The sequence below is a fragment of the Hymenobacter sp. HDW8 genome (assembly GCF_011305775.1).
In the GTDB taxonomy this organism is placed as follows: Bacteria; Bacteroidota; Bacteroidia; order Cytophagales; family Hymenobacteraceae; genus Hymenobacter; species Hymenobacter radiodurans.
The window spans coordinates 807,400-922,742 of record NZ_CP049907.1 but is presented as its reverse complement, the minus strand read 5'-3'; the positions used below and the strand labels follow the sequence as shown (position 1 = coordinate 922,742).

General features: G+C 54.7%; 95 protein-coding genes and 1 tRNA gene (2 of these 96 only partly in view). 43 read left to right on the top strand and 53 right to left on the bottom strand.

All coding sequences use genetic code 11. The features are described from left to right. A protein-coding gene (locus G7064_RS22945; protein WP_317172815.1) for an alpha/beta hydrolase-fold protein crosses the window boundary here: on the top strand, positions 1 to 468 show its 3' end. The gene continues 1,038 nt to the left of window position 1, outside the view; only the last 468 of its 1,506 coding nucleotides appear in the window; the start codon falls outside the window, past its left edge; it ends in the stop codon at positions 466 to 468. Between the two features lie 273 nt (positions 469 to 741). Here G7064_RS22945 and G7064_RS03890 read toward each other — a convergent pair whose 3' ends face one another. From G7064_RS03890 to G7064_RS03880, 3 genes are all read right to left on the bottom strand, one after another. After that, complete coding sequence (locus G7064_RS03890; RefSeq protein ID WP_166072533.1) at positions 742 to 1,362, bottom strand: helix-turn-helix domain-containing protein; 621 nt, start codon at positions 1,360 to 1,362, stop codon at positions 742 to 744. An 89-nt stretch (positions 1,363 to 1,451) separates the two neighbouring features. Further along, positions 1,452 to 2,237 (bottom strand): SDR family NAD(P)-dependent oxidoreductase, encoded by a 786-nt coding sequence (locus tag G7064_RS03885; RefSeq protein WP_240935857.1) that lies wholly within the window; start codon positions 2,235 to 2,237, stop codon positions 1,452 to 1,454. A 466-nt stretch (positions 2,238 to 2,703) separates the two neighbouring features. Next, complete coding sequence (locus G7064_RS03880) at positions 2,704 to 3,135, bottom strand: DUF3127 domain-containing protein (RefSeq protein WP_133272501.1); 432 nt, start codon at positions 3,133 to 3,135, stop codon at positions 2,704 to 2,706. A 199-nt stretch (positions 3,136 to 3,334) separates the two neighbouring features. Between G7064_RS03880 and G7064_RS22940 the strand changes: the two genes are divergently transcribed. Then, on the top strand, positions 3,335 to 3,910 hold the full coding sequence (locus G7064_RS22940; RefSeq protein WP_317172814.1) for an isoaspartyl peptidase/L-asparaginase family protein: 576 nt from the start codon (positions 3,335 to 3,337) through the stop codon (positions 3,908 to 3,910). Further along, positions 3,865 to 4,281, top strand: coding sequence for an isoaspartyl peptidase/L-asparaginase (locus tag G7064_RS22935; RefSeq protein ID WP_317172813.1), 417 nt, complete (start codon positions 3,865 to 3,867; stop codon positions 4,279 to 4,281). The genes G7064_RS22940 and G7064_RS22935 overlap by 46 nt, the downstream gene beginning before the upstream one ends. Before the next feature lie 126 nt (positions 4,282 to 4,407). On the opposite strand, the gene G7064_RS22180 is transcribed toward G7064_RS22935, so the two are convergent. From G7064_RS22180 to G7064_RS03865, 3 genes are all read right to left on the bottom strand, one after another. Beyond that, the gene (locus G7064_RS22180) at positions 4,408 to 4,761 is read right to left on the bottom strand and encodes a hypothetical protein (protein WP_240935713.1); all 354 of its coding nucleotides are present in this window, start codon (positions 4,759 to 4,761) and stop codon (positions 4,408 to 4,410) included. A gap of 50 nt (positions 4,762 to 4,811) precedes the next feature. Continuing rightward, entirely contained in the window at positions 4,812 to 5,318 is a 507-nt protein-coding gene (locus tag G7064_RS22175; protein WP_240935712.1) for a cyanophycinase, read from the bottom strand. A 173-nt stretch (positions 5,319 to 5,491) separates the two neighbouring features. After that, positions 5,492 to 7,306: a M1 family metallopeptidase gene (locus tag G7064_RS03865; protein WP_166072532.1), complete on the bottom strand. Its 1,815-nt coding sequence runs from the start codon at positions 7,304 to 7,306 to the stop codon at positions 5,492 to 5,494. A gap of 280 nt (positions 7,307 to 7,586) precedes the next feature. Between G7064_RS03865 and G7064_RS03860 the strand changes: the two genes are divergently transcribed. The 3 genes from G7064_RS03860 (at position 7,587) to G7064_RS03850 (ending at position 11,382) form a co-directional block, all read left to right on the top strand. Beyond that, a complete protein-coding gene (locus tag G7064_RS03860) occupies positions 7,587 to 9,344 on the top strand; it encodes a murein L,D-transpeptidase (RefSeq protein WP_166072531.1) in 1,758 nt (585 codons plus the stop codon). 364 nt (positions 9,345 to 9,708) lie between these two features. Beyond that, positions 9,709 to 10,371, top strand: coding sequence for a helix-turn-helix domain-containing protein (locus tag G7064_RS03855; protein WP_166072530.1), 663 nt, complete (start codon positions 9,709 to 9,711; stop codon positions 10,369 to 10,371). Positions 10,372 to 11,202: 831 nt separating this feature from the next. After that, the gene (locus G7064_RS03850) at positions 11,203 to 11,382 is read left to right on the top strand and encodes a hypothetical protein (RefSeq protein ID WP_133272507.1); all 180 of its coding nucleotides are present in this window, start codon (positions 11,203 to 11,205) and stop codon (positions 11,380 to 11,382) included. Positions 11,383 to 11,531: 149 nt separating this feature from the next. Here the strand turns inward: G7064_RS03850 and G7064_RS03845 are convergent, their stop codons facing one another. Further along, positions 11,532 to 12,035 carry a hypothetical protein gene (locus G7064_RS03845; protein ID WP_133272508.1) on the bottom strand — a complete coding sequence of 168 codons (504 nt, stop codon included), beginning with the start codon at positions 12,033 to 12,035 and terminating at the stop codon, positions 11,532 to 11,534. Positions 12,036 to 12,167: 132 nt separating this feature from the next. Then, on the bottom strand, positions 12,168 to 13,580 hold the full coding sequence (locus tag G7064_RS03840; protein WP_166072529.1) for a DEAD/DEAH box helicase: 1,413 nt from the start codon (positions 13,578 to 13,580) through the stop codon (positions 12,168 to 12,170). A gap of 215 nt (positions 13,581 to 13,795) precedes the next feature. Here G7064_RS03840 and G7064_RS03835 point away from each other — a divergent pair, with 215 nt between their 5' ends. After that, entirely contained in the window at positions 13,796 to 14,320 is a 525-nt protein-coding gene (locus G7064_RS03835; RefSeq protein ID WP_166072528.1) for an NUDIX domain-containing protein, read from the top strand. Between the two features lies 1 nt (position 14,321). Here the strand turns inward: G7064_RS03835 and G7064_RS03830 are convergent, their stop codons facing one another. Further along, positions 14,322 to 14,894: a hypothetical protein gene (locus G7064_RS03830; protein WP_133272510.1), complete on the bottom strand. Its 573-nt coding sequence runs from the start codon at positions 14,892 to 14,894 to the stop codon at positions 14,322 to 14,324. A 359-nt stretch (positions 14,895 to 15,253) separates the two neighbouring features. On the opposite strand from G7064_RS03830, the gene G7064_RS03825 reads away from it, so the two are divergent. Both G7064_RS03825 and G7064_RS03820 read left to right on the top strand, forming a co-directional pair. After that, complete coding sequence (locus tag G7064_RS03825; RefSeq protein WP_133272511.1) at positions 15,254 to 16,252, top strand: glycosyltransferase family protein; 999 nt, start codon at positions 15,254 to 15,256, stop codon at positions 16,250 to 16,252. A gap of 231 nt (positions 16,253 to 16,483) precedes the next feature. Beyond that, complete coding sequence (locus tag G7064_RS03820) at positions 16,484 to 19,303, top strand: PAS domain-containing protein (RefSeq protein ID WP_166072527.1); 2,820 nt, start codon at positions 16,484 to 16,486, stop codon at positions 19,301 to 19,303. Positions 19,304 to 19,323: 20 nt separating this feature from the next. Here G7064_RS03820 and G7064_RS03815 read toward each other — a convergent pair whose 3' ends face one another. Then, positions 19,324 to 19,962 carry a hypothetical protein gene (locus G7064_RS03815; protein ID WP_166072526.1) on the bottom strand — a complete coding sequence of 213 codons (639 nt, stop codon included), beginning with the start codon at positions 19,960 to 19,962 and terminating at the stop codon, positions 19,324 to 19,326. Positions 19,963 to 20,332: 370 nt separating this feature from the next. On the opposite strand from G7064_RS03815, the gene G7064_RS03810 reads away from it, so the two are divergent. Beyond that, positions 20,333 to 21,736 carry a GH1 family beta-glucosidase gene (locus G7064_RS03810; RefSeq protein WP_166072525.1) on the top strand — a complete coding sequence of 468 codons (1,404 nt, stop codon included), beginning with the start codon at positions 20,333 to 20,335 and terminating at the stop codon, positions 21,734 to 21,736. Between the two features lie 207 nt (positions 21,737 to 21,943). Here the strand turns inward: G7064_RS03810 and G7064_RS03805 are convergent, their stop codons facing one another. Together G7064_RS03805 and G7064_RS03800 are read right to left on the bottom strand one after the other, a co-directional pair. After that, the gene (locus tag G7064_RS03805; RefSeq protein WP_166072524.1) at positions 21,944 to 23,983 is read right to left on the bottom strand and encodes a cytochrome-c peroxidase; all 2,040 of its coding nucleotides are present in this window, start codon (positions 23,981 to 23,983) and stop codon (positions 21,944 to 21,946) included. Between the two features lie 98 nt (positions 23,984 to 24,081). Beyond that, positions 24,082 to 25,578, bottom strand: a complete 1,497-nt coding sequence (locus G7064_RS03800) for a hypothetical protein (RefSeq protein ID WP_166072523.1) — start codon at positions 25,576 to 25,578, stop codon at positions 24,082 to 24,084. 231 nt (positions 25,579 to 25,809) lie between these two features. On the opposite strand from G7064_RS03800, the gene G7064_RS03795 reads away from it, so the two are divergent. Next, entirely contained in the window at positions 25,810 to 27,315 is a 1,506-nt protein-coding gene (locus tag G7064_RS03795; protein ID WP_166072522.1) for a 3' terminal RNA ribose 2'-O-methyltransferase Hen1, read from the top strand. A gap of 41 nt (positions 27,316 to 27,356) precedes the next feature. On the opposite strand, the gene G7064_RS03790 is transcribed toward G7064_RS03795, so the two are convergent. The 3 genes from G7064_RS03790 to G7064_RS03780 form a co-directional block, all read right to left on the bottom strand. Then, a complete protein-coding gene (locus G7064_RS03790; RefSeq protein WP_166072520.1) occupies positions 27,357 to 27,803 on the bottom strand; it encodes a DUF2750 domain-containing protein in 447 nt (148 codons plus the stop codon). 28 nt (positions 27,804 to 27,831) lie between these two features. Continuing rightward, positions 27,832 to 29,769, bottom strand: a complete 1,938-nt coding sequence (locus tag G7064_RS03785) for a glycoside hydrolase family 97 protein (RefSeq protein WP_166072519.1) — start codon at positions 29,767 to 29,769, stop codon at positions 27,832 to 27,834. Between the two features lie 109 nt (positions 29,770 to 29,878). After that, positions 29,879 to 31,273 (bottom strand): putative sensor domain DACNV-containing protein, encoded by a 1,395-nt coding sequence (locus G7064_RS03780; RefSeq protein ID WP_166072518.1) that lies wholly within the window; start codon positions 31,271 to 31,273, stop codon positions 29,879 to 29,881. A 78-nt stretch (positions 31,274 to 31,351) separates the two neighbouring features. Here G7064_RS03780 and G7064_RS03775 point away from each other — a divergent pair, with 78 nt between their 5' ends. After that, on the top strand, positions 31,352 to 34,072 hold the full coding sequence (locus G7064_RS03775) for a polynucleotide kinase-phosphatase (protein ID WP_166072517.1): 2,721 nt from the start codon (positions 31,352 to 31,354) through the stop codon (positions 34,070 to 34,072). A 132-nt stretch (positions 34,073 to 34,204) separates the two neighbouring features. On the opposite strand, the gene G7064_RS22705 is transcribed toward G7064_RS03775, so the two are convergent. Then, entirely contained in the window at positions 34,205 to 34,576 is a 372-nt protein-coding gene (locus G7064_RS22705) for a S41 family peptidase (RefSeq protein ID WP_166072516.1), read from the bottom strand. Next, the gene (locus tag G7064_RS22700; protein WP_166072515.1) at positions 34,558 to 35,238 is read right to left on the bottom strand and encodes a S41 family peptidase; all 681 of its coding nucleotides are present in this window, start codon (positions 35,236 to 35,238) and stop codon (positions 34,558 to 34,560) included. The genes G7064_RS22705 and G7064_RS22700 overlap by 19 nt, the downstream gene beginning before the upstream one ends. Positions 35,239 to 35,247: 9 nt before the next feature. Between G7064_RS22700 and G7064_RS22695 the strand changes: the two genes are divergently transcribed. Beyond that, positions 35,248 to 35,379 (top strand): hypothetical protein, encoded by a 132-nt coding sequence (locus G7064_RS22695; RefSeq protein WP_166072514.1) that lies wholly within the window; start codon positions 35,248 to 35,250, stop codon positions 35,377 to 35,379. A 54-nt stretch (positions 35,380 to 35,433) separates the two neighbouring features. Here G7064_RS22695 and G7064_RS03755 read toward each other — a convergent pair whose 3' ends face one another. Together G7064_RS03755 and G7064_RS03750 are read right to left on the bottom strand one after the other, a co-directional pair. Then, on the bottom strand, positions 35,434 to 36,411 hold the full coding sequence (locus G7064_RS03755; RefSeq protein ID WP_166072513.1) for a WD40/YVTN/BNR-like repeat-containing protein: 978 nt from the start codon (positions 36,409 to 36,411) through the stop codon (positions 35,434 to 35,436). An 11-nt stretch (positions 36,412 to 36,422) separates the two neighbouring features. Then, the gene (locus tag G7064_RS03750; protein ID WP_166072512.1) at positions 36,423 to 38,129 is read right to left on the bottom strand and encodes a M28 family metallopeptidase; all 1,707 of its coding nucleotides are present in this window, start codon (positions 38,127 to 38,129) and stop codon (positions 36,423 to 36,425) included. Between the two features lie 143 nt (positions 38,130 to 38,272). Here G7064_RS03750 and G7064_RS03745 point away from each other — a divergent pair, with 143 nt between their 5' ends. From G7064_RS03745 to G7064_RS03735, 4 genes are all read left to right on the top strand, one after another. Beyond that, entirely contained in the window at positions 38,273 to 39,034 is a 762-nt protein-coding gene (locus G7064_RS03745; RefSeq protein WP_166072511.1) for a DNA polymerase beta superfamily protein, read from the top strand. Positions 39,035 to 39,063: 29 nt separating this feature from the next. Then, positions 39,064 to 39,741 (top strand): DNA polymerase beta superfamily protein, encoded by a 678-nt coding sequence (locus tag G7064_RS22165; protein WP_240935711.1) that lies wholly within the window; start codon positions 39,064 to 39,066, stop codon positions 39,739 to 39,741. Continuing rightward, on the top strand, positions 39,666 to 40,139 hold the full coding sequence (locus G7064_RS22160) for a nucleotidyltransferase domain-containing protein (protein ID WP_240935710.1): 474 nt from the start codon (positions 39,666 to 39,668) through the stop codon (positions 40,137 to 40,139). Before G7064_RS22165 ends, G7064_RS22160 begins: the two co-directional genes overlap by 76 nt. Before the next feature lie 152 nt (positions 40,140 to 40,291). Further along, positions 40,292 to 46,297, top strand: a complete 6,006-nt coding sequence (locus tag G7064_RS03735) for a carboxypeptidase-like regulatory domain-containing protein (protein WP_166072510.1) — start codon at positions 40,292 to 40,294, stop codon at positions 46,295 to 46,297. Between the two features lie 134 nt (positions 46,298 to 46,431). Here the strand turns inward: G7064_RS03735 and G7064_RS03730 are convergent, their stop codons facing one another. The 6 genes from G7064_RS03730 to G7064_RS03705 all read right to left on the bottom strand — a co-directional run bounded on the left by G7064_RS03730 (position 46,432) and on the right by G7064_RS03705 (position 57,637). Continuing rightward, on the bottom strand, positions 46,432 to 47,085 hold the full coding sequence (locus G7064_RS03730; RefSeq protein WP_166072509.1) for an alpha/beta hydrolase: 654 nt from the start codon (positions 47,083 to 47,085) through the stop codon (positions 46,432 to 46,434). Positions 47,086 to 47,087: 2 nt separating this feature from the next. Continuing rightward, positions 47,088 to 48,023 (bottom strand): ring-cleaving dioxygenase, encoded by a 936-nt coding sequence (locus G7064_RS03725; RefSeq protein WP_166072508.1) that lies wholly within the window; start codon positions 48,021 to 48,023, stop codon positions 47,088 to 47,090. 316 nt (positions 48,024 to 48,339) lie between these two features. Then, positions 48,340 to 50,304, bottom strand: a complete 1,965-nt coding sequence (locus G7064_RS03720) for an RICIN domain-containing protein (RefSeq protein ID WP_205711171.1) — start codon at positions 50,302 to 50,304, stop codon at positions 48,340 to 48,342. 903 nt (positions 50,305 to 51,207) lie between these two features. After that, the gene (locus G7064_RS03715; protein WP_166072506.1) at positions 51,208 to 53,580 is read right to left on the bottom strand and encodes a glycoside hydrolase family 127 protein; all 2,373 of its coding nucleotides are present in this window, start codon (positions 53,578 to 53,580) and stop codon (positions 51,208 to 51,210) included. Positions 53,581 to 53,747: 167 nt separating this feature from the next. After that, positions 53,748 to 56,192 carry a TonB-dependent receptor gene (locus tag G7064_RS03710; RefSeq protein ID WP_166072505.1) on the bottom strand — a complete coding sequence of 815 codons (2,445 nt, stop codon included), beginning with the start codon at positions 56,190 to 56,192 and terminating at the stop codon, positions 53,748 to 53,750. A gap of 113 nt (positions 56,193 to 56,305) precedes the next feature. Next, positions 56,306 to 57,637 carry an NAD(P)/FAD-dependent oxidoreductase gene (locus G7064_RS03705; RefSeq protein ID WP_166072504.1) on the bottom strand — a complete coding sequence of 444 codons (1,332 nt, stop codon included), beginning with the start codon at positions 57,635 to 57,637 and terminating at the stop codon, positions 56,306 to 56,308. Between the two features lie 249 nt (positions 57,638 to 57,886). Between G7064_RS03705 and G7064_RS03700 the strand changes: the two genes are divergently transcribed. The 10 genes from G7064_RS03700 (at position 57,887) to G7064_RS03655 (ending at position 71,617) form a co-directional block, all read left to right on the top strand. Beyond that, complete coding sequence (locus G7064_RS03700; protein ID WP_240935708.1) at positions 57,887 to 59,359, top strand: CoA-acylating methylmalonate-semialdehyde dehydrogenase; 1,473 nt, start codon at positions 57,887 to 57,889, stop codon at positions 59,357 to 59,359. A gap of 49 nt (positions 59,360 to 59,408) precedes the next feature. Then, entirely contained in the window at positions 59,409 to 60,761 is a 1,353-nt protein-coding gene (locus G7064_RS03695) for an aminotransferase class III-fold pyridoxal phosphate-dependent enzyme (RefSeq protein WP_166072503.1), read from the top strand. A 198-nt stretch (positions 60,762 to 60,959) separates the two neighbouring features. Beyond that, positions 60,960 to 62,336 (top strand): dihydropyrimidinase, encoded by a 1,377-nt coding sequence (gene hydA / locus G7064_RS03690; RefSeq protein WP_166072502.1) that lies wholly within the window; start codon positions 60,960 to 60,962, stop codon positions 62,334 to 62,336. 105 nt (positions 62,337 to 62,441) lie between these two features. Continuing rightward, positions 62,442 to 63,308 (top strand): nitrilase-related carbon-nitrogen hydrolase, encoded by an 867-nt coding sequence (locus tag G7064_RS03685; protein WP_240935706.1) that lies wholly within the window; start codon positions 62,442 to 62,444, stop codon positions 63,306 to 63,308. Between the two features lie 218 nt (positions 63,309 to 63,526). Next, complete coding sequence (locus G7064_RS03680) at positions 63,527 to 64,855, top strand: FAD-dependent oxidoreductase (RefSeq protein WP_166072501.1); 1,329 nt, start codon at positions 63,527 to 63,529, stop codon at positions 64,853 to 64,855. A 93-nt stretch (positions 64,856 to 64,948) separates the two neighbouring features. Further along, positions 64,949 to 66,349, top strand: coding sequence for an NAD-dependent dihydropyrimidine dehydrogenase subunit PreA (gene preA, locus G7064_RS03675; protein ID WP_166072500.1), 1,401 nt, complete (start codon positions 64,949 to 64,951; stop codon positions 66,347 to 66,349). Positions 66,350 to 66,430: 81 nt separating this feature from the next. Further along, positions 66,431 to 67,954 (top strand): NCS1 family nucleobase:cation symporter-1, encoded by a 1,524-nt coding sequence (locus tag G7064_RS03670; protein ID WP_166072499.1) that lies wholly within the window; start codon positions 66,431 to 66,433, stop codon positions 67,952 to 67,954. 131 nt (positions 67,955 to 68,085) lie between these two features. Next, complete coding sequence (locus tag G7064_RS03665; RefSeq protein WP_166072498.1) at positions 68,086 to 68,901, top strand: alpha/beta fold hydrolase; 816 nt, start codon at positions 68,086 to 68,088, stop codon at positions 68,899 to 68,901. Continuing rightward, a complete protein-coding gene (locus tag G7064_RS03660; protein ID WP_166072497.1) occupies positions 68,898 to 70,064 on the top strand; it encodes a PAS domain-containing sensor histidine kinase in 1,167 nt (388 codons plus the stop codon). The genes G7064_RS03665 and G7064_RS03660 overlap by 4 nt, the downstream gene beginning before the upstream one ends. A 116-nt stretch (positions 70,065 to 70,180) precedes the next feature. Further along, positions 70,181 to 71,617: an amidohydrolase family protein gene (locus G7064_RS03655; RefSeq protein WP_166072496.1), complete on the top strand. Its 1,437-nt coding sequence runs from the start codon at positions 70,181 to 70,183 to the stop codon at positions 71,615 to 71,617. Positions 71,618 to 71,688: 71 nt separating this feature from the next. On the opposite strand, the gene G7064_RS03650 is transcribed toward G7064_RS03655, so the two are convergent. The 3 genes from G7064_RS03650 to G7064_RS03640 form a co-directional block, all read right to left on the bottom strand. Beyond that, entirely contained in the window at positions 71,689 to 72,405 is a 717-nt protein-coding gene (locus G7064_RS03650; protein ID WP_166072495.1) for a GAF domain-containing protein, read from the bottom strand. 74 nt (positions 72,406 to 72,479) lie between these two features. Further along, positions 72,480 to 73,325, bottom strand: coding sequence for a class I SAM-dependent methyltransferase (locus G7064_RS03645; RefSeq protein ID WP_166072494.1), 846 nt, complete (start codon positions 73,323 to 73,325; stop codon positions 72,480 to 72,482). 613 nt (positions 73,326 to 73,938) lie between these two features. Next, positions 73,939 to 74,232 (bottom strand): hypothetical protein, encoded by a 294-nt coding sequence (locus G7064_RS03640; protein WP_133272540.1) that lies wholly within the window; start codon positions 74,230 to 74,232, stop codon positions 73,939 to 73,941. A 459-nt stretch (positions 74,233 to 74,691) separates the two neighbouring features. Here G7064_RS03640 and G7064_RS03635 point away from each other — a divergent pair, with 459 nt between their 5' ends. Further along, complete coding sequence (locus G7064_RS03635) at positions 74,692 to 75,252, top strand: hypothetical protein (protein ID WP_166072493.1); 561 nt, start codon at positions 74,692 to 74,694, stop codon at positions 75,250 to 75,252. Positions 75,253 to 75,450: 198 nt separating this feature from the next. On the opposite strand, the gene G7064_RS03630 is transcribed toward G7064_RS03635, so the two are convergent. Together G7064_RS03630 and G7064_RS03625 are read right to left on the bottom strand one after the other, a co-directional pair. Beyond that, positions 75,451 to 76,161 carry a pirin family protein gene (locus G7064_RS03630; RefSeq protein ID WP_166072491.1) on the bottom strand — a complete coding sequence of 237 codons (711 nt, stop codon included), beginning with the start codon at positions 76,159 to 76,161 and terminating at the stop codon, positions 75,451 to 75,453. Next, positions 76,158 to 76,742, bottom strand: a complete 585-nt coding sequence (locus tag G7064_RS03625) for a nitroreductase family protein (protein ID WP_205711170.1) — start codon at positions 76,740 to 76,742, stop codon at positions 76,158 to 76,160. Before G7064_RS03625 ends, G7064_RS03630 begins: the two co-directional genes overlap by 4 nt. Before the next feature lie 432 nt (positions 76,743 to 77,174). Here G7064_RS03625 and G7064_RS03620 point away from each other — a divergent pair, with 432 nt between their 5' ends. The 6 genes from G7064_RS03620 (at position 77,175) to G7064_RS03595 (ending at position 82,387) form a co-directional block, all read left to right on the top strand. Beyond that, on the top strand, positions 77,175 to 78,296 hold the full coding sequence (locus G7064_RS03620; protein WP_410505527.1) for a 2-hydroxyacid dehydrogenase: 1,122 nt from the start codon (positions 77,175 to 77,177) through the stop codon (positions 78,294 to 78,296). A gap of 147 nt (positions 78,297 to 78,443) precedes the next feature. Beyond that, entirely contained in the window at positions 78,444 to 79,316 is an 873-nt protein-coding gene (locus G7064_RS03615; RefSeq protein WP_166072490.1) for a universal stress protein, read from the top strand. Between the two features lie 81 nt (positions 79,317 to 79,397). Then, entirely contained in the window at positions 79,398 to 80,153 is a 756-nt protein-coding gene (locus G7064_RS03610) for an MlaE family ABC transporter permease (RefSeq protein WP_166072489.1), read from the top strand. A 50-nt stretch (positions 80,154 to 80,203) separates the two neighbouring features. Beyond that, positions 80,204 to 80,542, top strand: coding sequence for a hypothetical protein (locus G7064_RS03605; RefSeq protein WP_166072488.1), 339 nt, complete (start codon positions 80,204 to 80,206; stop codon positions 80,540 to 80,542). A gap of 18 nt (positions 80,543 to 80,560) precedes the next feature. Further along, positions 80,561 to 81,337: an ABC transporter ATP-binding protein gene (locus tag G7064_RS03600; RefSeq protein ID WP_166072487.1), complete on the top strand. Its 777-nt coding sequence runs from the start codon at positions 80,561 to 80,563 to the stop codon at positions 81,335 to 81,337. A 78-nt stretch (positions 81,338 to 81,415) separates the two neighbouring features. Beyond that, positions 81,416 to 82,387 (top strand): MlaD family protein, encoded by a 972-nt coding sequence (locus G7064_RS03595; protein ID WP_166072486.1) that lies wholly within the window; start codon positions 81,416 to 81,418, stop codon positions 82,385 to 82,387. Positions 82,388 to 82,429: 42 nt separating this feature from the next. Here the strand turns inward: G7064_RS03595 and G7064_RS03590 are convergent, their stop codons facing one another. After that, complete coding sequence (locus G7064_RS03590) at positions 82,430 to 83,872, bottom strand: L,D-transpeptidase family protein (RefSeq protein WP_166072485.1); 1,443 nt, start codon at positions 83,870 to 83,872, stop codon at positions 82,430 to 82,432. 101 nt (positions 83,873 to 83,973) lie between these two features. Next, complete coding sequence (locus G7064_RS03585) at positions 83,974 to 84,798, bottom strand: universal stress protein (RefSeq protein WP_166072484.1); 825 nt, start codon at positions 84,796 to 84,798, stop codon at positions 83,974 to 83,976. 494 nt (positions 84,799 to 85,292) lie between these two features. Between G7064_RS03585 and G7064_RS03580 the strand changes: the two genes are divergently transcribed. Next, on the top strand, positions 85,293 to 86,111 hold the full coding sequence (locus tag G7064_RS03580; protein ID WP_133272552.1) for a universal stress protein: 819 nt from the start codon (positions 85,293 to 85,295) through the stop codon (positions 86,109 to 86,111). 54 nt (positions 86,112 to 86,165) lie between these two features. Further along, positions 86,166 to 87,080, top strand: coding sequence for a bestrophin family protein (locus G7064_RS03575; RefSeq protein WP_166072482.1), 915 nt, complete (start codon positions 86,166 to 86,168; stop codon positions 87,078 to 87,080). 243 nt (positions 87,081 to 87,323) lie between these two features. Here the strand turns inward: G7064_RS03575 and G7064_RS03570 are convergent, their stop codons facing one another. The 4 genes from G7064_RS03570 to G7064_RS03555 all read right to left on the bottom strand — a co-directional run bounded on the left by G7064_RS03570 (position 87,324) and on the right by G7064_RS03555 (position 90,307). After that, the gene (locus G7064_RS03570) at positions 87,324 to 87,812 is read right to left on the bottom strand and encodes a GNAT family N-acetyltransferase (protein ID WP_166072481.1); all 489 of its coding nucleotides are present in this window, start codon (positions 87,810 to 87,812) and stop codon (positions 87,324 to 87,326) included. Positions 87,813 to 87,897: 85 nt separating this feature from the next. Then, on the bottom strand, positions 87,898 to 89,085 hold the full coding sequence (locus G7064_RS03565; RefSeq protein ID WP_166072480.1) for a Kelch repeat-containing protein: 1,188 nt from the start codon (positions 89,083 to 89,085) through the stop codon (positions 87,898 to 87,900). A 517-nt stretch (positions 89,086 to 89,602) separates the two neighbouring features. Then, positions 89,603 to 89,884, bottom strand: a complete 282-nt coding sequence (locus tag G7064_RS03560; RefSeq protein ID WP_166072479.1) for a helix-turn-helix domain-containing protein — start codon at positions 89,882 to 89,884, stop codon at positions 89,603 to 89,605. 349 nt (positions 89,885 to 90,233) lie between these two features. Continuing rightward, positions 90,234 to 90,307, bottom strand: a tRNA-Asp gene (locus tag G7064_RS03555). 279 nt (positions 90,308 to 90,586) lie between these two features. On the opposite strand from G7064_RS03555, the gene G7064_RS03550 reads away from it, so the two are divergent. The 5 genes from G7064_RS03550 to G7064_RS03530 all read left to right on the top strand — a co-directional run bounded on the left by G7064_RS03550 (position 90,587) and on the right by G7064_RS03530 (position 94,481). Next, entirely contained in the window at positions 90,587 to 91,534 is a 948-nt protein-coding gene (locus tag G7064_RS03550) for an acetyl-CoA carboxylase carboxyltransferase subunit alpha (RefSeq protein WP_166072478.1), read from the top strand. A 61-nt stretch (positions 91,535 to 91,595) separates the two neighbouring features. Further along, positions 91,596 to 92,438 carry an MBL fold metallo-hydrolase gene (locus tag G7064_RS03545; protein ID WP_166072477.1) on the top strand — a complete coding sequence of 281 codons (843 nt, stop codon included), beginning with the start codon at positions 91,596 to 91,598 and terminating at the stop codon, positions 92,436 to 92,438. Positions 92,439 to 92,454: 16 nt separating this feature from the next. Beyond that, on the top strand, positions 92,455 to 93,216 hold the full coding sequence (locus tag G7064_RS03540; RefSeq protein WP_166072476.1) for a patatin-like phospholipase family protein: 762 nt from the start codon (positions 92,455 to 92,457) through the stop codon (positions 93,214 to 93,216). A 75-nt stretch (positions 93,217 to 93,291) separates the two neighbouring features. After that, on the top strand, positions 93,292 to 93,867 hold the full coding sequence (locus G7064_RS03535) for a 1-acyl-sn-glycerol-3-phosphate acyltransferase (RefSeq protein ID WP_133272559.1): 576 nt from the start codon (positions 93,292 to 93,294) through the stop codon (positions 93,865 to 93,867). 65 nt (positions 93,868 to 93,932) lie between these two features. Next, positions 93,933 to 94,481, top strand: coding sequence for a hypothetical protein (locus G7064_RS03530; RefSeq protein ID WP_166072475.1), 549 nt, complete (start codon positions 93,933 to 93,935; stop codon positions 94,479 to 94,481). Between the two features lie 145 nt (positions 94,482 to 94,626). Here G7064_RS03530 and G7064_RS03525 read toward each other — a convergent pair whose 3' ends face one another. From G7064_RS03525 to pckA, 4 genes are all read right to left on the bottom strand, one after another. Next, positions 94,627 to 95,286: a DUF4159 domain-containing protein gene (locus G7064_RS03525; protein ID WP_166072474.1), complete on the bottom strand. Its 660-nt coding sequence runs from the start codon at positions 95,284 to 95,286 to the stop codon at positions 94,627 to 94,629. A 196-nt stretch (positions 95,287 to 95,482) separates the two neighbouring features. Continuing rightward, positions 95,483 to 96,181 (bottom strand): 16S rRNA (uracil(1498)-N(3))-methyltransferase, encoded by a 699-nt coding sequence (locus tag G7064_RS03520; protein ID WP_166072473.1) that lies wholly within the window; start codon positions 96,179 to 96,181, stop codon positions 95,483 to 95,485. Positions 96,182 to 96,298: 117 nt separating this feature from the next. Next, entirely contained in the window at positions 96,299 to 97,084 is a 786-nt protein-coding gene (locus G7064_RS03515; protein WP_166072472.1) for a S1/P1 nuclease, read from the bottom strand. A gap of 116 nt (positions 97,085 to 97,200) precedes the next feature. After that, entirely contained in the window at positions 97,201 to 98,823 is a 1,623-nt protein-coding gene (pckA, locus tag G7064_RS03510) for a phosphoenolpyruvate carboxykinase (ATP) (protein WP_166072471.1), read from the bottom strand. 250 nt (positions 98,824 to 99,073) lie between these two features. Here pckA and G7064_RS03505 point away from each other — a divergent pair, with 250 nt between their 5' ends. Then, positions 99,074 to 100,504 carry a peptide MFS transporter gene (locus tag G7064_RS03505; RefSeq protein ID WP_166072470.1) on the top strand — a complete coding sequence of 477 codons (1,431 nt, stop codon included), beginning with the start codon at positions 99,074 to 99,076 and terminating at the stop codon, positions 100,502 to 100,504. Between the two features lie 185 nt (positions 100,505 to 100,689). Here G7064_RS03505 and G7064_RS03500 read toward each other — a convergent pair whose 3' ends face one another. The 13 genes from G7064_RS03500 to G7064_RS03440 form a co-directional block, all read right to left on the bottom strand. Continuing rightward, entirely contained in the window at positions 100,690 to 101,277 is a 588-nt protein-coding gene (locus tag G7064_RS03500; RefSeq protein WP_166072469.1) for a hypothetical protein, read from the bottom strand. 154 nt (positions 101,278 to 101,431) lie between these two features. Then, on the bottom strand, positions 101,432 to 103,075 hold the full coding sequence (gene groL, locus G7064_RS03495) for a chaperonin GroEL (protein ID WP_133272566.1): 1,644 nt from the start codon (positions 103,073 to 103,075) through the stop codon (positions 101,432 to 101,434). Between the two features lie 44 nt (positions 103,076 to 103,119). Next, positions 103,120 to 103,410 carry a co-chaperone GroES gene (gene groES, locus G7064_RS03490; RefSeq protein ID WP_166072468.1) on the bottom strand — a complete coding sequence of 97 codons (291 nt, stop codon included), beginning with the start codon at positions 103,408 to 103,410 and terminating at the stop codon, positions 103,120 to 103,122. A 250-nt stretch (positions 103,411 to 103,660) separates the two neighbouring features. Further along, positions 103,661 to 104,110 (bottom strand): preprotein translocase subunit SecG, encoded by a 450-nt coding sequence (gene secG / locus G7064_RS03485; protein WP_133272568.1) that lies wholly within the window; start codon positions 104,108 to 104,110, stop codon positions 103,661 to 103,663. Further along, complete coding sequence (locus tag G7064_RS03480) at positions 104,111 to 105,577, bottom strand: hypothetical protein (RefSeq protein ID WP_166072467.1); 1,467 nt, start codon at positions 105,575 to 105,577, stop codon at positions 104,111 to 104,113. A 171-nt stretch (positions 105,578 to 105,748) separates the two neighbouring features. Next, the gene (locus G7064_RS03475) at positions 105,749 to 106,282 is read right to left on the bottom strand and encodes an LptE family protein (RefSeq protein WP_240935705.1); all 534 of its coding nucleotides are present in this window, start codon (positions 106,280 to 106,282) and stop codon (positions 105,749 to 105,751) included. Beyond that, the gene (locus tag G7064_RS03470) at positions 106,263 to 107,600 is read right to left on the bottom strand and encodes a sigma-54 interaction domain-containing protein (protein WP_166075026.1); all 1,338 of its coding nucleotides are present in this window, start codon (positions 107,598 to 107,600) and stop codon (positions 106,263 to 106,265) included. Before G7064_RS03470 ends, G7064_RS03475 begins: the two co-directional genes overlap by 20 nt. 92 nt (positions 107,601 to 107,692) lie before the next feature. Further along, on the bottom strand, positions 107,693 to 109,141 hold the full coding sequence (gene miaB / locus G7064_RS03465) for a tRNA (N6-isopentenyl adenosine(37)-C2)-methylthiotransferase MiaB (RefSeq protein WP_166072466.1): 1,449 nt from the start codon (positions 109,139 to 109,141) through the stop codon (positions 107,693 to 107,695). Between the two features lie 151 nt (positions 109,142 to 109,292). Continuing rightward, entirely contained in the window at positions 109,293 to 110,567 is a 1,275-nt protein-coding gene (locus tag G7064_RS03460) for an anthranilate synthase component I family protein (protein WP_240935704.1), read from the bottom strand. A 34-nt stretch (positions 110,568 to 110,601) separates the two neighbouring features. Continuing rightward, complete coding sequence (locus G7064_RS03455; protein ID WP_166072465.1) at positions 110,602 to 111,957, bottom strand: DUF3808 domain-containing protein; 1,356 nt, start codon at positions 111,955 to 111,957, stop codon at positions 110,602 to 110,604. A 245-nt stretch (positions 111,958 to 112,202) separates the two neighbouring features. Continuing rightward, on the bottom strand, positions 112,203 to 112,952 hold the full coding sequence (locus G7064_RS03450) for a zinc ribbon domain-containing protein (protein WP_133272574.1): 750 nt from the start codon (positions 112,950 to 112,952) through the stop codon (positions 112,203 to 112,205). Then, positions 112,942 to 114,042 (bottom strand): Nif3-like dinuclear metal center hexameric protein, encoded by a 1,101-nt coding sequence (locus G7064_RS03445; RefSeq protein ID WP_166072464.1) that lies wholly within the window; start codon positions 114,040 to 114,042, stop codon positions 112,942 to 112,944. The genes G7064_RS03450 and G7064_RS03445 overlap by 11 nt, the downstream gene beginning before the upstream one ends. 173 nt (positions 114,043 to 114,215) lie before the next feature. Further along, on the bottom strand, positions 114,216 to 114,893 hold the full coding sequence (locus tag G7064_RS03440; RefSeq protein WP_166072463.1) for a uracil-DNA glycosylase family protein: 678 nt from the start codon (positions 114,891 to 114,893) through the stop codon (positions 114,216 to 114,218). Between the two features lie 105 nt (positions 114,894 to 114,998). Between G7064_RS03440 and lpxK the strand changes: the two genes are divergently transcribed. Further along, on the top strand, positions 114,999 to 115,343 hold the start of the coding sequence (gene lpxK / locus G7064_RS03435; protein WP_166072462.1) for a tetraacyldisaccharide 4'-kinase. The gene runs 711 nt beyond the window's last position; 345 of the gene's 1,056 nt are visible here — the first part of the coding sequence; the start codon lies at positions 114,999 to 115,001; its stop codon lies off the right edge, out of view.

Genomic DNA, 115,343 nt, shown 5'->3' with positions numbered 1-115,343 from the left:
CACGTACCCGATAGTATCGATCCGGTGGAGTTGCTGGAAAAACAAGGTGCTCATGTTCGGGCGCTGCTCGGTGCCCTCACTGATGAGCAGGCGTTACTGGCCTACGCCCCCGAAAAGTGGACAATAAAGGAGATGATTCTGCATATTTTGGATTCGGAGCGCATTTTTGCCTACCGCGCCCTGTGCATCGCTCGTGGCGACCAACAATCGTTGCCGGGCTTTGATGAAAATGCTTACGCCCCTGCTTCGGAAGCCAACACCCGTCCGCTGGCCGATTTGCTGGCCGAACACGCTGCCGTGCGCGCGAGTACGGTAGCACTGTATCGGTCATTTGCCCCCCACATCCTCGATAAAGTAGGCCTAGCGAATAACCATCCAATAAGTGTGCGGGCCTTGGTACACGTAGTACCTGGCCATGAGGCGCATCATTTAACAATTTTGCATGAACGGTATTTGCCGTTATTGTAGCTTTAAAGCGCACAACACAGACTAAGCAGCCTGCGTTAATACGTCCACCTCTCACCTTCATCTGTTCTAGTCATGGCTAAAGCACAAGACGCCCGCAAAGAGAAAAAGAAAGAGCCGACCAAGACGGCAAAAGAAAAGAAAGCCGCCAAAGATGAAAAGAAAAAATCGCGCGAGAGCAGCAGCGATATGTAAGCTGCTTACGCCTGAAAAAGCCCCCCAAATATTATTTGGGGGGCTTTTTTGATGCTTTGTGTTTAGCGACGTTACCTCACTTTATAACGTATAATACACTTCCTTCTGCTTATCGTGGTGGCGCAGATAGCCGTGGAGCACAAGCTTAATGAGAGTGCGGTAGGCCCGGCGCTGGCCCACGTTGATAAGTTTTTGATATTGAGCCAACGTGATGCGCGGGTTGGTACGCAGGTAATCGAGCACGGCCAGCTCATCTTTGTTTAGCGGAATTTTCTCGAATGTTGGCTCTTCGCGTTCCAGCACTTTTTCGGTGAGGCTGCTGGTTTGCACGCTTTGGTCACGCACGCGCACGTAGCCGCGCCAGTCACCTTCGGCCACTTGGGCGCGGTGAGGTTTATGCGCGCTTTCACGTACCGTCACAATCAGTACCGTACGGTCGTCTTCCTCTACTTCTTTGAACGTGAGTAGGATAGGTGGGTCTACGTAGTGGGTGGCCGCCTCACGAAGCACATGTATTTCCTCTGCCGCATCGCGCACCCCTACAATCCGCCCATCATCGTCGACGCCGACAAGCACGTACCCACCGCGGGTGTTGGCCAGGGAAGCCAAGGTGCGCGAAATGCGCGTCGGGTGAGTAGTCTTTTTTTTGAATTCTACCTGTTCTCCCTCACCCTCCCGAATCATTTCCTGCAGCGTAGGCATGGGCTATACCGTGGTTGTGAAAGAAAACTCTGATTTGAGCCTTCCGGTTGTGATAGAGGATAAAATGTCTTGTGCTCAATTGATTCTACTTATTCTATACCTGTTTCCTCCTGCGAGAGGCGCCAGAGGCGGGCAGCTTCGGGACGGCTCTGGGAGCGTCCGGAGGCACGGCTGGGTTTGCGATTTTTAAAATACTTGCCGCTAACACCTTCAACTTCAGGCGAGGAGGCTAGGTAGATGCTGGTTTGGGCGCCTTTTTCGGGGATAATCATAAACGGCCGGGCCGTCCACCACATCGCTTTCATCAGGGTAGAGCTTCCGGGATTTACCAAGCCAGTGTCAACCATGCCGGGATGGAGGCAGTTAGCAGTTACTTTTGTTAGGTCGAGGCGATGAGCTAACTCGCTTGTGAACATGATGTTGGCTAGCTTAGAATCGCAGTAAGCCGTAAATGAGCTGTACTTCTCGCGGGCATTGCGGGCTTCGGCCGAGAGCTCAATCTCACCCAGCCAGTGCGCCTCGGATGCTACCGTAAGAATGCGCGCCTGCGGGGCCTCCAGTAGCTGCGGCAACAGCAAATTCGTGAGTGCAAACACTGCCAGATGATTCGTGGCCCAGCTCAGCTCGTGGCCTTCCTCGGTAATGGTAAGTGGGCCCGGAAATATACCGGCATTATTCACCAGAATATCCAGACGATCGAAGCGCCGGGTTACTTCCTCGGCCAGGGTGCGCACATTGGCTATCAACGACAGGTCGCAGAGCAGCAAATCGAGTTGAGCGTCGGAACCGATGGCTGCGCGAATGGCAGTACGGGCCTGCTCGCCGCGCTCTGGGTTGCGGCACACCATTATTACGCGAGCACCACGTCGCGCCAGTTCGCGGGCAGTTATGAGGCCAATGCCACCGGAAGCGCCGGTAACGAGGGCAATTTTACCGCGCAGGGGGAGGAAGCAAAATCGGAGAACGCGGTCATCAGGGAAAAGCGAAATCAGTAGTGGGGGGCAAAAATTGAGATAACGTACGCTTTAGAAGGGCAGACGTTAAGAAACAGGCAGTGGTTCGGCAGTAAACGGCTTTTTAAGGCTAAAAAGTGTCTTTGATCAGAAAGGAATATAGTAAGTAGTGAAAGCGAAAAAGAACGTCATGCAGAGCAGAGCGAAGCATCTCGCGTGCTTCATTGTTTAGCTTGGCAACGACCGTACGCGAGATACTTTGCGTTGCTCTGCATGACCTAAGACCATCAGCTGAAACAAAATCTAAGTAAAAAAGCCCCCCAACCGAAAAAAACAATGCCGCCCTTGGTAGAAGGCGGCATTGAGAGATTCTAGCAAAGCGGAACGCTTAGAAAGGAAGATCGTTGTCGTCGTCGCCGGCGATAGGGGCGGCGGGCTGAGCACGAAGGTTCGGATTTTGGTTCTGAGCGGGAGCCGCAGCGCGGGGAGCCGCTTGCTGCTGATTGCCATAGTTGCCGCCAGCAGCGGGAGCACCGCCACCAGCACCGGCTTCGATACGCCAAGCTTCTAGGTTGGTGAAGTACAGCATCTGGCCGTTTTTGTTGAAGCCGCGGCCACGCAGATTAAACGTCACTTTTACCTCGTCGCCGATTTTGAAAGGATCTATCAGGGCTGTCTTATCCTGCACCAATTGGAACTTGATATGCTCGGGGTACTGGCCCTCCTGAACTTCCAGCACGAACTCGCGCTTGCGGAATTTTTCACTCACCTGCTGTTCGTCGAAAATCTCGTGCAGGCGGCCGGTAGCGTCGTAAGCCATAAAAAAGGAATAGTTGAAATGATGAAAATGGGAAGTCAAACGTACGAAAAAAAACCCGTTTCGGTTAAAAAAACGGGTCGAACTCCGGCCCGTAAGATGCGTACTTATTAGTACCAAAACAACCTGAAACTGGTTCCAGGAGCCAGTAATGCTTTGCCTCAATGTTGCGCTTTCAGGCGCCTCCACCCATTTTCTTCTTATGGAATCTACCTTTGCACTGGCCATTCACGGCGGGGCCGGCACCATCTCCCGCGACCAAATGACACCCGAAAAAGAGCAGGCTTACCATGCCGCGCTCCGGCAGGTGCTCGAAGTGGGCCACGAGGTGCTGCGCCAGGGCGGCGCTGCTCTCGATGCAGTAGAAGCGGCTGTGCGCGTGCTCGAAGATTCGCCATTATTTAACGCCGGCCGGGGAGCCGTATTCACCCATGATGGGCGCCACGAAATGGATGCCGCTATCATGGACGGGCGCGACCGGAGCGCGGGAGCCGTGGCGGGCGTGCGCAATCTGCAAAACCCGATCAGCGCCGCTCGCATGATTATGGAAAAGTCGGACCACGTGTTGCTGGCCTGGCCGGGGGCGGAGGAGTTTGCCCGCGAGCATAACCTGCCCACCCAGCCCGACGAGTACTTTTTTACCCAGCACCGCCACGACCAGTTGCAGGAAGCCCTTGAGTCTGGGGGAATTCATCTGGACCACAGCGAGTCGAAAAAAGCCCCCAGAAGAAAATGGGAACTGTGGGTGCCGTTGCCCGTGACCGGCATGGCAACCTAGCGGCCGCCACCAGCACCGGCGGCATGACCAACAAGCGCTACTCCCGCATCGGCGACTCACCCATTATTGGGGCCGGTACTTTTGCGGATAATACAACCTGTGCTATTTCCTGCACGGGCTCGGGCGAATACTTTATGCGCGCCGTGGCCGCCTACGATGTAGCCTGCCTCATGGAATACCGCGGCCTAAGCTTAGCCGAAGCCTGCCGCATTGTAGTACATGATAAGCTGGCGCCGGTAGGGGGCGAAGGTGGCTTGATTGCGGTGGATGGCGCTGGCAATCTGGCGCTGCCCTTCAATTCGAGTGGCATGTACCGTGGCACCTTTACTTCAGAAAGCCCGCTTTTCACCGCCATTTATGAGGACAAATAGCTGAGCTTTGGCTGCGACATATATATATAAGGAGTAGCGCTCCCAGCGCGGACATCAGGCTTTCTTCACAAAAAAGGCCGCTCTTTCTTGAAAGAGCGGCCTTTTTTGTGAAGAAACAGAAGGGTTTTATAATGCCTGTGCCTCGGGCTTGGGCGAAGCTACGGGGGGCAAAATATCTTTGCTCGGATAGAACTTGCGCTCCTTGATATTATAAATATTGCCTTTCACCATCACATGCAGCACCATGTTTTCGATGGACAGGGCCGCGCCTTTCTTCGCCAGGCTGGCGTTATTGTGCTCCAAGTTGTGTCCATCCATAATTACAACCAAGTTGGAGCCGATGGTTTCAATCAGATTGCCCTCTGTAATAAGTATGCCGGTGTCCTCACCCAACCCGATGCCAATTAGCTTAGGATACAACGCTACACACTCAATGAGCCGGCCGAAGCGGCCGCGCTTCACGAAGTGCGAGTCGATCATAACTTTCGGCATCAAGCCCAGTCCAGCCCCAATTTTGACGGCACCCTTCATCAGGGCATCGGGCACGCTGCCCCCCGAATCATAACCTTTGACATCGCCATGGCCCCGGCGCTGGTGCCAGCAATGATAAAATTGGCGTGGTGGTGATAGCGCTCTGTCAGAACCCGCAGAAACTCAGTATTACCGAACATTTCGGTAAGCCGGGATTGATTGCCACCGCTAAACATGATAATGTCGGCCTCGCGTAGGCGGTCGAGGTGCTCGGGGCGGTCCGTATCCTCGGGCACCCGAATATCGAAGACCCCCACGTTGAGGCAGTTGAGCATAGCAAAAGACGCCACATAAATGCGTGCTACCTCTTCCGGAATCATGGAAGCTGTGGTAATAACCTCAATACGCGGGTCGGCTTTTCCTGATTCGGTTACAATCCGTTTTAGAATACCCAACTCAAAGAAGTTGAGGTAATACTTCTTCTTGGTGCGCGGGTTGGGGTAAGTCCCTTTATCTTCATTGCCACCGATGGCAATCAGTTTACCGAGAGGTTTTAGATTTTCCAATACCAACATTCTAGACTAGTTCAACACAAAAAACAACAGAGCAGTCAGCTCAAATTCAAGCAAGCTTCGGGCCATGGCTGACCCAATGTAGCTCTATTAATAGGGCATAGGGTTAGCCAATTAACAACTCAGCAGCTCAAACCTCTCACTTTTGACCTTTTTCTTAGCAGGTTTTATGATGGGCGGCCCAGCAGCGCATCAAAAGTACTGGTAGCAACGGCGTGATAAGTGGGCCGAGCGCGGGCGTAGATGGCTTGGGCACGGGCCTTCCCATCGGGGAGGGCGAGGAGCGCTTTATAAAGAGGCGTCAAAAACTTGCGACGACCCACACGCAGCAAAAAACGCTGAGTTGCTTCCTCGGCCGGCAGATGACCGGCTGCTAAGGCAACCGGGAGCCAAGCAGCCAGAATCTCGGCATTGCCGGATTTAGTAAGCTGGAAGGCGGCATCTAATTCTGCAATTTGTCCCCCGGTTAAATCGGCGGGTAAGCCTTGTACAAAATGTACCCACTCGTGCGTGCTCCACTCCGACACCACTAGGTCGGCAGCCGAAGTACCTCGTTGCCATTGGCGCCGCGCGGCATCAACGGCCGCGAAGCGCTCCGAGGTGACGGCTGGGGCCACGCTCGGTATGCCAGGTCCATTTATCCAGGCATTCAACTGCAGCTTTTCTTCAAGTCCGGGCTCCCGATCCAGTAGTTCGTTGCGGAGGTAGGCGACGAAGGAAGCCGTGTCCATACTCTGAAAACTGTGCTGCGCGAAGTACTCCTTAATAAAGGCGTCGAGGCGGGGACGACCTATCAGGCTCTCCAGCGTGAGGAGTAGATAGTCGCCTTTTTCATATGCTATATCATTGAGGCCATCATCCGGGTCGCGGCCGGCAAGGTTGAGATAGAGGTGGGTATCGGGGCTCTGGGGACCAATTTCCTCTATGGTATGAAGCAACGAGCTATTCCCCAATACCTGAAGCATGGCGGCGTAGGTGGGGCCATACAGCTTCTCCATAATCCGCCGCTCAAAATAGACCGTAAAGCCTTCATTCAGCCAGAAATCATTCCAGGTTGCATTTGTAACCAAGTTGCCCGACCACGAATGCGCAAGCTCGTGTGCTATTAAGCTGGTCAGACTACGGTCGCCAGTAATAACGGTGGGTGTTACAAATGTTAATCTCGGGTTTTCCATTCCACCAAATGGAAAGCTGGGGGGCAAAACCAACAAATCGTATTGTTCCCAGCGGTAGGGACCATATAGGCCTTCAGCCGCAGCCACCATTTTTTCTAGGTCTCGGAATTCCGAGGCAGCTGCCGGCAAGGTGACAGGCTCGGCATAAATGCCAGTGCGAGCACTGATGGGCGCGTAGCTCAGGTCGCCTACGGCCAAGGCCATGAGGTAAGCGGGAATGGGCTGCGTCATGCGAAAGTGGTATTCGCCCTGCGGGTCTTTCGCCTGTGGATTCTCCGCGCTCATCAATGCCAGTAGATGGGTCGGCACTCGCACCCACGCATCATAGGTGAAGCGCACACCAGGCGAGTCCTGGCAGGGGAGCCAAGTGCGCGCCAGAATTGCCTGCGACTGAGTAAACAGAAATGGCTGCTCCCGACCCGCTGTTTGAGCAGGCGGCAACCACTGCAAAGCGGCAGCTTCGGGCGAGGTCTGATACTGGATAGTGATGGCCGTAGTCGTCGGCATGATGGCTACGCGGAGCGCCTGCCCGAGCACCGCGTCGGGGGCTCCCAGTTCGTACGTGGTAGCAGCACCATCCGGGCCATCGAGCCATACAGACTCTATTTGAAGGTCGCGCGCATCCAGATAAATATCGGTGGCACCGCTGGGGTTGCTAAACTGCCAGGTAGCCTGGCCCACGAGTATTTGCGTAGTAAAGTCTACGCTTAGCTCAAGGGCCAGGTAATGAACCCGGGCTTCGGCAGGGCGGGCGTAGCTGTGAGGATCAGAGGTTGAGAAGGAGGTAGGAGCAGGGGAAGTAGGCATTGGCAAAATCCAAAAAATACGTTTTAATCTTTTCCTCAAAAATGAAGGCCAGAGAAGTAAAGGTAGCCAAAACCCTCACCGACGAGCCGAAAGGCAGTATACAAGTGTGGGAGCAAAACGTGTATATTGCCCCCCGAGGCGTATTCTCAGCTCTGCGGAAACTTCGTGGGGCCGAATGCAGTAGAACGCCCAAGCCGCCAACAAGGACCTATCTTAGGTTTAATCTTGTTGAGGAGGTTGCTTGGTCTTGGCTGCGTTTCTGTCGCTTCTTTATTTACATATGAAATCTCTCCTTCGCTTTTCTTTTCTCTCCACCTTCATGGTTTGGCTGCTGGGCCTTACGGTGCTCGCCACGTCTTCCTCATGCAGCCAAGATCAGAAGGATCAGATTAAAGAGGCGCTCCCCGGTGCCCTTACCAAAGCAGGCGGCCCGCAGCCTAAGCTCGATAGCACTTACGTGATTCGACAGATGAGCGCCGAGCCCGCTTTCAAGGAGCATATCGAGTGGGGTAAAAAGTTTTATAAGGAGCGGGACTACCGCTTAGGATGGTTCCGCAACCACGAGTTGGTGCCGCAGGCTAAAACAATGCTTGGGGTGCTTGAAAAAGCCGCCGACGAGGGTTTAGATCCTAAAGACTACAAAATCAAGGATTTTGATAAGCTTTTCGCTGATCTGGAGGCGGTGCAATCAGATTCGACCAAGCGCAATGCCTTGGAGAAGGAAATTGATGTAGCCTTATCAAGCACGTATTTCAACTGGGCCTCCGATTTTTATCGGGGAACGGTAAGTCCACGCGAAGTCAAGAACATTGATTGGCGAGTAAAGCGCAACAAGATCAAGCTGCACAAGGCCCTGATGACGATTCTTCAGGAGCGTGAGAGCACCTATCCTTACTATGAATTCGAGCCACTGCACCCGGAATACAATGCTTTGAAAAAGGCGTTGGCTGACTACCGGGCGTTGCAGCGCAATGGTGGCTGGCCAACTATTCCGGCCGGCACTAAGCTAAAACCAGGGAGCTCATCGCCGGCCGTTGCGCAGTTGCGGCAGCGTCTGCTGGGGGGCAAATCTGAGCCCGCAGCGACGCCGGTGCAGCCCGTAAATAACAACGGTACCGCTGCCGCACCGACCGCTAATACGAGTCCGGCAGCGGTCTATGAAGGCGAATTGGTGGAGGCTGTGAAGGCCTTTCAAACGCAAAATGGTCTCAAGCCCGACGGTGTGGTTGGGGGCGAAACCTTGCGTCTGCTCAACGTGCCGCTGGCCGATCGTATTGATCAGATCATGTTAAACATGGAGCGCTGGCGCTGGATTCCGAAGAGATTTGAGCCAGATTATTTACTGGTTAATATTCCCGATTACAAGCTCCACGTGATTGAGGACAACAAGGAAGTGTTCAATATGCGGGTGATCGTAGGCAAGGCGTTAAACGCCACCCCGGTGTTCAGCGATAAGCTGGAATACGTGGTGTTGTCGCCCTACTGGAACGTGCCGATGAGCATCATCCAAAAAGAATTGGCTCCCAAACTGGCCAACGATCCGAGCTACCTGGATCACCTGGATATGGAAGTGGTGAAGGGATACGGTGCCAAGGCGGTGCCCGTAGATCCAAGCTCTATTGACTGGACGAACGTAAACGAGAAGACATTTAAGTACACGCTACGCCGTCGTCCGGGTCCCAAAAACGACTTGGGTGAGGTCAAATTTATCTTCCCTAACTCCGACGATATCTACCTCCACGATACGCCCAACGACGAGCTGTTTAACCAAACAAAGCGCGGCTTCAGTCACGGTTGTGTGCGGGTAGAGGAGCCCATCAAGCTGGCCGAATACCTGCTCCGCAACAAGCCCGGCTGGAGCCGCGAAACCATTGTAGATACCATTCAGGCTCGCAGAGAGAAATACATAACACTGAATGAAAAGCTGCCCGTGTATCTGGTATACTTCACAGCATGGGTAGCCGAAGATGGAGGTGTTCATTTCCGCGACGACATCTACGGCCACGATAAGGTGCTAGCTCAGCAGTACTTCAACTAAGGATTATATCCTCGCCTGCATTCCATCTAATGCGTTAGATAGGAATGCCGGCCAGCAAAAAGCCCCCCGCGAACACTAAGTCGCGGGGGCTTTTTGCTGGCTATACATTTCAAAATTTGCCTCATCCTATCTAGTGTCAGATGCTAGAGAGTAGGAGTTGAGAATATCAAACGCAGGCTTCAATATTCGGGGAAATGATATATAAGTTTACAATTGACATTTGTAAACTGCTAAGACACAGTTTATTGATGTTAACATACGTAACGCGATGTGCGTAGATAATTTATAAATGTAACTAGAGGTTTGATGCGTCCGTGATTCCTAGATACTCGTACATTTGTAAAGCATTAGTACAGCACATACCATGGTTGAGCGCATTCGGCAGATAATACAGACCCGACAGTTGAGCCCGACTCAATTTGCCGATGCGTTGGGATTGGCCCGGCCGATTATCAGCCATGTGCTTAGTGGGCGTAATAAGCCGAGCCTTGAGGTTTTTCAGAAAATAATTGCAGCCTTTCCAGACATATCACTGCCGTGGCTTCTGAGTGGACAAGGCCCCATGCTGGCTTCCGCAGCTTCTCAACCTGCTTCCGCAGTTCCAGCCGCCCCAGAAAGCGCCGTAACACAAGCAAGCCTAGGGACTGGGACTACGGCTTCTAATCAGCGCCCTAAACGCACGGCAGCACGTGCCGCAGAAGCCACGGATACCGTTGTTACGGCCGACCCGCCTGTGCAGTCGGTAGCAGCCGCAACTGCCCCGCCGACTCCAGTGAACGCCGCTACTGCAGCCGAAAGTCTGGAGGCACCTCGGCCAGCTCAGCCTGTCGTAGCTACTCAGCCTACACTTGCTCCATCAGTGGCTGTTGCTGCTCCGCAAAATGCCCCCCAGGCCCCCACTGCCCCGGTGCCTCCTTCCCCCGATTTGCTGTCTGCTTTTGCGGAGCCGGGCAAAACGATTCGTCGTATCGTGATCTTTTATCATGATGGCACCTTTTCTGCATACCAGCCGGAAATGCCCAGTTAGGGTAATGCTGTTGCCTGCTTAAGGTAGTCAACCTACTTACCTAAGTCCTGTCGTATACGTATCTAAAAGCGCGAGAATTAGGCGCTTTCACATACGTATATCGCCCTGCTTTCTATCCACAAAAGAAGCAAATATTCGAAATAATGTATAAGAGGTATGCAGCCTTTTATACTACCCGAAGTACAATCTAGCCAAACCTGTTTTCATGTGTTTTTTGGCGGCGCGCAAAAGGTGATATATCTATAGCATATGCCTATTAATGATACCTGTAGCAATAAGGATAATTATAGTTGAAAACAGCAGTATAATATAGATATTGTTTTGTGAATATTGAATGTATATAGATCGGATAATCAGATGTTTAAACTGATTTGAGCAAAGCAATACTAGTAGCATATACGTGCTGTTTTAGGGGCTGTAGGTTTATTGCTTGATTGCAAAAGACAGGCTATAATTAATTGGTTGTAGTTGCTTCTCTGCTTTTAAGAGATTGCTAAGCCTTTTGACATGGTTAATTCATGTTAAAAGTGAAAGTAATGGGAGGGTTGTTGGGCGCTAAAGGCTTTAGTACTAGTCCTTAAATCTGCCCCAACTTTGCAAGCATAGTACAGCTACCTATCAGGCTTGTCTGTATGGCTTTTTTATTGGTCTTTGAATGGTGGAGCTTCGGGATTAGTTTTCAAATGTTATCTGGCGAAATCGCCTGAGTGAGTGCGTTGCTACGTCTCTTGGTAGACGGAATTAGTCATGATAACTTGTTGCGTTCCCAAAGCTGCTTTTTCGTTTAGCGCAGCAGTTGGGAGTTTTAACGGGGGTGCTTACCTTTGGACCATGAAAAAATTCCGTCTGCTTCTGCTGTTTGCTTTCTGCACCTCGCTCCTTACGACGACTTCCTGCTCAGTTCCTCCAAATGCGGAGGAAGATCCCAATGCTGATGCGGCCTACAAGCGTTCCCACCGTGCTGAAAATTATCGCAAAGCACAGAGCAGCGAACCTTCCATTCAGCAATAGCAATAATTGATTGAACGCAGGCACTCGACGTAGTGCCTCAATTAGTGAAGTAGAAAGACTCAGGATATAAAGTAGAAGCCCCACCCGACGTAAGTCAGGTGGGGCTTCTGTATGCCTAGGCAGTTTGCCTTCGAAAAGTAGTTTCGCTATCAGTTGACCAACTCCGTTGTCAGTTGCTCAGTGATTGGAACTGAAGTTGGTTGGGGGGCAAAATTGGGGAGGCTAATACTGGCTAGTAAAGAATTCTCCAGCAAGTCTGCCCAAGTGCGCAGATAAAGTACCACGTCGTCGCGCTGGTTGTGGCGAAGGGCGTTGCGGCGCTCAAAGGGAATAGCCGCCCGAATGTCGGGGTCGGCGAGACGTTCGAGGTGCGTAAGGTCTTGACGGGAGAAGCCTAGCGCCAGCATCTCATCAATTGTTTGATCGATAGGCAGGCCGCTGGTGGGACAGTAGTCGATGAGCTGGCGCTCCCAGTCGCCGTAGCGCTGCATGGCGCGGGCGTGAATCTCGGCTTTGGTAAGACGAGTGACAGTCTGGGCAAGATGGCCGCAGTTGCAACTACCCATGTGACCCCATTGATAAGGAGCCTGAGTAGCGAGGCGCTGGGCCGTATCGCGCAGGGCCTGAATAACGGGAAGAGTGCTCTTAGCCATAAAATGGTTGATCGAGTTGAGACAAATACTGGACGACTTCCAGAGATATAAGGCGAAAGAACACCGTTTTGTTTCACAAAAAAGCGGGGCCGACTATTCGTCGGCCCCGCTTCAGGTTAGCTTATTGGGTGACTAGCGGCCACTGCCGCCGCTGCCGTAGCGACGACGATTTTGCCCCCCACCATTGCCACCGCTGCTTGTGCGCTCGCCACCGGCGGGCCGGGGCGAAGAAGAGCGCGGGCCAGCGGCTGGGCGGCCTTGACCACCACGGCTAGTTGATTCAGCGCCAGCACGAGCTGAATGTGCACCGCCGCCACCGTCGCGGCCAGGCCGCGCTGGGCGACCCGCTGGACCTTTCGGGCGCGGAATGGATTCGCGACCGTTTAGCAGCACCGGCGCAATGGCTGTAGACCGATATGGATGCGTTGCTACGTCAATCTGCCGCCGAATCAGCTTTTGAATATCCTGGAGGTAAGCGCGTTCTTCGTCTTCGCAGAAGGAAAGAGCAATACCGTTGGCTCCGGCGCGACCTGTGCGACCGATGCGATGCACGTAAGTCTCAGGCTCATTCGGGATTTCGTAGTTAATTACGTGCGTCAGCTCGTCTACGTCGATGCCGCGGGCAGCAATGTCGGTGGCGACTAGCACGCGGATGCTGCCAGCTTTAAAGTTAGATAAAGCCCGCTGACGGTGATTCTGCGACTTATTACCGTGAATGGCTTCGGCGGCAATGTCGGCCTTCACCAACGTTTTCACCACTTTATCAGCGCCGTGCTTGGTGCGCGTAAACACGAGGACCCGCCGAATATTTTTATCAGAGAGCAAATGCTCCAGCAAATCGGCTTTGTCGTGCTTATCGACCATATACACGGCTTGCGAAACCGTATCGGCCGTGCTTGACACGGGCGTAACGGCCACTTTTACTGGGTTCGGCTTCAGAATCGTGCTGGCCAGCTCCTGAATAGGACCAGGCATCGTAGCCGAGAAGAATAGGGTCTGGCGCGCGGTGGGCAGCTTAGGCAATACCCGCTTGATATCGTTGATAAAGCCCATGTCCAGCATGCGGTCGGCCTCATCAAGCACAAATACTTCTACGTGGCGCAGGTCCACGAAGCCCTGGTTCATCAGGTCGAGCAAACGCCCAGGGGTAGCGATGAGAACTTCCACGCCGCGACGCAGCGCGTTGGTTTGGGGCAATTGGCCCACGCCCCCGAAAATAACGGTATGACGCAGCGGCAAGTGGCGGCCGTAAGCCGCGAAGCTTTCGCCAATCTGGATGGCCAGCTCGCGGGTGGGCGTGAGCACTAGGCAGCGAATGCGCGAGTGCGAGACGTGCGCTACTTTGGCCGTCTGGGTTAGAATTTGAAGAATCGGAACGGTAAAGGCGGCGGTTTTGCCAGTGCCCGTTTGGGCAACGCCCAACAAATCATGACCTTCCAGCACCTGCGGAATGGCTTGCTGCTGAATAGGGGTGGGCGTAGTGTAACCTTCCTCGTGCAAGGCACGGAGGATAGGATCAATCAGATTGAGTTCGTCGAATGACATTGAAAAAGATAAAAGGAGCCACCCCTAACGAATACGGTAGGCGGCAGCCGACAAAAACGCGGCTTAAAACCGGTCGAAAAAGAGAAAAAAGCCCCCCGGCGGTGCCGGGAGCGTAAGCGGATTGCGGCGGTTGAACGTATAACCAGAACCAGACGCCGCGCCTGGCTTAGTTATTTCCGATAAAATCCAACGTTTACACGCCAAGCTTACGACCTATGAACATAAAGGACCGGAAAATCCTCTATAAAGGCTTTTACAAACTTAGTCAACTCACGGTGCAGGATGGCTCCGAGGAGTACCAACGCATCCGGTTCGAGCCCGGTGAGGCCGTAGCGGCCTTGGTACTGGATACTAAGCGCCAACGCTATTTACTGGTCCGTCAGTTCCGAGTAGGAGCAGAAGCCGACGTATTAGAGATTCCGGCCGGCATGCTTGACAAGGAAGGTGAGAGTCCGGAAGAGGCGCTGCGTCGTGAGATAAAAGAAGAATTAGGGTACAAAGTTGATCATTTAGAATTAATCATCCAGATCTACCCCTCGCCGGGGGCTAATGCGGAGCGCATAACGATCTATTATGCTGAGGTAAGCGAAAAAATAGCCCTCGGCGGCGGCGAGGCCGGCGAGGGCGAAAAGCTGAACGTGGAAGAGTTTAGCTGGGACGAGCTGCTCCGAGAGCCCATCCAGGATGCTAAAACGCTGATAGCCGTGCAGTGGGCACAACTACGTAAGCCGAAGGAATGAATTAACCCTGTGGGTCTACCACGTATTCGAAGTTCTGCTGGAGCTTGGAATCGGTGATGATGACGGTGAGGGGCTGCGGGGTTTCAGTTTTAACAAATGGAATAGTCCGTTCGCTCTTGTAAAGGTCGCGGTTCCAGAAGCGGCCGGAGCCCGCCGCTGGAGTCTTGTTAAACACTTCTTCTCCTGCTTTATTCTTGGCTGTGATGGTCAACAGGCTCGGGTCGGCGTTCTGCGCCCCACGGCGATACATGGTTACCACTAAGTTGCCGCCGGCAGGCAAGCTATTGAAACGGCGTTGATACGTCGTGTCGGCCCAGTTATTCATTTTCCGCAGGGCATTAATTTCGGTCAGCAACTCCTCGTAGGGGCGGTATGCAAGGCGCGTGGCGGTGCCGTTGGCTTCGGAGTCTTCGCCAGTGTTCTTGGTTACATTGGAGATATAAGCGCAGTCTTTATCCTTTTGAGGAAGCATGTAGCGCTGCTTGCGCTCTTCTTTTTCCTTGTTCTTTTGGCTTTTTTGAGCTGTAGCAGCAAAAGAAGATACCAGGCAGCAGAGGAGGAGAAGTTTTTTCATGGAGATAGTAAAGGAAGGAAAATAAGGCTGCGCGGTAGCGCAGTAAAAGTGGGAGAGTAGCCTGCGCAAAGCGGAAGCTTAGTGGGGCATCGGCGCCACTGCAAAAAGCGTGACAAACCCATAATACTTGCGTAATCTCGGCGTCATAGGCCGCCTCAATTTTTGCGGCGCATAAACCAACCTTGACGTATGCCTGCTCCTGTGATACTAGCGCAGCCGCGTCCATTTATACGGGTGTCCGCTGCCTGCAAGCTCCTTTTAAACGGCCTGATTTATACTTAACCCGGATAAATGCCGAAATAGCACGGAGCTTGCTACCTCGTCTGTTACTTATCTATCTCACGTTTAATCCCTTTCTCTTGCCACGTATTCTCTACGCCATTCAAGGCACTGGCAACGGCCACCTGAGTCGGGCCCGCGATATTATTCCGCTGCTCCAAGAGCGCGCCTCTCACCTCGATGTGCTCGTGAGCGGTCCGCCCGCCGACCTGGCGTTGCCTTTTCCGGTGCAGTATCAGTTTCACGGGATGGGATTCGTATTTGGCAAAAGTGGCGGCATCAGCTTTACCAAAACCTTTGGACAAGTAAACGCTCCCGCATTCGTGCGCGAAATGCGGCAGCTGCCCGTGGAGCAGTATGATCTGGTTATTAACGACTTTGAGCCCGTGTCGGCGTGGGCTTGCCGGCTGCGTCACGTGCCGTGCATTGCCTTAAGCCATCAGAGCGCGGTGCTCACCAAAAATGCCCCCCGGCCCAAGCGCCCCGACGTAGTAGGCCGCACGGTGCTGCGCCACTACGCCCCCGCTACGGCCCACTACGGCTTTCACTTTGAGCGCTACGATGCCGGCACGCATACGCCCGTTATCCGGGGGCAAGTACGTGCCTTAACACCCACCAACGAGGAGCACTACACGGTATATCTGCCGGCCTACGACGAGGCAACGCTGGTGCAGCGCCTGCGCTACCTCAGCCGCACCACGCGCTGGGAAGTGTTCAGCAAGCATAGTCAGAAGGAGGCGGAGTATGGCAATGTGCGCGTACGCCCCGTGAGCGGCGCGGCCTTTACCGATAGCCTTGCCCGCAGCGCCGGCGTGCTGTGTGGGGCCGGCTTTGAGACGCCTGCTGAGGCTCTGTTCCTGGGTAAAAAACTGGCCGTGGTGCCCATGAAAAACCAGTATGAGCAGGCTTGCAACGCCGCCGCGCTGGCCAAAATGGGTGTGCCCGTAGTGAAAGGGCTCAAGGATAAGCACCTCGATAGCCTCGATCAATGGCTGCAGTTTGGCAAGCCCATCCCGGTAAACTATCCCGATGAAACCGCCGCCGTGCTGGATAAGCTGCTGCGCGAACACCTGAAGTAAGCGCTGGGGGGCAAAATTAAAGCTCGACGGCAAAGCCTAAATAAATTAACAAACTGATTATCAAAATAGTAGTAGTTCACAAGCCTGCAAAAGCACTCAGCCCCCGCATTAAGCCGGGAAGTCTGAGTGCTTTTTTGGTTAATGCTCCTACTTGCCCTAGTATCTTAGCTTTTCGAACTGTTCTGTCTGTGCCGGAAACAATGCCCGGTGACTTTGTTTCCTCTGCCCATAATGTCTCATTCTGCCGCTGCCCCAAGCTCTCCATTGCCTGGCCTTCATGACCTGCAGCCGCTGGACGAGTTGCTACGGGGCGTGCTTGAAGTATCGCTCACTGGGCTGATTATTTATCATCCGGTGTACGACCCGGACGGCAGCGGCGGGATTATCGATTTCGCTTTTGCTTACGTGAATCCCACGGCTCAGCGCATGCTGGGCCTGCCTGGGCAGCCCGCGGTGACGCACTTGCAGCAGTGGCCGCGGAGTAAGGCATACGGCACGTTTGCCTTTCACCTCAATGCATTCGAGTCTGGGGAGCCTGGGCAGCACGATGTGCAGTACCAAGCCGATGGCTACCAGAACTACTACCGCCTAGCCGCCCGCCGCTCGGGCCAGAGCTTACTGGTGAGCCTGACTGATACGCCCGATCAGCCCCGCACCCGCATCGACGTGGCCCAGGCCCAAGCCGAGGTCGAACGACAAGGACAGCAACTGCAGCGCCTGTTCATGGAAGCACCCGCGGCCATCTGTATCCTTACGGGGCCCGACTTCGTCTTCGAACTGGTAAACCCTGGCTACCAGCGCCTGTTGCCGGGCCGGCAACTGCTAGGATTGCCCTTCGTAGAGGCGGTGCCTGAGTTGGCCAACCACTCATCGGTGGAAGTGTTTCGCCAAATCTATCAGACCGGAATAACCCACGAAGAACTGGGTATCTTGGTGCCCGTTGCTCGGCCTGATGGGGTACTGGAAGACCGTTATTTCAATTACATTCAGCAGGCCCGCCGCAACGAGCGTGGGCAGATCGACGGGGTGCTCGTGTTTGCCTTTGAGGTGACGGAGCAGTTTCGCGCCCGCCAGCAGACCGAAAGCCTTCAGGCAGAACTGCTGGCCGCTGCCGAGCGCCAGGCCCAGGCCAGCAAAACCATCTACCAGATATTTGAGCACACTCCGGCGCCCATCTGCATTCAGCGCGGCCCCGAACATCGCTACGAGTATGTCAACGCGGCCTACCAGGCTTTCTTTCCCGACCGTCAGCTGCTGGGCCTCTCCGTAGCGGAGGCATTGCCTGAAACCGTAGAGGCGGGCGTTGTAGACTTGCTGGATAACGTTTACCAGACAGGAGAAACGTACTACGGTGAAGAGCTGCCCTTGCTGATTGCTCAGCCGGATGGCCGCCCGCCTAAGCAGATGTACTTCACTTTCACCTACCAGGCTTACCGCGAAAATGGCGAGATTGTGGGCATTTCCACCTTCGCCTACAATGTAGCCGACCAGGTACTGGCGCGCCAGCGACGCGAGGCCCAGCAGCAGCAGCTGGATAAGCTATTTATGCAAGCGCCTACGCCCATTGTCATCATCGATGGGCCTGAGATGGTGTTTCAGCTGGTTAACCCCGCTTACCAGCAAATCTTTCCCGGGCGGGAACTGCTCGGCAAACCCTTGCTTGAGGCCGTGCCAGAGCTGATCGATTCGCCTATCCCTGATCTGCTGAGCCAAGTGTATCAGACAGGAAAAAGCTATGTGGCGCACGAATTGCCCCTGCTGCTGGCCCGGCACGAGGATGGCGTGATGGAGGAAACGTATTGGAGCTTCACTTATCAGGGCCGGCGAAATGAGCAGGGTGCTATTGATGGGGTATTCGTTTTTGTTCAGGACGTCACGTCGCAGGTACAGGCCCGGCGCGTGGTAGAAGCGCGGGAAGAGTCCTTCCGTCTGATGGCTGACAATGCGCCGGCTATGCTGTGGGTTACCGATCGGGAAGGGTATTGCACCTACCTAAATCAGCCTTGGTATACCTTCACCGGCCAAACCACAGCCGAGGCTCTGGGCATGGGCTGGGTAAGCGCCATTCACCCCGACGATGCCGCTGCTGCAGGAGCAGCCTTTGTAGAGGCCAACGCCCGCCGCGCGTTCTATCATAAGCTTTTCCGGCTGCGACGCCACGACGGCGTATATCGCTGGGTAACCGACAGCGGTTTGCCCCACTTTAATGAAGCCGGCGAGTTTGAGGGCATGGTAGGCACGGTGATCGATGTGCACGAGCAGAAGCTGGCCGAGCTGGCGCTACAGCGTCTGACCAAAAAGCTGCGCACCTCCCGCGACGAGGCTCAGGCTCTGAACGCGGAGCTGCGAACCGCCAACGACCAGCTCACACGCACCAATGTAGACCTGGACAACTTCATTTATACGGCCTCCCACGACTTGAAAGCGCCGATTACCAATATCGAGGGCTTGGTACAGGTGCTGGCGGGAGAGCTACCCCCGAAAGATCGGTCTGGCGAAGTTGCCTACATTCTGGAGCTGATGCAGAGTGCCGTGGATCGGTTCAAATCCACCATTAATCACCTGACCGACGTCTCGAAGCTGCAAAAGGAGCATGGCCAAGCCGCTAGTCAGGTGATGCTGGCGGAGGTTGTCGAAGATGTGCGTCTGGATCTGGCTCCTTTGCTTCAGGAATCCGGAGCCCAGCTGAAGGTGGATGTGATGAGCTGTCCGGCTGTTGCTTTTTCGGAGAAAAATCTGCGCTCCGTCGTCTATAATTTGTTGAGCAATGCCCTCAAATACCGTCACCCCAACCGTCCGGCGCAGGTAAGCCTACACTGCAGCACAGAGGATAAATACGTGGTGCTGAAAGTCCAGGATAACGGCCTGGGTATCGATTTGACGCGTGACCGAGAGCTGTTTCAGATGTTTCAGCGCCTCCACACGCACGTGGAAGGCTCGGGCGTGGGCTTGTACATGGTCAAGAAGATGGTAGAGAATGCGGGGGGCAAAATTGAGGTGGAAAGCGAGGTGGGCGTGGGCTCTACCTTCACCGTGTACTTCAAGCGTTAGCGCTAGCTACTGCCCGGCTTTTAGAAGCGGGTTTTGCTGGTGAAGCCTTTGCCATTTGTGATGGAAACCTGCTTGAAGCCTAGCTCTGTCAGCTCGCTGCGCACCTGCTCAAGCACGAAATCCTTGTTGTCTTCATTGAAGGCCGCGGAGGAAAGGGTAATATTCTCGGCCTGAGCACCCGAAATGCGGGCCCGCACGTTCAGCTCATCCGAAATAGCGTCTTCGGGCAACTCCTGGGCGTAATATTTCTTGAATTCGTCGGGTAGCTGGTCGGCGTGGGCGCGTCGCGCGGCAATGGCTATTCGGTTTTCGGCGGCTCGCTGCCGGGCGGCAGCGAGTTCCGCTGGGGAAGGCTTGGGAGGAGCGGGGGCCTTGGGGGGCAAAATTGGCTCCTCGGCCGGCTCCGGCTCGGCGGTGGCTTCCAACTCAGGGGCGTTGGCGGCCGTGCTCTGCGCGAGCATGGCAGCAGCCACCGAATCCTGCATTCTGGCCCGCCGGGCTAGCACCGCCGCCGATTCGGGCTTGCGTACGCTACCTCCCCGGCTGGTTGGTAGCGGAGTGAAGGCAGGAGTGGCCCGTTGGATGCGACCAATGGCAAATGCCGCGACAAATACCAGCAGGCTAAGTCCTATAATTCCTAAAAGGAAATTCTTCTGCATAGCTGGCAAGTTAAATGGCGAATAAACGGCCGACTTTACCTTTCATATTCACTCGTAAAACTCAACCCAAATCTGCGACTTTAACTCATAGAAGATAAGCGAGTGCGCTGTTTTTATGCCAACCGACGAGCTTTTTTGTGGCTGGAAGCCTCATTAATCGTTGCGTTTTAGCAGCTACGCGCCACCGACATTATGTAAGCTATGGCGTACAGAAAACCCTCCGGTAACGCTGAAAGTTGCTTTTCAGCGATTGCTGCGTATTGACCTTCCAGCCTCGGTTACGCGTATGCGTAGCCAAAAATAAGCAGATCAGGGCATCCACTTCTCCTGATTCGAGCGCCGGTGCCTGCTTCCCTTAGTTACTACCTGAATGCCTGAATTTGCCGCCCTGCCCGCCGCTTTCTTCCCCTCAACTACTCCTCAGACCTATACTAGCGCCGATTTTGGTCCTGATTTCCGGTGGGGCGTGGCGGCGGCGGCTTACCAGACCGAAGGCGCCTGGGACGCCGATGGCAAAGGGCCCAGCATCTGGGATGAATTTGTGCGCCACCCCAAGAAAATCAGGGGCAATAGCCACGCTCAGATAGCTACCGATTTTTACCACCGCTGGCCCACCGATCTGGATTTGATGCAGCAGCTCCACATTCCCAACTTCCGCTTTTCGGTGGCCTGGTCGCGGGTATTGCCGAACGGCATTGGGGTAGTAAATGCCAAAGGACTAGATTTTTACGACCGACTGGTGGATGGCTGCCTGGAACGCGGCATTACGCCCTGGCCTACGCTCTACCACTGGGATTTACCCGCCGCCCTGCAGCAGCGCGGCGGCTGGACCAACCGCAGCATTGTGGGCTGGTTTGCCGACTATGCCCAGCACGTAGCTGCTCGCCTCAGCGACCGGGTGCAGCACTGGATGGTACTCAACGAGCCGATGGTGTTTACGGGCGCGGGCCATATGATCGGCATTCACGCGCCCGGCCGGCGGGGACTGGGGGCCTTTTTATCAAGCACTCACCACGCTGCCTTAGCTCAGGCCGAAGGTGGGCGGGCCCTGCGTGCTGCTCTGCCGGCCACCGCCCAGATCGGCACCACGTTTTCCTGCTCTCACCTCACGCCCTGGCGGCCTCATTTAATTCGGGACCAGCGCGCCACGGCTCGCGCCAACGCCATCCTCAACCGTCTGTTTGTGGAGCCAGCTCTGGGCCTGGGCTATCCGGTGACCGAAGCACCCGTGCTCGGCTGGCTCAACCGCTATATGAAACCCGGGGATGAGGAGCGCCTGCCCTTCACCTTCGACTTCTGGGGCGTGCAGAACTACACCCGCGAAGTAGTGCGCCATTCGCCTTATATACCGTTGGTATGGGCTAAATTAGTGGGTGCTGCCGAGCGCGGCGTATCTCATACTACTATGGGCTGGGAGGTGTATCCGGAAAGCATTTATCACATGCTCAAGCAGTTTAGTAGCTATAAAAATGCCCCCCGCCTGCTCGTAACCGAAAACGGAGCCGCCTTCCCCGATGAGCTCATCGACGGTCGCGTACCCGACGTGGCCCGCCAAGCGTATCTGCGCGCATGCATAGGCCAAGTGCTCCGCGCCCAGCGTGAGGGCGTGCCGGTGGATGGCTACTTCGCCTGGTCGTTCACCGATAATTTCGAATGGGCCGAGGGCTACCATCAACGCTTCGGCCTAGTCCGCGTGGACTACGATACCCAAGAGCGCACCGTGAAAGACTCAGGCCATTGGTACGCGGGGCTGCTAGGGGGTGATGTGGTGTAAGTGTAAGAACAAGCCTGATACACCTACACTTCTAGAACGTCATGCAGCGCAGCGCGAGCATCTCGCGTGCTGATGTTTGAGTGACTAAAGGCGGTCATGCTGAGCTTGCCGAAGCATCTCTCCCGCTTTATCTGATTACTAACCAGTAGAGATGCTTCGGCAAGCTCAGCATGACGTTCTCTTAAATATATACTACCTCCAACAACCCTACGCGAGATGCTTCGTCTCTGGCTTCATGCGCCACATGCTCAGCATGACCGCCTGTTGATGTATCAGTTTAATTCTACAAACGCTTCTAACCCTAATATTTGCCCCCACCACTCGCTTATTCAGATGAGCCATATCTGCCGGAAATTTTGGTAAGCGCTGGGGGGCTTTTTGGGTGTTGGTGGTATCGGTGAGGGCGTGGAGGAAGGCTAGCAGGTCGCTTTTTTCAGCTTTGGTGAGGTTGAGCTTATCGGGAGGCAAGGTTTGGTTGGGCACGTCGAGGCCCAGGCCCGCACCGCCGCCGTGGTCGTAGAACTCGATTACTTCTTCCAGCGTGTTGTAGGCGCCGTTGTGCATGTAGGGCGCGGTGAGGGCGATGTTGCGCAAGGTGGGCGTTTTGAAGGCGTGGCGCTGCCACTCAATGCTTTGCAGGCGGAACTTACCCGGATCGGGGTCGATGGCGGTGGGATGGAGACTGGCTTGGGCAGGCACGCCCAGAATCTCGGTTTCGGTGCGGTCGAAGGTGGGGGCTACGTTGCCGTTGAAGAGGGGCATGAGGTGACAAGTGCCGCATTTGCCTTTGCCCATGTACACGTTGAAGCCGCGCTGGGCCGCTGCATCCAACACGGCCGTTTCGCCGCGCACGTAGCGGTCGAAGGGCGAGTTGAGGCGCACCAGGGAGCGAACGTAGCTGGCTAGGGCCTGCTGCACCTGGTTTTCGGTGATGGCAGCCTCGGTGGCGTCTGGAGCGTCAAAAGTGCGGGCAAACGCCACTCGATATGCCGGACTCTGGCGCAGTAACGCGGCGGCGCGTGCCAGGGAGCCGTGCATTTCGGTGGGGTTGGCCAGCACGTCGGCGGCCTGGTCTTCGAGGTAAGTGAGGCGACCATCGTGGTACTGGGTGCGCTGTAAACCTGCGTTCAGCAAAGTAGGCGCGTTGCGGCTGACCGTGCCTTTACCGGCAAAGGTCACGCTACGAGCCCGGTTTTCGGCAAAGCCGCGGGCGGGCTGGTGGCAAGAGGCGCAGCTCCGACCGCCATTACCCGACAACACCGGATCAAAAAACAGCTGCTGCCCTAGCGCAACCTGCGCTGGCGTAGTGCGTGCATCGCTCTGGGGGGCAAAATAATCGGCGTTGAAAGCGGCCGAATCGAACAATGTAGCGGCGCTGGCCCGCAAGGCGCGCGCCTCCGTAAACTCCGGGATGCCTAAGGCCAACTGCGCCTGCCGTAGCTGCTGAGATAAAGGGTTGGCGTATTTGATCAAAAAGGCGAGCTGGTCGAAATCTGCTTTGGGTGCGCATTTTAAGTGACTGATACTGCTAGCCAACGTTTCGTCAAGGCGCTCAGCCAGCACAGCGTCGCGGGTGCGCAGGGCGGGCGCGTAGGCGGCCAGGGTAGCGCGTAGGGCCTGCAAGCTGGCCACGGCCTCGGGTACCGCCGCTTCGGGGGAAGCAGGCGTATCGAAGCCGGGCAGCCCCAGCGTCATGACCCGGAACACGCCCAGGCGCAGGGCGTCGAACACGTGGCGGTCGGTGAGCACCAGAATATCGGCCGAGTTGCGCATGCCGCGCAGGGAGCTGCGCGTGAGGGCCAGCTGATTGAGTAGCTCGGCCTGTTGATCGGGGGCGTAGGCTTCGGGGTAGAAGTAGGTTTCGATTACCTGCAAGCCCTCGGGCATAATCTGGCGCTGCTCCTGATCGTAGTCGGCTACTTCAATAATGGCTGGACCATTGAGCAGCTTTGCTAAGGTAGCCTGGTAGTATTCAGCCAAAAATTCCACCTGCTTATAGCGTTGCCGCGCCCGCCGAAACGCTCGCCGCTGGGCTGCTATCGGGGCCTTGGTTGCCACGCTTTTTTGCAGTCGCACCAGCGCCGAATCGAGCAAGATTAAGTTCTGGTGATAGGTGGCCAGCACCTGATCAGTGGGGCGAGCTGCGGCCTTTTTAGCAACGTTAGCCTCGGGGCGTTGGCAGGCTGTTGGGCCAAGTAAAGCCAGAGCAAACAAACCCGCTGTAATCCAGAACAAAATTCTTAACATCTGATTATCAATAAACAAACAAATGAGTAAACACCTATTTTACACATATGAGAAAGCCTCGCCCAACCAGGGCGAGGCTTTCTGCATGCGTTATTTGGTTAGCGAGGCAGGCCGCTGATGGCTACTAGCTGGCTGGCTTGGCTGTTGCCGTTGTTCGGCTTAGCCCCACCATCGCGGTACTTCTGGCCGGTCCAACTGTGGGGCTGGATGCACACCACAAACGTGTTCGGAACACCTAGGTCATCGGATACGTCGAGCATGGCGCCGTATTCCCAGCTGCCCTTGCGGGTGGCACCGCTACCTACATTATACTTGGCGGCGTCGGCCTCAGTGCGGCGGTGGTCCAGCTCCAATACTTTCTTCAGTCCGCCTCCATTAATGGCGTACTGATAGATATAGGCGTCGTGGGTTTCGGGGCCGTAACCGTTGGAGTCTTCCTGCACATACACGTAGTTCTCAGTTACGCAGATGTTGTCGGGATTCTGAAACTCGCCAGCGATACCCTTGCGGTCGTCGCCGTCCAGAATTACTTCCAGAGTACCTTTCAGCGGGTTTTTCTCGTCGAGCACGAGGCGATATACGCGGCCCCATACCGTCCGTGAGTTGTCGGCGTTGGCGCCGGAAGCGGCCTGGCCGGTCACGTTGAAGTAGATTTCGCGGCCGTTGGCACGGTTGCCCTGGCCGTTGTTTTCGTGGCCCTTGCGGTAGTCGATATCCTCTACGCGGCCAAACTTGATGGCTTTCAGTGGATCAACTTGGGCCTGCATCTGGTTGCCGGTCAAATTCTTGTGGTCGGGAATCAGAGCAAACTCGATGGGATACTTCTGGCCCACTTTGATCTCCGTTTCCTTCTGGTTCAGGTCAGTGCGGCGGAGCATGTACTGCTGACCACCGTCGAGGTCGCCCACCGCGTTGCTCAGGTAGAGCGCCAATTGCCCCCCAGTGGCGTCGGAAGCGTCTTCGCCGGTCAGCACCACCGTCTTGCCGGGGTAGGCCGACTTCGGCAGAGGCACCGCGTTTTCGGCGCTCCAGTAGCCCAGGCCCCGAATGCCTTTGGCCATGCCTTGGGTGTTATTAGGCGCAAATGGGTCAATCAGATGGGTTTGGGCATTGACATCGCTCTCGCCAGCACTCAGGAACGCAGGGCCGAAGCCGTGCTCTTTGGGCGTTACGAGCGTAGCCGAGCACAGGCGCCACCGGCCGCCGTCGGAGTTGAGCACGTACTCGCCGCTTACGGGCTTGAAGCTATTATCGAACTGTACCCGCGATATGGACAGGTTGTCTTCGTGGTTGACGAGCATGGTGAAGCCGTTGCCGTCGGGGTTGCGGAGCAGGCCCGCGCCGTCGGCCGAGCCGCCGAACATAAACTCGGGCGAGGCGGGCAACACGTCGTCGGAGCTGATGAGGGAGAATATTTTGAGGTTGTCGAACCCGGACAAGGGTTTGATGAGGGCCGGCGTTACCGAATGGTTTTCCAGCTTCACGGCCTTGTTAACCGGGATGCTCGGCTGGTTGCCTTTGTCGGTTTCGCAGCTGGTCAGCGCGGCGCCCAAAGCCAAGGCAGAAAGGCGCGCTGAGAGAGTAATGTTGTTCATGAACAGATAGTTAGGTAGGGGAAGAGGTTGCGGACTAAGAATGCCCAAAAGTATCGGGGGCATATTACCGTCGTGTAAAGAGCCGGTTATCAAGCTGTGACGGCAGGGTTATGAAATTGCGACCCGCAGGGAGGCTGGGGGGCTTTTTTGGGCGGAATACAGGCCGCTGAGGTGCGAGCCTCCCGAACCCGACTATCTTGGGGGGCTTTTTTGCCGGTTTAGCTTCTCCTTATGCTACTCACCATTACCACAACCCACCAGCCCGCCACCGATCTGGGCTACCTGCTGCACAAGAATCCGGCGCGCCTGCAGTCGGTGGACATAGCCTACGGGCAGGCCCACATATTTTATCCCGAAGCCACCGCGGAGCGCTGCACGGCCGCTTTGCTGCTCGATATCGACCCGGTGGCGCTGGTGCGCAACCACCGCGGCCCGGCCGGCGAGGGCTTTGCCCTGGAGCAATACGTGAACGATCGGCCCTACGCGGCCTCGTCTTTTATGAGCACGGCGTTGGTAAAAGCATTCAACACGGCCATGAATGGCACCTGCAAAGACCGCCCCGACCTGCCCGACACGCTGCTGCCCCTCGAAGCGACCGTCGCCGCCCTGCCTGCCACCAACGCCAGCCAGCTCCAACGCCTTTTTGCCCCCCTGGGCTACGAAATCGATACCGAAGCCCACCCGCTCGACCCCACCGTGCCGGCCTGGGGCGACAGCCGCTACTTCACGCTCCGCCTGCGCCACCCGGCCCTGCGCCTGCGCGACTTGCTGAGCCACCTCTACGTGCTCATTTCCGTCCTCGACAACGACAAGCACTACTACATCGGGCAGGCCGAGGCCGACAAACTCCTGCACCGCGGCGGCGACTGGCTCCCCCAGCACCCCGACCGCGAATTCATCACGCGCCGCTACCTGCGCAATCTGCGCGAGTACGTCGATCCGACGTTGGAGCGGCTGCTAGCGGGGGAGGAAGCTGACCCTACGACGGCCTCACCTCCTAGCCCCCTCTCCCAAGGAGAGGAGGAACTAGATTCTAGTATTTCTAGCTCTAATCAATCTGATTTAGAATTAGATCTAAAAGCTAGTTCACCCTCTCCTTGGGAGAGGGGGCTAGGAGGTGAGGCCGTCGTTGAAAAGCTAAGCCTTCACGACCTGCGCCTCAACCGCGTAGCAGAAGAAATCCGCCGCCTCGGGGCCAAGCGCGTACTCGATTTGGGCTGCGGTGAGGGCAAACTGGTGCGTCGGCTGCTCAAAATTCCGCACATCGAGCACATTCTGGGCATGGACGTGTCGCACCGCGAGCTGCAACGCGCCCACGAGCGCCTGCACATCGTAGAAATGCCCCCCAGGCAGCGCGAACGGCTCACGCTGGTGCAAGGCTCCCTGCTCTACCACGACCCGCGCCTTAGCGGCTACGACGCGGCGGCCGTGGTTGAAGTCATCGAGCACCTCGACGAAAACCGGCTGGCCGCGTTTGAGCAGGTGGTATTCGCCCGCGCCCGCCCCGGCGCCGTGCTCGTCACCACGCCTAACGCCGACTACAACCAGCGCTACGAAACCCTATCCGCTGGGGAGTTCCGCCACCAAGACCACCGCTTCGAGTGGACGCGGGCGCAGTTCGAGGCTTGGGCGGCGGGAGTTGCGGAGCGCCACGGCTACCGCGTGCGCATGGAGCCGTTAGGGCCAGAGGTGGAGGAAGTAGGCGCGCCTTCGCAGTTGGCAGTGTTTGAGCGGTAGTATCTGATTCTAACTAATGCCCAAGCTAGAAGTGATGAGAGTTATTCTGGGTCCATTAAACTATGGACTTGACTCTCATAATCCTCCAAGCTGGAGAATTTTCTGAAGCTTAGATTTCTGTTCTTAGCTTTTAGCTCATTGATTATTTCTAAAGCTAAATCGAGAGGTTCGTTTTCTTTGCCAAAAGCATTCGCGTCCCAATTGGTGCCAGCCAAGATTCCGTCATTGTACATACCTATTAGCCAGTCTTCTAAAAAGTCTGACAGTGGCATTCCACTTGGATTATAATGTGCCCAATCTTCTTTGGCCGTGGCTTTGGCATAAGTTCTATCAGACCAGAATGGGAATACTTCAGCATCCTCGAACTCATTGGATGATGAAGTTGCCCACCCATCCTCAGATTCCAGGGCCCAAACAGTATCAAATTCAACTACCCTTTCAACAAATTTTTTGTGTTTGTACTTGGTCGTAGAAGCGTCTTGAAGCACTTTTCTATTTGTTTATAAGGTCTAGTTCTCAATTCAACTCCAGCACAAACCCGCCGCGCGCCTTTACCGGCAGCGTGAGCGCCGTGCCCGTGAAGCGGCGGGTGTTGAAGTCACGGTTGGTGGTGCCGTCGGTGATGAGGGTGCCGCCTTTGGTAGCACCTAGCTTGGAGAGGTCGAGGGTGATGGTGCGGTCGGTGGGGGTGCCGTTGATGCCGGCCACGTACCATTTGTTGTTGGCTTTGCGGGCCACCACGGCGTACTCACCGGGGAAACCGTCCAGAAACTTCACGTCGTCCCAGCTGGGGGGCAAATTCCGCACAAAGTCTACCACGAAGGACGGCTGCTTTTTCATGCCCTCCGGCACTTCCACGTAGTGCTGAATGCCCGACTGAAATAACACCGAAAGCGCTAGCTCGAAGCCGTTGGTGGTGACACGCTTTTGACCGGGAATTTCCGAAAAGCACATGGGCGTGAAGTCCATGGGGCCGACGGCGTTACGGGTGAAGGGCAGCACGGCGCAGTGGGTAGGCTCCTGGTCGGCGTTGGCTTGGTCGAAGGTCAGAAACTCGAAGCCGCGGACGGCTTCCATGGTCATCAGGTGGGGGTAAGTGCGCGTCCAGCCGCGGGGGATGGTGGTGCCGTGAAAGTTTACCAGGAGCTTGGCCTGAGCCGCGTCTTCCAGTAGGTCCTGGTAGTAGTTCATCATCGACTGTCCGTCGCCGCCGAAGAAGTCGATTTTCACGCCTTTAATACCCATTTGTTGCAAGCGGGCAAACTCCTTCTTGCGCGATGCTGGCTCGAAAAGCACGTTTATGGGCGTCTGGGGGGCTTTATTCCAGCTGCCGTTGGAGTTGTACCACACCAGCAGGTCCACGTTTTTGGAGCGGGCGTAAGTGGCCAGCTCCGTCATTTTATCATACCCGATCTGCTTGTCCCAGAGGGCATCTATCAGGCAATACTTCCACTTCATATCGGCCGCGTAGTCGATAAAGTTCTTCTGCACGTCGTACACCGTGGCTTCATCCTTTAGCAAGGCCCAACTCCAGGAAGCCTTACCCGGCTTGATAAAGGCGGTATCCTTGATTTTGGTCGGGGCGCTGAGGTCGGTAGTAAGCGTCGATTCGACGATGGTGCCCAAGGTGGGACCCACCACCAGCACACGCCACGGCGTGTTCCACGGCAGCGTTGATTCGGGGGCAACTGGGGCCGTGGGCGTGGTTCCTTCGCGCTCTTGGGCAAAGGCAATGCTGTACTCGCCATCAGGCGAAAGATGGGCTAGGTGGGTGCCACAATAGCTTCGGTCCATGCCCGCCTCCGTCAACAGCACCCAGTGTCCGGCCGCCTGAAATAGCGCCGGAAACGACCAGCCTTGCCCCAAGCTCGACGGCGTGCCGGCCGCTATGCCCATCTTATAGTACTCCTCGTACGACGGCTGCGTGTTGGACCAGCCCGTTTGAGCTACCGCGTGCGGGTGCAGCCAGCCTTTGGCGGCGGCAGGCAGCTTAAAAGTGGTTTTTTCGCCCAGAATCCGCTGTTTCTCCTTGGATTTGCCCCCCAGCACATACCGAAAAGCCACCCCATCGTTCGACACCTGAAACACCACGCTGAGCGTGCGCCCTTGGCTACCCGAAAACGTGATTTCGCGCCGATTGGCCTGGTAGTGGCAGGCCGCGCGCTTATCGTTGGTGAGGGTGTAACTGTCGGTGACGGGGGCCGATTTGCCGGCGCTGGTGAGCTTAAGTCCTTTGCTTAAATCTGCGTCGGCCAGCTGTAGACCCAGGCTGGAAGGCCGTAGCAGCTCCGTGTCTTTGTAGGCTACCGAATAACTCGGCTTCCCCTGATCGGTAACGCTGACCGACACCCGCACGGCGCCATCGGGGCTGGTAATAAAGATGGGCTCTGGTGCGGCGGCCTGGGCCAGCATCGTTGTCAGGATTAGCACGAGGGTCAGTGAGGCTTTCAGCATAAACGCAAACAGCAAGGGACAAAGCAGGATAAGGACTAGCGAGCGGATACCTGAACCCGCCGGGCTAAGTTAAGTATCATGGCCGTCCGTCAAACGTATCCAGCTATTACTAATCCTCTTGGTGCTCACTTGCAATAGGCTGGGCCAGCTGCTTGTCAAGGTCACTTTTAATGTGAAGCGGCTTGCTTATTTTTTCGCTTTTGATAAATTGTTGCACCTTGATATTTTCCCAGATAACCAATTTATCTTCTACTCTGGTAATGGCGCGAATATCTCCGTCTTGGGAAATAACAAATCCCAAACTGCCATTATTATTCCAGCAGTAAGAAAACATAGAGCAGTGCCGGGTACCAAATTGATTAGGACTAACGGCCGTGACTTTATCATCACGCACGGTAGCACTTCTGCACACATACACGTACTGCGGTAAAGGCTTCGACCGAATAACGGTGCCAAACCCTTTTACTTTTAAATCGGTGCTGAGCACCACCAAACCATCAATACAGGATAGGGAAGAGATGAATCGGATAGCGCCTTTTATTTCGTCACTTGTTTCCTTTTTCTTGGCCTCTGATACGTTTTCGCTTACATACAACGACACAGGAACCAAGTTTTTCTCGTCCTTGGAGAATTCATTGGCAATAGCATTCGAGTACTTGTAATGGGAGATATTAAGCTGAATATAATTTATAATCGCCTTGCATAATCGGTCGTATGACAACTCGTGTTTTACATTTAAACCGGCTTTTTTGTAAGGCGTAATTAAAAAAGCCCCCCCGTGATGATAATTCTGGGTTTTGAGCAAAATGCGCGACAAGGACTGAATAATAGAAGTTTCGATGTATTCATCCCAGTCTCTGGGATCTTCATCTTTATATTGTTTTTTGATATAACTTCTAATTGCCTTTTTGTAAGGCTCAGAAAATGATTTCAGGATATTATTTACGGTTCCTTTTCTAAAGACATCGACATAATTGCTGATTAGCGTGTTCTGCTTCAGGGTGGCAATTAGCTCGTAATCAAGCATTACATAAATGCTACCGATGTCGGATATAGTAGTCTGGAAAAATCCCGGTTGCTCGGAGCCGGATTCGGTTTCGTAATTCAGAAAGTCCTGGTAATGCACTGCTTGGTCGATCATTCCCCAGATAAACAGCTCATTATTGGCGTCGTAGTACACGGCAAGCGACGAACTCCAGGGGTCGGCGGCTTTCGACAGCTTCACGATGTTCTTGACCGTGAAGGGAATGCGCTTGCGGAAGTGGATATAATTCCAACGGTCAGCCACGATGCGCTCGGGCGGGGTGGGGTCGGGGTCGGCCGGATCGATGAAGGTGACCGTAACCTTAATTAGCTGGCCTTCTTCCGTTTTGAGACTCGTAAAAAACAGGTTCTCGAACAGATGATGTAATATGCTCTCGCTGGGCTGCGGATAGTTCGTCTTCGTTAGCTTTTTGTAAACCAGCCTAGCTAAGTCGTGATATGTGGAGTTTATATGTGCCATCGTATCGTGCCGAATAAGCTAGAAACCCGTTAACGTTGCCAAATAAGCTATTCCTAAATATACGCTCGCTTTGCGCTTATGGCTCTGACTACCCTAAAACTTCCCGAACTCTCGCTGGTCCTGCTCATGGGCACGTCGGGGGCGGGGAAGAGTACGTTTGCCCGTCGGTTGTTTAAAGAGACTGAAATCGTGTCTTCCGACTATTGCCGGGCCCTGGTGGCCGATGATGAAAACGACCAATCGGCCACGCCTGATGCCTTTGCGCTGTTGCAATACCTAGTGGGTGTGCGCCTCAAGCGCGGTTTGCTCACGGTAGTGGACGCTACCAACGTGCAGCCCGAGGCCCGCAAAGTGCTCGTGCAGCTGGCCCGCGACTACCACGTGTTGCCTACCGTCATCATCCTCGACGTGCCCGACCGTCTGGCCGAGGACCGCAACCAAACGCGCCCCGAGCGTCGGCACATGCCGCGCCACGTGGTGCCCCAACAGCGTCAGCAGCTGCGCCGCAGCCTCAAAACCCTCAAACAGGAAGGCTTTCGCCATATCTTCCACCTGCACGGCGCTGAGGAAATCGACGCCGTGCAAACTGTTCAGCGCGACCCTCTTTACAGCAACCGCAAGCACGAAACCGGCCCCTTCGACATCATCGGCGACGTGCACGGCTGCTACGATGAGCTGGTGCAGCTGCTCAATAAGCTGGGCTATGTGGTGGAAGCAGAGCCGGTGGTGGACGTGCGGGATTTGGGCGTGCGCGTGACACGCCGCTTTGAGTCTCTCACTGCTGAAGCGTCAGGAGATGCCTCAGGAGAAGATAATAAGCCCATGGCGTTCGGCTCTGCATCCTTTCAAGAAGGTTTAAGAGCAGAGATTAATAGCGCTGAACGCCGTGTCATCTTCCTCGGCGACTTAGTTGACCGCGGCCCAGCCTCGCCGCAGGTGCTGCGCCTAGTGATGCGCATGGTGCAGGATGGACTGGCCCTATGCGTGCCCGGCAACCACGATATTAAGCTGCTGCGGCATCTGGGGGGCAAAAGTGTGAACGTGCAGCACGGTTTTGCCGAAACGCTGGAGCAACTCGCCGCTGAGTCGGATACGTTTAAAAGCCAAGTGCGGCAGTTTCTGGACGGCCTCGTGAGCCATTACGTGTTGGATGATGGCCGCCTCGTGGTAGCCCACGCGGGCATGCGCGAAGACATGCAGGGCCGCGGATCGGGCGCCGTGCGGGCGTTTGCTTTGTTTGGCGAAACGACCGGCGAGATTGACGAATTTGGCTTGCCTGTGCGCTACAACTGGGCCTCCGAGTATCGGGGCCGCGCCATGGTAGTGTACGGTCACACGCCCGTGCCTGAGGCGGAGTGGTTAAATAACACCATCGACATTGATACGGGCTGCGTATTCGGCGGCCAGCTCACTGCCCTGCGCTACCCCGAGCGGGAGCTAATAGCCGTGCCCGCCGCCCGCGTGTACTGTGAGCCGGTGCGCCCGCTGAATTACCGCGCTCTGCAACTGCTAGAGGCCACCCAAACCGACCTCTCTGCCCAACAGCAGCACGACGACTTGCTGGATATCCGCGACGTGACGGGCAAGCAAATTATCCGGCCGCGCCTGCTGCCGTCGGTTACCATCCGGGAGGAAAACGCCATTGCCGCCTTGGAGGTGATGAGTCGCTTTGCCCTCAACCCGAAGTGGCTCCTGTATTTGCCCCCCACCATGTCGCCCACCGAAACCTCGCCGCTGCCCGACCTGCTGGAGCACCCCGCCGAAGCCTTCGATTACTTCCGTCGTCAGGGCGTGGAGCGCGTGGTGTGCGAGGAAAAGCACATGGGCAGCCGCGTGGTGTTGGTATTGGCCCGCGACGAGGACGCCGCGCGCCGCCGCTTCGGAATAGTAGGCGAGGGGCCGGGCAAATGCTACACCCGCACCGGCCGTAACTTCTTCACCGACCCTAATCTGGAAGCCGCCTTCCTCACCCGCCTGCAAGCAGCCCTGCTGGGGGGCAATTTTTGGGAAAAATTCCAAACCGACTGGGTCTGCCTCGATGCCGAGCTGCTGCCGTGGTCGGCCAAGGCCCAGGAGCTGATCAAAAACCAGTACGCCGCCGTAGCCGCTGCCGCCAACGCTGCTTTGCCGCTGGCCGAAGCCACGCTAGCCCAAGCCGCCACCCGCGGCCTCGACGGCGTAGAAGCCCTGCTGGCCCGCACCTCGGCCCGCCGCACCGCCGCCACCCAATACGCCGAGGCCTACCGCCGCTACTGCTGGCCCGTCGAGAGCCTCGACGATTTGCGCCTGGCGCCCTTTCATCTGCTGGCCACCGAGGGCCGCACCTACTTCGATAAGGACCACGCCTGGCACATGGAAACTCTGCGCGCCCTTAGCCTCCACGACCCCAGCTTGCTCCGCGCTACTACCTACCACGTAGTAAATCTGCAAGACCCAGCCGCCGTGGAAGCCGCCACCCAGTGGTGGACCGACCTCACCGACGCCGGCGGCGAAGGCATGGTGGTAAAGCCCTACGATTTCATTCCCGCCACCAAAAAAGGCCTCGTCCAGCCCGCCCTCAAGTGCCGCGGCCGCGAGTACCTGCGCATCATCTACGGCCCCGACTACCTGCTGCCCGGCAACCTGGAGCGCCTGAAGGAGCGAGCCGTAAAAGCTAAGCGCAACCTGGCCCTGCGGGAGTTTGCCCTCGGCGTGGAAAGCCTGGAACGCTTCGTGGCCGGCGCCCCGCTGCGAGAGGTGCATCAGTGCGTATTCGGCGTGCTGGCCTTAGAAAGTGAGGCGGTGGACCCGCGGTTGTAATGTCCCTTACTAGTCTCACCCGTTTGTCATCCTGACGCAGGAAGGACCTTTTCACGTCACCGCGAGTCGTGCACCTGATATAAGGTCCTTCCTGCGTCAGGATGACAAACGGGTGAGGGATGATAAATAATACTATCGGCCTTTCTTCAGCCACTTTAGTGCCGCGGCTACCTTGGCGTCTTGGCGGAGGTCGGTGAAGTTGTCGCCGCCGGTGATGAGCACATCGGGGGTGAGGCTGGTTTTGTAGGTGGTTTTGTTACGGTCAGTTTCGAGCAGGCCGGCGATGGTGAGGTAGGAGGAGCCACTGATGCGGTAGCTTTCGTTGGCGGTGGTGGCGCCGTAGGTGGGCTCGCCGAAGAAGCGGGTGGCAGGGCGGCCTTTTAGGCTGATGGCCACAATCTCCCCGGAGCTGGCGGTCATGCCGCTAAGTAGCACGGCGATAGGCTTGTCGGTGCGTTTGATGGGGCAGCGGTTCTGGAGCGTGGTTACCTGCAACGTATCCATGTAGAAGTTGCCTTGCTTGAGGTACCACTGCTCGTCGGGCTTGCCGTCCTTATCCACAAAGCCCCCAGGTGGCCGTCGCCGATCAGGGGCGCGATGCCGGCCAGCATGGGCGCCATGGCCCCGCCGTCGTTCAGGCGCAGATCAATGATCCAGGCCTTTACCTTATTGGAGTTGATGCGGCAGAGCGAATCTTGCACCACCTTGGCCGCGTCGCGCATGGCTTGCAGACTGCCCCCAGCGTTGATCCCCGGCAGCTGAATATAACCGACGTTGTTGGGGAGCATCTTGACCAGAATGTGGGGCTTTTTCGCCAGGGCTTCTTTCACGGCGGCGTTGGTGTAGGCCGGGCGAGCAGTGTTGCGCCACTTATAGGTTTTGCCCTTATAGGTCAGCCAGCCGTGGTCGTCCTTGAGCTGCTCAAATACATACGGGTAGATCGGCAGCAGCTCCCGCACCGACTGGGCGCCCTGGGCTTTCTGGTACACCGTCTGGCGCAGCTGGGGCCAATCGACGGTGCCTCGCTCCAGCGAATGTGTTTCCAGTAGCGTCAGACTCTTGTCGAGAAAGGTCTTAACCGAATCGGGGAGCGGGGCCGGTGTGGTTTGGCAATGGGCCGCGTGGGTAACGGCCGTAAGGAGCATCAGTAGCCAGAGTTTCTGCATGCAGCTAAGATGCGGGGACAAGCTGGAGGGTTGTTTGGATTGCTGGATTTATATCTGGCCAGCGCTCCGCTACGGGAGGTGCACCAGTGGGTATTTGGTGTGCTGGCGCTAGAAAGCGAGCTGGTGGACGCTAGGTTGTAAGAAAACGCGGTTCGACAGCAAGTGATTAAGCCTTTTAAAGGCTCAATTACTTGCTTAGTATTTTATAGATAGATTCCTTCCTTCTTTCAGCCATATACCTTGAAAATTATAGAGCCACAATCTATTCTTGCTGTCACAGAGTAGATACCTACCTTGTTTAATGGTGCCCATCTTAGGTATCTTTATTTTTTCGACGATTCTATTCTTCTGTATTTTGAATAAGTAATAAAGACTATCAACATAGTATCCATTTGTTCCAGTTAAATAAATATTTTTATTGCACAAGCATACATCCTGTGCTTCAGTTATAAAATCCGATTCAATAACAAGTTTCCATTCAGATTTCTGTTTTTGATACAACCTTCCTAAAAAAGTATTTACTTCTTCTAATTTAAATTGTAGATTGTCATAATAAAAAGTGTTGTAATCAGCGGGGTTTTCGCTGTTATCAAGAGTGGGAACATATTTAACATAATTCCATTTTGAAGCTAATTTATCATTTGCTTCATAGACTTTCCCATTAAACGTGATGATTTGAAGCTTTTTATTTGATTTTGAATAGAATTTATATGGGAAAAAGTCCTCAGTTTGAAATTCCTTCGTTTTCCATGTTTTACCAAAATCGCTAGAATAAGAAATGCGTGAATAGTCTGCCTCATGAATACCCTTCCAGCTATCTAAACCCCAAAGTATCCTGTTGTTGTCAAACATCATATATTTAAAATATACATAACCTTTTGATTTTGGGGTTTGGTGAAGTGTTTGCCAATTTTTGCCCGCGTCTGTAGTAATAGAAAATCCGCCATGCCACTTAACGGCTATTAAGGTGTCACTAGAAATAGCAAGTAAATCAAAAACAGCAGGATCGAATTTGGGTCTATCAAATTTTTTATTTGATATTTTATTTTTAACGTTAATATCTACTTGACTTTTATCGTTTTTATTGCAGCTAATGCATGCCAATCCAATGGCTATAATGCAGACTGTAATTTTAAAATATTGGGAAAATATTTTACTGGTATTGTGAATCATAGTTACTCGTTTTACATACTCTTATCCCGCGCACCCTTAAACTCCGAACCCGCCTTCCATTGCGGAAACGTAGTTTCTCCAGCCAGGCGCTGACCCACGCGGAGGTAAAGCTGAGCATCCTGAGCAATGCCGGACAAGTCCCATTTGGGGTCGAACTGGTCGGCGGGCTTGTGGTACATGTTGGTGGTGTAGTTCTGGCGCTGCTGGGCGATGTATTCCTTGCCGCGGGTGCGGCTCTCGAAGCCTCCGCTGGCGTAGAGGGAGGGCACGCCCACGTGGGCGAAGCTGAAGTGGTCGGAGCGGTAGAACATGCCGGTTTCGGGCGTCTGGTCGGGGAGGATGTAGCGGTCCTGCTCCTTGGCGGCGGCGCGGGCGTACTCCTCCAGCTCCGACTGGCCGTAGCCGATGACGGTGAGGTCCTTCATCTTGCCGTAGGGCCAGAGCATGTCCATGTTCAGGTCGGCCACGGTTTTGTTGAGCGGAAACACCGGATGCTGGGCGTAGTAAGCCGAGCCCAGCAGGCCCTGCTCTTCGCCCGTCACGGCCAGAAACACGATGCTGCGGGCGGGCTTCTGGGGGGCTTTTTGGAAGGCTTCGGCAATGCTTAGCAGGGCCGCTAGGCCGGTGCCGTCGTCCACAGCCCCGTTGTAGATGGAGTCGCCAGCAATGGCTTTGCCCACGCCAAAGTGGTCCCAGTGGGCCGAGTAGATTATGTACTCATTGGGGCGAGTGGTGCCGGGTATCACCGCCAGCACGTTGCGGCTGGTCTGGCGGCGCAGCTTGTTCTGGATGCTGGCTGAGACCGTGAGGTTGCCGAGTGGGCGAGGACGGAAGCCTTTCTGGTTGGCTGCAGCATAGAGTTGGTCGTAGTTCTGGCCAGCGGCCTGGAAGAGGCGCTTGGCCGCATCAAGGGTCAGCCAGCCTTCGATGGCGCACTTGCTGGCCCCTTTGTCGGCGGTTTGGGCGCGCAGTTTAGGGCTGATGGCGCCACTCAGCACCACCGACCACGGGTAGGCAGCCGGCTTGGTGTCGTGCACGATGAGCACGCCGGCGGCTCCTTGGCGAGCTGCTTCCTCGTATTTGTAGGTCCAGCGGCCGTAGTAGGTCATGGCCTTGCCTTTGAACAAAGTGGTATCGGTGCCCGCGTTGCCGGGGTCATTTACGAAGACCACCACCGTTTTGCCTTTCACGTCGAGGCCGGCGTAGTCGTTCCAGCCGTATTCGGGAGCCACCACGCCGTAGCCGGCAAATACCAGCGGCGAGTTGGTGACGGCTACCTGGGGCTGCTCGCGCTGGGTGAAAGCTACAAAATCGGTCTTGTATTGCAGGTTCAGGCTTTTGCCGTTGCCCTTGATCTGCATGGTAGCGGCCGGGGTGCCAGTTATTTCCACCAGGGGCACGGCCTGAAAGTAGCTGCCATCGGGGCCGGGCTTAAGGCCAAGCTGCTTGAATTGGTCGGCCAGATACTTGGTGCTGCGCTCCTCGCCCACGGTAAACGGCTTGCGGCCCATCATTTCATCCGACGACACAGCTTGCAGGTACTTGCTGATGCAGGCCGAGCTGATGGTATCGGTAGAAGCGGCGGTTTCGATGGTGGCCGTTGCCGAGGCTTCGGGCTGAGAAGCCTCGGTAGTGTTGGAAGCGGGCTGCGACTGGCAGCCGGCTAGCGCTAGGCCAAGCAGCCCAGCAGCGGCAACAGAACGAGTGATGTGTAGCATGTGAGTATGGCTGTTTAACCCCGAAGTCCAAATAGCGAATTTCGAGGGAATGAAGGACGGGCTAACTAAAAGAAATTCGATTTATCAATAGTAGCGGATATTCGGTTACGAATTCTACGCCCAGATCCTTCATCTTGCAGCCTATGCACGCTCGTATTCAAACGGCTCTCACCCAACTCGAAGCTACCCACAACGTTCGCGTCCTCTATGCTTGCGAGTCAGGCAGCCGGGCCTGGGGCTTTCCTTCACCCGACAGCGACTACGACGTGCGCTTCATCTACGCGCACCCCACTGACTGGTACTTGACGCTGGATGAAGGGCCCGATACGCTCAACTTCCCCGTGGATGAAGAGCTAGATTTGGCCGGTTGGGAGCTGCGCAAGGCGCTGAAACTGCTGCGCGGCTCCAACGCAGCGTTGTTTGAGTGGCTACAGTCGCCGGTAGTGTATCGGGAGGCGCTGGATTTTCGGGCGGCGTTGCAGCCGTTTATGGGTGGATGCTTTAATCCGCGGGCCGGTTTACACCACTACCTGGGCCTAGTGCGACGCGGAGTGGAAGATGATTTGACGGGCGAGGAGGTGCGGCTGAAGCGGTTATTTTACGCGTTGCGCTCGGCCCTTGCGGCCCGCTGGATTCGGGAGGGGCCCGCCGATTTGCCCCCCATGGAGTTTCGGCTGTTGCGGGAGCTACTGCCAGCTGCGCTGAATGCAAGTGTCGATGAACTGTTGGCCTGCAAAGCCACGGCCGATGAAAAAACTACCGTGCCGTCGCCGTCGGAGTTGCTAATGTTTTTGCGGGAGGAATATGAGGCTAGTCAAGCGGTGCGTACTACATTGCCAGTTCCGGCTGCTGGGGCCGTTTCAGGGCTGGATGCATTATTTAGGCGATTGGTAAAGAAGGCTTAACGTGAGGCCTCACGTCACAAACAATCTCTATGACCATCTCCGACCTGCGCCAGCGCGGCCTGATTCTTTTTGAAGCCATCAGCGGGAGCCGCGCCTACGGTACCCATCTGCCCCACTCGGATACGGATTTGAAAGGCGTATTCATCCTGCCCGAAACCGAGTTCTACGGCCTCGACTACGTGCCTCAGGTCGCCAATGAAACCAACGACGAGGTGTTCTACGAGCTGCGTCGCTTCGTGGAATTACTGCTCAAAAACAACCCCACCGTTCTGGAACTGCTGGGCACGCCTCCCGACTGCGTTATTTCCCGGCATCCACTGTTCGCGGCATTTCGGGCCGAAGATTTCCTGTCGAAGCTCTGCCGCCAGAGCTTCGCCGAGTACGCCGTGGCCCAGATTCGGAAGGCGCGAGGCTTGAATAAAAAAATTAATCATCCCGAGCCGCCCACCCGGAAGTCGGTGCTGGACTTCTGCTACGTGACGGTGGGCGCCGGAGCGCAACCGGTGCAGCTGTGGCTCGCGCACCACGGCTACAGTATTGCCCAATGCGGTCTAGCCAACGTGCCCCACCTTACGGATTTATACGCGCTGTTTGTTGAGGATAAAAAAGCCCCCACGGCTACCGAGGCTTGGTGCGCGACCCCGAAACCTCCCAGGATGTGCTGCTGTCGGCCGTGCCGAAAGGACAGGAGCCAGTGGCGTACTTGAGCTTCAACCGCAACGGCTACAGCAGTTACTGCCGCGTGTTTCGGGAGTACCACGAGTGGGTAAAAAAGCGCAATGCGGAGCGCTATGAGAATACGGTGCAACACGGCAAAAACTACGACGCGAAGAATATGCTGCATGTATTTCGACTCCTGCAAATGGCCGAAGAAATTGCCCTCACTGGTCAGCTACACGTGCGCCGGCCCAACCGAGATTTTCTGCTGCAAATTCGGCGAGGCGAGTTTGAATATGAAACATTAGTGGAACAAGCCGAGGCGCTGGTAATGCGCGTGGAAGCTGCGTTTGCCGCCTCCAATTTGCCGGAAGCGCCAGATAAACAAGCCGCCGAGCATCTGCTGATTCGGATGCGGCAGGATTGGTACTCGGCAGCAAGCCGGTAGCCGAGTGGTGCCACAACTCAAAAGGCACCACTCTACCTAATTTTTTTTCGTGGCAGCGTGTGGAAAAATGCCCCCCAGGGCATCATCCTAGCGTCGGCCGGCGGATAGCTTGGGCTCGACCAGTTTTCTGGCCCATCTAACCTGCCTCGCCTATGTCTCGACACCTACGCTTCGCCTTTGTATTGCTGTATTTGTTGAGCTGGCAGTCGGCCGCGGCCCAGCAGCGCCTAGCTCAGGGCCGGCAGCGCAGCTACTACACCAAAGTCTTTCGGCTCACCGACGCTCAAACAGTGCGGCTGTATCAAAAAGGATTGGCTGCTGCAAAAACTAGCTTTTTCACCCAGCCCGTCGATTCATTTCTGACTGACAGCCTCCGCCAGTGGCGCCGCCCGCTGCCGGTGGGCTACTACCTGGTGGCGCACACCGAGGGGCCGCGCCTGGTATACTGGCTGCGCTCTGTGACTGACCGCGAGGTGGTAGTGCTGGACAATCAGGTGGATCTGGCCCTGGTGGTGCGCGATACGACCGGCCAACTGCTCGATGGGCAAGCCCAGGTGAGCATAGGCGGGCGCGAACTACCGTTTGATGCCGCTACGCAGAGCTTCCGTAAGGCGCGGGGTGGGCGGGGCGGCATTGTGGCCGTTACCCAAGGCGGGCGCACGACGTATCATCTGCTCAGACGAACGTTTCCGTCCAAAACCCAGCACACGCTCCGAAACGTGGCTAATCAGGTGGTGTTTGGGTTTCCGCTGGGCTACCTCACGAGGCCTGTGCGCAACTTTGTGCGCAGCCTCAAGAGCTTCAGCTACACGACTACGGGACTGGTGGGACTGGTGCGGTCGGTGTTTGACGAAGATGTGCGCGAGGAGCGCCAAAGCAAGCGCGAACAGCGGCGCGAGCAGGCCTGGACGCATTACATGGTGTTTAGCAAGCCTCGCTACCGCCCTCAGGGCGACACGCTGCGGCTGAAGGCGCGGGTGCTGCGCCGCCAGGGTGGGCGGCCTTATACCAAGCCGCTTACCTTATGGCTGAGTAGCAGTGGCAAAGACAAAAAGCTGGCTGTGCTTCGGCCCGAGCGGCCCGGCTCTTATGTCTACGAATTGCCGCTGACGGATACGCTGGGCCTGCAAAGTGGCCGCACGGTGTATGCGCGGCTAGACGATTCGCGCGAGGTTACCCTGGCCAGCGGCGAGTTTCAGCTGGAAGATTATGAGTTGAAAAACACCCGTTACACCCTGCGCGTGGCCGAAACCGAACAGCGCCGGGGCACACCGCAAGCCTTATTTCTGCGCGGCACCGATGCCAATGAGTTGAACCTGCTCGATGCGCGGGTGCGGGTGGCGGTGGTGCCCACGCAGGTTACGCGCCTGGCTTTGCCCGTGGTGTTTGTGCCCGATACGCTCTGGACGCACGCCCAACCGCTTGACCCTTTGGGTGAAACGCGTCTGAATTTGCCCCCCAACGTGCTGCCCGCCGCCGACTTTAACTATCGCGTAGAAGCCACCTTTCTCAACTCCGATAATGAGCGCCACGCTGAGCTGGCCAACGTAACCTACCGCCTCGACCCCGGCCAGCTAACCGTGCAGCTCCATAACGATTCGGTGCAGCTCCGATTTGAGCAAGCGGGCAAAAATGCCCCCCAGAGCGCCACCCTGGAAATTTGGCCTGCCAACTCTCTGCTAAAGAAGCCCTTTTTTAGCGGCCCTGTGCAGCTGCCCCTAGATTTGCCGGTGCAACCCCAGGCTGCCCGTTACCTCCTGCGCGACGCCGCTGGCCGCACCGCCGAATTGCTCCTGACGCCTGCCAATGCCGCGCTGGCCCTGCGCTCCGACCGCACGCACGATTCCATTTTTGTGGCCATGGACAACCCGCACCGGCTGCGGTTCTGGTACTTTTTGTATCGGGGCAACGAACTGGTGCGCCGGGGCTACAGCACGGAGCTGAACTTAGCTGAGCGAGCCAGCAGCCCGGAGCCGTGGTTTGCGTCGGTGCAGTACGAATGGGGCGGAGAAATGCGTACCGAGGAGTACAGCATTCCGCTGCTCCAGCGCCAGTTGCAGGTACGCGCTGAGCAGCCCGCCGTGGCGTATCCCGGCCAGCGCATCCGCCTCACGTATCACGTGACGGATGGCGGGGGCGCGCCCGTGCCCAACGCCGACCTTACTTCCTACGCCTACACCAGCAAGTTTCGGAAGCCCGAAGCTCCCGAGCTGCCCAGCTTTGAGCCGCCTACTATGGGCCGCCGAGCTGGCCGGCGGTTTCGGTTGGCAGAGCAGTTTGACAATAAACCAGATCAAACCAGCCAAAAACCGCTCGATTGGGGGAAGTGGCGGGCGCAACTGGGGCTCGATTCGTTGGTATTTTATCAGTTTCTTTATCCTGAGTTTGGGGTATTTGGCGAATACCGACCCGCGCCGGGCGGCCTGACCCAAGTAGCGCCCTTCGTAGTCGACTCGGGGCGGGTGCAGCCGGCAGCGGCCGTTTACCTCGATGGGGTGCCGATTTATATTCGGGCCCTCAACCACACCGAGCCCTACGCCCTGGTGGCCGACAGCGGCTACCATACTCTCAGCGTGCGCACCGCCACCCGCCTCATTACGCTGCGCGGCCTGTACCTGCAACCACGCCACAAGCTCACGCTCAGCCTCGACCTGAAATATCCGCGGCCTGACCTGACGGTAGAAGTGCGCCCCGCTACTTTTACCAGTCTGGAGCAAACGGAGCTGAACCGGTATGTGCTGCCCGTAAGCGTTGCCAATTTGCCCCCCGGCGCGATGCCCACGCTCCGGCAGGGGACCCGTTTGCAAGTGCTGAGCTACCGGCATCGTGTACAGCATGACTATCGAAACCAGGTGTGGCTGGGTGGGCCGTTTCGGGCCGACTCGGTGCTGTACCGGGAGGGGAGCGGGCTGCGGCAGAAGTTTTTGTTTGAACCCACCTACCGCTACACCTTCGCGCCGGGCCTGCTCAAGCAAACCAGCGTGGAGCCCTACCGCTTCGAACGCCTGCCTAGCTATAGTTACGCGGACTCCATTCCCTTGCGCGGCTTTGCGTACACCGAAGCCGCCGTGCGTAAGCTCCAGGAGCTGTCTATGTTTCAACCAGCTACCACCCGCGCCTGGAGCTTCGTGCAGCTCGATGATACGGTGCAGACCCGCGCCGGCCAAGGTCGGCTAGTGCTGTGGGCGCCGCCTGTAGAAGTCGCTGCCCAGTCGAAATTACCTAATTTGCCAGCGGTTTTATACACGGTAGTCACTCAACCCGGCCAGCCCAAATTCAACCGATTGCTGCGCGGCTTAACACCCATACAGGGCCTGAAACCGGGTAGATACCGCGTGGCAGTGCTCTTGGCTGACAGCAGCTGCTTGGTGCCCGCCGATGTGGCCGTACGGGCCGGGGGCACAACCTACGTACAGCTTCAGCGCACGCACCGGCAGCCCAAAGGCCCTGTAAGCCGGCGAGTAGGCCGTTTTATTAAAGCTCGCACAATGCATTCGACTGCGGCGGAGCAGCCGGCGGTGCGTACGTACAAAGTCCGGGAAACCTCAGCGGCGGAGCGGCGGGGGTGGCTACTCGTGCGCGGCCGGGTACGGGACCAAAGTACGGAGGAAGGGTTACCGGGCGTCACAGTGCTGGTAAAAGGCACAGATGTCGGCGTTTCCAGCAATGCGGACGGCAGCTTCGAGGTGAGCGTGCCACATGGCGGCACGCTCGTTTTTTCCTTCATTGGCTATGTTTCGGAGGAGCGTGTGGTGTGGGGACGGGAGCTGGAAGTCGATTTGAAAGGGGATGTAAAGCAACTCCAGGAGGTAGTGGTAACGGGGTTGGGTGTGGAGAACAGTCTGAATGGCAGGGTGGCAGGCGTATCCATCACCAACAGTGTCTCAAGTATATCAGGTGGCGCTTCTGTCCGAATCCGAGGAAGCGCCAGCCAGCCGATGACCACGCCCCCGCTCTTCATAGTGGATGGGTTGCCTTTCAATGGTCGGGTCGAAGACATGGACCCCGCTTCCATTCTTTCTACTACTGTGCTAAAGGGCGCGCAGGCAACAGCGCTCTATGGCGCCAGGGCCGCGGGCGGAGTAATTATTATCAAAACCAAAGCCACCAAAACGCCCCGTTCCCTAACCGATCCTACGACCACCGCTGACGCCGACAACACTTTGCCCGACGGCCGCGACCCGCGCCTGGCTCTGCGCCGCCGCTTTTCCGACGTCGGCTGGTGGCGCCCCAACCTGCTCACCGATGCCCGCGGCCAGGCCACTACCGAGGTCACCCTGCCCGACGATGTAACCAGCTGGGATACTTTTGTGCTGGGTTCCGACGACCACGGCCGCACCGGCAGCGCCACTGCCAACCTACGCTCCTTCAAAGGCTTAATGAGCGAATTGGCCGTACCGCGCTTCCTGATAGCCGGCGACCGGGCCCAAGTGCTCGGCAAAACCCTCAATTATCTCTCCGACACGGCCCAAGTCACGACCAGTTTTCGAGTGGGTGCCACTGTGGCCCGCACCACGCGCCATCAGGTCATCACCTCTGCCTTGGATACGCTCACCGTCACGGCTCCCACTGCGGCCGACTCATTGCAAGTCACGTTTAGTCTGCAAAAACCGGATGGCTACGCCGATGGCGAAGTGCGCACGGTGCCCGTGTTGCCGGCCGGCACCCGCGAGCGGGTTGGCACCTTCGCGGTGCTCACCGCCGCTGACACGACAATGCAGCTGACTTTTGACCCCAAGTTGGGCGAAACCACCGTGCGCCTGGAAAGTGACCCGCTGCCGCTGCTGCTGGAGGAAATTCAGCACGTGCAGCAGTACGCTTACCTCTGCAACGAGCAGGCGGCCTCCAAACTCAAAGCGCTGTTGCTGGAGCAGCGTATCCGCGCGTTTCTGCACCAGCCGTTTACCCACACTAAAGATGTAAACCAGCTGATTCGGCGGCTGCGCCAGGGACAGCAGAAGCCAGGATTGTGGGGCACCTGGCCTACCTCACCCATCAGCGCTTGGGCTACTTTACATGTACTAGAAGCTTTGCTGGAAGCCGAAAAACAAGGCTATAAGGTGCAGTTCGACCGCGACCAAGTACAGATTTATCTACTCAAGCAGCTGGACCTAACCTTCGCCGAAAAGCGTGACGCAGCCGTCGTGGGGGGCTTTTTTACTACTCCCGACGACCGTCTGCGCCTCTTGCAGCTCCTGCACCGCCTGGGCGCACAAACCGACTACGCTACCTATATCAAGCGCTTGGAGCGCGGCCGCCAGGAACTGGATAGCTACTTGGCCCTCACCCATCTGCGGCAGGAGTTGAAGCTGCCTTACCAGTTGGATAGTCTGCGGCGCCACCGCTTTACTACCCTGCTCGGGGGGGCTTTTTATGAGGATACCCTGCGAATGAGCGCTTATTATCGCCATCTGCTCAATAGGCGAGTGGGAACTACCTTACTGGCTTATCGCGTGTTGCGGGCCGCCGGTGGGGGAGGGGAGGAGCTACTGCGCATCCGCACGTATCTGCTGAATCAGCGGCGCGTGGGGCACTGGGCCAGCACCTATGAGGCTGCCCAGATTCTGGAAACCATCGGCCCCGACTTGTTTGAGACCGGTCGGGCCACGGTAGCGCGGGTGCAGCTCAGCGGCGGCCTCAATCAAGAGGTCACTCAGTTTCCTTTTGAGGCGAAAATGCCCCCCAGTGCCGGTTCGCTCACGTTGCGTAAGGAAGGGCTGTTACCGGTATACGCTACCGCCTACCAAACTTTATGGAACCCACAGCCTGCCGCCCTCGCTACACCCTTCCGCGTAACGACTGCGCTAGCGGGCCAAACAGGTACGCAGGTGAAGCTTAGGGCTGGGCAGCCTGCGGAGCTAGTTGTAACGGTAGATGTGGTGGCAGAGGCACGCTATGTGCTCATAGAAGTACCTATCCCGGCCGGCTGCTCCTACGGCAACAACAACCCGGGCAATTTCTTCGAGGTGCACCGCGAATACCTGCGCCACCAAACCGGCATTTTCATCGACGTACTGCCCGTAGGCCGCCATACCTTCCGTATAGCTCTGCAACCGCGCTTTCGGGGCCGCTACACGCTCAATCCAGCCCGCGCTGAACTCGTGTACTTCCCTACTCGCTTCGGTCGCTCGGCCAGCAAGCAAGCCGTCGTGGAGTAACCCAGAAGCCCGATTTTAACTACTATGATTTTGATAGTACAGCAAGAAAGCCCCGGAATAATTCCGGGGCTTTCTTGCTGTGTCACTTTACTATTTGATGCCTATTAATCAATATATCAATTAGATATGCATGATTAAGCAAAATGCAGCTGATACCAACTAGCGGCCTGTGCTACATCCTGAGGCGTGAGGTTGTGGCCGGCGGGTGCATCGTAGCGCGTGAGTTGGAAGCCCCGACTGGTAAGCAGGTTTGCGTAACGCTCAGTGGCGGCCGGGTCTACGGTAGGGTCACGCTGACCGGGCGCAAAAAACACCGGTACCGATTTCTGGGGGGCATTTTTGGCATCGTTATTTGCCATGGGGGCGGCAGGTGCTTCACGCAGAGGCTGCATAGGGCGTAGCAGGGCCGCGCCGGCCAACAGCTCCGGGTAGTGCAGCAATACGCTTCCAATGAGGTTAGCTCCGTTCGAATAGCCTAGCGCCACTAAGTTATGTAAGTCAAAACCCTTCTGGGGGGCAATTTTGTGAAGGAACTCCACCAACTCATGCGTGCGGAAACGGACATCGTCTTCATCGAAGACGCCCATGCCCAAGCGGCGAAAGAAACGAGGCATACCATTTTCCAACACATTGCCACGTACGCTCAGCACATTAAAGTCCGCACCAAGCTGGGTTGCGATTGGTAGTAGATCACGCTCATCTCCGCCTGTGCCGTGGAGCAGTAATAGCGTCCGGCTGTTCGGCTGCTCTGCGGCCCGGTAGATGTAAGTAAGAGGCTGGTAATCCATAATTAGCTGATAACTGGTAGCTGCGCTTCAATCTGGGCCCGACGGCGTTCGTACTGGGGCGGCAGCAGCAGATGCGTACCAAGCTCCGCCAGCGGCTCGTCGATCATAAAACCGGGATTGTCAGTGGCAATCTCAAACAAAACGCCCCCCGGCTCCCGGAAATACAGCGAGTGAAAGTACTGGCGGTCAATCTGCTCCGTAATATTCAGGCCGCGGGCCGCAATCTTCTCGCGAAAGCGCATTTCGGTGGCATCATCGGGCACACGAAAAGCAATGTGGTGCACCGAGCCTCCGGCCACGTGCCCCCGGGCCTCGCCGGGCGCTTCTACCAAGTCGATGATAGCCGCACTGGGCACAGCATCAGTAGCGAAGCGGTAGCGGTTCACGTGTTGTTCTACCAGCTTGTAGCCAAAAACGTCGGTCAGAATCTCGGCGGTGCCTTTGATGTTCGTCAGGGTCAGGGTCACGTTGTGAAAACCCTTCGTCGCTACTGCGTCGCTCACCTCTGCTGTAGTCCAAGGCGTGCGCGGGTCGGGGTTTTTAGCCACGGTCAACTCCAGCTTCAGGCCATCGGGGTCGAGAAAGGTGAGGTAAGGCTCACCGAATTTTTCGCTGGGCTTATTGAAAGTCACATTGTGCTGCTCAAAGCGCTTCATCCAGAAGTCGAAGCTGCCCTCAGGCACAGAGTACCCAATTTCGGTGGCCTGGCCAGTGCCCCGCCGGCCGGGCGTCATGTGTTGCCAGGGAAAAAACGTGAGAATGGTCCCCGCTGAGCCCACCTCATCACCAAAGTAGAAGTGGTAAGTGCTGGGGTCGTCAAAATTGACCGTCTTTTTCAAAAAGCGCAGCCCTAATACTTTGGCGTAGAAGTCATAGTTGCGCTGCGCATTGCTAGCAATGGCCGTGATGTGGTGCAGGCCGAGAATCTGATCCGACATAAAATGTAAGAGTTGAAGGTGAACAGGGGGTAAACTAATCCAACACGAAAAAATCTAGCATTAAAGCTAAAATCCTGAAACATCTAGTCATAAGCATACGTAAAATCCACCAGTAGCGCCACTTATGGGAGTCTGGGGCCTACTGATTGAATAAAAGTGACAGTGAACCAGAGTAAGAGTAAAGTTAGCGTTAGCACGTTAGAAGTATAGTGTATTGCAGTAGTGAGGTGGAATTATAGGGCAACAAAAAACCCCTCACTAGGAGGGGCTTTTGTAAGAAGAATTAAAATGGTAGGAGACGCAGAGAAGAGAGATACTACTTAACTTCTAAGCGCTGCGAGCTGATCTTTCCTTTCTCGCCTACGCGTACTTGATACAAACCACTGGCTAGGTTCTGAATGTTCAGACGCTGGGCTAATGCACCACGCTTCTCCATAACCGTTTTGCCAGACTGAGCAACGATTTGAACGTAGTCGGTGCCAGTTGGTAGCATCACGTAATCAGAAGCGGGGTTTGGATAAACAGCGAGGTCGTTTGTGGCTTTAGCGGTAGTAGCGCTGCTAGAAGCAGTTGCATTGCTAGTGCTCACGGCGCTCAGGGTAGAGTTAGAGCTAAGGCTTGAGCCATCACGTACTAGTACCCAACGCTGAGCGGTTGAACCGTTGTCGTCCCACTGCTGTACTTTGGCACTGTTGTGCGTGTTGTTGTTATCCACGTCAAGCACTTTGTTGGTGCCTTTGTGCATGAGCTTGAAGCTGCCATCGCCATTGGAAGTAATGATCCAACGCTGAGCAGTAGAGCCGTTATCATCCCACTGCTGCACTTTAGCACCATTTTGGTCGCTATTGTTGTCTACGTCAAGTACTTGGTTAGTACCCTTGTGGGTGAGCTTGTAAGTGCCGTCGTTCTGAAGAGTGATAACCCAACGCTGAGCGGTTGAACCGTTGTCGTCCCAAATCTGAACTTTGGCACCGGCGCGGTCGCTGTTGTTATCTACGTCAAGCACTTTGTTAGAGCCGCGGCCTACAAGCTTGTAGGTGCCACCCGATACGATTTCGCTGCTACCACCTGGAGTTGGTGCTGGTGCAGGAGCGGGGGCTGGGCTTGGAGCTGGTGCAGGAGCCGGGGCAGAAGATCCTGAAGTTGGGCCTACTACTACACCATTCACCCGTAGCTTAGTTTCCCACAGTACGTACTCAGCTTTCTCAGTATCCCGGGTAATCAGGAAGGGCAATTCTACATTCAGCGAGTAGTTATGACGCTCATTAGCATCGGGCAGGTACTGGTCATTGCGCTGACGGTCACCGTTCGTGTTGCGGTTAACGTAGCCTACGGTATTGTTGTAAGCTCTGTTATTGTAGAAGATGTCATTGCTGCCACCCGACTTCATGATGTATATACCCACGTTATTGCAACGGATATAGGTACCATCGGCCAAGTAACCCGAATTGATAATCCGGTTGTTGTAGAACTCCATGTCGTGACCGGCCGATACGCAGATACCTTGGGTACCAGTGCTTACGATGTGATTGTCGAAGGCCTTCATAAAGCCTGGTGCTGCATCCATGTCGCTGGTGTTACCATCGCCCATGTTGATGCCGCCCCCGCCGTAGTCCGTTTCTGAACCTGGGTTGCTTGGGTATGCGCCCTGAATGTAGTTGTTGTGGATGAGCATTGGGCTGTCCGACGTGCCGTTGGACAAGTAGAAGTTAACGTTTTCTTCTACCCGGCTCTTGTAAGGCTCATTAATTACTTGGTTCCAAGCAATCTCTACGCCTCTTACGTGACGTACACTGTTGAACTGTACAAACTGTACACGCTCCATTCCGCCATTGCGGGTACGACCATCGATGTTGCTTACTTTATTGTAAACAATCTTTACCGTTTCGTTATTCGACTGGTTGCCTTGGTAATGAGCCAAATAAATACCTGAGGTGTGATCGAGGTAGTTATGCTCTAGGCGAATGTTCTTGAAGTTGTTCGCATCTAGAAAACGACCATACCGCACATTGTCCTGGCTAGGAGTCATGCCGTAACCATTCGAGTTACGAACAGTTAGGTTGATGCCGGGAGTATGGGCACGAATCAAAATGCCCCGACTACGAATATTCGCATTTTCAATAATTACCGGCTCAGAAGTTTCTACACTTACAGCGGGTGTATTTGAGTCGTTGCTCTCCCAGTTACCAGAATAAGTACCACCTCTGGAGATAACAAAAGGACCTTGATAATCTTGTGCGGAGCTAGTGTAAGCACCGCCAGTTAGGAGCAGGAGCAGCAAAGAAAATAGCGTCCAATGAGATGTTGCTCGGCGTGCAGGAACGGGGGTAAGGTGTCGGATGTGCATTCGCAGAAAGGGTTGAAAGAATAAAAGTGAACAATCCAGAGTGAACAAAACTGACCAGCTTAGGTGGGAGTCGACTGGTTTATAAGTGGCAATATTACTAGATAATCACTTAGTCAAAGCATTAGAACAAAAAGTTGCACATAGTGGAAACACCATAAATGCTCCTGTGCAGCTAGACGGGAAAAGCCATAATACTTACACTAAAAACGCCCCCCCAGAGCATTCTAGGGGGCGTTTTTGTAATATTATGTAAAGTAGATCTTGCCTTTTTATTACAAATGAAACGGGTTTAAAGGCTAGGTTTATATGCAAATCGACATTATAAGGTTCACAGTATAGGGAATGATTTATATTGAAATACGCCGTGAAAATTTTGGACTACAAAACTGGGAGAAAGATAATTTTAGACAGAATATGCTAAAGCTCTTTTTAAGCTATTAACCAGTTTAGTGTAGGAAATATTTTCCGGTCAGTTAGCTCCTAAAATAGCGAACTACTGTTGAGGTTGTTGTTGGACTGTTCTTCTAATAACCTGAACAATGATTGCTATCCATTATTAATCTTATCTGCATGCCTAATAAATGAATTTTACCATGCTCGCATTTGTATGTATCGTAAAAGTTATATTTATGATGATTGAATTGGTGTTTATAAATGAGATATTATATATATATTTTAGCAGATGGTAGGTATATACATAGGTTTTTGGAGGTAAAAAACAGCCTGTATTAAGCTCATCCTTTACCTCGAATTTTGATAAAGAATTAGCTGCAAAATCAGGCGACTTGCTTAGCAGCAAAGCGAGCAGGCTGGAACGCATTGCGCAGTTTGAACTGCCTATTCTGCTTTTAACAGACGTACATAGTACACGCCACCTGCCGTAGATCCATTGTTCGCTTGGAATCTGACCGTAAGCACCTCCGGTGCGGATGCTATTACTTGGGGCGGAAGCTTGTAGTCTACCTCAATGAACTTATCACCGCCGAGGCCTTGCAACGATTCCTGCTTCAGTAGTTTACCATTGACTAGAATGGCGAAAAGGCGGTTTTTATCAGCTCCGTAGTAAGTGACGCGTAACGTGTGCGCGGCATTTCCCTTGTTTTTGAGGTTGTAGCTAAACCAACCTTTGGCCTGACGCCAGTGCCGATCCTTGAATACACCGGTGTCGGTTTGCTCACCTTTAAAGCCATGATCCGATTCGGGTTGCTGCTCGCCGGGCGCTACCTGATCGAGCGTGCGCGCTTCCAAGGCCAGCTTTTCGGCTTCCTTCAGCTGTAGAGCCTGTTTGCGGGCAACTAATTCGGTGGGAGTGGCTACGGGCCAGTAAATCATATAGCGTGCGTCATGCACCCGGAAAAAAGGAACCAACTCCACGTTCCGAAAGCGGTCAGAATCAAGTAGTGATGCGGCACTGAAAGTTAGCGGCTTGCCGGCTACTGGCTTTATATCGGCTGCTAAGCTCTGCGGATTCGACGAAACCAGCACGGGCGCCTCATCGAGCGGGTAAGCGGGGCCCTTGGCAATGTGGCCCATGCGGCTGTCATCGGCCAGTAAACCCGGCATATCAGTGGTATCGGTAATGGCAGCTAATACGATAGGGCCGTGCACGAAGGATACCCACGGAGATTTATCCGGCAAAAACTCGGCTTTGGTTTCCATCAGTAAAGCTACGCTCACTATGTCGCCCGTCTTCCACTTGCGGTTGATGGTTAGATAGCCGGGGGTGGAGGTATCGTATTTCGTAGCGCGTCCATTCACGAGTACTTGGCTGGCACCTGGTTTAAGCCAGTTGGGTTGCCGGATGTGCAGGGCAAAACGGCGGGCTTTTTTTAGCTGCAGCTTTAGGTTGGTTGTTTCAGCAAAGGGAAAACGTGTGTCCTGGGTTAGGGACAGACCTGCTGCGGACCAAGTGAGGCGGGAAGGAATAAATAGATTAACAAACAAGTCCTCCTTCGTATGGGCATAAATCAGCTCGCCGTACTTGCCGTGGTTTTCCAGACCCGAGCCCACACAACACCAAAAGCTTTCCTGCGGCTGGGAATAGACGCGGTAGTGGCGGGGTCGCATGGGCGTGAAGTACACGAACCCGCCTTTTTCGGGGTGCTGTGATGAGAGAATATGGTTGTAGAGGGCGCGCTCGTAGTAATCTATATAAGGAGTGGAGGCGCTGGTGAGGTACAACTGCTTCGATAGCTTCAGCATGTTGTAGGTGTTGCAGGTTTCGGGGCCTTCCTTGCCTTCCAGCATGGCCGTGAAATCCTGAGCGGGGTGAAAATGCTCGCTCACGCTGTTGCCACCAATAGAAACGGTGCGCCGCTCCACAACCGTTTTCCAGAAGAACGCAGCCGCGTTGCTCCACGCCGTGTCGCCGGAAAGCTCGGCCACGCGCTCATAGCCTATTACCTTCGGAATCTGAGTGTTCGCGTGAAGGCCGTTCAGCACATCTTTGCCCCCCAGTAAGGGTTCGAGTATGGCGCGGTGCGAAAACCGACGAGCTAAGGCCAGATATTTCTTGTCGCCCGTAATTTCTGCTACGTCGGCCAGTACCTCATTCATGCCGCCGTGCTCGCTGCGCAGCATATCCTGAATTTGGGCGTCGGTGAGCGAAGCGGTCAAGTCAACGGCCCAATCGGCGAGCTGCACCAGCATGTCTTTGGCCTTGGTGTTGCCCGCAAACAGGTAGGCGTCGCGCAGGCCCGCGTAGGTTTTGTGGATGTTGTACCAGGGCACCCATTTATCATTGAGCGAAAAGCTGCCCGCGTTGATTTTGCCCGCTTTTATCTGCGCCCACATTTTTTGCCCCCCAGGCGTCCCGCCGAGGTAGCCATTGCCGTTGCGTTGCTGACATATGGCCAACTCATTTACCATATAGGTCAGCCGCCGCCCAACTTCGGCGTTACCGGTGGCCGCATACATATAAGCTAGGGCCGAAAGGTAATGGCCGCCAATATGGCCATCCAGACCCGTATTTTCCCAGTTGCCATAGCTCGGCGCGCGAGGAGGTAGCCCCGCTTCTCGTTGATAGGGCGACAGCAGCCGGTCGGGGTTCATAGCCAGGATATACTGTAAGTCGGTTTGCTGCGCTGCCCGGAACGGGCTTTCGGTGAGTTCCACGGCCGACAGCGGAAAGCTTTGCAGCGGCAACACTTGGCTGTGACCTACAGTAACAGCCACAAATAGCAATCCTATGCTTAACCAGTTTGTTTTCATCGGGTGAGATACTAGGATATGATTGTATATTCCTCTACTAACTCACTTGGTAGCCTCTCACGAACCACGAGTCAGTGGCTAAATCTACACAATCGATTGTTAAGGCGCCGACCGAAAGAAATTTGCCCCCCGGTGTATCGTGAAGGCATTGTATAGTTGGCTCAACTTTAAAATTCGAGGATGAAGCCGATGGTAGGCGTTAGGTTGGGGCTGTCGTCCTGCAACAGAATGGGGAAGGCATTGGAGCCATCGGGGCGAATCGGTTGGCCGTCGGTGGTCAGAAAGTCGGTATTGTCGGAGGTGCGCTGAAAGCTGTACGTGGGCAAGCCAGGCGTTTTCAGCAAAAAAGCGTTCTGCAGGTCCAAAAAGAGGTCGATGCTGGTGCGGCGCCAGTTGAATTTCTTGTCGAGGCGAAAATCAAATTGCTGAAAGTTACCTAGGCGCACCGTGTTCAGACGAGAGTAATCGAGCACGCCCCGTCCTACGGCGAAATACGTAGCCTGTGAGGCTTCCAAGTCAAAGGGGGTGTAGGGCGAGCCGCCCGCGAAGCGGTATTTAAAGCCCATTTCCCAACCCTTGCTGAACTTGCGCCCCAGCAGGCCCGAGGCCAGGAAGCGCGTATCCCAGGCCGACGGCTTATACTGGCCGTCGGTGCCCGAAAACTCCGATCGGAAGGCCGTAAGCGAAGCCACGGCGAATACTTTGCGGGTTAGTTTCTGCTGGAAAAACAACTCGGCGCCATAGGCCCGGCCCTTGCCGGTACTTTGCACGGCTTCATTGCCCAGGGCTGCAAAATCGCCCCCCAGGTTGGCCAGCGAAATGCCATCGCGCACCGAAACGGGGTAGTCGCTGTACTTTTTATAAAAGCCTTCCAGCGTAAAACGCGACGCTGCGGTAGGCAGAAACTCCAGGCCCGCCACGTAATGGTCGGAGCGAATGTAGCGGGCATTTTTGTTGACCAAGGTGCCCGCCTCATCCCGAAAACCCAGAATAGTGGAGGGTGGAATCTTGTAGTAGCGCCCCACGGAGGCGTTCAGATTCCAGCGCTGAGCCAAGGCGTAAGAGGCTGATACCCGCGGCGACAGCGTGCGCAGCAGGTTGGCGCCGCCCGTAGTGAAGGAGTTGCCATCGGCCCGCAGGCCCGCCGACACTGTCAAACGATCATCGGGCAACAGCGTGCGAGTGAGCTGCCCAAACGCGCCAAAGCGGGCAAAGTCGATAGCCGTTTGGAAGCGCACATCTACTTGCGGCGACACAACTTGGCCTTGCGCATCGCGAACTTCGCGGCGCACCCGGCTGAAAAAGCGACTGTCGTACTCCACGTATTGCCCCACGGCTCCATACGCGTACTGCCACCGGCCTTTTGCCTTGTTGACATCAAGCCGCAGCTTATTTTCCGTTTCGCCGGAGCGCGTGAGCAGCACCCGCCGCGACTCTTCCGTGGTAGTGCGGTCCTCGAACTGATCGAGTTCATTGTCGAGCTGGGTGCGGCTCAGGGCTACATTCAAATAGCCATCGGGCAGGAGTTGGCGCAGCCCGAAGCCCACGGTGTAGTTCCACTGGTCGATGGTGGGAGTGGAGCGCAGGGTGTATTCTTTGTCGGGGCTGGATTTGCGGGGTACCGCCAACTCGAAGTGGTCGATAGCGCCTAGGCCGAGCGCCGTAAGCGTGGTTTTGGGAGAAAGCTTGGTGGTTACTTTGTACTGAAAATCCCAGTAATTCGGCCGTATGGGCAGATCGATGGCTTTAAAAAGCAGCTGCAAGTAGGAGCGACGCGCAGAGGCCAGAAAGGTGGTGTTCTTGGCCAACGGGCCTTCCAGTGTGCCAGCTACCTCGGTGCCGCTCAGCCGGACATTGCCTTGCACACGGTCGGGGTTGCCGTCGCGCTGCCGGAACTGCAGCACCGACGATAGAGCGTTGTCGTAGCGGGCTTCAAACGCTGACGAACTGAGAGTTACGTCCTCAATAAACGACACGTTCAGAATACCGGTGGGGCCACCGCCGGAGCCCTGGGTCTGGAAGTGGTTGATAACGGGCACCTCAATGCCATCGAGGTAATACACGTTTTCGTTGGGCGCCCCGCCCCGAATAATAATGTCGTTGCGAAAGCCGGATGTGCCGCCCGTGCCGCCGCCACCCACGCCGGGCAGCGTCTGGATCACTTTTGAAATGTCAAAATTGCCCCCCGGATTACTCTTTATTTCTTCCGTATTAATGCGCTGCACCGACAGCGGCGTTTCGGCCGTGGCCACCCGGATAGCGCGACTGCCCACCACCTCCACCTCCGCCAGCTGCTGGGTATTGCTGCTCAATTCCAGGTTGATAATGGAGGCGTTGCCGGACGTAATGACTACGTTGGCCCGCAGCAGCATATCATAACCGATGATGGATGCGCGCACGTTGTAGCTGCCAACTGGAATATCAGTGAGGCGGTAGCGGCCTTCTGCATCCGAGGCGGCACCCAGATTGGTGCCTTCCAATATTACAGTCACGCCGGGCAGACTTTCCTGGGTTTTGCGGTCGCGCACGGTACCCGTCAGTACTCCTGTCGATTGGGCTAGAGTGGGGAAGGTGGCTAGCAGCAAAAGCAGGAGAGAGAAAAATCTTACCATTGGGGCTCGTGAGGGGGTATTGGGTGGACAATGCTACCAAACCCTTAGCTGGCCGTGATGTTTAGCCGGTAAATACTGCTGGACCAATAACCTCGCTGCCTCAATATATTACCTCAGGTAATGGCCTTGTCCTGAGTGTCTTCCACTGGCGGAAGATCTTTGCGGGCTCCTATAATGTAGCGCAGGCCTTTGTCGTAGCTAAAGTAGGTATAGGCCCAGTTGAGCAGCACGATCAGGCGGTTGCGGAAGCTGACTAGCGAGATAACGTGCACAAGTCCCCAGGCCAGCCAAGCAATAAAGCCCCCCAGACGCCAATCGCGGCCGAAAAGCTTGATATCAGCCACGGCGTGGTTGCGGCCGATGGTGGCCATGCTGCCTTTGTCGTCGTAGTGAAATGGCTGCATGGGTTCATTTTTTAATTGGCGCTCCAGGTTATGCCCAAGTAAGCGCCCCTGCTGCAGGGCCGGTTGCGCCACCATCGGGTGACCTTCGGGAAAAAGCTCGCTGCGCATGGCGGCAATGTCGCCGAGGGCAAAAATGTTGTCGTAGCCCGCTACCTGGTTGAATTCATTGACGGCGTATCGATTGCCGGGCAGCAAACAGTCCTCGCGCAGCCCTTTAATCGGACTTCCCGTTACGCCCGCCGCCCAAATAAGCGTGCGGGTAACCAGCTTTTCACCCGTATTGAGGGTCACGGTGTAGCCATCGTACGATTTCACGCGCCGATCTAGCCACACCTGCACCCCGAACTGCTTCAGGTATTCCAGCGACTTCTGCGAAGCCTCCGCCGACATGCCTTTGAGCAGGGCCGGGCCGCTCTGCACCAGGTGAATATCCATTTCCTTGAAATTCAATTCCCGGTAATCGCGCGGAAATACGTGGGCGCGCAGCTCGCTCAGAGCGCCGGCAATTTCGACGCCGGTAGGGCCGCCGCCCACAATCACGAAGTCCAGTAGGCTGTTAATTTTTTCCATGTCGCCAAGCTGCAATGCCTGCTCGAAGTTGGAAAGCACCGTATTGCGGAGCTCAATGGCATCGGCCACGCTTTTTAGCGTGATAGCGTGCCGCTGCATCTGCTCATCGCCGAAGAAATTAGCAGTTGCTCCAGTGGCCACCACCAGATAATCGTAGCGAATGCGGCCAATGGATGTTTCGAGAAGATGTTGCTCGGTATCAACACAAATGGCCTCAGCCAGACGGAAGTAAAAGTTGTCCTGCCCGTCCAGAATCTTGCGAAACGGCGACACGATAGAATCGGGTGCCAAGCTGGCGGTAGCCACCTGGTAGAGGAGGGGCTGAAAGGCGTGGTAGTTCTGCTTATCAATAAGTACTACCTGCACCGGCGCGTGGCGGAGGGTCCGTGCTAGTTCCAACCCAGCAAAACCGCCCCCCACAATCACCACCCGTGGCTGGTTGATATCTTCTATTTTGGCTAGGGTTTCCATATGTCTTAAATGGGTGCTGGTAGAGCTGTGGCTGCGCTTAATTTCAAGCATAGCTGGCTCAAATACGCGAACCGGGCGAAGATGGGGGTGAGATTGCTCAGCCATTCGGAAATGTTAGGGTTGAAAAAGCCCCCCAGCCTCGTTTATCAGGCGCAATCTGTGCTCGTTCAGCTTCCCTACAGCCTGTACTATCACAGTTGCTTTTGTGCTGCAAACTCTTTACTTGCAATAGATTAAACCCACTCTCCCATGGAAGTCGAAGTTCTGAAGTACCCTGCGGTGCGCAACTACATCGCCGGACAATTTGTAGCGGATGCCAGCGCCCGCACCCTGGAAGTCTTCAGTCCCATCAGCGGCTCGGTGATATCGACTGTGCCTCTGAGTGGGATGGATGCGCTCAACCAAGCCGTAGAGGCCGCGCAAGCCGCTTTTCCTGCCTGGTCGGCGATACCTATAAAGGAGCGGGTCCAAATCTTTTACCGCTACAAAACTTTGCTGGAAAAGAACCTGGCCGAGCTGACGGCCTTGGTACGCGAAGAGAACGGCAAAACGACCGATGAAGCGCGGGCCGAAGTGGAGAAGGCCATTGAGCTGACCGAATTCGCCTGCTCTTTGCCCCAACTGGTGGCCGGCGAGATGATGGAAGTAAGCTCGGGCGTGGAGTGCCGCGTGGACCGCAAACCCCTGGGCGTGGTGGCGTCTATTGCCCCGTTCAACTTTCCCAATATGGTTCCGCACTGGACCGTCCCCAACGCTATTGCTCTCGGCAACTGCATGATTCTGAAGCCCTCGGAGCAAGTACCGATCAGTGCCGGCCGCATCGCTGAGCTGCTGAAGGAAGCTGGTCTACCCGATGGCGTGCTCAATATCGTGCACGGCGACAAGGAAATTGTAGAAGCCATCTGCGACCATCCCGGCATCAAAGCCGTGTCGTTTGTGGGCTCCACCAAGATTGCCAAAGTGGTGTACCAGCGCGCGACGTCCAATCTGAAGCGCTGCGTGGCGCTGGGCGGGGCCAAAAACCACTTGCTCGTGCTGCCCGATGCTCACCTGGACATGACCGCCTCCAACGTGGCGGCTTCCATGTCGGGTTGTGCTGGGCAGCGCTGCATGGCAGGCTCCGCCATGGTGGCCGTGGGCGCTGTGGAGCCTATAATCTCTCGATTGGTGGAAGAAGCCCGCAAGATTGTGCCGGGTAAAAACCTAGGTTCTGTCATCAGCCGGCAGGCTAAGGAGCGCATTGAGCGCTACATCACCGAGGCGGAGCAGGCCGGCGCGCAGATTCTACTGGATGGCCGCAACGCCGTAGTCGCCGGCCACGAAGATGGCTACTATGTAGGCCCAACGGTCATTGACCACGTGACGCCCGATATGGCTATTGCGCGAGAAGAAGTATTCGGCCCGGTGCTAGCCATCATCCGGGCTCATGATATTGATGAAGCTTTAGCCATTGAAAACGCGTCCAATTATGGGAATGCAGCTTCCGTATTTACCCAAAGCGGCGGGCTGGCCCGCTACGTGATGGAAAACGCCTCGGCTGGCATGATAGGCGTGAATATCGGGGTGCCAGTGCCGCGTGAGCCTTTCTCCTTCGGCGGTTGGAACGAGTCGAAGTTCGGGGCCTGCGACATCACCGGTAAAAGCTCCATCGAGTTCTGGACTCAACTCAAGAAGGTGACCACTAAGTGGAACCCCGAGTCGCGCACCAACTGGATGAGCTAGCACCGAATCCCACCCAATCCCCCTTCATGTCTTAACTCTTTTCTCGGCTATGGAAACGCTCACCCACGACAAGCAACAGATCCTGCAGGACAACCTCGACTACACCCTGTTCTCCTGGTCCAAGCAGGCGGGACTTAACCCGATCAACGCGGAGCGGGCCGAGGGCGTGTACGTGTACGACCGGGATGGCAAGCGCTACCTAGATTTTTCCTCCCAGCTGATGAATGTCAACATCGGTCACGGCAACCAGAAGGTGACGGAGGCAGTGGCCGCGCAAATGCAGGAGCTGAGCTACGTGTACCCCGGCATGATTACCAAGGCCCGCGGCGACCTAGGCCGGCGGCTAGCCGAAATAACACCCCCCAACCTAACTAAGGCCTTTTTTACCCTGGGTGGCGCTGAGTCAATTGAGAATGCCATCAAGCTGGCCCGCGTGTACACGGGGCGCCACAAAATCGTTACCTTATACCTTTCCTTTCACGGCGCTTCCTACGGGGCCATCAGTGCCGGCGGCGACCCGCGCAAGCTAGCCGTGGACAGCCAGGCCATGCCGGGCGTAGTGCACGTGGAAAACCCCTATTTCTACCGCTGCCCCTGGTACAGCGCCACGCCCGAGGAGTGCGCCGAGCGGGCCACCGCCCACATGGAGCGGGTTATTCAGTACGAAGGGCCGGGCAACGTGGCCGCTATTCTGATGGAAGGTGAATCGGGGACGTCGGGCTGCATAAAATACCCCCCCACGTACTGGCAGCGAGTGCGCAGCATCTGCGACAAATATGGCATTCTGCTCATCGCCGACGAAGTAATGAGCGGGTTTGGGCGCACCGGCAAGTGGTTTGGCTCCGACCACCACGGCGTGAAAGTAGACATGATGGCCATGGCCAAGGGCATCACCGCTGGCTACCTACCGCTTGGGGCCGTGATGGTGGACGAAAAAATTGCGGACTCTTTTAATGAGAAGCCGCTGCCGCTAGGCCTAACCTATTCGGCTCATCCCGTTTCGTGCGCGGCGGCCGTCGCGGTGCTCGACATTTACGAGGAGGAAAACATGGTGGAAAATGCGGCCGAAATGGGCCGCTACATCAACGCTCGCATCTGTGACCTTATGGGCCAGCACCCCAGTATCGGCGACTGGCGAAACACCGGTCTGCTGGGCTGCCTAGAGCTGGTGAAGAACCGCACCACGAAGGAGCCCATGGCTCCCTGGAACGCTGCGCCCCACCAAATGGAAGTCATGAATCAGGTGGCCGCCAAGATTCGGGAGCTGGGCATGTACACCTTCGTGCGCTGGAACTACATTTTCATCGCGCCGCCGCTGAATATTACTAAAGAGGAGGTAGAGGAAGGACTAGCCATACTTTCCCAGGCCATCAGCATCGCCGACGAGCATACGCACGCCTGATAACTTGCCCTGGGGGGCTTTTTTCTTGATTTAGGGCTGATTAGCTGGTTGCTGTTGAGCTCCCGCTTAAGCTGGAGGCTAGGGCTTAGTTTGACTAAAATCAGGGTTGAAAAAAATTTAGCTTTCTGCCGTTATTTGAATTTGTAAAGAAAAAATGATAAATTTTTAGTCCCTATACTTTACCCTTTCCTTTCCTGAATGGCGTCTCTGCTCATTAAAAACGGCCGTGTCGTGACGGCTGATTCCGACAGTGTTTGTGATGTGCTTATTCAGGACGAAACCATCGTCGCTATCGGCCGCCAGCTGCCGGCTACCGCGGATCAGGTAATAGACGCGGGGGGCAAATTGGTGTTGCCCGGCGGCATCGATCCGCACGTCCACCTCGACATGCCCTTTATGGGCACCTTCAGCAGCGACACCCACGAAACCGGCACTCGCGCCGCCCTGCACGGCGGCACCACTACGGTCATCGACTTTGTGCTCCAAAAGCAGGGGCACTCCCTGCGCGAAGCCCTCACGGAATGGCAGGTCCGGGCCACCGGCAATGCCGTCGGTGACTACTCCTTCCATATGGCCGTCACGGACTTCAACGAGCAGACCCAGGCCGAGATTGCCGACATGGTAGCCGAGGGCATCACGTCGTTCAAGGTGTTTATGGCCTATAAAGGCGCCCTCATGATCGATGACGCGCAGTTAGTGGGCCTGATGCAGGAAGTGAAAAGGCACGGCGCCCTGGTAACGGTGCACGCCACCAACGGCGACATGATTGATACGCTCATCGCCCAGCACCGCGCCCAGGGCAAGCTTTCCCCACTGTATCACTACCTCTCCCAGCCGGAAGTAACCGAAGCGGAAGCCTCCGGCCGCTTCACCGACATTGCCAATTACACGGGCGTCAATGCCTACATCGTACACCTGACCTGCGAAGGCGCTCTGAACCAGGTGCGCGAGGCTACCCGCCGCAACCAGCGCGTGTTCGTCGAAACCTGCATTCAGTATCTGCTGCTCGATGCTTCGCTCTACGAGCAGGATTTCGAGGGGGCCAAGTATGTGATGTCGCCGCCCCTGCGCCAGAAAAAAGACCAGGAAACGCTGTGGGCCGGCATTAATCAGGGCTTGGTGCAGGTAGTGGGCACTGACCACTGCCCTTTTCTGTGGGAGCAGAAGCAAATGGGCCAGCATGACTTTTCCAAAATTCCGAATGGCCATCCCGCCATTGAGCACCGCATGGAACTGCTGTTCTCGGAAGGCGTGAGCAAGGGGCGCATCAGCCTCCAGCGGTTCGTCGCCGTGACCGCCACCAACGCGGCCAAAATCTTCGGCATGTTTCCCCGCAAAGGCACCATTAGCATCGGCGCCGACGCCGATTTAGTCATCATTGACCCGGAACGCAAGCATACTATCTCGGCCGCCACGCACCACATGAACGTGGACTACTCGGCCTATGAAGGCTGGGAGCTAACGGGCAAGGTTGAAACCGTGGTGCTGCGCGGGCAGGTAGCCATTCAGGAAGGTCAAGCCCAGGTTGAAAAAGGCTACGGCCAGTTCATCAAGCGCGGGCCAACGTTTTTCTAACTAACTTATGGTAAGCAGCAAACGCCTTTGGCAAGTAAAGGCGTTTGCTGCCCCAATCTTGGAAATCACTCTCTTCCTTTCTTCACTTTCTGAACCCCTCCGCTCATGCCACGAATGATTAAATCCGGTCTTATTCAGATGAGTTTGCCCATGACCGAGGGCGAAGGTTCCATCGCGGAAATCAAGGAAGCCATGGTGCAAAAGCACCTGCCTTTCATCGACGAAGCGGGTCGGCAGGGCGTGCAGATCCTGTGTTTGCAGGAAATTTTTAACACACCCTACTTCTGTCCCGGCCAGGATAACGCTTGGTACGCGTCGGCGGAAGCCGTGCCCGGCCCCACGACCGAGCGCATGGCCGAGTACGCCAAGAAGTACAATATGGTCATCATAGTGCCGGTGTACGAAAAGGAGGCGGCGGGCTTTCTCTACAATACGGCCGCCGTTATTGACGCCGACGGCACGTACTTGGGCAAGTACCGCAAGAATCACATCCCGCACACATCCGGCTTCTGGGAGAAATATTTCTTCAAGCCTGGTAACCTGGGTTACCCCGTATTCCAGACCAAATACGCCAAGATCGGCGTCTACATCTGCTACGACCGGCACTTCCCCGATGGCGCTCGGGTGCTGGGCTTGAACGGTGCGGAAATCGTGTATAACCCCTCTGCCACCGTGGCGGGCCTCTCGCAATACCTGTGGAAGCTGGAGCAGCCGGCGCACGCCGCTGCCAACGGCTACTTTATGGGCTGCATCAACCGCGTTGGGGAGGAAAAACCTTGGAATCTGGGCAAGTTCTACGGCTCATCTTACTTCGTCGATCCTAGGGGGCAAATTTTCGCCCAAGCTTCCGAAGATAAAGACGAACTCCTCGTAGCCGAGTTCGATCTCGACATGATTGAGGAGGTGCGCGCCACCTGGCAGTTCTTCCGCGACCGTCGCCCCGAGACCTACGAGAAGCTGGTCGAGCTGTAGGGTTTTACTACCTCAACGGCTCCATCAATCTCCCTATAATTTTCTCTCTATCTGTCAGCCTGACGCAGAAAGGATCTTCTCACGTGAGAACAAATCGTTCAACTGGCATACGGTTCTTCGCAAGCGGACGCCAGATTAGGATGACAGGTTGCGGGAAGGGGAATTGATGAAAGATGGCAAGTTCAAGAATGACACTTTTCTAAAATAGCGCCGGTACTATGGCCGAGTTTGTTCCCCCCACTTCCGAGCAGGAGTTTCACGCCAACTTCGCGCAGCTTAAGCCACGCATGAATAATACAGAGGCGCTGTACGAAAGCTCGCGCTGCCTGTTTTGCTTCGATGCGCCCTGCATTCAGGCTTGCCCTACTGGTATTGACATTCCGCAGTTTATCCGGCAGATCAACACGGGTAATGTGACGGGGGCGGCCCTTACTATTTACGCAGCTAATTACTTCGGTAATGCCTGCGGGAAGGTATGCCCGACGGAGGTGCTGTGTGAGGGGGCGTGCGTGTACAACTTGCAGGAGGTGAAGCCGATAGAAATCGGGCGGCTGCAAAGCTTTGCTACGCGCCAGGTAATTGAAAGCCACAAATACCTCTTTGAGCCCGGCCCGCCGAATGGGCGCAAAGTAGCTATCATTGGGGCAGGGCCGGCGGGAATTTCCTGCGCTTGTGAGTTACGGACGCTAGGCTATGAGGTCGATGTGTTTGAGGCCAAATCCCAGCCTTCGGGCCTTACGGTACACGGGGTGGCGCCCTACAAAATTACTAACGAGGAAGTGCTGGCCGAGATGGATTACTTGCAAACGCAGTTTGGCTATCGGGTGCAGTATAACTCGCCGATCTGTTCCCGGCCCGATTTGCTGGCGTTAGAGGAAGGTTACGACGCCATTTTTCTGGGTATTGGCTTAGGAAAAACCAACGCCTTACTGCTACCGGGCGAAGAGCGCGAAAACTGCGTGGGAGCCGTGGAATTTATTGAGCAGCTCCGGCGCGAACACCACCAGATTTTGGTGGGCCGCAAGGTGATTGTGCTGGGCGGGGGCAACACCGCCATGGACGCGGCCTCCGAATCGGCGCGCCTGGGCGCTGAGGATGTGATTCTAGCGTATCGGCGCAGCAAGGAGGACATGGGCGCTTACGACTTCGAATACGACTTGGCCAAAAGTGTGGGCGTGAAAGGGCTGTTCAATGTTACGCCAGTCGAAATCGTGGGGAATGGCCGGGTTGAAGGCGTAAAATTTATCCGCACTACCACCGTAGACGGCCAAGTGCAGGCCGTGCCCGGCAGCGAGTTCGTGGAGCCCTGCGACATGGTCATCAAAGCTACCGGCCAAGCCAAGCAAACCACTTTTCTGAGTTTGATTCCGGGTTTGCAACTCAATAGTAAAGGTCGGATTGTGGCTGATACCCACACGTATCAAACCACTAACCCTCAATATTTTGCCTCGGGCGATGCCCTCAATGGCGGCGCGGAAGTAGTGAACGCCGCCGCCGAAGCGAAAGTAGCGGCGCGGGGTATTCATCACTACCTATCCGCCCGGTAAAAAAGCTCCCCAGAGGTCATTTTTAGCACTTTAGGATTCTAATTCAGCTCTCGCTCGAACGCTCTTTACGGCGTTCTTTTATCTGACTCTTCCATGCCGGACCTCTCCATAAACTTCGCCGGAATTAAGTCGCCAAATCCTTTCTGGCTGGCCTCTGCACCGCCGACCAACTCAGGCTATCAGGTCATGAAGGCCTTCGATGCGGGTTGGGGCGGGGCCGTATGGAAAACCCTGGGCGTGCCGGTCGTGAACGTATCGAGCCGCTACGGGGGCGTGAACTACCGCGACAAGCGCCTGATTGGCTTCAACAACATTGAGCTGATTTCGGACCGCCCGCTGGTGGACAATCTGCGCGAGATCGAGGAGGTAAAAAAGCACTTTCCCCACCACGCCGTCATTGCCTCGCTGATGGTGCAAAGCCGGGAGGAATGGCACCAGATTGTGCGCGACGTAACTTCTGCCGGTGCCGATGGCATTGAGCTGAACTTTGGCTGCCCGCATGGCATGTGCGAGCGGGGCATGGGCTCGGCCGTGGGCCAGGAGCCGGATGTGCTGCGCACCATCGTGGAATGGGTGATGGAAGTGGCACAGATTCCAGTCATTGTGAAGCTTACCCCCAATATCTCCGATATCACGGAGCCCGCGCGGGCGGCGCGCGAAGGCGGGGCCGACGCTATTTCGCTAATTAACACCATCCAGAGCATCGTGGGTGTGGATCTGGATTTGTTCGCGCCTTACCCGATTGTAGATGGTAAGGGCACGAACGGCGGCTACTGTGGCCCGGCCGTGAAGCCTATTGCTTTGAACATGGTAAAAAACTGCGCCCAGGACCCGTACGTGCAGCTGCCCATCTCTGGCATTGGCGGCATTGAGAACTGGCGCGATGCGGTGGAACACATATTGCTGGGGGCTAGCTCGGTGCAGGTCTGCACGGCCGCCATGCACTTTGGCTTCGGTATAATCCGCGAGATGACGGCCGGCCTGGAGCAGTACATGACGGAAAAGGGCTTCCACACTATTTATGACATTGTGGGCAAAGCCCTACCTAATGTCAAGCACTGGGAAGACCTGAACCTGAAGTACAAGGTGACAGCCAACATTCACGAAGACAAGTGCATCGGCTGCCAACTCTGCTACACGGCTTGCGAAGACGGCGCCCACCAAGCTATTGCCCTGCGGGAAGGCACGCGCGTACCCGAAATCATTGAGGAAAACTGCGTGGGCTGCAACCTGTGCTCCCTGGTGTGCCCCGTCGAGAACTGCATTACGATGGATCGGACGGATGATGGTACCGAGCATCTGACCTGGAAGGAGCGCACCTTGGCCGGCAACATTCCCACCGAATTCAACGACGAGCGGGCCGGCGGACTCCATCATTGGGTACCCGAACCGACTGCGGCGCTGGGAAAAGAAAAGCACAAAACCTTGCCCGGCAAAGCTCGGCAGCTAGAATCACCAACGCCAGAAAAAGCAGCTATGGCCAAGAAAGAGTAGATTACTTGCTGCTATACATGTAAGGTGTTATCGCTAAGTAAATCAGATGGTTATGTGAATTTAGGCTAAACTGATTTTTCGATGGAAACGACTAAGCAGCCAATAAAAAGCCCCCCAGATTCCGGACTGACCAGCGAGGATTTGGCCCCCATAGCATTAGGTGAACGCACTTGGAACACCTGGAATTACGCCGCGCTCTGGATCAGCATGAGCCTGTGCATTCCGACCTACATGCTGGCCAGCTCGCTCATTGAAGGTGGCATGAACTGGTGGCAGGCCATCCTGACCATCTTCCTGGGCAATAGCATTGTGCTGGCCCCTATGATTCTGAACGGGCGGGCGGGCGCGACGTACGGCATTCCGTTTCCGGTGTTTGCGCGGGTGAGTTTTGGGGTGCGGGGGGCAAATATTCCGGCCATCATGCGCGCCATTATTGCCTGCGGCTGGTTCGGCATCCAAACCTGGATAGGAGGGTACGCACTCTATCAAATGGTGAAACTGTGGGTGCCGGGCATTGCCACGCTGCCCGCCCTATTCCCGCCTTCCTGGTCGCTGGAAACGGGTCCGGCGCTCATGTTCTTGCTCTTTTGGCTGCTCAATATCTACGTGGTGTATCTGGGCGTCGACAGTATCAAGAAGCTCTTGGTGTTCAAGGCGTTCTTTCTGCCATTTGCCGCGCTGGCTCTGCTGTTCTGGGCTATTCGGGCGGGGAATGGTCTGGGGCCAATTCTGGCGCAGCCGGCCAAATTCGCCACTTCGGCGGAGTTCTGGGCCTTCTTCTTTCCCTCCCTGACGGGCATGGTAGGCTTTTGGGCCACTTTATCCCTGAATATTCCGGACTTTACTCGCTACGCTCAAAGCCAGCGCGCGCAGGTGGTCGGGCAGGCGTTGGGGCTTCCCTTGCCCATGACGCTGTTTGCCTTTATTGGGGTGGTGGTCACCTCGGCTACCTTTATTATTTACGGGCAAACGATTTGGGACCCGGTGGTGCTGGCGGGAAGGTTTGATAGTAAGCTGCTGGTGAGCGTTGCCATGGTGGCCGTGGCTCTTTCCACGCTGGCCACCAACATCGCGGCCAATATTGTGAGTCCGGCCAACGACTTTGCCAACCTTTCCCCCGCCCATATCAGCTTCAAAACGGGCGGCTACATCACCGGCGTCATCGGTATTCTGATTTTTCCCTGGAAGCTGATTGCGGATCCTTCGGGCTATATTTTTACTTGGCTGGTAGGCTATTCGGCTTTGCTCGGCCCAATTGGGGGCATCATGATTGCCGATTATTACTTCATTCGCCAGCAACAGCTGCACCTGACCGATCTGTATCAGTACACGGGCCGCTATGCTTATCAGAACGGCTTTAATACCAGAGCGCTCATTGCGCTGGTGGGGGGCATTTTGCCCAATATCCCCGGCTTTCTGACCGTCACGGGCCTTGTTCCAAAGGATACGGTATGGCCCTGGCTGGTGGCGGTGTACGATTACGCGTGGTTTGTGGGCTTCTTTATCTCAGCCATTTCCTACCTGTTGATGATGAGTCGGCAAAAGCAGCCTGTGCAGCAGGAGCGGAGCCAGCCGCAAGGGGAGTTTCAGGTAAGCTCTATTTAAGAACGCTTGATCTTCTAACGTCAAATTGTAGCTGTCTATACTTGAGGTTGCTAGCAGGCGCGTCTACCTTTACGGTTTAAGTAAAGCATCAAGATGGTGCTGGGCTCGTATAACCGGGTAGATTCGCAGCTATGGACGTCTTGAAGCGCAGTAATGTAAAGGTGAGTGGGGTTGGTTCACAGGCCATGGTTTTTGTACATGGCTTTGGCTGCAACCAGCGTATGTGGCGGCTGGTGGCCCCAGCGTTCGAGGCGCGCTACCAAGTAGTATTGCTTGATCTGGTAGGAGCCGGCCAGTCGGACCTTACGGCTTACGACCCAGCGCGCTACAGCAGCTTAGCTGCTCATGCTCAAGATATTCTGGACGTAACACGGGCTCTGAATCTGACAGATGCCGTCTTTGTGGGCCACTCCGTAAGTGCCATGATTGGGGTGCTAGCCGCTATTCAGGAGCCAAAAATTTTTTCTCGGCTGGTACTGGTGGCGCCCTCACCGCGCTACCTCAACGATGCGGGCTATACTGGCGGATTTGAGGCCGCTGACATTGAGGAGCTGCTGGAAACAATGGACAACAACTACTTGGGGTGGTCAGGGGCTGTCACGCCCATGATTATGGGGCACGCCGACCGGCCGGCGCTGGCGGAGGAGCTCAACAATAGCTTTTGCAACACCGACCCGACCATTGCCCGGCACTTTGCCCGAGTCACCTTCCTGTCAGATAATAGAGCCGATTTGCCCCTGGTGCGCATCCCAACCCTGATTTTGCAGTGCGCACACGATGCGTTGGCCCCAGTGGCCGTGGGGGGCTTTTTGCACCAGCAGATATCCGATAGCCAGTTGGTGGTGCTGGATACATCGGGCCATTGCCCTCATTTGAGCGCTCCAGAAATCACTATAAAGGCTATTAAGGCATTTTTGGAACCTGTGCCCGCCGTGTCAAGCCTATGAGCGAGGCTGACGAAAAGCCACTGCCCGAGCTAGACCTGCGGCTGACGGAAGAAAATCCGGACGACCTCTACGAGCACGCGCCCTGCGGTTACTGTTCCTGTCTGCCCGATGGCACATTGGTGAAGCTCAATCAGACTTTACTGGATTTGCTGGGCTATACGCGCCAGGAACTGGTGGCTCGTTTATGTCTGCAAGAGCTATTTACGATAGGTGGTCGTCTACACTACGAAATGCATTGTGCGCCCTTGCTCATCTTGCAGGGACAGGTGCGGGAATTAAGCTACTCCCTGCGCCGTAAAGACGGTACCACGCTGCCCGTGCTGATGAATGCGGTGCTGCGCCGCGATACCGACGGCAATCCGCTGCTCATTCGCGTTACGCTATTTGATATTACTGATCGGCGCAAGTACGAAGAAGAACTATTGCGGGCGAAGGAGGAAGCTGAAAAGCAGCAGGAACTGTTGCAGCGTCAGAATGAGCAGCTCACGCGTATCAATGCTGACCTGGACGGCTTCGTCTATACCGCCTCCCACGACCTTAAGCAACCCATTCATAATATGGCGGGACTGCTGGCCGAATTCAAATCCATTGCCACCTTCCACGACCCGGAAGCCGACAAGATGATCGGCATGTTTGATCAGGCTTTGCAGCAGATTCTGAAAACGATTGAAGGGCTGACGGAGGTAGTACAGCGGCCGCGAGAACTGGAGCAGGCCGCTACCGAAGCCGTAGACTTGCTGCCCTTCACGGAGGAGATTGTTCGCAGTTTGCAGCCCCGGGAGGTAAAGGATGTGTTCACGCTTGATTTTACCGCGCTACCTACCTTGCGCATTGCGCGGACTGCTCTGCAAAGTATTCTCTACAACCTGCTTAGCAACGCACTCAAGTACGCCGAGCCGGGCCGGCCACCCCGCATCCGGGTAAGTACAAGGCTGGAAAATGGAGTGGCCGTATTGAGCGTACAGGATAACGGGCGGGGAATTAATATTGAGCGCCATCGGAGCCACCTATTCCAGCTTTTCCGGCGCTTTCACCCCGAGGTGGAGGGTGTAGGTATTGGGCTATATCTGGTCAATCGGCTGGTAGCCCAAGCTGGGGGGCAAATTGAGGTCGAAAGTGCGGAGGGAGAGGGTACTACGTTTCACCTGTATCTGCCGCAGTAGGTATCCTGGCTGACGTTTTTAAGCACTACTTTAGGCTCAGCCAAATCATGCGGCTGCCACCCCGATGGGGCAGTGCTATCGTATATTCATACATTTCACGCCAATTTCCTTCTTCTATGGCTTTTTCTACTCGGTGGTATCTCGTGCTGAGCGCTGTCCTCTTTCTGAGCTTCTGTGTACCTAGTTTAGGCCAGCAGTTTACCTCGCAAGTGCAGGAGTTCATCAAAGTGCAGGATCCGTCCGTGGCTCTGGTTGATGCGAAAGTCATTGATGGTACTGGCCGGCCGGCGTTGCTACACCAAACCGTACTCCTCAAGCAAGGCCGAATTGTGCAAGTGGGCCCCGTGAAAAAGGTGAAAGTGCCGGCCGAGGCGAAGGTGATCAACTGCGCCGGCAAGACGCTGATTCCCGGCCTGGTGATGCTGCACGAGCATTTGTATTACACAATGCCGATGGGGGGCTTTTTCAACATTGCCCAAATGCCGTACTCCTTTCCGCGCCTGTATCTGGCCGGCGGTGCTACCACTATCCGCACCGCCGGCAGCATTGAACCGCAAACTGATTTGGCCATCAAGCGCCTGATTGGAGAAGGCAAGCTCATCGGGCCCGACATGGACGTGACGGCGCCCTACATGGAGGAGCCGAGTTTGGATATTCCGGCCTTGAATACCATCAATGGCCCCGAAGATGCGGCCGCGAGTACGAAGTTCTGGGCCGATAAAGGCTGTACTTCCTTTAAAATGTACATGCACGCCACCCGCGCCGACCTGAAGGCCGTGGTGCAAACTGCCCATCAGCGCAACCTTAAGGTTACGGGCCATTTAGCCGCAATTACCTATCGCGAAGCAGCCGAGATTGGGATTGATAACCTCGAGCACGGCTTTATGGCCAGTTCTGATTTTATGCCCAACAAAGCCCCTGACGTAGCCGATTATCCTGCTGCGCGTCAGTCGCTGCTGAAGCTGCCGGTCAATAGCCCCGCCATGAAAGAGCTGATTAGCTTCCTGGTCAGCAAGCGGGTAGCGCTTACGTCTACATTGCCTGTGTTCGAGCCTTATACCGGTCGCGAAGTAGTGCTGGGCGGCGGACTGGAGGCCCTAATTCCGCAGCTACAGGAGCGCGAGCAAGCCACCTGGCAGCAAAACCAGAACAAGGACACGGCCAGCCTACGCCTATTCAAAAAGGAAATGGTCTGGGAAAAGCAGTTTTACGACGCTGGGGGGCTTTTAGTATCCGGAACCGACCCAACGGGCGCCGGCCGTACTATCGCGGGCTACTCCAACCGCCGCCAGCTAGAGTTGCTCGTGGAAGGCGGCTTTACGGCCGTGCAGGCCATCAAAATCAGTACCCTGAACGGCGCGATTTACCTAGGCCGCGAGAAAGAAATTGGCACTATCGAGGCTGGCAAGCAAGCCGATTTAGTGTTGATCAATGGCGACCCCGAGCAGGATATCCAGCAGGTACGCCGCATGGAAATCGTGTTTAAGAAAGGCGTGGGCTTCGATTCCGTCAAGCTATTTGAAACCATGAAAGGCAAAGTAGGCCTGAACTAGCAGGTCTGAAAACCTGCCTGGGGGGCAAATTGGGCTATAAACGCACTAGATAAATAGCGCTAGTAGCGTTGCTATTCTTGGTATTGATACTGATCGAGCAACTCGTGCAGGTCGGGCAAGCGGCGCTCAAACTGCGCCAGCAGAACCGATGGTACGGGCACGGTGGTACCGTAGCGCGTGAGCAAGTAGCGCACTAAAGCCCGCAAGGCCTGCACCTCTTCCTGCAACTGCATTCGCACCATCTTCCAGCGCTTTTCGCCATCGGGCTGGGTACGGCACACCTGCCTTACGGCTACTGTATGGCTGACCACGGCCGCTAGCTTCTCCAGCATGCGCTGCTCATCCTCGCTGAATACTCTAGCCTGCCGGTCAATAATGCACAGCGCTCCAATGGGCTGCTGGTCGGGCATGCGCAAAGGGGCTGCCGCGTAAAACCGGAGTTGGTTGGTACGAGCGGCATGCGCGGCCTGCGCCGTAATCAGCGGGTTCTGTTCCTGTTCCACATCCTGATACACCACGGCTTTTTGGTTGAGAATAGCAGTAGAGCACAGGGCTTCCTCTCGGGGCTGCCTTTCATTGCCCGGCATCCCATGATTTGCTTTATAGAACACCTGCTCTTCGTCGACGAGGGCAATGAGCGAAATGGGCAAACTGAAAATGCGAGCGGTTAGCGCTACTAGCTCATCGAAAACTGTTTCGCGGAGAGCTGGCAGTAGGTCGTAGGAGCGCAGGCTGCTCAGCCGGGCGGCTTCGTCCTCGGGAAGTAACCAAGCAGGAACTTGAGACATGAACAGCCGGCGTTATGTAAGCAGGAGTGGAGGGAGAAAGCGAAGGTAAGACGCCTTCGGCAAAGTGCAATTCTCTATTTTTCGCCCATGACTACCACAGCTCCATAGTCAAGCGCCGCTTTTTTATCGGGATATTTTTGATCAACTAGCTCAAATACCTGTTGTTTGATCTTTTCTGTGGTTGCGGTATCCGCTTTGCTCAGGGCCGCTACCACCGGAGCCGCCACTTCGTTCATAAAATTCCAGTAGCGCTCGTTGTCACCGCAGGTTAGCTTGCCGGTTACCTCCTTTTCCGAAACGTGCTTAAAGCCAGCCTGTTTGAACAGATCAGCCAAAAAGCCCGGACTGCCACAGCGGAACATGCCCGGTGCCCCGGGCGCAGGAGCGGGCAAACTTATATTTTTCTGAATGGTGCCCATGATGGCGGTAACCCACGCATTTTTGTCGGGCACGCCCCATACGGCAGCCGCAATTTTGCCCCCCGGCTTCAGTACCCGCGCCATTTCCTTGGCTGCCAAGAGCATATCCGGGAAAAACATAAATCCGAACCGGCAGCTCACGGCATCAAAAGTGGCATCGTCGAAGGGCAGCTCGCTGACATCGCACACCACGGTTTCATAATTGGTGATGCCTTTTCTGCGAGCCTTATCGCGGGCTACTTCCAGCATCCCTTCCGCCAGATCAGTGATAACCACTTTTCCGCGGCTGGCCATAGTCGCAATCGTGAGGCCGGGCTCCCCGGTACCGGCCGCAATATCCAGTAGCGTGTCAGTCGGTTTTATCTCTAGGGCTTTGATAATCTCGTCGCCCATGGGCTTCAGCCAGTCCATCGTAAAGTCGTCCCATTTTCGCCAGCCCGGCGAAAACTTGTTCCACGTTGCTTTCTGTTGCTCTCTAATTTGTTCCAGTTGCGTATCCATAGCTTGAATCTGGTGAAGTGAAGTAGATGCATAAATCGCGACGGAAGCAAAGGCAGTAAGATAGATAGACTGACAGTTAGGGCTTGAGTATATAAAAATTCGTAGTCAGCATTTAAATGGGATTCTAAATATCCGCACACCTTTATGACCTAATATAGCGTTTTCTAGATTGTGATGCTAACCTACTTTTTGAGCTAAATCTTTAATGCGTTTTGTTCTATTCAATCAGCGCTTCATGTAGAGTTAAGGGCAGACGGATTAAAATTCAAAGTGCTCTTCACTAAGCTACTAGGTGCTCCAGCCGGACTATATACACTTCAGATTAGGGGTCATTAAATATCTTTTTCGGGAAATATCTGGCAACGTGTTTGCTTTCGCGCTCCCTAAATAATCTAACTGCCTTGGTATATGAAAAACCAATACGATCCGAGTACCGGGGAACTCATTGTGGAAGCTAGAAAGGATATAGCGGCAGCTATGTGCCTGTTTCTAAGCTCCTGCCTAACACTTATGTGCTGGGTATAAGCGACGAGCAGCCAGGGGAGTAAAGTGCAAAAAGCTCCCAAAGGAGAAGGTAGGAGCAATAGCCGGGCAATGAAGCGGGTAATGGGAGTTATGCAGTGTGGTATTCTTCCATTACTTCCGCAAGCTCGATCTCTTCCAGCGGCGGCACCGGCGCGAAGCGCGACTCATGAAAGTTCGCTTCCGGAAAGCCCGGTGCTACATCGGCATTATTGATTTCATGTAGCGTAATACCGTAGCCCCGATGCGTATCATAGACGCCCCGCACGGTATAAATAGGGCCCCGCTTAGGAGTCTGAATATTCGGATTCTGCACCAATAACAGGGTAAAGTCATCGTTGGTGCAGATAACCTGCTGGCCCGGATGGAATAATGGCGGCTTCATGCAGCAAAGATACGGCAGGCTTATTCTGATAGAAGCAGGGCGTTGAGCCTGCGAGCTTCATTATAAAAGTGCATTGCTGGAAATAATCAAGCGGCAGCCAGAGGCATTAAGTCACTTCCGAAAAGCGACTATGCGTTTATCCCTTACCTACAGTATGTAAATAAGAATACTTGTGTGCACGCCTAATAGGACGAAATAGAACTATCGTCAAAAGCCATAATAGCAACACAATATGGATAGTTAGGTATTAAACGATTCATGGATTAGAAAACGGAAAGTTATTATCGCCAAGCTGAGTTATCATGGATGAAGTGTAGTACTTTTTCAAGGCATCAGCTATAACTACGATTATGTCAATAGCTAATTCTAAGAACAGAGCTAACTGAGTAGATAAGCCGCTTTCTGACTTTTGTCTACTTTAGCCGGCTGAATAATCATCCGTCCTTTCCAGCGCTTTTCATGAAACATTTAGTAGCTCTTGCGGGCAGCGTCCTCCTAAGCCTTGTCAATTGCACCCAGCACCAATCTAGACCGGATGATGAGGTGGCCTACGAGCGTCATCAAGTTGGCCCCATAGCGCTACATATACCAAAAGGATGGAAGCCTACGAATCTCTCTACATTGAAATCAACTCAGGGCGTACAAGACGTCTATGGCTTCCAGAATAACTGCCCCGACGACGCTGTTTTTTGCGAGAACTTTGTCGTTCGCTTCTCCTCAGCGGGAAACGATCTCCCACTACCGGAGATGGGGAAAGCATTGATGGAAGAGGTGTCCCAGCAATATGAAAAGAGTAGCGTTCTGCGGGTGCAAGACACGGTCGTCAATCACATCGCGATGGAAATAATTGATTACAATTTTACCCATCAACAACTGCCCTTACACGCAACGGCTGTTTTTTTTAAAAGCGGTAATCTGACCGCTCAAATGGGGTTTACTGCCTCGGATACATCTCGTACAGGTTATCTTAAAAAGAGGGCCATGTTTGGAAAGGTCATCGCCTCTATATCAGAAAAGTAGCGGTTGCTACTCTCTGTGAGTGTCCGAGAAGGTGTTTTATGTAAACTTGTCAAGAGAATCGGCCGTTTCCAATATGAAAAAGTAAGGTATCCATTCTCAGATTACTCAGAGCCTCAATCCTTCGCACGCATTTAACCTAAACGCAAAAAACCCGGTGGTATGCAACCGCCGGCTTTTTATCTACAATGCAAACTATACCTAATGATTAATGGGCGCTTCGATCAGTAAAAACCGCGTATCCGCCGCGCACTCCAAGCTAACGTGGTCAGTTTCCCAGATACCCATGCTGTCCCGAGCCTGAAGGGTCTGACCGTCCAGCATAATGCTGCCGCTGATGACGAACAAGAACAAGGCTTTATTCAGCGGATTAAAACGGTAATCTACCGTTTGAGGTGCCTCATAATAGCCTAAGGAAAGCTTTGCGTTCTGGTTGATCCAGCAATGCGCCTGCCCTTCCTCGTTGCTGACAATGGTAGTCAGCTGGTTTTTACGCTTGGCTTCCGGAAACTGCTGACGCTGGTAGCGGGGGGCAATATTCTGCAGTTTTGGCTCAATCCAGATTTGCAGAAAATTTACCTCGTCGTCGCCTACGTTGTGCTCCTCGTGGCGCATGCCGGTGCCGGCGCTCATGATTTGCACCCAATCCTGGTGCACCACTTCGGTGTAGCCCAGGGTGTCTTTATGGTTCATGCTACCGGCCAGCATCACGGAAATAATCTCCATGTTGGTGTGCGGGTGAATGCCGAAGCCGTTGCCCGGCTGCACAAAGTCGTCGTTGAACACGCGCAACAGGCCAAAGCCATTGCGCTCAGGATTGACGTAGCTGCTAAAGCTAAAAGTGAAGTTGCTTTTTAGCCAGCCAATGTCTTTGCGGCCACGCTCGGCGGCCCGAGTGATGCTGAATTTCATACTGCGACGGGCAACTGATGCGTGAATACGAACTCACTTAGGGGCTTACGCTGACGGGGGGCATTTTCGCGGCTGCGCAAAGGCTCGTCTAGCTGTTCGGCCGGGCCGGCGTAGCCAAGTGCCAGGAAAGCAACCGGTTCAAAGTTCGCTGGCAATTCAAATTGCTCGCGGGTGCGGTCTCTATCAAAGCCTCCCATGGCATGTACCGACAGGCCGAGGGCAGTAGCTTCGAGCGTCAGCGTGGCGTTTGCGGCGCCCACATCGTGCAGTGCGCTGGGGTTTAGGTGGCCATTATCGTAGTGCGTTTTTACCAGCGAAAGGATGAGCACGGGCGCATGTTTAGCCCAGACTTGGTTGGCGGGCACCAGGCATTCCAGTAAGCGGTTGAACGCTTCCGGGTCCGACTGATCGGCGTAGATGTAGCGCCAGGGCTGCTCATTCATGGCGCTCGAAGCCCACGAGGCAGCTTCAAATACACGATTGAGATCTTCTGGGTTTACTTGTTGACTGGTGAATGAGCGTGGGCTCCAGCGTTGCCGAATCAGGTCGCTGACGGGGTAAGTTGTGGGGGCAGTTCTCATGATCAATGTTCGATTATTAAGATGGCCAGGATCATAAATGTGCTCGATCCGGGTGCAAACGCTTTCTCAGCAATAGCAGGCAAATAATGGGGGCTGAAGTACTAATTGCTTTACAAATGTATATACATTTAATGTACATACATAGTTTCATAAATTATTTCTCTGATTTATATTTTGAAGTAGCAAGGAGCAATGAGAGTCCCGTCCCGGATAAGACGCACTAGCAGCTAAGACAAAGCTATTTGCCTACTGATGCAAGAGGCGAAGTAAAGCCTCTTAATCAAGGCCTGAAAAAGCCCCCTAGAATTTAAAAATGAGTGTTGGGCTGGCCACCAACTGCCACTAACCAATAGTGCTGGGATAGTGGGGTTTGCATCCGGAATTTTCGCTGCTGGGGGGCTTTTAGGTTGTATATTTAGCAAAGACAATACGATGCCTGTCCCGTTCGGGAGCAAGCTGAACGCTACGCCCAGCTCCGTCTGGCAAGCAGCCTTTGGCTCATGGAATACGCTCAAGCTTTCCGATTTTACTTCTTATCCATCTCGCATGAACATCACGTTTTTTAGCTCAAAGCCCTACGATCAACAGTATTTCAAGGAAGCCAACGGGGAGTTTGGGCACCAACTTCAGTTTCTGGAAGTGCCGCTGAATGCCCACACGGCCGTGCTGGCCCAGGGGGCAGGGGCCGTGTGCGTGTTTGTGAACGATGTGGTGAATGAGCCTGTGCTGCACCAACTGTCGGACAACGGTGTGCAGCTGATGGCGCTGCGGTGCGCGGGCTACAACAACGTGGACCTTAAAGCTGCGGCGGCGCTGAATATGCCCGTCGTGCGGGTGCCGGCCTACTCGCCCTACGCCGTGGCCGAGCATACACTGGCGCTGATTCTGACTCTTAATCGTCAGACGCACCGCGCTTACAACCGCGTGCGTGAAGGTAACTTCGCTTTGACTGGCTTGATGGGTTTTGACCTGCACGGCAGCACCGTGGGCCTTATCGGGCTTGGTACCATCGGCATGGTCACGGCCCGTATTCTGAAGGGGTTTGGGTGTCGGGTGCTGGGCTTTGATATCAAGCCTAGCGCGGAGTGCCAGGAGATAGGAGTGGAGCTTACCGACCTGGATTCGCTCTATGCCCAATCCGACATTATTTCGCTGCATTGCCCGCTCACGCCCCAAACGCATCATCTGATCAACGAGGAGTCGATTGCGAAGATGAAAAATGGGGTGATGCTGATTAATACCAGCCGGGGGGCAATTATTGATGCCAGGGCTGTTATCAAGGGACTTAAGTCGCAGAAGATCAAATACCTGGGGCTGGATGTCTACGAAGAGGAGGGCGACCTGTTTTTCGAAGACCTATCGGGCAAGGTCATTCAGGATGACGTGTTTATGCGCCTGCTCTCCTTCAACAACGTGCTCATAACCGGCCATCAGGCTTTTTTCACTGCCAACGCGCTCCATAGTATCGCCCACATTACCCTGCAAAATATCACCGACTTCGAGCAAGGAAAGAGCCTTATCAATGCTGTGCCTTTCGAAAAAAGCCCCCGATAACTGTCTAGCGGCAACTAAGGCGTATCTGATTTCGGCAGAAAGAAGTGATGAAAGTCATGGCAAAAAGTGTTGTTTCTTATTACTAAACCGCAATAAATCACGAAGCTTTAGATACAGTCTTTTTGGCCACCATTTTACGTCCCCGTCATGGAACCTTCCTTTCTGGTACTCACAGATTTGTCCCCCAAGTCGCAGCGGGCGGTTTACCTGACGGCGCTTCTGGCGGCCGCCGCTAATGGTCAGGTAATCTTGCTGCATCTGGAAAATATGCCGATGCTCGAACCGGAGTTAGGTTTGGTTACTATTCCCGAGCAGTACTACCGGCAGGAGCGCCGCGATACGCTGGATGCGCTGGCGGCGCTGGCCCGGCACTTGCCCGCTCCAGCCGTTGTGGAAAGTGAGGTAGGCAGCCTGCACGATGTGCTGGGGGAGCTGATCGGCCGGTGGCAGCCGCAGATGCTTGTAATGGGCTTAGCCGCAGAGCATGATGTGCTCGATGAGATGCTGATGAATCAGGCCCTGCCCGCGCTTCGGCAGACGGGCCTGCCGCTCCTCCTGGTTCCGGAAGAAACCGATGTTGCGCAGGATCCTGTGCTGCCGCTGCCCCGGCTGGTGGCCGTAGCCGCCGACGGCGAGGAGTTTCACCTAGCCGACTCTTCCCTTGCATTTCGGTCGGTACTGGAGAGCTGGTCGGCGCAGTATTCCATTGTGCATATCACCACTCCCCACGACCCCTCCGATGGTGGCATCAGCCGGGCCGAGGCCACGGTGCACCAAAGCGGCTTGCTGCCGGCTGAGACCAAGTACACAACCTATCAGATTCGCTGGCAGCCACGCAGCAAAGGCATCGTGCAGGCCGCCCTTGATATTCAGGCCGATATGGTGGTGATACTGGCCCGGCCGCGCACCTTCCTGAGCAGCATTTTCAACATGGGAGTGGCCGCCGAGGTCGTGCGTATCAGCACGGTGCCCGTGTTGTTGCTGCCCACCGTCGACCGGCCGAAGCCCGCGCCCCAATAGATTGGGTGCTGAGTGGCGCTGCTGAAGCCCGTTGAGCGCTTCCAGCCACGATTCCTTGGTTTCACTGACTGACCCAATGCGATGAACAGTACTATCCTGGCCGAAACGGGGGCAATTACGAGCTTCGCCTTCCGATTTTTTCGTCATGGTTTCAGGCCCCGCTACGAGGTGCAGGAGCTGCTCTATCAATGCTACGTCATTGGGTATCAGTCGCTGCCGCTGGTGGGGGTCACGGGGTTTATTATGGGCATAGTTCTCACTCTGCAAAGCCGGCCCACCATGGCACAGTTTGGGGCTGAATCCTGGATTCCGACCATGGTGGGGCTGACCATTGTTCGCGAAATGGGCCCCATTATTACAGCGCTGATTTTTGCCGGCAAAATCGGCTCTAGCATTGGGGCCGAGCTGGGTTCGATGCGCGTAACTGAGCAGATAGATGCCATGGAAGTGGCTGGCACAAACCCATTTAAGTACTTAGTGGTAACCCGCGTGCTGGCCACCACGCTCATGCTGCCGGTGCTCACCCTACTTGCCGACGCCATTGCCCTGTATGCGGCCTACGTCGGCATCAACCTGAAAGGCGTCACTACACTGGCCCTGTTCACCAACAACATCATCTCTACCCTGAACTTTGGCGACGTCGTGCCAGCGGTTATCAAAACCTTCTTTTTTGGCTTTGCTGTTGGTATAATTGGCTGCTACAAAGGTTATTACGCCAACAAAGGAACGGAGGGCGTGGGGCGAGCAGCCAACTCGGCGGTCGTTGTGTCGTCGCTGGTCATTTTTCTGCTCGATTTGCTGGCCGTACAGATTACGAGTGTTCTTGGCCTCAACTGAGTTAAGGGTAGCCATTTGAGTATTGTTCTCTGACATTAATCATCAAGGCCATGAGTAAGGATTTGGTAATGAGTCTCATAAAAGGACTTCACACGCTGATATGGCTGTTTTTTAACGTCGTTATTTTCTACCTGCTCTACGCGGCTATTACCGGCCAGCTCGACCACTGGCTTTGGTTGGGCTACGGCTTGGTAGCGCTGGAAGGGCTGGTGCTCGTAGGCTTCAGCTTCTTCTGTCCGCTGACAATACTGGCCCGGCAATACTCCGACTCGTCGGCCGATAATTTCGATATCTACCTGCCGAACTGGCTAGCCAAGAATACCAAACTCATCTACACTTCCCTAGTGCTCATAAGTGCTATAATCACAACGTACCAACTGCTGAAATAGCTACTCGAACGCTTTCCTATGCTTCCTGATTCTGCCCCATTGTCAGCTGCCACTGTCGCCTCGCCTGCCGAGGAGGTGCTCACGGTGGAGCACGTGAGTAAGTCATTCGGAGATAACCACGTGCTGCAGGATTTTTCACTTACCCTGCACCGGGGCGAAAACCTGGTGGTGCTGGGCAAGTCGGGCTCGGGTAAGTCGGTGCTTATCAAATGCATTATCGGCCTGCTGCCTATCGATGCGGGCCGAATTACGGTGCTGGGCCAAGACGTAGGCGCGCTTGGCCACGATGAGCTGGACCAACTACGAACTAAAGTGGGGTTCCTCTTCCAAAGCAACGCTCTCTACGACTCCATGACGGTACGCGAAAACCTGCTGTTTCCGCTGCGGCGCCACTCGATGGCTAACCGCCGGGGGCAGGAGGAAAGCATGGTGCTACAAGCGTTGGACGATGTAGGATTGGTTGATACCATTGATCAGATGCCGGCCGAGCTGTCGGGCGGACAGCGTAAGCGCATTGCCCTGGCCCGCACCCTTATTATCCCGCCCGAAATCATTCTGTATGACGAGCCCACCACCGGCCTCGACCCGATAACGGCGCGTGAAATTTCCCAGCTTATTCGTGAGGTGCAGCAGAAGTACACTACCTCCGCCCTTATCATCTCGCACGATATGAATTGCGTGCGCCTCACCGCCGACCGAGTGGCGCTATTGGTGGATGGGCGCTGCCACGCCGAAGGTACCTACCAGGAATTGCAGCAACTGGACGACCCAGATACTCGCGAGTTTTTTGTCTGATACGCTCCGTAAAAAAGCCCCCCAGATACAAATATCAAGTATGTAAGGCTTCCATTTTATCCCTTATTGTTAAGCACGATGCCGCAATCTACCGCCAGTAATCATATTCGCCTGGGCTTGTTTGTAGCTGTAGGAGTGGGCTGCCTGATGACGGTTCTGTTTCTGCTGGGTCGCAAGCAGAATCTGTTTGGCTCGTCGCTGGAAATAATGGCCGATTTTCGGAATGTCTCGGGGCTACTGATCGGCAACAACGTGCGCCTGGCCGGCATCGATGTAGGCACCGTTCGCCGCATCCAGATTGTAAACGACAGCACGGTGCGCGTAGTCATCCACCTGAACCGTGATGTACAGCCTTTTGTGAAGAAGAATGCCGTAGCCTCCATCGGCACCGATGGCTTGGTGGGAAATACCATCATCAATCTAAACGCAGTGGCCGCTCCAGCGCCGCCCATTGAGCCCGGCGACATGCTGCGCACCAAGAAACCCTTGGCCGTGGCGGATATGCTCAATACGCTCGACATATCGAACAAAAATCTGGTGGGCATTACCCAGGACCTGCGCCAGATTACGAGCAAGCTCAACGGCAGTAAAGCCATCTGGCAGGTGTTAGACGATCAGCAATTAGCTGAAAATTTGGGCGTAACTCTGCGCCGTGCCGCCAGCACTACAGCCGCCTTACAGGCCTCCGCCCTCGATTTGCAGCGTATCACCAACGACGTGCGCCGAGGACGCGGCCCAGCGGGCTATCTGCTCACCGACACATCCTTCGCCAATCGGATGCGCTACACCACGCGCCAGCTCGCCAGCTCTTCCGATACGCTGGCCGCTACGATGGCATCCTTGAAGCAGCAAGTGCAAACCAGTGGTGGCCCCCTCAATACTTTGCTGGTTGATACTGCCATGAGTCAGCAGCTGCGCCGCACGCTGCAAAACGTGGAAAAAGGCACTGAAGGCTTCAGCCGAAACATGGAAGCGTTGCAGCACAACTTCCTGCTGCGAGGGTACTTTCGCCGACAGCAGAAGAAACAAGCCCAAGCGCCCGCGCCTTAGCTAGGTCAAGTGAAGTAGTGAGAAAGCTTTACTCAATTGGGGCTAACGGTAAGTGCGGGCTGTTTGGGGGGCAAATAATTGCCGCCGCAATGCTTCATCGCGGCCGTATACATCGGGATAAAACTTGAGTTCGCCCGCCACCACGGCGCACGTGGCGTAGCGTATGTGAAAGGCTATGGGGCGCTTCAGCGTAATGGTGCGCGGCTTGGGGGCAGCTTCGCATTCGGCTTCGGAAGGCAGAGCTACGCTGGTGCTATCGGGGCCGAGCAAGTAGGAGGCCAGCCGCATGGGGCGCTCCGTACGCAGGCAGCCATGGCCCAAGGCCCTGTTGGTCAACTCAAAATCGCTGGTTTCGGAGGTCGCGTGCAGGTAGACGGAGTACGGGTTGGCAAAGCGAAAGATGATGTTGCCCAGCGTGTTGCCACACCCCGGATTCTGACGAATACTGTACGGAAAATTCTTTGCTGTCACGTGCTGCCATTTCACCGTTTTGGGATTGAGGCGGCGGCCTTTGGCATCGTAGAGGGAGTAGTTATTTTCGGCCAAGAAGTCGTGCTCCGAGGGGTACTTAGCGTTTTCCTTCAGATAAGGCAGAATTTCGGTTGTGGCAATACTATGCGGCACATGCCACTCCGGTGCTACCGTAAATGAGGTAAGTCGGCTGCTCAGCGTGGGAGTGGGACTATCGGGACGGCCCACCACAAGGCGGTGGGTTTGGCGGACGCGGCCGTTGTCTACTACTTCCATGGTGTGTGCGGCCAAGCTCACCAGCACGTAGCTCGAATCGGGGATGGCATCCCAGCGCCAGCGCTCTAGGGTGAGGGCTATCTGCTCCGTTTTTCGTTGCCGAGCTACCGAATCGGAACCTTTGGGTTGCCGCCGCCACCTGACTAACGCCTGCTGAAGCTGTTGGTACTCGCGGTGGCGGGGCTGGCAGCGCAGCAGCGCAGCCACAAAGTCCGGCGCTTCAAGGGCGCTGCTGACCCATACCGCCGGGTCAAATGGGCCTTCTGCCTTTTCCAAGGGCGACGGCACAAAGGCGTGGAGCTGGCCCCGGCGCAGGTGCTTGGCAAACTGCAGCAAGCCATCGGTGAGCAATACCTCAAAGCGGGCCTGCTGGGCTTGCTGGTGTACAACGGACGTGGGTCGGGTTATTGAATCGGTGAGGGCTAACAAGGCCGGCGCATGATAGGCACTCGGCTGCAGGCCGTAGTCTTCGGCCCCAGCTAACAACGCAAGAGCAGCGCGACCAGTGGCATTGGGCTCCAGGCCGGTGCTCCAGGCCGGCAAAAAACGGCGCTTTGTGTAAAAATTGCGGGCTTCTTTTAAGTCTACTGCGGGCTGCTGGTGTTGAGCCCACGCCGCTTTAGGCCGGAGCAGAACTTGAATGCGGGCGGATACTTTGGGTGCGATTTGGCTTACCTCCACACTGGTAGAACTGCGCGAGGCGTGCGCACCCGGAACTGCCCGTAGAGAAAGCGTCAAGGTAAGCACCAAGGCAAGAAACCAGTGCTGATATACACACATAAGCAGGGTCAGAAATGAATACGATAGTAAGAAATCGGCCAAAACCTGTTGGCCTGATCTTACTTCGTGGTGGGCAGCACCAGCACCGGCACCGGACTACGACGCAGAATATCGGCCGTGACGCTATGGTGAAAAAGCCCCCCAAGGAAGGAGTGCGGCCGGGCCAGCAGCACAAGAAGCTGGGCGTGCAGCTCCGCGGCCGCGTGCAGAATGCCGTCGGCCGGAGCTTCTTCGCACACTTCGTACAAGCTATTGTTGGAAAGCTTGCCAAATAGCCCCGTTTGTTGCGCTGATGCCAGCCCTACTTCCGCCTTCGACGGGCCATGTCCGGCCGTTACGTGCACGACGGTCGTCTCAGGCTGTAGGGTATTAAATAGCTCCGCTAACGCCAGTGAAGGCGCACTCAGCGAGAAAGGACGAGCATCGGTGGCGACTATAATGCGCTGTGGTAACTCCGCATCGTGCCATCTCTCTGGCACGAGCAGCAAGGGATGATGCGCGTCCTGCAGAATAGGAAGCGCACGGTTGCCCACCAGCCGGTCCAGCAGGTTATCGGGCTCCTCCCGCCCCAGCGCCAGCAGCAAAGGACGGTGTTGCTGCACCACATTGGCCAGCGCTGCACTCAGCACATCAACAACGACTTCGGTATCGGCTGGCACGGGCAATGTGCTGGCCCGCTGTACCATATTGGTCATAATCTCCTGTCGGCTGGCCACTAGCACCGGCGCCGCCACCATTGACACTTCCGGTTCCAGCACGGGGTCCAGAAATACATGCAGTAGTACAAGTCGCCCATCTAGGCGTTGGGCCAGGCGAGTAGTATACATCAGCGCCGCCTCCGCAGAGCGCGACAAATCGGTCAGAACTACGAAGGTCGGTTGCATAGCCAATAGATTTCAGTGAGAGAGGAGAAGGAGCAGAGCGGGGGTAAAGCCTAGACGATTTGCTGGTGTACAGCCGGAATTAGTTACTATCTAAAGATCGTCAATTTGTTGCGCCTGTAAAATGATGAACGTCAAATGACTAAATGACTTATCTCATCCTGATAGAGTGCTACTCAGTGTTGGGTCTTACGTCGTCATTCGTGCCCCAAATTTTCCTTGTGCTGCCTCACTAATTGAGGCTTTTATCATGCGTTGGCAACCTAAACGACACGCAAATACCTGTGTAGGTACATTATTTTTTTAATCTGAGACCCTTACTTATAGCATTAAATATCTGATATTCAGTTGTTTGTGTATAATAACCAATACATAATTTTGGTCATAGTTGAGCTTTAACGGAATTATAACCTCCTGTTAATATCACTTTAATTAGGGTGTTTTTGCTTTGTCTGACCTCTATCTGCCCAGTCTATCAACGAACCAAGAACATCATTATGAAAAAAATAGTAATTCCGACCGAGCTAACCCTCTATTCTCTAAATCTGGTCAAACACGCCCTCACCCTGCTAAAAGGGGAAACCTGCGAGATTACTCTACTGCACCACACGCCCTTACCCGACTCTATTACTGAGTTGCTGCTGTTGCCGCGCGAGGCGGACAAGGCTCGGGAGCCTGACGCCGAGTTTGTGAAGGCCCTGGAGCGGCTGCAAAAGTCTTATGCACTCGAAATCCACGATATCCGTATTGTTCATCTCTGCTGCGACACCTCTCTGACGATCAAAAATTTCGTTATTGATAATCAGATTGATCTGGTGCTGAGCCCTGTATCCCTGACGAACCCATCGGAGGCAATGCGGCATTTCAGCAGCTTGGTACAGGATATTCCCTTTCCGGTTTTATATATCCCCGAGTTCTTCGAAACAACCCAGTTCCGCAAAATCGCTTTTGTGCTGGACGAAGAAGCCCGCACGAACACTCTGCCCGACAAAGCGCTGGTTGACCTGCTGTGTAGGAAAGACTACCACGTAACGTTCCTGCTCGTGTTTGCCCCTGGCACCAGTACGGCCAAGATAAAACAAGCCTTGGACGCGCTGTATGCTGCCCCTGTATTGCACGGCGTGGAATTCTCGGTGCACCTGCAGCAGCAGCGCGACCTGACAACCGGTGTGGTTTCCTTTATTGAGGAGTTTGAGGTAGACCTAGTCGTTACCTGCAAAAAGCGAAGCATGCTCGACTACCTGCGCAAGGGTCGGAACCGCAGTGTCCGCGACAAAGCCATCAACACGAAAGTGCCTTGCCTATCGGTCGCGTAGAGTGCGACTATCCTTGCTCATGTATTTCTGGTAACGCCTAGTTACGATCCTATTATGTTATTAAGAACCAAAATTCCGCTTAGCTACGTCTTTGGGAAAATAAAGCGAGAGGTCCTGTTTGTGTTCGTCTACGCCACATTGATCGCGGTAGAAGACCAATTTTTTCATGTCATGTCGCTTTCCCTGCCACTGAGCGTTCCGATGGTGCTCGGTACGGTGCTCTCGTTGCTGCTGGCTTTTAAATCGAACCAGGCCTACGACCGCTGGTGGGAAGCCCGCATTGTCTGGGGGGCAATTGTGAACGATTCGCGCTCCCTTATCCGCCAGGTTCTTTGCTTTACCGATGCGCCCTACGCGCCGCAGGAAATCAGTGCCTGGGTGGAGCGCTTCACAAACCGGCAAATTGCGTGGAGCTACAGCCTGGGCATGGCGCTGCGCAATAAGATGGACGTGGAGAAAATTCGCCGCTACCTAGCGCCCGAAGAACTAGCTTTTATCACCAAGCACGATAACCTGCCCAACGCCTTGCTAGAACTGCACGCCCGCGATTTGCGCTACGCCTTAAATGAAGGCTGGGTAAATAGCTACCAGCAGGTAGAACTCGACGCAACTCTAACCCGACTGACGGATTCGATGGGCAAATGTGAGCGGATAAAAAACACCGTGTTTCCGGTGACTTACACGCTGTATACTCACTTTTCCCTATTCTTTTTTGTGCTGTTGCTGCCCTTTGCTCTCCTCGAGATATTCGGCGTGCTAGAGGTGTTAATGGTCGTCGCTATCTCGTCCGCGTTTTTCCTAATCGAAAAAATGGCCATTCACCTGCAAGATCCCTTTGAAGGCAAGCCCACAGATACCCCCGTGACGGCCATTGCCCGCACCATTGAGGTAAACCTGAAGCAGATGATCGGTGATAAGAATTTGCCGAAAGAGAATATGCCTCTTGCCAGCACGTATTATGTGATGTGAGGAAGCGGGAGGAATTGCCTCATTATGAATGCAGGCAATGCCCTCCTAGCTATTGTGCTCATTGTGAGTAGTAATTTGTACGAAATTGCTTCGAAAAAAGCCCCCAGACTTAAACTGGGGGCTTTTTTCGTGGCTTAATCAAAAGCATACCTATTCTTCTTATACTCGGCGGAATGGCTTAAAGCGCGCAGAAATGCACTGTGTAGCAGTAGTGATGCACATCCATATATTGAGCGGCTTATGTCAAAGGAACAATTCGAGTTGGATGTCACTGCGCTCATAAGGTGAGGGCGAACCCGAGATAGTGGGGCGAAAACCCAATTCCCGGTACAGATGCAAGGCCGGAGCCAACTTAGTATTGCTTTCTAAGTACAGGCGCATAGCGCCTAAGGCCCGAGCTTTGGCAATAGCGGCCTCTGCTAGTTTCCGCCCGATGCCCCGGCCTTGCAGGGCGGCCGTAACCGCCATCTTGCCCAACTCAAAGCTCGTATCATCTATTTTATAGAGCGCACATGTGCCTACAATCTGGCCGCCATAGCTGGCTAAGAAAATGTGACCTCCTCGCTGAAGAACATACTCTTCCGGGTTGTCAAGGACGCACAGGTCCGCTGGTTCAAGGTGAAAGTACTGTTCAATCCATTCGGTATTCAGGCGCTTAAAGTCAGCCTGGTGCTTCGATTCATAATTTAGCAGCTGTACTTCAGGCGTTCCTGCGAGTTCGGTGGATTCCATAGCCAAAAGATAAAGCTGATGAGCAAATTATGCACGTTTGGCTAGAATCTTAGTTCTCATCCGTCTTCTATAGACAAGTAGCGAGCTAGGGTGTGAACTCCCACAGCTCTGAGGAAATGCCGATAGACGGAATCCCACCGACCACGTAACCTTTGCCATTTAGGCTAAAGCCCTGCGTGTAATAGAATGCCGCGCCGGGAAACCGCGTCTTCAGTGTCCACGCGTCGCGGGCTGGGTCATACTCATAGATGTCTTTGGTGAAATTAAGGCCCGCATAGGCTTTATTCCCCACGACAAAGGCCATCGTGTAGTATTCCCGACCCGCCGGCATCTTGGCTTGGAGAGTCCAGGTGTCGGTACTCGGCGTATAAGCCCAGAAACTATCGGCCACCAAGTCGCGGCCATCCGACCCGCCAGCCACGTAGCCTTTGTTGCCCAGGGCGAACCCGACGCCGGCGTAGCGCGATGTTCCGGGGAAGTCCCGTTTCTGAGTCCAGGTATCGGCCTGCGGGTCATATTCCCATGTGCGCCGGTCGGTTCGCGTAGAGACGTAGTACCCTTTGCCGTTTAGGGCAAAAGTCACCCCAAAAACATCTTGCAAGGGTGGCGGCAAACTGGCTTTGGGCGTCCACTGGTTGGTAGCGGGCGTATAGGCATAAAAGTCCTGCAATGGGTTGTTATTCGGATTGCGGCCCAGCCCGATGTAGACCAGGGAGCCGATTGTGAAGGCCACCGCCCCCGTGCGCAACTCACCCGGCATATCAGCCTGACGTTCCCAGCGGTTGGCAGCCGGGTCGTAGCGCCATAGGTCCGGCTGTAAGAAGCGGAAGAACGGGGGTTGGATTTCGCCTGTACCCCAATAAGCATAATTCCCGATGCTCACCACCACCGGGGTAATTCGGGGACTGGGTGTATCGGCCAGTCGCCGCCAGCGTCCGCTGAGCACAGTAAAGGGGGTGACGCTGGTCGTGCGTTGTCCACGTACCTGCAAGGCCAGCAGACCCGTGGTGGCGCCTGGGGGCACGCGCACCAGCAGCGTGTCGCCGCGCACCGCAAAGGGCGCAGTGGGGGTCGTATTAAAATAGAGGATGTTCTCCCTAGCCGTAGGGCTGTTATTTGTTGTCAGGATGCGCACGAGGGCCCCGATGGTATCCGCGGTGCTGACAAAACTCACAATGCGGGGCTGTGGCCCGGTTTGTTCGGTTTCCTTGGGGTCTTTTTGGCAGCCGAGTAGGAGACCCACCAGTAGAAGCCCGATTAATAATTTAACCATAACAGGATAAGGAAAGTAGCTAACGTAGAACGACTGAAAGATAACTTCTATTCTCCGCAACGCCCAGAGTATATAGGATAGTGAATTTGCAGTAGGAACATGAAAATAACTCTATCGCTCAAGCCCGACGATGAAGCCATTTTGAACCTCTGGAACTTGGAACATGGAGGCAAGTTGACGACGCTGATGTTCCGGTTGGTCGCCTGCACTACGCGATTCACGGACAGGAGAACGCCGGTGGCTCCTGGCCTACTCTCTAGAGAGTCTTCGACGAGTGGGAAGACGGGATGCTAGAGGATTATATGAGTCTGACGGTCTCGGGAATCCTAGACAAGGTCCACGATGGGTACGCCAATGGTGTTAAGTATGCAGCTTATCACCAAGCCGTAGCGACCCTACCTCAGCATGAAGCTAACTACTGAAGGCTCCGTGTCATGTTCGCCGGGTTCCTAGACGAAGGGTAGCCTACTTTCAGAAGATTAGTAGCTGAAAGCGACAGAGTAATCAATGACTGTGGTTACCTCCTTAGGTCTTTCAGATAGGCCCGAACGTCCGATTCCATCAACGTGTAGCTAGGTCGTAACCCTGTGCCTCTATTAGCGTCGATGTACTTCACTTTACCTAGTGAGATTAATTGTCTCACATATTTGGGTGACCCACGTAGCAACTTCGCCGCCTCGGTTACGGTGAGCACGGCATCCTTGCGCTCAGGAGTAGCTACAGGAGCGTTTAGATGCTGAGCAATGGCAGCGACAAGGTTCGGAATGAAGGCAGGAGGCAAGTCGAAGGATACTTGCATCAGGTTCTAGGTTAGGAAGTACACTATAGTAAAGGCTAGGCTGTCAATTGTTAGCCTTAAGCTCCTATGTGGTACCTAGGTTAGGTCAAGCCTAGTTATAATTACCCTACTCAGTACCCATCTCTGATATATTTTGCCGGTCAGTTTCTACGGTTGCTTGTTGAGAAACCAGCAAGTACGTTTCACCGCGTTAAGACCATCAGAAAGGAATAGAGAACGTAGAACCTCAGGTGTGAGTAGACATGAGCAGAAGTAAGCGTCTTTAACGCCCAACAAGGCCGATGCCGATACTAAGACGATACTACAAAACGAAAAAAGGCCCCTAGCGTAGTGCTAGGAGCCTTTTTTGCGGTCCGGACGGGACTCGAACCCGCGACCTCCGCCGTGACAGGGCGGCATTCTAACCAACTGAACTACCGAACCATTTACTTTGTGGGTGAACCGTTTGTTTTTCCCTTAAAGTGCTGCAAAGGTAGGAGGAGGTTTGAGACTGCACAACATAGGGGGCATTTTTTTACAGAAAAAAAGGCATTCTGTACGGTTGTGGCTGTTTTTCAGCGACATTGTTTTTTCTGAACCCATTTCAGAGCTGCTGATATAGTGGGTGGAGTGGTTTCGCTTACCTTTGCTAACTCTGGCTTGGGGCAGCTTTGTCTGGTCTCAATCCCTTTTTTCGTTATCTGACGCCTATTTTACTCGGCAATGCTCCTCGATTTCGAACAACCAATAGCCGCCCTCGAAGGCAAGCTCCGCGAAATGCAACAGTTGGCACTTGACAGCCAGGTAGATGTGTCGGAGGCCGTTGCGGCGCTGGAGGCCAAAATTAAGGCCCTCAAAAAAGAAACCTATGCCAACCTCACCCGCTGGCAGCGTGTGCAGCTCTCCCGCCACCCCGACCGCCCGTATACCCTCGACTATATCGATGGTATGGCCAGCAAGTTTATCGAGCTGCACGGCGACCGTACCGTAGCCGACGATAAGGCCATGGTAGGTGGGTTTGCCGATTTGGATGGCCGCTCGGTAATGTTTATCGGCCAGCAGAAGGGCCGTAATACCAAGCAGCGGCAGTTTCGCAACTTCGGTATGCCAAATCCAGAGGGTTACCGCAAGGCTTTGCGCTTAATGAAACTGGCAGAGAAATTTAACAAGCCTATCATAACGCTCATTGATACTCCTGGCGCATTTCCGGGACTTGAAGCCGAGGAGAGGGGGCAGGGGGAAGCAATTGCCCGCAACCTGAAGGAGATGTTTCTGCTAAAGGTGCCCGTTATCTGTGTTATCATTGGGGAAGGTGCCTCGGGCGGGGCACTCGGTATTGCCATCGGCGACCGGGTGCTGATGCTGGAAAATACTTGGTACTCTGTTATTTCCCCGGAATCGTGCTCTAGTATTCTGTGGCGTAGCTGGGATTACAAAGAACAGGCTGCTGAAGCCCTCAAGCTTACGGCTACTGATATGATGCAGGCCAAACTGGTGGATGGTATCGTGAAGGAGCCTTTGGGCGGTGCTCATACCAATGTGCCCAAAATGATTGATACGCTAAAAAAGACGCTGATCAAGACGCTCGACGAGCTTAGTGCGATGCCAACGGAAGAGCGCATCAGCCAGCGTATTGACAAGTTTTCAGCTATGGGCGTTGTAGCTGAATAGCCTAAAGCAACCGGCTGGGAAGCAGCTTTTTGGTGTGTTCATGTTGTGTACTGCGTAGTGTATGAATCTCTATACTATTGATACTGGCCTCTTTAAGCTTGATGGTGGCGCTATGTTTGGCGTCGTGCCCAAAAGCATGTGGCAAAAGCTGAATCCGCCCGACGCCAACAATATGTGCACCTGGGCCATGCGTAGCCTGCTGATTGAGGATGGCAACCGCCTCATCCTCATCGACAACGGCATGGGCAACAAGCAGGATGAGAAGTTCAGGTCGCACTTTTACCCGCATGGCGACGATACCCTGGAGAATTCACTGCGGCACCGAGGCTTCACGTCTACCGATATTACCGACGTATTTTTGACCCACTTGCACTTCGACCACTGCGGTGGCTCGGTGGTGCGTACGCCGGGGGACAAATTGGAAGTGGCTTTCCCCAATGCTACCTATTGGTCAAACGAGGCGCACTGGAACTGGGCCGTGACGCCGAATGCGCGCGAGAAAGCCAGCTTTCTCAAGGAGAATATTCTGCCAATTCAGGAAAGCGGGCACTTGCAGTTTCTGGCGCCTGGTGCGGCTTCGGCGCTGCCGCAGTTTCGGGAAATAATTTTTGCCGACGGCCACACAGAGAAAATGATGGTGCCAGTGCTGGAGTATAAAGGCCGTACGCTGGCGTTTATGGCCGATTTGCTGCCTTCCGCAGGACACATTCCGTTGCCGTACGTGATGGGATATGATGTGCGTCCGTTAGAGACGTTGAGCGAAAAGGAAGCCGTACTCAACCGCGCTGCTGCCGAAAACTGGGTGCTTCTGCTGCAACACGACCCTACTAGTGCTGCCTGCACCGTGCAGACCACCGATAGAGGGGTGCGCCTGGCGGAAACGCTGCGCGTGGAAGATCTTTAACTCGCTGTAATACCAGATGCGGGAAATCGGCTTGGCGTTATCAGGAGGTGGGGCGCGTGGCATTGCGCATCTGGGCGTGCTGGCGGCGCTGGATGAACTAGAAATTCCGATTGGCCGGTTGGTAGGAGTGAGCTCGGGGGCAATTGTGGGGGCCTTCTATGCAGCTGGCTTCAAGCCGGCTGAGGTACTGCGCCTGTTCACGGCCATGCCGATTACCCGCTTGCTACGCCCGGCATTTAGTCGACATGGGTTACTGAATCTGGATGCGGTAAAACAACTTTTGGAAGAGCATCTGGGGGGCAATTTTACCTTTGCCGATTTGCAGCGCCCGCTCACGCTGGTAGCAACTGATTTGGTGGAAGGTGTGTCGGTGTACTTTTCGGAGGGGCCATTGCTGCCGGCCTTGCTGGGGTCGTCGGCGGTGCCGGTGCTTTATCGGCCCGTGGAGTATCAGGGGCGGCAGCTGGTCGATGGCGGCTTGCTGAATAACCTGCCCGTAGAGCCGCTGCTGGATAAGGATATTGTCATAGTTGGTGTGCATTGCAACCCCGTAAATCCGGCGGCGCGTATCACTACATTTCGGAGCCTAGTAGAGCGGACTTTGCTGCTAGGCATCAATGCCAATACGCCCGCCCGCCGTCTGCGCTGCGATTTACTTATTGAGCCGCCTGAACTGCGCAACTTCCGCACGCTCAGCTACCGCCGGGCCACGGAGCTCTACGATATCGGCTATCACTACACGATGAGTCTGGCGCCGCAGCTGCGCGCCCTTCAATAAGTACCGACGTTGCTCAAAAATTCTCTAGTTTTAACCCTGGGGGGCATTTTTTCGTTGGTCCACCAAAAAATCAATATGCCAAGAGCCTCTACTACGCCTTTCTTCTGGTACTACTTTTCTAAATTCTGGTTTTGGATAACTGGCTGGAAACTGGTTTCGCGGGTGCCGCCGGGCATCACCAAAGCCATCATGATTGCGGCTCCGCACACCAGCAACTGGGATATTCTCTACGCTCGCGCTTCCTTTTTTCTGATGAATGTGCCCGTGCGCTTCACTGTAAAAAAAGAGTGGGTCGATAATCCGTTTGTAGGCTGGCTGATGCGCTCCTTAGGCGCGCTGCCCGTTGATCGGAGCCGCAATAATAGCCTTGTGGATGGCATGATAAAGCTGTTTAAAGAACGCGATGATCTGGTGATTCTTATCACGCCGGAAGGCACCCGGCAATATCAGCCCAAGTGGCGTAAAGGGTTTTATTATGCGGCTGAGGGAGCCAATGTGCCGATTCTGCTGGGTTTTCTGGACTATAAAAACAAAGAATCGGGCGTAGGCGGTCCAATTTATCCTACGGGAAATTATGAGGCCGACTTAGAGCAGATTCAAGCCTTTTACCGAACAAAAACGGGCAAGTATCCGGAGAAAGGCGTGCGCTAATAAGCGCTTGACTCCTCTTGGTAAAAAATACGATTAGCTTTCCCACCATTTACGCACTCTGTTCCATGGAGAAGATCCAGACGATACTCATCATTTTGTTGGGGTTAGGCGTTTTTGTGTGGCGCATGGTGCAAAAAGCCCGCGAAATGGCGGCCCGTGAATCGCGTGAGCGACCCGCGCTGCCGAAGGCTCCTGGTTTGCCCACTACCTCTTTTCAGGAGTTGCTAGAGCAAATGAAGTCGCAGAATAAAGCTGGTAATCAACCTCAGCCTGCCGCCAGCCGACCTACTACGCCGGCTGGTCGTCCGTTGCCCCGCGAGCAGGCACCTGTGGCGCACAGCTTGGAACGAACGGAGGTTGACCCCCGATCCTTAGAAACGATGCCACCAGCGCGCTCCTTGGAGGCGCCTACGCGGCAGCCGCGCTTGGCAGCAAGCTTGCCGCGTGCGACGGCTTTGCCAGCTCGCGAGGATTACTGGACCCGCCAAGCCGCGCACAGCCCCGACGAAGCCCGGCAAGCTGCCCGTCGCCGCGTGCAGGCTATGTTGCGAAACCCCGCTGATTTGCGGGCCGCCTTTATTCTTAGCGAGATTCTTAAACCAAAATACGAGTAGCTCAGACTTAGTTCACTACCTCTGGGGGCAAAAAGCAGCTGGCACCGCTGAAATCCGATGTTTCGGTTCAGCGGTGCCAGCTGCTTTTGTGAAGCGAACTTTTGCGGAAGAGCTTCGACTGACCAAGCAAAAGCTTGCTGCTGTGTTAGTCCTGCGTTAGCGCGTACGCTACTAGGTTAGCGCCCATACGTAGCGCAGCTTCATGGGTGGCGGGTGGGTCTTCGTAGGTGCCTACGTCTTCCCAGCCGTTGCCCAAGTCGCACTCAAACGTGTAGAAGCACACCAGCCGTCCTTTGTAGAGCAAGCCAAAGCCTTGAGGGCGTTTGCCTTCGTGCTCGTGCACTTTCGGTAGGCCTTTGGGGAAGTCGAACTTTTGGTGGTAGATAGGGTGAGAGAAGGGTAATTCTACAAACTCCAGCTCGGGGAATACCTTCTTCATTTCGGGGCGAATGAACTTGTCGAGGCCGTAATTGTCATCAATGTGCAGGAAGCCGCCACCGGTGAGGTAGCGCCGCAGATTTTTAGCCTCAGCATCGGTAAAAACGACGTTGCCGTGGCCCGTCATGTGGACGAACGGATACGTAAACAGTTCGGGGTTGTCAAGTTCCACCGTCGCTTCTTCGGGTGCGATGTTGGTTTTTAGCGTCTGATTACAGAACTGAATCAGGTTGGGTAGGCTCGTTTTGTTGGCGTACCAGTCGCCACCGCCGCCGTAGTGCAACTTGGCAATGCGGAAGCTGGGAGCCACGGGGGCCGCCGCCGTAGCAAAGAGCAGGAGGAAAACTAAAAGGGCGTTTTTGAGCATAGGTGGTGGCGGTAGTTGGTAATCGATACCTCTACAAAGTAACGGCTAAGTAGGAAAGTTCGATATTTACTCCTCCGCATGTCGTCTGCTGTAGTCCAAGCTTATATATTCATGCCTGCAAATATCTATTTCACTGCTATTAAACCTTCGCAGAGTTTCAGCGAGTACGTCTAGTCGAGGATAATTTATAAACATATTACCGGCAGAAATTTGCAATCATGACTGCTACTAGCGCGGCGGTTTCCGTGCGCAGTCGCGATTCGCCGAGCGTGACAGGCTGTATGCCCCGTGCTAAGGCAGCTTGAATTTCGGCCGGGGTGAAGTCGCCCTCTGGACCAATCAGTATGCAGCAATTTGCCCCCCGCGCTGCTACCTCCGACAAAGCTGTGCGCTCACCTTCAGCCAGATGCGCGATAAAGCCGGTGGCTGGTTCCAATGCAGAAATAAAAGCGGAATAATCGGTGAGCTCATCTAGCTGCGGCAGCCACGCTTGGCCCGACTGTTTCAGGGCGCTTACTGCAATTTTCTCCAGCCGGTCTAGTTTCAGCTCGCGGCGTTCGGAGCGGGCGCAACGCAGGAAAGTGAGGCGGTCGAGCCCAATTTCGGTGGCTTTTTCCACTAGCCACTCCATGCGGTCTAGGTTCTTGGTAGGCGCTACCGCTAGGTGCACTGCGTAAGCGCGACGCGGCACGCGCTGCTCACTAATTACGCGCAGAAGGCAGCGTTTGGGGTTTGCATCTGCTACTTCTGCCTGGAAAATGCCCCCCACACCATCCACCAATTCCACGGCGTCGCCAAGGGAGAGGCGCAATACGCGAACGGCATGTTTGCTTTCATCTTCGGGCAGGAGGTACGTGGCCGCAGCTAGATTGGGGGCGTAAAAAGTGTGAGGCATGCGGCAAAGATACTGGGATGCTCCCCTGAAATGAGAAACCCCACTGAACGGAGCCAGCAGGGTTTATGAATAGAGGTCAGACGTTATTACTTAGGAAACCAAAACCAAAACGCACGTTTAGTTAAACGCCTTGTTCAGCATTCCCGCCAGGCGCACACCTGCTTGGGTGATACGCTCCTTCATCAGGTCGGCGTGAGCGGGGTAGTAACGATAATCGACGTCGGCGTTGTTGGGTGTTTCCTGATAGATCTGATTGCTCGCCTGATAGGATTCCCAGAGCCACTGCTCTGGTCCCGCAGCCTGCATCTTCCGAATTACCCGGCCCCGCAGCTTGGCATCATAAGCAGTAGCCATTTCGGTGTAGGTGAGGCCTTGGTAATCAAGCAAGCCACTGTCCCAAAGGCTATGCAAGTTGGTATCCTTGCCACGATATTTCAACTTAATATCGTTGCCGCCTTTATCCTCCGCGTGGCCCGCATGTAGTGGCTGGTGCACATCACCCACCAAGTGTACCACATACTTCAAGGCCGCCACCCGATCAGCTTGCGGCTTGCTTTTATCCTTTAGAATAGCCAACTGCGCCAGCATGGCGTTGTAAGCGTTTGGAACGGTTTGGGCCTTGAGCTGCTGGATGTATTGGTCTTGGTTGAGGCCGCTGGGCGTATTTACATAATGCCAGGGCGCCGTTTCCTTGAACTCAGGGTAGTAGCGCACTTCATCAGGCCAGGTACTGACCATCGTCAGCGTTTCCGTATTTAGCAGTTTTTGAATTTCACGCTTGGCGCGACGGGAGAGGTGCTGTTCGGCAATTTTGCCCACGGCCCGGTGCCCATCCGCGCCCCACGCCCATAGGCTGAAAGGGGTGAGGAGAAGCAGGAGCAGCGGTAGAAGGCGCTTACGCATGACGCTTAGGATAGAATGGTTGAATCGGGAAGTAAAACTAGCAGGTTTGCATGATATGCAAGAAAAAGCCCCCCAGTACACGACTGGGGGCTTTTTACAAAACAAGTGTTGCGGCTTTACACGCCGGCTTCCACAGCTACTTTAGGAGCGCCCGCCAGAATTTCCTCATTCGCGAAATCGGCGTACTTCTTAAAGTTGGTTACAAATTTCTCGGCCAAAGAGGCAGCCGTTTTATCATACGCTTCCTTGTCAACCCAGGTGTTGCGTGGTTCCAAAATTTCGGTTGGCACGCTAGGGACTGAGGCTGGTACTTCCACCCCGAAGATGGGGTGCTTAGTGAACTCCACGTTATTTAGGTCGCCGTTGAGTGCGGCCGTAATCATGGCGCGCGTGTAGCTCAGCTTCATGCGTGAGCCGGTGCCGTAGCTGCCGCCGGTCCAGCCAGTATTGATCAGCCACACATTCACGTCGGGATGCTCGTCCATTTTCTGGCCCAGCATCTCCGCATACTTCGTGGGGTGAAGGGGTAAGAAAACAGCGCCAAAGCAAGCCGAGAACGTCGTCTGTGGCTCTGTAACGCCCATTTCAGTGCCTGCTACCTTTGCCGTGTAGCCCGACATGAAGTGGTACATGGCGTGGCTCTTATCCAGCTTGCTGATGGGGGGCAAAACGCCGAACGCATCAGCCGTCAGGAAGAAGATATTCTTTGGTGAATCGGCTACCGATGGCTCAATGGCGTTGTCGATAAAGTTGATGGGATAAGCCGTGCGGGTGTTCTCCGTCACCGACTTATTGGCATAATCAACAGTGTGCGTGCCGGGAATAAAGCGCGTGTTCTCGACGATAGCCCCGAACTTGATTGCATCCCAGATCTGCGGCTCCTTTTCGCGGCTCAGGTCAATGACTTTTGCGTAGCAGCCACCTTCAAAGTTGAAGATGCCCTCGTTGGGAGTCCAGCCGTGCTCGTCGTCGCCGATGAGGCCGCGGTTCGGGTCAGCGGAAAGGGTGGTTTTTCCAGTGCCCGATAGGCCGAAGAAAATGGCTGCGTCGCCATCCTGGCCCACGTTAGCGGAGCAGTGCATCGGTAGCGTGTTCTGCTCGTGCGGCAGCAAGTAGTTGAGTACGCCGAAGATGCCTTTTTTCATCTCGCCAGCGTAGCCAGTGCCGCCGATGAGAATCATTTTCTTGGTGAAGTTCAGAATGGCAAAGTTGGGCTGACGGGTGCCGTCTACGGCTGGATCGGCCTCGAAGCCGGGCGCGCAGATGATGCTAAAGTCAGGCGTCCAGGTAGTATCCTCGCCCTCAGCGGGGCGCAGGAACATATTGTAGCAGAAGAGGTTATGCCAAGCCAGCTCGTTTACGACGCGCAGATTCAGGCGGTAGTCAGGGTTGGCGCCAGCATAGGCCTCGCGCACGTAAATTTCTTTATCGGCCAGGTATTGCACCATCTTCTCCTGAAGCTGGTCAAATTTGTCAGCATCGAAGGGAATGTTGATATCGCCCCACCACACGCTGTCCTGCGTGTTGGCGTCCTTTACTACGAAGCGGTCTTTGGGCGAGCGGCCAGTGAACTTGCCAGTATCGGCCATGAGCGCGCCAGTGTCAGTGAGCGTGCCTTCGCCGCGGCGAAGGGCTTCTTCCACCAGTTCGGCGGGGGTGAGGTTCAAGTGTACCTTAGCCGCCTGGGTAAAACCGAGGGGCTGAAGGCGATGAAGAGCGTGGGTGGCGGTGTCCATCATAAGCCGATAAACAATAAATGGGGTGGGTGGGAAATGGGAATTCTTAGAACAAAAGTAGTCAAAAAACCGAGTGAGCCACGGCTGTGCTGTGTTTTGCTAAGGCACGAGCGAAAATTCGCTATGCTGTTGCTGAAGTAATACTTCCTCGGGGGGCAAAAGTTGGCAGTTGCGAAACTTTTGTAGCTTTACAAACCCCCGACCGCTGTTTCGGGTCGGTTTCTCTTCCACCTCCATCTTACTCATCTTTTACATGCAATCAGCCTCCGTCGTGCCCGAACAGCCACCGGTTGCCGCACAGCAAGGACATCCAAAGGCACTGTATCTGCTCTTCTTTACTGAACTGTGGGAACGGTTTAGTTACTACGGTATGCGGGGCTTGCTGACACTGTACCTGACCAAGACTATCCTGGCTGGTGGTTTGGAAGTACCCGCCGCAACCGCCACTCTTATATACGGGTATTTCACTGGTTTCGTGTACTTTACTCCCATCATTGGAGGCTGGATTGCCGACCGTTTTATCGGGCAGCGCCGCGCAATTCTTATTGGCGGTACTTTGATGGCCCTGGGTCAGTTCTCGTTATTCTCTACTACTCCTGGTAGTCCGGCTGTGGCATTTGGCCTGCCGCTGACTACGTGTCTGGGCTTGCTGCTGCTCATCATTGGCAATGGCTTCTTTAAGCCTAATATCTCCACGCTGGTAGGCCAGCTCTACGAGCAAGGCGACCCGCGCCGCGACTCGGCGTTCACTATTTTCTACATGGGCATCAACATTGGTGCCTTCCTCGCGCCGCTGGTGTGCGGCTATTTTGCCGAAGACTTATTCGCTACCAAGACCGTCGTTGATGGCGTGGAGCAGGTGAGCAATTACGGTTTCCGCTATGGCTTCCTGGCCGCTGGTCTAGGCATGGTACTGGGTCAGATCATCTTCAACTTATTTGCCCCCCGCTTGCTCGGCCCCATTGGCTTGGCTCCAGTGAAAGTGGTAAAGGACAAAAACGCGCCGAAAGAGACCTTGTCGAAAGAAGAAACCGACCGCATGGCGGTAATCTTCATTATCACGCTATTCGTTGTGTTCTTCTGGGCTGGCTTCGAGCAGGCTGGTAGCTCCCTAACCTTGTACACAGACAGCTATATCGACCGTGAGGTGTTTGGCTACCTGATTCCAACTTCCTGGTTCCAGTCGGTGAATCCGCTGTTTATCGTGGCGCTGGCACCTATTGTCGCCAGCATATGGCTGAGCTTAGGCCGTAAGGGCAAAGACTTGAGCATCCCCGTAAAAATGGGTTTGGGAATGGTCCTGTTGGGTATGGGCTTCCTGTTTATGGTAGGCGCCGTAATGGAGCGCGGCGGTGACGTGAGCGATACGACGGTGAAAGCCAGTATCCTCTGGCTGCTTGCTACCTACTTCTTCCATACCATCGGCGAGCTGTGTTTGTCACCCATCGGCCTTTCCATGGTAACGCGCCTAGCCCCGATCAGCTACACCTCCGCGCTCATGGGCGTGTGGTTCCTAGCTCCCTTCGTGGCACAGATTGCGGGTGGCTATATCGCTGCTTATGTTGAAGAGCTTGGTGCTTTGAAAGTATTCGGCCTTATTGCTGGTTTCGTCATTCTAGCTGGTTTGATTCTAATTGCCATTGCTAAGAAGCTGTTCCACATGATGCACGGCCGCGGAAATTAACTTATGTATTTAAAAAAAGCCCCCAGATCCAATCTGGGGGGCTTTTTTGTGTGAATTTCTTTACCCTTTAAGCTCATAAGTGCGCTCGGATAGTTAATAAGCATATCCAGTCTTAACCCAGAATTATTCCTGCTATGGGCAAAGGGTAGGTAAAGGGAATAACATGCTGATAGTATTAATAGTCTTCATCCTCTAATATCATGCGTGTCAGGTAATTCTTCTTGTAATGGAGAGTTAATTTGATCAAACGTATCAATGAATAAGCGCATGCACTTGAGCCCAGTCCGGGTCAAATTAGTGAGTTCATAATATCGAGATCCTACCTGCACTTCAAGTGTTTTGCGTCGACCTACCTCAACGAGATTTCCGTTCAATACTAGACCTCGCCCGTTTACTCCTAACACTTTAAACTGCACATGTAAAGTTGGCATCACTGGCTCCTGATGAGTATCAATCGTGCGAATGCGGTTAAGCAAACCCCATACTTTACTTTGCTCTGGTGTTAATTGCTCCAGCCGCCACCGGTCCACATATTTGGTAGCCTGGTTTCTAATACCATTAGCATATCGCCACTTGCCGTGGTAAAAAGTAAGTTGCTGGTATGCTTGCAAAAAGGTCCAGAAGGATCTCCTAACCTTAGTCTCATCCGTTTCTATGCGGTCAGGACCTGAAACCGGTTTGTAGTCCAATGCCTCATAATCAATAACGGCAGCAACTTCGGCTGCCCAAGCATACTTCTCTTCCATACCCGCTCGGGCAATAGCAGCATCCATAAAAGAAATAAGTCGGTTACAGATATTGTACTTTAGATACTGACTGCTAAGCATACTCACAAAGGAGCAGTAACATACAAATAAAGCCCCCAGAACATGTCCGGGGGGCTTTTTACTTGTTAAGCGAACAGCTAAGTTAGCTGCGCGGCTGATCTTACATCATGCCGCCCATGCCACCCATACCGCCCATGCCACCGGCACCGCCAGCAGCAGCTTTCTCATCTTCTGGCTCATCCGAGATAACGCACTCAGTGGTCAGGAGCAAGCCGGCGATAGATGCGGCATTCTCCAGAGCTAAGCGAGTTACTTTCGTTGGGTCGAGGATACCAGCAGCCATCAGATTCTCATAGCGGTCTTCGCGGGCGTTATAGCCGTAGTCGCCTGAGCCTTCACGCACCTTCTGTACGACCACCGAGCCTTCGCCACCGGCGTTGCCTACGATGCAGCGCAGCGGAGCTTCCAGCGCCGTGCGGATGATATTTACACCCGTACGCTCGTCGCCGTTCAACGTGTCAACAGCAGCCAGCGATTCGATAGCGCGCACCAAAGCAACGCCACCACCAGGTACTACGCCTTCTTCAACGGCAGCGCGAGTTGCGTGCAAGGCATCGTCAACGCGGTCTTTCTTCTCCTTCATCTCTACTTCCGTAGAAGCACCGATGTACAGGATAGCTACACCACCCGACAACTTAGCCAAACGCTCCTGCAGCTTCTCCTTGTCGTAGTCCGACGTGGTCGTCTGAATCTGAGCTTTGATTTCGTTGATGCGGGCCGTGATGGTAGCCTTCTCACCTTTACCATTGACGATGGTTGTGTTGTCCTTGTCAATGATAATTTTCTCAGCCGTACCTAGGTACTCAATCGTAGCGCTGTCAAGCTTGTAGCCGCGCTCTTCCGAAATCACGGTACCACCAGTCAACACAGCGATGTCTTCCAACATTGCCTTACGACGGTCGCCGAAACCAGGAGCCTTAACGGCTGCAATCTTCAACGAACCACGCAGCTTATTAACTACTAGCGTAGCCAAAGCCTCGCCGTCCACATCTTCTGAGATGATAACCAACGGCTTACCAGTCTGAACTACCTGCTCCAATACGGGCAGCAGCTCTTTCATGGTGCTTACTTTCTTATCGTAGATCAGAACGTAAGGGTTTTCCAACTCCACTTCCATCTTCTCCGGATTGGTCACGAAGTAAGGGGAGAGGTAGCCGCGGTCGAACTGCATGCCTTCTACCGTTTTTACTTCGGTCTCCGTGCCACGCGCTTCTTCTACCGTGATAACGCCTTCTTTGCCTACTTTGTCCATGGCATCGGCAATCATCTGACCGATTTCCGAGTCATTGTTGGCCGAAATAGTACCTACCTGGGCAATCTCCGAAGAGTTCTCAATCTTCTTCGACTGCGCCTTCAGGTTAGCAACAACAGCGTGTACTGCCTTGTCGATGCCACGCTTCAGGTCCATTGGGTTGGCACCAGCAGCTACGTTCTTCGAACCAGCTGTATAGATAGCCTGCGCCAGTACAGTAGCGGTAGTAGTACCGTCACCAGCTTGGTCAGCGGTCTTAGAAGCAACTTCTTTTACCAACTGAGCACCCATGTTTTCTACGGGGTCAGTCAGTTCAATTTCTTTAGCTACAGTTACACCGTCCTTAGTGATGGTGGGTGCGCCGAATTTCTTATCGATAACCACGTTGCGGCCTTTTGGGCCGAGGGTTACTTTCACGGCGTTAGCCAGCTTATCTACGCCGCGCTTTAGCTTGTCGCGGCCGTCGGTATCAAATTGGATGTTCTTAGCCATCTTATTTTAAATAGAGAGGTAATTCTGGAAAAGAAAAGGAAACCCTACAGAACGGCGAAAATGTCAGACTCACGCATGATGAGGTAATCTTCCCCATCCACGGTGATCTCAGTGCCGGCGTACTTACCATAGAGCACTTGGTCGCCCACTTTTACCTGAGGAGCAATGAGGGTACCACTGTCGGCTACTTTGCCTTCGCCTATGGCCACTACTTCGCCGCGCTGGGGCTTTTCCTTAGCCGTATCGGGGATAATAATGCCCGACTTGGTTTTTTCCTCGGCGGCGGCTGGCGCGATAATTACGCGGTCGGCCAGCGGTTTCATGCTAAGTGACATATTGTACGTTTTGGTTGAAAGATGTTGAGTGAATAAACCCGTGCGCCGTTCCCGACACTTCTTATGCCAGCCCACTCAAACCTGACATAATGGTCGTTAAAGTGAACTTTTTGGGGCCCTATACCAAAGTTTTGCTGCCAAACGTGTCAGGTCTGTCGAAACCTGACACATTGAGAAAGGCATAAAAAAACCGATGGCTTTCAAGCAGAAAGCCATCGGTGATAGGGTTGAGGATAAGAGCAGCGAAGCCTTACTGGTTGCCGGTTGTTGAAGCTGGGGCGGGAGCCGGAGTTGTAGTAGACTGTTGAGCGGGGGCAGATGCTGCCCGCTCATTAGGAGTGGCCGTGCCGGAGGCTGCAGGAGCCGTAGCACCTGGAGCACTAGCGCCTGGAGCCGTAGGAGCTGGAGTAGCAGGGAGTTGCGTTTGAAGCGCGCGCTCTTGGTTGATGCTGCGGGCCGGGCCATTATCACCGCCACCAATAATCATGTGGGTTCCAAGCGTAAGAACCATTAACCCTAGGGCGAAGCCCCAAGTCAAGCGCTCCAATAGGTCTCCGGTGCGCTTTACGCCCATCAGATTGGCAGCTCCGCCAGAACCGAACTGGTTCGACAGTCCGCCACCCTTTGGGTTTTGGGCTAATACAACGAGGGCTAGAAGCAAGCAAACAAAAATAATCAGGGCAATCAGGGCAATATACATCTACTCGAAGGTTTGCAATTGTTGAATTTGGTCGGCAAAATACGCCTTTTTTTCCGGCTGGCGCACCATCAGCCGTTCATATATTTCGATAGCCTTACCGATTTTGCCCTGCCGCGCCAGAATGCGAGCCAAGCTTTCTGAGGCCAAACTGGGCTCTGCAAGCGTACTACGCACCGATAAATCCGCCTGCGCTTCAGTGGTCGGGGGAAGCGGTAAAGGTGCTCTAAAGCGGGGCTTGCTGCGCAAAAACTTGTCAATCAAATCAATGCTGGTTGGCACGGGCGGCGGTACGGGCTGGTGCTGCTTTAAGTGCTGAAGCAGTAAGGCATCAGGCTCGAAAAACGCGCTGGGGGGCAAATCTAGACTGTACTCGTCGTGCGCTTGCAGACAGAAACCCAGGCGACTACCTAATCCCGGCGCATAGCCAACTTCCTCATCAGACCAGAAAGGAGGGATGGCAACAATTTGTTTAGCAGCAGCTTTCTCAACCTCGAATAGATTATAAGTCGGAACAGGTAGTGTTTGCGTCAGACCAAACTCGAAGCGGGAGATGCCAACTTCCGCCGGAGGACGGATTGGCGGTGGTAGTAGCGGCAATTCCTCCTCGGTCAGTTCAGTTTCAGGTTCCGCCTCTGATGCGTTAGTTACCGGAAGATCTGCTGTTTCTACTTTCAGATCCGCAAGCTCTCCAAGAGGCTCTTCTACAGATAGTTCAGTCTCTTCTGGGGCAGGTGATTCCATCTCCGAAGCAACTACATTAACTTCGGTGCTCGTCTCTACGAACTCTTTCTCAAGTAGGGCGTCTACCTCCGTAGCGGGTTCAGAAGTTTGCTCCGAGAATTCGTTTGCAACCTCGCCGTATTGAGATTGCGCTACTTCAGGTTGTTCCTCAATAGTCGCATGGGACGAAGTTGCTACCGTATTATCCAGCAATACTGCTTCTGAAGTGAGTATTGCTGTTGCTACACGTTCCTCTCTTATTACAATAAAAGCAGAAGATTCTTCTTTACTATCGGACTCCTCAGGAGTAAGAGTATTAGCAAGTAGCTGATTATCTATTGGTTGTAATTCAGTATTGTCAGTGTCGGTAGTGACAGCAGCTTGTAGTAATTCTAGTTCATCGGGAGTGTTGTCATCATGCGTAGGATGAACCGTAGTTGGAAGATGGGCTCGTGATTCGGTATCAACTGGAGCCACAGTCGCAGGCACAAAAGCTTCTACGGGCGGCAGCGGCGCGGGCAACTCAATGAGGGCGCGTAGCTGCTGCCGATCTACGGCGTAGGTGGCGGCGCGGCGCAGGCGCTGGGCTGCCAGCATACTGCCCCGATCATGGGCAGCTTTTGCCAGCAGTAGATGGGCGGTCTGGCAGTACGGAAAAGTAGCCGCTAACTGCTCCAACTCCTGAACTTCCGTCTCCGAAATGCCCCCCAAATTGTCCAGAATATGCAGCAGCGAGGCGCGGGTCATGATGTGCGGTACTAATTATGAGTTGGCTGAGGATGGGTGTTCAGCTTAAAAATGGCGGCAATTTCGAAAAGGACCCAGCTAAGCCAGCCTTGTTTTGAGCCGACAACAATACGGCAATTTATTTTCTAAACAGGCGCCGTAGTGTGGCTACCGAGCCCGCCAGTAGGGTAATTACCAGTTAGCTACCGACTTATTAAAAACGTCGGTGATAATGTTGTTAGTAATGACACGGACGCGCGGGTCATTATTAATCGTGGTGATGTCTTCCGTGGCCGAGAAGCTGTCGCTGCTCTGGAAGGTTTGCTCCAAGTCCTGCAAAGGGTCTTTGGTGTTCACGAATTTCACCTGTACCTGAATCGTCAGCCGGTTTTGGCCAGCCTGGTCGATATTTCCTTCGCGCTGAATGGCAGCAGGGGCGAAATCGTAAGCCGTAATGGCACCTTCAAATTGTAGGTCGCCATCGCGGGGCACGAGTTTCAGCGTGGTATTACGCTGAAAATAGTCCTTGAAATCCTCCGTAAAGCGCTGAGCCAGAAAGGACGGACCGTTGCTGGCGTTGTTCTGAAACGTTGCTATGGAGATGGTTTTTACTGCGGGATCGATGTTAGTTCCTGTAAAGGAATACACGCTACAACCAGCCAACAGAAACAGAAAAAAGCCCCCCAGTAGCCAGCCAGTCAATCGGTTAGAGCTGCTCGAGATCATACTGCTTGAGTTTGCGGTATAAGGTGCGCTCCGAAATACCCAGGTCGTGGGCAGCGTATTTACGCTTGTTATGGTGCTTCTTGAGCGCCTTCATAATCATTTCCTTTTCCTTTGCCTCCAGCGACAATGTTTCCTCTTCCGTTTCGTGCGGAATATCTTCCACCCGTTGGGCTTCATCGTCGTAGGTTAGTTCCTCGTCGCTGTCGTTTAAATCACTAACGGGACGTGGGGAAATAAAGTACTCGCTAGCAGCTTCGGTAGGAGCAGGACGATTCAGGCGGCCACCTTCATAAGAAGATGCCACATTCAGATTATTGAAAAGATGGCTGTTTTGCCGTAGTAGCTCCTGCGCCTCGGCAGGGCGCTGACCAGCTGCCAAGTCCAAAACCAACTTTTTTAAGTCGGTCATGTCGCGCCGCATATCAAACAGCACTTTGTACAGCAGGTCGCGCTCCGAGTACGTGTTATTTGCACCTAAACCATCGGGGCTAGCGGCGCTAAGCAGCATGGGCAAACGGCTGCTCTGGTCGGCCGGCAAATACTGACGTAAGCGGGCCGCATCTAGCTCGCGCTCCATTTCCAACACCGACATCTGCTCGGCAATATTCTTCAACTGCCGGATGTTGCCCGGAAACCGGAAGCGCTGCAAATCAGCAATAGCATCAGGGGTAAGGCTAATCGGCTTTACGCGATAGCGTTCAGCGAAGTCAGTTGCAAACTTTCTGAATAATAGGTAGATATCATCGCCTCTTTCACGTAGTGGTGGAACTGTGATAGGTACCGTATTAAGACGATAATAGAGGTCTTCGCGGAAGCGGCCTTCACGTACAGCGTCCAGTAAATTCACGTTGCTAGCCGCCACCACACGCACGTCTGTCTTCTGCACCTTGCTGGCACCTACCCGAATGAATTCGCCATTTTCAAGAACGCGCAGCAAGCGGGCTTGGGTACCCAGCGGCATTTCCCCAATTTCATCGAGGAACATAGTGCCGCCATTCGTTACCTCAAAGTATCCCTTGCGTGCCTCATTGGCACCTGTAAACGAACCCTTCTCGTGCCCAAAAAGCTCGGAATCGATGGTGCCTTCAGGAATGGCACCGCAGTTAATAGCAATGAATTGTCCATGCTTGCGGGGTGAAAGGGCATGGATAATTTTGGAAAAGGATTCCTTACCTGAGCCGCTTTCCCCCGAAATAAGCACGGTCATGTCGGTGGGCGCCACTTGGGCAGCCACCTGAATGGCATAGTTCAGCGCCGGCGCATTGCCAATGATGCCAAACCGTTGTTTGATGGATTGTATTTCGCTGGGAGTCAAAATCAGTAGGTAGGTTTTCGTTAAAGGACGAAAATCGGCCGCATTTACTTTAGCTATTGAATAGCCCCTGCATTGATAAGGGCCATTTCCTACGCTTAGATGGCGTTGCCGAATAAGGTGCTAGCAGTGCAGTCGTGCACCAGCACGTTCACATAATCGCCTTTCTGGAAGGTTTGTTTTGGGAAGAGGACCACTTTGTTTTGGTCGTTGCGACCGCTCAGAAACTCATCAGAGCGCTTGGAAAAGCCTTCGACTAACACCTTGTGTACTTGCCCAATAGCGCGTTGATTGCGGATGAGATTATGCTTCTGCTGAACCGCAATGACTTCGGCCAGGCGTCGCTTTTTTACCTCCAGCGGCACATCATCTTCCAACTTGCGAGCGGCCAGGGTGCCGGGGCGCTCCGAGTAGAAGAACATATAAGCCATATCGTACTGCACTTGCTCCATCAGGCTCAGCGTATCCTGATGCTCCTCCTCCGTTTCCGAGCAGAAACCCGAAATCATATCGGTGCTGATGGCACAGTCGTCGCCCAGAATGCGGCGGATGGCCTGTACCCGATCTTCGTACCACGCGCGGTCATACGTGCGATTCATCAGCTTGAGTACCCGGGAGTTACCACTTTGGGCAGGCAAGTGAATGTAGTTGCAGATGTTATCGTACCGAGCCATGGTGTACAATACCTCATCGGTAATATCCTTGGGGTGAGACGTGGAAAAGCGCACCCGTAACTCGGGGCTCAGCAAAGCCACACGCTCTAGTAGTTGGGCGAAGTTTACTTGCTCCAAGCCATCTTCAGAAGCCCATTTGTAGCTGTCTACGTTCTGGCCCAGCATGGTAACTTCCTTGTAACCGGCGGCAAGTAAGTCGCGACACTCCTGCACGATGCTGTGCGCATCGCGGCTGCGCTCGCGGCCACGGGTGAAGGGCACGACGCAGAAGGAGCACATGTTGTCGCAGCCGCGCATGATGCTCACGAAGGCTGATACTCCGTTGGAGTTCAGGCGTACCGGCGTGATATCGGCGTACGTTTCCTCACGGGAAAGCAGCACGTTCACTGCTTTTTGCCCCCCATCTACTTCCTGAATCAGGCGGGGCAAGTCACGGTACGCATCAGGCCCTACCACGAGGTCTACAATCTTTTCCTCTTCTAAGAACTTGGTTTTCAGGCGCTCAGCCATGCAGCCGAGCACGCCAACCAGCAAGCCGGGGTTGCGCTTCTTATGTCCGTTAATCTGTGAAAGGCGCATGCGCACCGTCTGCTCGGCTTTTTCCCGAATAGAGCAGGTGTTAAGCAACACCAAATCAGCGCCTTCTAGTTGTTCTGTGGTGTCAAATCCTTCCTGAAATAGGATAGAGGACACGATTTCAGAGTCAGAAAAATTCATCTGACAACCATAGCTTTCAATATAAAGCTTGCGCTGCCGGCCAGTGCTGGTAGCGGCGCTAACCCGAACCTCACCGCTTGGCGTATGAGCGTGATCCGCAGGGGCGGTGGGAGCCGGAGTATCTAGAAAGTCGAGAGTAAGAATGGGCTGCGACATAGCGGTCAAACACGAATAAGGAGGGCAAAGGTAGGCCTTTTAAGCTTAAAATGACAGAATGGCAGAGATTAGAATGCGTAAGATTTGGGCTCTTTTTGCAAAGAGCACTCACCTAAAAACAATCGATTGTGCCCTGTCGTGCATCAGGCTGCTAAACAATCTGAGCGCCTAAAACCTCCAGCATCGCCTTTGCCTTTAAAAGGCACTCATCATATTCAAGCTCCGGAACTGAATCGTAGGTGATGGCTGAGCCAACCTGGAAAGAGAGGTAACCCGTGGCGACGTTGAATTGAAGGCTGCGAATGACCACGTTGAAATCGAAGTCGCCGGAGGGCCAGATAACGCCGAGGCTGCCACTGTAAAGGCCCCGGCGGCTATGCTCATACTGCTCAATGAGTTGCATGGCCCTGATCTTGGGGGCGCCCGTCATAGAACCCATCGGGAAAGTGGCACGCAGGATGTCGACAAAGTCGCATTCGGGCCGGGCCTGGGCTTGCACGGTGGAAATCATCTGCCAGACGTGGCGGAAGCTGTAAAGGCCGAATAGCTCAGGCACTTGCACCGAACCGGTAACAGCCACTCGGGCAAGGTCGTTGCGCACCAGATCCACAATCATTAGGTTCTCAGCTTGTTCTTTCTCATTGTGGCGCAACTGCTGTCGCAATTCTTCATCTTCCTCAGCTGTCAGGCCACGGCGGATTGTGCCTTTAATAGGTTGAGAAAGAAGTACATCGTGTTGCTGCCGCAGAAAGCGCTCGGGCGACGCACATAGTAAGTACCGATCCTGCCATTTATAGAACCCAGCAAAAGGGGTAGGCGACGCCGCATTAAGCTGTAGGAAGGAGGAAACAGGCTCAATAGCAATGTTCTCAGCGTAAAACTCCTGACAGAGATTTAGCTCGTATACTTCGCCATTCAGAATGTCTTCCTGAATAGCTGCTACGGCCGCGAGGTACTCAGCTTTAGGCATTCGGGCACGCATTTGAGGCACCGAAGCTGTAGCATACGCTGGTACAGTAGTCGCTATAATTTCATCTAAAATGCTCCCCAAGCCGTGAACCTCTACCGAATCTGAACGCCAAATCAGCCAGCTTTCGGGCTCAAAAAAATGAAGACCAGGGAAAGATAAGCCATCGAAATGGTGGCTGTTGAGGTCTTCTATCTGATTCTTTAGTTCATAACTTAAAATACCGCAACGAGGAGCATCGGTAGGGCGCTTCAGCCAAGCTCTCAACTCACTTAGACTAGTAGGTGGCGGCGCGGTAGCAGCACGCACACCGAGCAGCCGTGAAAAAGCTCCCTGCGGATAATTTAGGTCATTAGATTCGTAATAGGCGCAGTACGCAAAGCGGGCAGCCCAATGCAAGGCTTTGGCCCGAAACTCAGCGGGCGTTATGGGCAAGCTAGACAGCGGAACGATTATCACAGGGCAAAAGTAAGGGTCGTGAACGCTTGTGGTCTTAACCAAGCTCCGCCAGAGCCACTTTAGCCTTCATATCTGTACTGTTTTTGTACTCGTGCTTGGGATACTGGAGCGCCTGCCGAAAGTATTTCCGAGCAAGTTCCGTCTGACCTGCCGATTGGTACAAATATCCAAGCTGCAAGGCAGCCTGGGGGGCAAAATAGTAGGGTGCCTGGCCTTTGGATAGCGCAATTGTGCGAGCGTAGAAGTACCGAGCCGAATCTAGTTGGTTGAGGCCATGATAGGCACGGGCGCGGCGGTAAGGCGCCTCTAATTGGTCGCGTAGCGTGCTTTTATTACTAGCATCAAACGATTTAAGTGTTGTGAGAGCTTCCTGATAATAGCCGCCATCAAGCTGGAGACGGGCGCGAGTGAGGACAGGATGCAGGGGGCTTTTTTCCTCAAAAAAACGCTGCGCATACGTGTCTTCTTCAACTACGGTGCGGCCGCCGGTAGCTATCTGCTGTCTGTACTGGGTAGCAGCAGAATGTTTGTCCCCAAGCCAAGCAGCCAGATAAAGCTTGAAAGCAGCCGCCTTCCGATAGTGCTGCCCGCGGTAAAGCTGTAAAAACTTCAGGTTTTCGCGTTCGGAAGCAGCAAACTGTCCCTGATAAAGCAGTAAGTCGGCCGCCATGTGGTGCAAATAGGCTACCGGCACATAAGCTGGGCCAGCGGGGCGCGCCTGGAAAGCGGCCAGAGCACGGTCAGTGCGGTGTAGCTTTTTGTTTTGGCTGATAACCAGGAAGGCAAGTAGTAAGTTGTCTGGCTGTTGCGCAGCCAAACGTGTAACTAGCTGGGTTGTTTCGCTGCTGCGCCGATAGTATGTTTCTTCTACCAAGGCCAAAATAAGCTGGCTTTCCAGCTGAAAATCGTGCGGCCGCTGGGCCGCCGCGCGTAAGTGCTGCAAGCCAGAGTCAACGCTGCCACTCAAACCAAGCAGCCGTAAAAACCAGCGGTAACCCTCAGGCAAGGAGCCGATAGCAAACTCCAACATACCCAGTGATTTGCGGGCTGGTAAAAAGTTTGGATAACGCTTCGCAACCCCTTGCATCTGCTGGTACGCTTGCCGCAGATTCCAGGCACCCTGAACTTCATGTTCAAAAACAACCTGTAGCACCGCCTGATGGAGCCGAAGCTGAGCGCCAGAGTAGTCACGCAGTGGGCCTTGGGGAGCTTTTTCTATCGTTTCCAGCCGCTGATTCTGCGCATCCAGCACGCCGGAGTAGCGCTTGGCATCTTGGCTGATTAGTATTTCCACCATCTCCAGACAATCAGTGACCAGCAGAGTGCCGGCGCTGTTTGGATCTTCCCCTCGTAGCAGGGCACGGGCGGCGGGCACGCGCAGTTTTATCACTTCAGCGTACGCACGGGCTTGTGGGGGTGTCAGCGTTGAAGGTGGCGGCAGGGTGGCCGATAATGATTGTAAAGGCTCACCAAGACAGGCACAAAGTGTAGCAGCAGACAACAGCAGCACTAAGAATAGTCTCTGCACTCCTCTGCATAACCAAATGGGCTTCTCCGCTGAAAATTTCATGTGTACTTCAACAAAAAAGGAACGACAGATGCCGTTCCTTTTTTAGTCAACTGAATAAAAGCGAATTAAGCAGCTTTCAAGTCTACATCAGCCAAAACCCGTCCGCAGTGCTCGCACACGATGATCTTCTTGTGCGAGATAATGTCGGCTTGGCGCTGAGGGGGTACCGTGTTGAAGCAGCCACCGCAGGCATCACGCTTTACCGTCACCACGGCTAGGCCGTTGCGAACGTTACCGCGAATACGGGTATAGGCCATGAGCAGACGCTCCTCGATAGGCTTCACAGCCCCATCGCGCTCCGTCATGAGCTTCTTCTCGTCGGCTTCGCTTTCACCTACAATGGTTTGCAGTTCGCCCTGCTTGTTTGCTAAGTCTTTGCGACGCTCATCGAGGCGTTGCTTAGTGCCGGCGATGTCGTTGTTCTTTTGCTCAATCTGGTATTGAGCTTCTTTAATTTTCTTCTCGGAGATCTGAATTTCTAGGCGCTGCAACTCAATTTCCTTGGCAATTGCCTCGTACTCACGGTTGTTACGCACGTTTTGCTGCTGCTCCTCATACTTGCGAATAAGGCCTTCAGCATCTTTCGCAGCCTGCTTGCGCTGCTTGATCTGGTCATTAAGCCCCGAGATTTCCTCGTCAAACTTGCCTACACGCACTTCGTAGCCAATAATCTCATCTTCTAAGTCACGGACTTCCTCAGGCAAGTCGCCGCGCACGCGCCGAATTTCATCGAGCTGCGAATCAATGCGCTGTAGGTTCAAAAGGGCCTCCAGCTTGTTGGCAACGGGGGTTTCCGCGGTAGGGTTAGAAGTCATAACGGACGGGGTTGGTGAGGGTCTCTGCGATTAAGACCGCAAAAGTACTCGAAAACGTTGAGGTTAGCAATTCCTGAAATAGCTCACTGGTGAATTGTTCGCTCTCAAAATGGCCTACATCGCAGAGCAGTAAATCGCCTTCCGGGCCAAAAAACTCGTGGTACTTTAAGTCGCCGGTCACGTAGGCGTCGGCGCCGGCCGCGCGGGCTTTGTTTAAAAGGAAACTGCCTGCTCCACCGCACAATGCCACCCGGCGGATAGGCTGGTCATACTCGGTGTGCTTCACAACGGGCACGCCTAGAATAGCGCGTAGCTGCTGCCGAAAAGCTGCCGGCGTTAGCTCCTGCGGCAATTCGCCAATCATGCCCGCGCCCACATCCTGGTTTTCGTTTTCGAGCTTGACTATTTCGTAGGCCACCTCCTCGTAGGGGTGGGCCTGGCGCAGGGCCCGAAGCACAGTTTTCTGCCGATGCAGAGGTAGGAGCACTTCCACGCGCTGCTCGGCAGTGGTTTCGGGCTGGCCTGGTTGTCCCTGAAAAGGCTGGGTAGCCGAACCAGGCGTGAAAGTGCCTACGCCATCGGAGCGAAAGCTGCAGTCGGAATAGTCGCCGATTTGGCCGGCACCGGCTTGATAGAGAGCTTGTAAAACCGCATCGGTATGCGTTGGCGGCACATAGGTAATCAGCTTGGCCAGATTGCCGCTCGTGGGGGCCAAAATGCGTAGTTTCTGCAAGCCAAGCTTCTCACCAAGCTTGCGGTTTACGCCGTGGCGCACGTTGTCTAGGTTGGTGTGGGCCGCGTAGATGGCAATGTCATTTTTCAGCGCCTTTAATATAGTCCGCTCCACTTCCGTAGCGCCGGTCAGGCTTTTGAGGGGACGAAAAATGACCGGATGATGGACCACTACTACGTTGCAGCCCCGTTTTAGAGCCTCATCGAGAACGGCTGGGGTGCAATCGAGGGCAATCAGGACGCCTTTGATTTCGGCCTGTGGATCACCGCATTGAAGGCCCGCATTGTCATACGATTCTTGGTAGGCGAGGGGCGCCGCCGTTTCGAGGGCGCGGGCAAGGTCAGCGACGGTAGGCATTTTGTTGATCAAGAAATGAAGAGAGCAAGGATAAGGGGAAATGAAAAAAGAACGTGATGCGCCATCTGGCGTCCACTTGTTGAAGCACCTTTACTGAGGAGTAAACTTCAACGAAATGGTAGAAATGCTTCGACTTCACTCAGCATGCCAGACGCAGTTTTAGCTTCTATTTATTAGTTGATTATATCTGTAAGTACGTTTATGTAACGGGCTACATTTGCTGCCAACTCGCGCCGCTTATACTGCATTAGGTAGCGTGGGTGTTCCAACACGCGAATTTGTTCAAACAACTGAAGCTCTTGGTTCCACCGCTTAAAGTATTCCCCGTTGCGGCGGCCCAGACAGATGGCTACATCGCGGCGTAGGCCCACGTCGTGCACTTGGAGCTGCAAAGAAAGCCGGATGGCGGGGGCCAAGGCAGCGGTGAGGGCAGGCGAGTCGTAATAGTTGTAGTTGCGGCCTTCGCGCAATAAGACCAGGGGATAGAGCGAGCCCAGATAAAAGTTGTCGAAAAAAACTGTTGGACCGCCCAATGCCGCGATAACTTCGTGTATAAACTGACTCGACGGCTCCCGCTGTTGAGGCAACTCATTTGGGATTCCGCAGGCGGTCAAAGCCACCGGATCGGTGAACGCTACCCCAGTGCGACCATTGCCCAAACGGCCCGGATTAATGCCGAGCAGCGCCACCCGCGGCCGATTGTCGGCGTAGTAGCGGGCGGCAAATTGCGAGAGTAACGCTTGGGGAGTTTCCTCCAGGTAAGGACTGAAAGCCAGTACGTTGTCGGGCAGCGTTGTGGGTAGGGGAAAGCTGGTCAGAAAGTGAAGGAGACGAGCGCCGAAGGTGGACATAGTAGCAGGGCAGTTGTATGCACTTACGTATGGCTGGGCCTAAAGAGTAAAAGTGGCGTACTCTGCTTTTCCGCGTACTTTTGCCCCCAGGCCCAATTCTCTCTCATGCCACCATTTCTGGTTTTGTTGCTGCTTCCGTTTGCCTGGCTTTACGCCGGGGTAATGGCCGTGCGCAACTGGTTGTATGATAAAGGCTTGAAGCCATCATTCGCTTTTGAAATACCGTTGATAAGCGTTGGAAACCTGCGCGTGGGGGGCACCGGAAAAACGCCGCATGTGGCCTGGCTGGTAACCGAACTGCGGGCTCAGGGGGCAAAACCTGCCATCCTAAGCCGGGGCTACGGGCGTAGTACCAAGGGGTTCCGCCTAGCCGATACCGCCGCCACCGCCGCCACTATCGGTGACGAGCCGTTGCAGCATTATCAGGACTTTGGGGGGCAAATTCCAGTA

What these genes read in the sequence shown, in the direction of transcription:
- G7064_RS03890 (WP_166072533.1), bottom strand. Translation starts at nt 1,362, where the DNA reads ATGCCTACGCTGCAGGAAATGATTCGGGAGGGTGAGGGAGAACAGGTA.
- G7064_RS03880 (WP_133272501.1), bottom strand. Translation starts at nt 3,135, where the DNA reads ATGGCTTACGACGCTACCGGCCGCCTGCACGAGATTTTCGACGAACAG.
- G7064_RS22940 (WP_317172814.1), top strand. Translation starts at nt 3,335, where the DNA reads ATGGAATCTACCTTTGCACTGGCCATTCACGGCGGGGCCGGCACCATC.
- G7064_RS22935 (WP_317172813.1), top strand. Translation starts at nt 3,865, where the DNA reads ATGGGAACTGTGGGTGCCGTTGCCCGTGACCGGCATGGCAACCTAGCG.
- G7064_RS22180 (WP_240935713.1), bottom strand. Translation starts at nt 4,761, where the DNA reads ATGATCGACTCGCACTTCGTGAAGCGCGGCCGCTTCGGCCGGCTCATT.
- G7064_RS03865 (WP_166072532.1), bottom strand. Translation starts at nt 7,306, where the DNA reads ATGCCTACTTCCCCTGCTCCTACCTCCTTCTCAACCTCTGATCCTCAC.
- G7064_RS03860 (WP_166072531.1), top strand. Translation starts at nt 7,587, where the DNA reads ATGAAATCTCTCCTTCGCTTTTCTTTTCTCTCCACCTTCATGGTTTGG.
- G7064_RS03855 (WP_166072530.1), top strand. Translation starts at nt 9,709, where the DNA reads ATGGTTGAGCGCATTCGGCAGATAATACAGACCCGACAGTTGAGCCCG.
- G7064_RS03850 (WP_133272507.1), top strand. Translation starts at nt 11,203, where the DNA reads ATGAAAAAATTCCGTCTGCTTCTGCTGTTTGCTTTCTGCACCTCGCTC.
- G7064_RS03845 (WP_133272508.1), bottom strand. Translation starts at nt 12,035, where the DNA reads ATGGCTAAGAGCACTCTTCCCGTTATTCAGGCCCTGCGCGATACGGCC.
- G7064_RS03840 (WP_166072529.1), bottom strand. Translation starts at nt 13,580, where the DNA reads ATGTCATTCGACGAACTCAATCTGATTGATCCTATCCTCCGTGCCTTG.
- G7064_RS03835 (WP_166072528.1), top strand. Translation starts at nt 13,796, where the DNA reads ATGAACATAAAGGACCGGAAAATCCTCTATAAAGGCTTTTACAAACTT.
- G7064_RS03830 (WP_133272510.1), bottom strand. Translation starts at nt 14,894, where the DNA reads ATGAAAAAACTTCTCCTCCTCTGCTGCCTGGTATCTTCTTTTGCTGCT.
- G7064_RS03820 (WP_166072527.1), top strand. Translation starts at nt 16,484, where the DNA reads ATGTCTCATTCTGCCGCTGCCCCAAGCTCTCCATTGCCTGGCCTTCAT.
- G7064_RS03815 (WP_166072526.1), bottom strand. Translation starts at nt 19,962, where the DNA reads ATGCAGAAGAATTTCCTTTTAGGAATTATAGGACTTAGCCTGCTGGTA.
- G7064_RS03810 (WP_166072525.1), top strand. Translation starts at nt 20,333, where the DNA reads ATGCCTGAATTTGCCGCCCTGCCCGCCGCTTTCTTCCCCTCAACTACT.
- G7064_RS03805 (WP_166072524.1), bottom strand. Translation starts at nt 23,983, where the DNA reads ATGTTAAGAATTTTGTTCTGGATTACAGCGGGTTTGTTTGCTCTGGCT.
- G7064_RS03800 (WP_166072523.1), bottom strand. Translation starts at nt 25,578, where the DNA reads ATGAACAACATTACTCTCTCAGCGCGCCTTTCTGCCTTGGCTTTGGGC.
- G7064_RS03795 (WP_166072522.1), top strand. Translation starts at nt 25,810, where the DNA reads ATGCTACTCACCATTACCACAACCCACCAGCCCGCCACCGATCTGGGC.
- G7064_RS03785 (WP_166072519.1), bottom strand. Translation starts at nt 29,769, where the DNA reads ATGCTGAAAGCCTCACTGACCCTCGTGCTAATCCTGACAACGATGCTG.
- G7064_RS03780 (WP_166072518.1), bottom strand. Translation starts at nt 31,273, where the DNA reads ATGGCACATATAAACTCCACATATCACGACTTAGCTAGGCTGGTTTAC.
- G7064_RS03775 (WP_166072517.1), top strand. Translation starts at nt 31,352, where the DNA reads ATGGCTCTGACTACCCTAAAACTTCCCGAACTCTCGCTGGTCCTGCTC.
- G7064_RS22705 (WP_166072516.1), bottom strand. Translation starts at nt 34,576, where the DNA reads ATGGATACGTTGCAGGTAACCACGCTCCAGAACCGCTGCCCCATCAAA.
- G7064_RS22700 (WP_166072515.1), bottom strand. Translation starts at nt 35,238, where the DNA reads ATGCAGAAACTCTGGCTACTGATGCTCCTTACGGCCGTTACCCACGCG.
- G7064_RS22695 (WP_166072514.1), top strand. Translation starts at nt 35,248, where the DNA reads ATGCGGGGACAAGCTGGAGGGTTGTTTGGATTGCTGGATTTATATCTG.
- G7064_RS03755 (WP_166072513.1), bottom strand. Translation starts at nt 36,411, where the DNA reads ATGATTCACAATACCAGTAAAATATTTTCCCAATATTTTAAAATTACA.
- G7064_RS03750 (WP_166072512.1), bottom strand. Translation starts at nt 38,129, where the DNA reads ATGCTACACATCACTCGTTCTGTTGCCGCTGCTGGGCTGCTTGGCCTA.
- G7064_RS03745 (WP_166072511.1), top strand. Translation starts at nt 38,273, where the DNA reads ATGCACGCTCGTATTCAAACGGCTCTCACCCAACTCGAAGCTACCCAC.
- G7064_RS22165 (WP_240935711.1), top strand. Translation starts at nt 39,064, where the DNA reads ATGACCATCTCCGACCTGCGCCAGCGCGGCCTGATTCTTTTTGAAGCC.
- G7064_RS03735 (WP_166072510.1), top strand. Translation starts at nt 40,292, where the DNA reads ATGTCTCGACACCTACGCTTCGCCTTTGTATTGCTGTATTTGTTGAGC.
- G7064_RS03730 (WP_166072509.1), bottom strand. Translation starts at nt 47,085, where the DNA reads ATGGATTACCAGCCTCTTACTTACATCTACCGGGCCGCAGAGCAGCCG.
- G7064_RS03725 (WP_166072508.1), bottom strand. Translation starts at nt 48,023, where the DNA reads ATGTCGGATCAGATTCTCGGCCTGCACCACATCACGGCCATTGCTAGC.
- G7064_RS03715 (WP_166072506.1), bottom strand. Translation starts at nt 53,580, where the DNA reads ATGAAAACAAACTGGTTAAGCATAGGATTGCTATTTGTGGCTGTTACT.
- G7064_RS03710 (WP_166072505.1), bottom strand. Translation starts at nt 56,192, where the DNA reads ATGGTAAGATTTTTCTCTCTCCTGCTTTTGCTGCTAGCCACCTTCCCC.
- G7064_RS03705 (WP_166072504.1), bottom strand. Translation starts at nt 57,637, where the DNA reads ATGGAAACCCTAGCCAAAATAGAAGATATCAACCAGCCACGGGTGGTG.
- G7064_RS03700 (WP_240935708.1), top strand. Translation starts at nt 57,887, where the DNA reads ATGGAAGTCGAAGTTCTGAAGTACCCTGCGGTGCGCAACTACATCGCC.
- G7064_RS03695 (WP_166072503.1), top strand. Translation starts at nt 59,409, where the DNA reads ATGGAAACGCTCACCCACGACAAGCAACAGATCCTGCAGGACAACCTC.
- hydA (WP_166072502.1), top strand. Translation starts at nt 60,960, where the DNA reads ATGGCGTCTCTGCTCATTAAAAACGGCCGTGTCGTGACGGCTGATTCC.
- G7064_RS03685 (WP_240935706.1), top strand. Translation starts at nt 62,442, where the DNA reads ATGCCACGAATGATTAAATCCGGTCTTATTCAGATGAGTTTGCCCATG.
- G7064_RS03680 (WP_166072501.1), top strand. Translation starts at nt 63,527, where the DNA reads ATGGCCGAGTTTGTTCCCCCCACTTCCGAGCAGGAGTTTCACGCCAAC.
- preA (WP_166072500.1), top strand. Translation starts at nt 64,949, where the DNA reads ATGCCGGACCTCTCCATAAACTTCGCCGGAATTAAGTCGCCAAATCCT.
- G7064_RS03670 (WP_166072499.1), top strand. Translation starts at nt 66,431, where the DNA reads ATGGAAACGACTAAGCAGCCAATAAAAAGCCCCCCAGATTCCGGACTG.
- G7064_RS03665 (WP_166072498.1), top strand. Translation starts at nt 68,086, where the DNA reads ATGGACGTCTTGAAGCGCAGTAATGTAAAGGTGAGTGGGGTTGGTTCA.
- G7064_RS03660 (WP_166072497.1), top strand. Translation starts at nt 68,898, where the DNA reads ATGAGCGAGGCTGACGAAAAGCCACTGCCCGAGCTAGACCTGCGGCTG.
- G7064_RS03655 (WP_166072496.1), top strand. Translation starts at nt 70,181, where the DNA reads ATGGCTTTTTCTACTCGGTGGTATCTCGTGCTGAGCGCTGTCCTCTTT.
- G7064_RS03650 (WP_166072495.1), bottom strand. Translation starts at nt 72,405, where the DNA reads ATGTCTCAAGTTCCTGCTTGGTTACTTCCCGAGGACGAAGCCGCCCGG.
- G7064_RS03645 (WP_166072494.1), bottom strand. Translation starts at nt 73,325, where the DNA reads ATGGATACGCAACTGGAACAAATTAGAGAGCAACAGAAAGCAACGTGG.
- G7064_RS03640 (WP_133272540.1), bottom strand. Translation starts at nt 74,232, where the DNA reads ATGAAGCCGCCATTATTCCATCCGGGCCAGCAGGTTATCTGCACCAAC.
- G7064_RS03635 (WP_166072493.1), top strand. Translation starts at nt 74,692, where the DNA reads ATGAAACATTTAGTAGCTCTTGCGGGCAGCGTCCTCCTAAGCCTTGTC.
- G7064_RS03630 (WP_166072491.1), bottom strand. Translation starts at nt 76,161, where the DNA reads ATGAAATTCAGCATCACTCGGGCCGCCGAGCGTGGCCGCAAAGACATT.
- G7064_RS03625 (WP_205711170.1), bottom strand. Translation starts at nt 76,742, where the DNA reads ATGAGAACTGCCCCCACAACTTACCCCGTCAGCGACCTGATTCGGCAA.
- G7064_RS03620 (WP_410505527.1), top strand. Translation starts at nt 77,175, where the DNA reads ATGCCTGTCCCGTTCGGGAGCAAGCTGAACGCTACGCCCAGCTCCGTC.
- G7064_RS03615 (WP_166072490.1), top strand. Translation starts at nt 78,444, where the DNA reads ATGGAACCTTCCTTTCTGGTACTCACAGATTTGTCCCCCAAGTCGCAG.
- G7064_RS03610 (WP_166072489.1), top strand. Translation starts at nt 79,398, where the DNA reads ATGAACAGTACTATCCTGGCCGAAACGGGGGCAATTACGAGCTTCGCC.
- G7064_RS03605 (WP_166072488.1), top strand. Translation starts at nt 80,204, where the DNA reads ATGAGTAAGGATTTGGTAATGAGTCTCATAAAAGGACTTCACACGCTG.
- G7064_RS03600 (WP_166072487.1), top strand. Translation starts at nt 80,561, where the DNA reads ATGCTTCCTGATTCTGCCCCATTGTCAGCTGCCACTGTCGCCTCGCCT.
- G7064_RS03595 (WP_166072486.1), top strand. Translation starts at nt 81,416, where the DNA reads ATGCCGCAATCTACCGCCAGTAATCATATTCGCCTGGGCTTGTTTGTA.
- G7064_RS03585 (WP_166072484.1), bottom strand. Translation starts at nt 84,798, where the DNA reads ATGCAACCGACCTTCGTAGTTCTGACCGATTTGTCGCGCTCTGCGGAG.
- G7064_RS03580 (WP_133272552.1), top strand. Translation starts at nt 85,293, where the DNA reads ATGAAAAAAATAGTAATTCCGACCGAGCTAACCCTCTATTCTCTAAAT.
- G7064_RS03575 (WP_166072482.1), top strand. Translation starts at nt 86,166, where the DNA reads ATGTTATTAAGAACCAAAATTCCGCTTAGCTACGTCTTTGGGAAAATA.
- G7064_RS03570 (WP_166072481.1), bottom strand. Translation starts at nt 87,812, where the DNA reads ATGGAATCCACCGAACTCGCAGGAACGCCTGAAGTACAGCTGCTAAAT.
- G7064_RS03565 (WP_166072480.1), bottom strand. Translation starts at nt 89,085, where the DNA reads ATGGTTAAATTATTAATCGGGCTTCTACTGGTGGGTCTCCTACTCGGC.
- G7064_RS03560 (WP_166072479.1), bottom strand. Translation starts at nt 89,884, where the DNA reads ATGCAAGTATCCTTCGACTTGCCTCCTGCCTTCATTCCGAACCTTGTC.
- G7064_RS03550 (WP_166072478.1), top strand. Translation starts at nt 90,587, where the DNA reads ATGCTCCTCGATTTCGAACAACCAATAGCCGCCCTCGAAGGCAAGCTC.
- G7064_RS03545 (WP_166072477.1), top strand. Translation starts at nt 91,596, where the DNA reads ATGAATCTCTATACTATTGATACTGGCCTCTTTAAGCTTGATGGTGGC.
- G7064_RS03540 (WP_166072476.1), top strand. Translation starts at nt 92,455, where the DNA reads ATGCGGGAAATCGGCTTGGCGTTATCAGGAGGTGGGGCGCGTGGCATT.
- G7064_RS03535 (WP_133272559.1), top strand. Translation starts at nt 93,292, where the DNA reads ATGCCAAGAGCCTCTACTACGCCTTTCTTCTGGTACTACTTTTCTAAA.
- G7064_RS03530 (WP_166072475.1), top strand. Translation starts at nt 93,933, where the DNA reads ATGGAGAAGATCCAGACGATACTCATCATTTTGTTGGGGTTAGGCGTT.
- G7064_RS03525 (WP_166072474.1), bottom strand. Translation starts at nt 95,286, where the DNA reads ATGCTCAAAAACGCCCTTTTAGTTTTCCTCCTGCTCTTTGCTACGGCG.
- G7064_RS03520 (WP_166072473.1), bottom strand. Translation starts at nt 96,181, where the DNA reads ATGCCTCACACTTTTTACGCCCCCAATCTAGCTGCGGCCACGTACCTC.
- G7064_RS03515 (WP_166072472.1), bottom strand. Translation starts at nt 97,084, where the DNA reads ATGCGTAAGCGCCTTCTACCGCTGCTCCTGCTTCTCCTCACCCCTTTC.
- pckA (WP_166072471.1), bottom strand. Translation starts at nt 98,823, where the DNA reads ATGATGGACACCGCCACCCACGCTCTTCATCGCCTTCAGCCCCTCGGT.
- G7064_RS03505 (WP_166072470.1), top strand. Translation starts at nt 99,074, where the DNA reads ATGCAATCAGCCTCCGTCGTGCCCGAACAGCCACCGGTTGCCGCACAG.
- G7064_RS03500 (WP_166072469.1), bottom strand. Translation starts at nt 101,277, where the DNA reads ATGGATGCTGCTATTGCCCGAGCGGGTATGGAAGAGAAGTATGCTTGG.
- groL (WP_133272566.1), bottom strand. Translation starts at nt 103,075, where the DNA reads ATGGCTAAGAACATCCAATTTGATACCGACGGCCGCGACAAGCTAAAG.
- groES (WP_166072468.1), bottom strand. Translation starts at nt 103,410, where the DNA reads ATGTCACTTAGCATGAAACCGCTGGCCGACCGCGTAATTATCGCGCCA.
- secG (WP_133272568.1), bottom strand. Translation starts at nt 104,110, where the DNA reads ATGTATATTGCCCTGATTGCCCTGATTATTTTTGTTTGCTTGCTTCTA.
- G7064_RS03480 (WP_166072467.1), bottom strand. Translation starts at nt 105,577, where the DNA reads ATGACCCGCGCCTCGCTGCTGCATATTCTGGACAATTTGGGGGGCATT.
- G7064_RS03475 (WP_240935705.1), bottom strand. Translation starts at nt 106,282, where the DNA reads ATGATCTCGAGCAGCTCTAACCGATTGACTGGCTGGCTACTGGGGGGC.
- miaB (WP_166072466.1), bottom strand. Translation starts at nt 109,141, where the DNA reads ATGTCGCAGCCCATTCTTACTCTCGACTTTCTAGATACTCCGGCTCCC.
- G7064_RS03450 (WP_133272574.1), bottom strand. Translation starts at nt 112,952, where the DNA reads ATGACTTCTAACCCTACCGCGGAAACCCCCGTTGCCAACAAGCTGGAG.
- G7064_RS03445 (WP_166072464.1), bottom strand. Translation starts at nt 114,042, where the DNA reads ATGCCTACCGTCGCTGACCTTGCCCGCGCCCTCGAAACGGCGGCGCCC.
- G7064_RS03440 (WP_166072463.1), bottom strand. Translation starts at nt 114,893, where the DNA reads ATGTCCACCTTCGGCGCTCGTCTCCTTCACTTTCTGACCAGCTTTCCC.